The organism is Yersinia sp. KBS0713, from assembly GCF_005937895.2.
In the GTDB taxonomy this organism is placed as follows: domain Bacteria; phylum Pseudomonadota; class Gammaproteobacteria; order Enterobacterales; family Enterobacteriaceae; genus Yersinia; species Yersinia bercovieri.
Map to the genome: position 1 here is coordinate 2,190,844 of NZ_CP042173.1, position 115,343 is coordinate 2,306,186.

Genomic DNA, 115,343 nt, shown 5'->3' on the forward strand with positions numbered 1-115,343 from the left:
GCGCAAAAGCCAAGGGTGCCTACGCCTTGAGCAAAGGGCTGGGCGGGGTATTTACCTGGACCATCGACCAGGACAATGGCCTGTTAGTCAATGCGGTGCGGGAAGGATTGGGCTGCCATGTCACCACTCAGGTTGTCGATATGCAACCCTTCTACTTTAAGGGAGTGAATGTCGGGCCATCGCCGATTGATAAACCGCCGGTCGCGGTGATTACTGGCCCCGATAACCCGGTAACACCCGGCGAACCACTGACCTATAGCGGCGCGAAATCCTTTGACCCCGAAGGCCAGGCGTTGACTTATCACTGGAGTGCTTCGAAAGGGCTAGAAGTGATTGATGGCATGAATAATGTCACCATTCAACTCCGCGTGCCAGCCAGCAATCCGGCAGCGACCTATACCATATCGTTGACCGTTTCTGATGGTAAACAGAGCAACAGCAAAGAGTCTCTCATTCAGGTGGCGGGGGGGCAGAACTTGCCGCCAGTGGTGGTGATTACTGGGCCAACGCAGGTGAACAGCGGGGCGGTAGCCACCCTTTCCGGCAGCCAATCACATGATCCCGAAGGCTTTGCGCTAAGTTATTTCTGGGCGGTGCCTCAGGGGGTGAAGGTTGATTCACTGAACCATGGGGTGATCAATTTTACTGCCCCCACGGTGAACAGTGATACTCCGCTGATCTTTAAGCTCACAGCAACGGATATTCTTGGTCTGAGCGCTAGCCAATCACATAGCATCTTGGTGAAAGCTGCCGATGCCGCCCCGCTCTGGAGTGCGACACAGAGTTACAATACCGGTGATAAAGTCTCTTGGAATGGCTACAACTGGGAAGCTAAATGGTGGAATCAAGGTGTGGAGCCGGGCAGCGAAGAGCGTCCGGGAGGAGGTGCTTACCCATGGCAGCAACTCGGAGAGATTGGGCGTAATTCTGCCACACCGACGGCCTCTCACTGTTATCGACGAATTGATCGTAATCCTGGTCGTGCTCGTCGCTAAGGGGGGTGATTAATTTTGTGGCTAACTATTTTTTGACCATTGTCACAAAATTATTGAAATGGTGTTTTAAAAACAGTAAGCTCTGTTTTGTGATGCACATCACATAGAACACGCCAATCTTTCAGGGGAGCAGCAAATGAAAAACTTAGCCAATATTCGCCAATTGTTTGAAAAACTCGGTGATGCCTACGATGATTTTTGCCAACGTATTGGCTCCGTTGTTTCACCGTTTTAATGGGGCGTGGTAGTGGCTGTTACTGGTGTTTGGAGAGTCGTGAGTGAGTGCGCATACCGCCGTCCCATATTCCCGACATCTGTTTCACTATGCACCGTTTAGAAACTTATTTTTTGCTCGGCTGCTCACCGTATTAGGCAATGGAATTGCCCCTATTGCATTAGCTTTCGCGGTGTTGGATATCGGCGGCTCCGCAACTGATCTAGGTCTGGTTGTTGCTGCGCGCTCTATTTTCAATGTCGCTTTCTTATTGATCGGCGGGGTACTTGCCGATCGTTATTCCCGCAGTATTGTTCTACTCTCTTCATCTACTATTGCCGCCTTATCTCAAGGGGTGGTGGCCTGGTTAGTGCTGGATGGCACCGCAACCATCATCGGGTTGGCGGTACTTGGCACCATTAATGGTGCCGCTGCGGGCATCGCACTGCCGGCATCGTCGGCCATGGTGCCACAAACCGTACCGGCATATCACCTCCGGGCAGCAAACGCTTTTATCCAAGTGGGCATCTATGCCGGCACCATCATGGGGGCCTCTCTGGGTGGCATTTTGACCAGTACCATTGGGCCTGGCTGGGGCTTAGCGGTTGACGCCTTAGGATTTGCCGCCGCCGCACCGCTATATTTCTTCATCCGTATTAATCCCGCACTCGCTGTGGAGTCGAACCGCCATATCTTGCAGGATCTGCGTGATGGTTGGAGAGAGTTCATTGCTCACTCATGGGTTTGGTCTATCGTTGCCCAGTTCACCATTGTTAATGCCGCGTTCAGTGGCGTGGTCATGATCCTTGGCCCGATAGTGGCTGATGCCTCATTCGGCCGGGTAGGTTGGGGCGCTATGGTTGCCGCACAAAGTATTGGTCTCATTACGGGTTCTTTTATTGCGCTCCGCTGGCGTCCACGACGCGATCTATTTATTGGGGTCATGCTGGTTTCGCTTTGTGCTATTCCCATTATTCTCCTCAGCATGATTTCATCGACGGCGATCCTGATGGCGGGATTTTTTATTGCGGGTGTCGGCTTTGGCCAATTCGGCGTGGTGTGGGCGAATGCTCTGCAAACCCATATTCCTGCCGACAAACTTGCGCGAGTATATGCCTATGATGCTTTGGGCTCATTTATCGCCATTCCGGTCGGGGAACTGGCTGCAGGTCCGCTGGCGATGCGCTACGGCAGTTCGACCGTCCTATTCGCCTCAGCAGTGGCGGTGGTTATTGCGACTATCGCCGCGTCGCTGACACCATCCATTAGGGCGTTGGATAATACGGCCAAACCGATCAGTTCAGGAGTGGATAGCGGCAGTTGATCAGGAGCTATCTATGAGCGTGGTTAACGCTGCTGAGCGACATTCACATAAACCTGCATAATCTGATGTAGACAACTGGCCCGCATAAATGCGGGCTTTTTTGTGTCTGCTGTTTGGTGAAATCTGACGGGCAATCATGCTGCCAGTTCTACAGATTTCACGTAGCGTCACTGGCCAAAAATGAGGGAAGGGGTTTTAATTCGCAGTTTTTGCTATTTGTAGCTGAAAGATGGATCGCAGGGAACCAGGTTCAGCTTAACGGATTACGGGCGGAATTGACTAGCGCGAATGGTTTGGTTATGCACAATTTCAATTTAACATAATATACATTATGCGCACCAGTGTTGTAGTAGCAAAGTTGTAATGTCCGCTCTGGGCTAAGTTAAGATGTACGGCGTGTATAATCAAGTAAGGAAAGCCGGTTCGATTGCCGGTAAGTCGGTCATAAAAAATCTCCATCTCATAAGCTATGCTTTAAAAGTTATCACATATGAAATATCATATGTATTGTTATTTTTTAACGAGGTTAAGCATGCTACAGCCTGTTCAGCTTTTTAAACTGCTCGCCGACGAAACCCGTTCGACTATCGTGATGCTACTCAGGGAGTCTGGTGAGATGTGCGTCTGTGACATCTGTGCGGCAACCGCAGAATCTCAGCCAAAAATATCACGACATATGGCACTGTTACGCGAAGCAGAACTGGTCATCGACCGCCGCGAAGGAAAATGGGTGCATTACCGACTGTCGCCACACATGCCTGCATGGGCTGCGGGTATTATTGATACAGCCTGGAATTGTGAACGAGAAAACATACGCAACAAGCTTAGTAGCGTGGCATCTGCCTCCTGCTGATGACGATGTATATATTCGAATAAACAAATGTGAATGGAGTTTCTGATGTTACTGGCTGGTGCTATCTTTTTATTCACGCTCGTCCTGGTTATCTGGCAACCCAGAGGGCTGGGGATTGGCTGGAGTGCCTCACTGGGCGCAGGTCTGGCATTGCTGACTGGCGTCGTTCATCTGGGGGATATTCCGGTGGTCTGGCAGATAGTGTGGAATGCGACCGCCACCTTTATTGCTGTGATTATCATCAGTCTTCTGCTCGATGAATCCGGCTTCTTTGAATGGGCCGCGCTGCACGTTGCCCGTTGGGGGAATGGCCGGGGGCGACTGCTCTTCACCTGGATCGTGCTGCTTGGCGCGATGGTCGCCGCACTGTTCGCCAACGACGGTGCCGCACTGATCCTGACGCCTATCGTTATCGCGATGCTGCTGGCGCTGGGATTCAGCAAGGGGTCAACCTTAGCGTTTGTCATGGCCGCTGGGTTTATCGCTGACACGGCAAGCCTGCCGCTGATTGTCTCAAACCTGGTAAACATTGTCTCGGCGGATTTCTTTAAGCTTGGTTTCTCCGAATATGCAGCCGTGATGGTGCCGGTAAACCTGGCGGCCATTGCGACGACGCTTGTGATGTTGCATCTGTTTTTCCGCAAGGACATTCCTGCCGTTTACGACGTTGCTCTGTTGAAAGAACCGAAAGACGCTATACGAGATGTGAATACCTTTAAAACCGGCTGGCTGGTTCTGATTTTACTTCTGGTGGGGTTCTTCGGACTGGAGCCGCTGGGCGTTCCTGTCAGTCTGGTCGCTGCTGTTGGTGCCCTGCTCCTGTTTGTGGTTGCGAAAAAAGGTCATGCCATTAATACCGGCAAGGTGTTGCGAGGTGCGCCATGGCAAATCGTTATCTTCTCGTTGGGGATGTATCTGGTGGTCTACGGCTTACGAAATGCCGGTCTGACCCATTATCTTTCATCCGTGCTGAATCAGCTGGCAGAGCAAGGATTATGGGCGGCAACGCTGGGTACTGGCTTCCTGACAGCCTTCCTGTCATCGGTGATGAACAATATGCCGACCGTGCTGGTTGGGGCGCTGTCGATTGAGGGCAGCACAGCGACTGGTGTTATCAAAGAAGCGATGATTTACGCCAACGTCATCGGTAGCGATCTGGGGCCTAAAATTACCCCTATCGGCAGCCTGGCAACCTTGCTTTGGCTGCATGTTCTTTCGCAGAAAAACATCAAAATCACCTGGGGATATTACTTCCGGGTGGGCATTGTTATGACACTCCCCGTGCTGTTTGTCACGCTGGCAGCACTGGCGCTGCGGTTGACTGTATCACACTAATTTTTATAACCCCGGAATCAGCAGTTTCCGGGATTCAACTTTTGGACATACTTCCGGAAGCTCAAAAAGCAGTTTAGAGGATAAAACCACTCATGTAGAGGTGTAAGCTGGGGTAATGTTTTTTTTGGGGATGTATGAAGTCGGTTCGCAGTAATACACAAAATACGACAAGCTACATCATCCTGATCTTCTCGTGACATAGCTGACAGTGACGCGGAACCAGTGGCTCTTGAGAGAAGAATTGCTTCATTTTCATGGGCAATAACCTGTGCGGCGCCATTCCCTTCCCACCATGCCATTAGTGCATTACCGGCTTGTTCATCCGCATCATCCGTGACTTTTAGCATGGCTTTAATACCCTGTGTTGCTGTTTTAACCGGGAGTAACTGTGACGTATGGGTTATAAATGGGGCGCCATCAGGAGTGAGATTCCAGCGATTTAACCAAGGTTTTAACTTGAACATATCCATTTTAGTATTGTTTACGTTGCAAAAGTGGCGTTATAAGTGAGTTTTGTAACCTTTACATTACCATCTTAATCGCAGGGTCTGCCACACGCTATCTCGCAATGCTTCAGGAACGCCCTCTTCTTCAGCTAATTCACGCCAGCCAGATACTATCCATTTCCTAATGGATAGGTTACAAAAGCACAGCACGTCTCGACTACAGCAATGACTTTTTTAGCCTAAAATCCGAAAGATCTGCGCATCACTGGCTAAACCCAGTGATGAGAACAATACTAATACCGCTATGCAGGTAAATATCTTTTGGTCAAGATCGTTAATGAGAGGAACACTATGAAATTATTTAAAGCAATAACGACCTTAGTGCTGTTAGGCGCATTCTCTTCCGCGGCTATCGCCGCTGAGTTGTTAACTAAAGAAGATCTAAATAAAAGCCCTGATCAGTATGAAAAAATTGGGACCATCGTGACGTCTGGTGAATTAGCCCCCATTGATGCCAAGGCTGAGTTATCAAAAAAGGCAGATGAACTGGGTGGGGATTATTATGTAATTACCTCAACCAACACCAATACGAAAATTCACGCTAGTGCTGATGTGTATAAGAAAAAATAGCGCGATGACTCTATTACTCAAGCTAAATCGGGCTGTTATCGTCACGGCTCGATTTTTATCCTCCCCCTTTAGCCCGTAATGCCATCGCATAAAACCCCCCTTCTTAATCCCCGCCGGATCCGGTATGCTCAAAATATGTGATAAAAATTCCCGGATTGGTACTGAAAAATAAGGAATGCATATGATCGTTTTTGTTACCGGTGCGACCTCCGGATTTGGTGAGGCTATTGCACGCAAATTTATTAGCCACGGTCATCAGGTTATCGCCAGTGGTCGTCGTCAGGAGCGGCTGGAAGCGTTAAAGGATGAGCTGGGCGCTAAGTTGCATATTGTGCGGTTAGATGTGCGAAATCGTGCGGCTATTCAACAGGTTATTGATGACTTGCCGGCTGAGCTGAAAAATATCGATCTGCTGGTTAACAATGCCGGACTGGCATTAGGGCTGGAGCCTGCTCACAAAGCCAATGTTGCAGACTGGGATACCATGATTGACACCAATACCAAAGGCCTGGTGAATATGACGCGCGCATTGTTACCTGCCATGGTCGAGCGCAATGTGGGGCACGTGATTAACATCGGCTCTACCGCCGCTAACTGGCCCTATGCCGGTGGTAATGTTTACGGCGCGACCAAAGCATTTGTTAAGCAGTTCAGTCTGGGACTGCGCGCCGATCTGCATGGCACCCGGATCCGGGTGACAGATATTGAGCCGGGTATGGTTGGCGGTACTGAGTTTTCAGCGGTGCGCTTTAAAGGCGATGGTGACAAGGTGAATAAAACCTACGATGGCGCTAATCCATTAATACCAGAAGATATTGCTGAGGCGGTATATTGGGTGGCGACCCTGCCCGCGCGGGTCAATATTAACTCACTGGAGATGATGCCGGTCAGCCAATCTTTTGCCGGGCTGAGTGTTCACCGCGAAGGTTAAAGCTAGCTGCTATTTAGGTTGGGGTGCTCAGCGCCCCGCCCTTAATATTTCATGTCAAACCACAGAATCTGGGACAGGCCCCTAATGTCCGCTATTTTCTCAATACGCATAACCGATTAATGATGATGTTTATCAACACCCCGCACACGCCGGATTGCAACATAGCTCACAGCACCAGTCATAATCGGTTTCCAAAAGTGGCGGGTAATTAATATCGCAAACTCTGTTTTTTAACTCAACTACCATTGGTGTTGATGATATATCACCCGCACCTGTTAGCACCTTATCTTGACCAATAACAGAAAATGAAGCGATCATTAACGCGAGAACCAGAATAACTTTTTTCATAAAACCTCCATAGCTCAGTGGTAGAGCCTATGCTAAGTAGTATCACAAATTAGAAAATAAAATCTCAAAGCTACAAATAGAGAAAATACGATGTTGGGCACCGTTTATGGGCCTGTCCCAGATAATGCGTCACGGTTATTTTTAATGCTATCTCTTAATACTATCTTTTAATACTATGCTAACTATTCAATTAGTTAGCTGAACCAAGTCATAGCTTAGTCGATATTTTGGCTTCCAGTGAAAGTCACTATTAATAATTCATCTATAAATCTTTATATATATCCCTCAGGTTATCTTTATTGTTGATTATTAAGGGTGATACTGACTTAATGATTTAACCGATTAATTATCTGCCTAAATATATTAGCTGAATTTTTCTTAACGAAGAATATAAGGCTATTGGTATAGGTCACACCTTTAGGTGGCCGTCTAAGTTATCAGGACAGGCCAATTGTCTACATATGGCACTGAGTTGATGCTTAGGGTTATCGATTGAATACTTTATATCATTATGCAGCCCTGATGCCGTTTCCTATGCTCTGTCTGGAGAATGGCTGTCGTTCCCCGTGACCGACAGTACCTGGTTGTCTGATCCACAACCCCATCATAGGAGTACACTGCAATGTCATTCGTTCAATTTGCTTCAGACCCTACCTTAACGGCGCCCCAAATTCCTGATGCCACCCGCAGCGGCGGTTTGGGATTCTATCCTGCTGGCGGGCAAATTCCGGTGCTACTCACCCCCGGCCACGCCGATATGCATATCAATGATGTGCTTATTTTGTTCCTGCAGGGGGCGGGTGATATTGGTTATCGCGAAGTCAGTCGCCGGGTACTATCCGCGATTGATTTGGAGATCGGCAGTTTGCTGCTGCCGGTCTCGGCAGACGGTCTGCTCTCGGGGGCGGCCAATTTTTACTATACATTGGGGGCGGCCAGCTCTTTCCCGCTCACCGTGAGAGTCAAAACCAGTGTGCCCGGCGGCCCGCCAGTTTTGAACGAGAATCCCTATGTGAATGAAGCCTTGCCACCCGTCGCCGGGCTACCGGCTATCATCAAGGCCAGCGATGTGCCGGGGAGCGGGCTAGCGGTCACTATCGCCAGCTACCCCAATATGCATGATGGCGACACTGTGTATCTCACCTATGGCAATACCCGTGTGGTACGTCATATTGCCGGAGAGGACGTGGGCCTCCCGCTAAAAGTGGTGATCCCGGCCGCCACCTTGTTTGGTCAGGGAGACTGTATCGGACTGGTGGTGCGCTATGAGATCTGTGACCAGGTCAATAACTGGTCCCGCTGGTCGCAGGCGGTGCGGGTAGACGTGCGCACTCTGTCACCCGGAGAGCTGCTCCCGATCCCCTGGGTTCGGGATGACGTAAATGCCAATCTTGACCTCTCCACTTTGGGGTTGCAGGATGTGGCCATCTTTTTGCCGAGTTATCCTGATATGGCTATCGGCGATATCGTTAATCTTCGCTGCTTCGGGATGGTGCCCGCGTCGACCGACTGTGGTGAGGAGTCCACCTGGTTACCAGGCCAGGGTCAGAGCCTGACGGTTAATACGGCAGATATCCAATTTCCCTTGCAGTTTACCATTGCCAATAGCTGGCTACATATGCTGCCTCTTGGCAGTTTGCTGCTCTCTTATAACGTCGAAAAGGCCGATGGCTCCATGCCTAACTCCCGTAGCTTAGGGCTGACGGTGACCGGGGCCGGCGTGGGTCTTGGTCTGCCAGCGCTAACAGTGGAAAGTGCTGTGGGGGATATGCTTGATCCGGATCTGGTGTTGTCCCCGGCCCTTGAAGTGACACTGTCACCCTATCCGATGATGAACCATGGTGACAAGGTCATCTTCACCTGTTTGATCAATGCCGCTCATGATCTTGGCAATATGGGTTCGTTCCCAGTGTTGCTGGAGGAGGTGCGTTACATTGAAAGCTATCCGCCATACAGTTCGCTCAATTTCTCGCTGAATAAATCAATGCTGGAACATGAGGTCAATAATAAAAATCTGGGGTCAATTATTCTGATGTACCGGGTGGTGAGAAATGGCAATGTCCGCGTCTCGCCACGTCAGGTATTCCGGCTGCCGGAGGCGCAGTTCCGCTTACCGCGCCCAATGATTATCCCCGCCGCTCAGGACGGAAAGTTGAATCTCACTGATTACCCGAATGGGTGCGTGATCACTATTCTGCCGTATCCGGGCATGGCACGAAAAGACAGTGTGTTCTGCTACTGGAATGGCTTTGGCGCAGCCGGAACATATGAGGAGGAACAAGGGGTGACGACAAATATGGTCAACAGCCCACTGAGTTTCGAGATAAGTGCGGCGGTAATGCGGGCCAGTGCGGGACACCAAGTCAAGGTCAGCTATATGGTAGACCATGCTGATGGTGAACTCAGTTACTCAGAGGTATTGCAGCTAGAGGTGCTGCCGCTCGCGACTGTAAAGAGCTAACACTCACGCTGGATCGTCAACATGCCAAACGTGAGCAGAGCATTCAATTGGTGCTGACTGCCAGTGATGGGAAGGGAAAACCGCTGAATGGAGCCAATCTGGCACTGACACAGTTGTCGGCGACCAATCGTCAGGGAATAAGCTACCCCGCAACGTTATTGCTAAATGGTGAGAAGACCTACAGTGGTACTACTGGGGAGGATGGTACAGTGATGCTGATGCTAACCGACCCGGCGGGATTAGGGCTGGAAAGCACGCTGACGTTCAGCTTGCTTGGTGACGCCGGGGAGGTATCCGCGACAGCGAGTCAGTCGGTGATTTTTACCATAGTGACCAGCCCGGACACCAACAAGGCTAACTTCTGGGGACATATGAGCGATACGATAGTCGTCAGGAATGTTACGTTTAAACGTCCACCGTTGGCTGCTGAATGGGCAGCTGTTAGCCGAGAGGTGAATAATGAAACTTGGTCATGTTGTGAGTGGTTTGCTGCGAGTCAGTCCGGTGTACTGGCGAGCAGAGAACAATTGCTCGACTTACAGAGCAGTTACCCATTTGATAAGATTGAGACTTTTTATGGCTGGCCACTCCAGTTCTCGGGTACCGGGCATTTTTGGTCGTCAACAATCGGCATTAATCAAGTTAATCACTATGTCGTTAACCTCTCTAATGGTGTATCCGGTGAAAAGAATAACAGGGATCTTTACTGGCCGGGCTGGTTATCAAAATAGTAAAATAGATTAATTATCAACCCCTAAAACGCCCGATGATACTCATCGGGCGTTTAATTATGTTATTAATAAAGAGCAAATCTTTGAGGGTTCCGCTGTGGAAACCCCTCGTCAACCACCAGGAGTGGGAAAATGAAGGCCAATGCAATCCACTATGTTGTCGCAGGAGCCGTGTTCACTGCTATCTGTACTCAAACCTCGATAGCTGCTGCTACTGAGTCTGCTGAGACGCTTTACAAACAGTGCCAGGCCAAACAAACGACTGTCGAGCAGCGCGAATGCTATCCGCTAGTGGCAAAACAATCGGAAGTTGAACTTGTCGCGGCCGAGAAAAAGGTGCGAACTGCCATGGTCGAGTTGGAGAAGGTAAGCGAAGGTAGCCGGTCGATGCATCCCGTTAAGGCATTCGACAACGCTGAGCGCGCCTACCGGGCGTTTCGAACTGCCGAAAGCCATCGGGTGTTGGCCTCTTACGGTTCAGGGAATGGCGGTGGTCTTGCCTCCTACCAGACGATCATCGAAATGAATATGATGAGGATCCATCAGTTGAATGACCAGTGAACCATTGTGCCCGATTGCGTGTCTATACGCGCCAGGCGGGCATGGGTGAACTGCTCCGACAAGCGTGGTTCCGGCGTACAACCCCAATCAGGGGGGACCTTCTCCCCTGAGTTAGATATTTATTTTTCCCCCAAAACGCAATCGCAGTGCCGCTTATCAATTCAAAATGAGTCATTACTTAATGACGATTTTCTAGGGATATTATCTTTAATCAATCTTGTTACTGATTTAGTGAGTTCGAACTAAATGTAATATAGTTTTCGAAGAACCACTTTTTATATCTCTCAATATTTGATTCATGTTTATTCGGAATTATCCCACTCTCTGCGTATCAGTATTGCTGCAGTTAACATGGCATTCTCCTGACTAGCGAACGGTCATCTAAAATAAAGTGTTAAAATACAATAAATTAAATTCATGTTTATTATGGTGGTCATTTTTAAGACAACATGATGTACGAGCTATAGTTATCTTTAAAAACCACCAATAACGATCGATTTATCTATTTTGATAGGATATTCCTATCAGATTAAGCGATAAAAACGATTTATCAATAGCTGTTCTTTTGGCATATATTGCGCACGGAAAATACGGTATTGAACGGATTCAAATGATACGCAAGGGCAATACCTATTAACTTCAGTTTGTTAACGCGACAAAACATATACCCTTATGAGTCATCTTCAGGGAATATAACTTCAAACTTTTTCGGGAATGAAAAAATTAATAATCAATATACGGTAATGATGGTTCCGATGAAACGGACTTTACTGGCCTCCGCGATGCTGCTGGCCTTGGAACTGGTACCGCAATCGGCGAGCGCCGACGTCAGACTCAACTCTGGTGACGTCAGTAATATTTCTGGTCAAATGATAATGTCCAGCACGGATATGGTTCCAGCTATTAACAATGTTGACGGAACTCTTACGGGCAGCAATGTCACGATTTCTACCACCGGCGTCGGTAACAATGGCGCAGTCGTCAGCGGAAGTAGTGGCACAATCACTTTGTCGGTTTTCGACATTGCGACATCCGGTATGGATGCCCTGGGCGTCCAGGCCCAGAGTGGCAGCACCGTCACCCTCAGCAATGGCCATGTCACTACCAACGGCAAGGGTACGGCCTTCGGCGTTGAAGCGATCGGGTCAGGCAGCCGGCTCACCATGAACGGTGGCAGTGTGACGACCCACGGCAATAATGCTTTTGGTCTATCGAGTCGGGTTGACGGTGTCTTGAACCTGAATAACACCAATGTCACCACCACTGGCCGCGGGGCCTCCGGTGCCGCGGCGGATCTGGGGGGGGAAATGATCCTTAACGGCGGTTCTATATCCACCTCGGGTCAGGCGGCTAATGGTCTTAGCGCTGTTACAAACGGTGGTGATCCCGCCACCATTATCAGTAGTGCCAATATCTCCACCTCGGGTGTGAGTGCAGCTGGTGCCTTCGCGGAAGGTAGCACTATCACGCAAACCGGCGGATCCATCCTCACGACAGGCAGGCAGTCAGACGGTGTGGAGCTCTTGTCTGGATCAACCATCCATTTGAACGATACTCGTGTCAGTGCGACGGGTACTGATTCGCAGGGGCTCACTAGCAACAACGGCGTAAATACCTTGACGGTAAGCAACACGAGCGTCTCCAGTGCCAGCGACGCGATCTTTGCTCGCGCCGGAACGTTGAACGTGTCGTTCGACAATGGTTCCGAGGTAATCAGCGGTAATGGCCGACTGTTGAATGCCGGTTTATCCAGCACCGTCAATCTCAGTGCTGCAAACGGCGCTACTCTCACCGGTTCAGCCGTGACGGATGCGTCTAGTACCTCATCTTTCAATCTGGCCAGCGGTTCTGTCTGGAACCTCACTGGGCCTTCAAACCTGACAATGCTTGCATTTGATGCCGGCATCTTGCGTTATGGCGCGCAGACCCGTCTTGACGTTGCCAATCCGATCCAACTGGCTCAAGGGGGCAGCACCATCGACAGCAATGGCTTCAACCCCACCCTCAGTACTCGGATCGAGGGTACGGGAGGTTTGCGCAAGGCCGGCCAAGGTACACTGACACTTGCCGCTGATAACACCTACAGCGGTGCCACCACGATTGAGGCCGATACGTTGGCTGCGGGTGGTGCGAATGTGTTCAGCCCTAACTCCAATTACACCGTACAGGCCGCGGGCTCACTAGACCTGCGTGGGCATGGTCAGACGCTCGCCAGTTTAAACAACGCCGGCACGGTCAACATGGGTACTGGCACAACACCAGGAACGGTACTGACGGTGAACGGTAATTATAGGGGGGATAACGGCCTGCTTAGGCTTAATACCACGTTAGCTGCTGATAATTCTGCTACGGATAAACTGGTTGTTACTGGGGATACCACAGGCATAACACGTGTGGCGGTAAATAATCTCGGTGGTTATGGCGAGCAGACCGCGAAAGGTATTGAAGTGGTGCAGGTCGGTGGACAGTCAAATGGTGGCTTTACACTGCAAGGACGGGCCGTAGCCGGAGCTTATGAGTACTTACTGAATAAAGGACAGGGAAGCGACGGAAACTGGTATTTGCAATCTCATCTATCCACTCCGACACCAACACCGAAGAATGAGCCGATCATGCGTCCAGAGGCTGGAGCTTATACGGCGAATATTACCGCTGCTAACACCATGTTTATCAATCGGTTATATGATCGTTTAGGTGAGACCAATTATGTGGATACTCTGAGTGGTGAGAAGAAAGTCACCAGCATGTGGTTGCGCAATCTCGGTGGTCATACCCGGTTCCGCGATAGTAGTGGTCAACTGAAAACTCAGAGTAACCGCTACGTGATGCAATTGGGGGGAGACATTGCTCAATGGAGCAGTACTGGGAGCGATCGCACACACTTGGGGGTGATGGCTGGATATGGTAACAGTCAGAGTAATAGTCGTTCATCAACGACTAACTACGCTGCGAATGGTTCAGTCAACGGTTATAACGTGGGGATATATACTACTTGGCTTGCCAATGAAACGGATAATACCGGCGCTTACGTGGACTCCTGGTTGCAATACGGTTGGTTCGATAACAATGTGAAAGGTGATGAGCTTGAGGAGGAGTCTTATAAGTCTCAAGGTTTCACCGCTTCATTGGAGACGGGATATACTTTCAAGACGGGTGAATTTATTGGGAGTAATGGTAGCCTTAACCAATGGTTTATTCAGCCACAAGCGCAAGCTATCTGGATGGGGGTAAAAGCCAAAGACCACGTTGAGGCCAACGGAACTCGTGTGGCTTCTGAAGGGGATGGTAACTTGATGACTCGATTGGGAGTAAGGACCTACCTGAAAGGGCATAATAAAATTGATGATGGTAAAGAACGTGAGTTCCAACCCTATATCGAGATTAACTGGATCCACAATACGAACAATTTTGGCACTACCATGAATAACGTCACTTCCGCTATGGATGGAGCAAAAAACATAGCCGAGGTGAAAGTTGGCCTGGAAGGTCAGATAAGCAGACAACTCAATATCTGGGGAAATATCGGTACCCAGGTGGGGGATAAAGGTTATAGTGATAGTGCTGCGATGATTGGTGTTAAATATAACTTCTAATTTGTAGGCCCTGTCCCAGAGTCTCTGTAAATGCCCGTTTATAAATACTCGGACAACCGCTCCGAGTATTTGTATGGGCTACACAAGTCATTGTTATTTAAAACAATATTCTCAATTCACATTGCGTTACTTTACCTATCCGTCAGCGCGCTGCTACTGACTGGTTTATCGACCTCAAGCAATGATATAATTTTTACTCGCTGATAGCGTGCCAGTGAATAACATACTGATTGAACATCACCGACTGATAAAGGACTTAAGACGATGAAGATAGCTAGAGTGCCACGCCTGATCCGCGTTTTTCTACCACTCGCTCTGCTGGCCTTGCCGCTGACATGGCAAACCACGGCATTGGCACAATCAGCAAACTGCACTCAGGGCAGCACTTGCGTCTCTGTCGGCGGGAGTAATGACCCGATGTCCAAGGAGCAGGCGCGCCAAAGCCAACAGCAGTGGGATGATAACCATCGTCTGCGCAACAAAGTGAACAGTCGGGTAGAAAAGAATTTTGATAAATTCGATCGTGCTGAAGATGCGAAAGATAGCTGTAATCGCAGCGAGAATTTAAACGCCTATTGGGAGCCGAATACTGAGCGCTGCCTCGATCGCTTATCCGGCCGCCAGATTAATCCGTAAACAGCGGCGATGGCTCAGATTTACTTGAGGTCATCGGGATCTGGGCTATCCTTTAAGCTGAGTTTAGGGATCAATACCTAAGGCAACCTGTTCATCCACATAAGGATTTTATGATGAAAAAAACAATTATTATCAGCACACTGCTACTCTCTCTCGCGCCTCTGGCGGCACTGGCATCTTGCGAAAGCGTCAAGGCGGAGATCGCTCAGAAAATTATTAGCAACGGCGTGCCTGAATCAGGTTTTAGACTGGATATCGTCCCTAATGATCAGGTCGAGCAAGCAGGTGGTCAAGTGGTTGGTCATTGCGAGAATGATAGCCAGAAAATTGTTTATATCCGCATCAATAACGGCGAGTAATCCCGTGCCCTTTCCCGTCAGGGCGTGCCTTATGGTGCGCCCTTTTTTGTTGCTAACTCTTTTTCGTTGATAACTCTTTTTGGTCGATAATCCTCTGTTGGCGGAAATAGCGGGCAATATTGATAAAGATTCACTGGTCATTCACTTGACGGCAAGTAACAATCTATCAGCTTGCTAAATAAGGGGTTTGTCTCGCTATGTCAGTCAGTGACTTTATGTCAGTCAACGACGTTACATGAAACGTCCAGCGCATATCTATTACTACCGCGCCATGCTGCGCCGACTGCTGATCTCAATCATGTTGGGCATGATGGCAGCCCTGATCGTGTGGTTATTTCATCAGGCGATGTTGGGGCTGGAGTGGCTGTTTTTCGCCCGAACCGATGGCAGCCTGGTGGCGGCGGCCTCTTCGATTACTGGCTGGCGACGGGCATTAACCCCGGCACTGGGCGGTTTGGCCGCCGGTGCTTTACTGTGGGCCTATCAACGTTATCAACAGCAAAAGCCCAGCACACCGACCGACTATATGGAGGCCATCGAGATCGGCGATGGGCGGTTAGCTGTCTCCGCCAGTTTGGTCAAATCCCTCGCCTCACTATTGGTGGTCTCCAGCGGCAGTGCCATTGGTCGTGAAGGGGCGATGGTGCTACTGGCGGCCCTGTTTGCTTCTGTTTTTGCCCAGCGTTATGCCAAACCGAGTGAGTGGAAACTTTGGGTTGCCTGTGGGGCGGCGGCCGGGATGGCGAGCGCCTATCATGCGCCCCTGGCGGGCAGTCTATTTATTGCAGAAATTCTGTTCGGCACCTTAATGCTCGCTTCCCTCGGGCCAGTGGTCATTGCTGCGGTCAGTGCCTTGCTCACCACCAATTTATTGCACGGCGGGCAGGAGGCCCTTTATCAAGTCCAAGCCCTACCATCACCCTGGCCGATACAATATCTCCTAATGGCATTACTGGGACTCTTTGCCGGATTCTGTGGGCCGCTATTTCTCAAAGCCATGGCGGCCAGTGGCCACGCTTTCCGCTCACTTAACCTGCCACCGCCGCTGCAACTGGCACTCGGCGGGATCATCGTTGGGCTATTATCGCTAATTTTCCCCGAGGTCTGGGGGAATGGCTACAGTGTGGTGCAGTCGCTATTAACTACGCCGCCGGGCGTTTTATTGATTGGTGGAATACTGATATGCAAGTTATTGGCGGTGCTCGCGAGCAGTGGTTCGGGCGCGCCGGGCGGCGTATTTACCCCGACACTGTTTGTGGGCGCCGCTTTGGGGATGTTATGTGGGCAGATGCTGGCCTGGTGGCCGGTTCTCGGCGACAACATTGCGCTGTTAATGGCGCTGACCGGGATGGCAACCCTACTGGCTGCGACGACTCACGCCCCGATGATGGCGGCATTAATGGTGTGCGAAATGACCGGCGAATACACCCTACTCCCCAGCCTGCTACTATCCTGCGTGATTGCGACAACCATTGCGCGCTGGTTACGCCCAATATCGGTCTATCACGGGCGTCAAAATAACTCAGATTGATTCATCTGCCTGGTATTTTAGCATGAGTAATTGGTGGCGGTTTTATATAACAATAAGGTAGTCGCTAACCATCAACAATTAACATTCGATACTGGTGAGTAATGTGCAATTATTAACTGCGCCATACGAGAACGGTGCATCTATACGGACTCTTTTATTCTGCCCATTAAATAGGATGATATAGTTCTGTAGTGATTTTATCATGCATAAATTTAATAAAAGAGTTATTTTTCAATTCATAAGGTTCAAATCATAAAGTTAAAATTAATTACGCCCGCCAAGTATGGCGGGAATAATTTAAAAGGAGTTTCATATGAATACAGTACAAGCTTGGGCCGCCCCATTATTTTGGGGGCCTTGGGTAAATTTAAGAGGCCATACTGGTAGCTCAGTTTACACCGTGAGTTTTGAAACGGAATCAGCAGCACCCTCATCTTTTGATGTGGAAATTGAATATGCGACAGAAACTCATATGCAGCTGGTCTATACTCAAGGCCCCGGTGAGTTTCAAATCTCTAATAACAATGGCACCGGTACAGATAGAATAAGATTTAAAAGTCATACTGTCGGTCAGGTCATCAAGGTTAACTTCTAAGTAAAGTGAAATTCCGTGGGCTTTTATCTTTATCTGTTATAAGTAATAAACTCTGCGGAATTTCTTAATTGGCATATTCATTGGCTATGGCTAATGCCACTGCCCGGTTAGCGACGGCCTGGTAATATAGCCCATTAACAAAAAACAGCGCAGATACTATTTTGGTTTCCGGGTATATCTGGTAGCCGTTAAATAGCGTTTGCATTTTTTCTCCAATATTTGAATTGATGAATGTTGAAAATTGCTTCACACACTCTTTCTTGTTATCCAGTTCTATAATGAGATTATCATTTTTATAGAATAGAGATTTGTCTTCACGCAGAGATACCTGTTCAACACATGTTTTTTCCAGAGGGAAATATTCATTATTGATCTTGTAAACTAACAGTCGTGGTTCATTTTTTGTTGTACATGAAGAGAGTATTAATAATGAGAGAGTGGACAATATTATTTTATATAGTTTGACAGCGTTTTTTTTCATAGTAACAAACCTCATTAGTAAAAACAGTCTCAGTGGTCAATAAGTGATCACACAATGCGCTGGTTTTCTACCTCATGGAATCAATACCTTCTTGGGTTTCAACGCCGGTGTGGCGATCACCTCACCGGCAAATATGAATATTATTGACTAATCACCGATAAATCTAAATATTTCGCCAATGGTTTCTCTTCCGGGTGTGGCAAATAGGGTAATTGTCCTAACTGCGGTGCCGGTAAACGTTCCCGTAGCATGGCGATGGTTTCTGCGTAGTGGGCTAATCCGGGGTTAATGCGATTTGCGACCCAACCTAATAGTGGTAATCCATCATTGATAATGGCTTGTGCGGTTAATAGGGCGTGGTTGATACAGCCTAATTTAATGCCGACGACCAAAATAACCGGTAATTGTTCTTGTATTACCCAGTCAGAATAGAAACGTTGGTCATTCATCATCACTTTCCAGCCACCACAACCCTCAACCACCACAGTATCCGCTTTGGCGGATAAGCGCTGTAGCCCCTGGGTCATTTCGTCGTAGTTAATCAGTGTATCCGAGCAGGCGTGGATAACATCCGCTTGCAATGGGAACGGGTTAACTTCCTGATAATTAAGCTCAATGGATGACGATGCTTGTAAAATTAGCGCATCCTGATTGCGCAATCCATTGGCGGTCTCTTTGCTTTCGGTCGCGACAGGTTTATAGCCCGCCGCTGTTCTGCCATTTTGGCTTAAAGCCTGAAGTAAGGCCCGTGACACTACGGTTTTACCAACAGCGGTGTCGGTACCCGTCACAAATACTCGCGTTAACATAATAATACTCCGAAATCTGGTCACGCAGACTTAACTCTTTTCACTTAACATTAGCGAAATGGGCAATATGGACAAAAGTCTAGGCGATGCCGACCATGGACAGCTTGCGTTAGCGCAAGGTTTTACCGAACTGAGAGAGCTTTTTAGCGGATAAGCGCAAATAATAGGAGGAGTAGACACGAGATAACCACTAATAATTAACTCTTAATTATTAGTGGTTAATAGCTTAGCCTTGCAGCAGTTTCACTAATAATGAGCCGTTATAGAGCGCCTCTTTTACTAATGCCGCGCCGGGCATTGTACCCTGATTAAAGAATGCGGTCGGTTCAACCAGAATATTATCGCTGTATGCGGGCAGTGCTTGTTGGCGAATACAAGCGGCAATGGCCGGATGTAAAATAGAGGCGGCTTTATTTAGCGGCGAGCCTACCAGGATCTTTTCCGGATTAAATAAGTTGACCATAATGGCGACAATTCGCCCTACGCTGTGGCCGACACCCAAAATAATATCTTTGGCGAGTTGATCACCGGCTAACGCGGCATCACATAAAGATTCAACACTCAGTGGCGTGCTATGTAATAACGAACTCATGGAGCCATTTAATCGTTGCTGGGCAATTTCCAGCATATTTTCAATACTGGCAACTGTCTCAAGGCAGCCATGATTACCGCAATAACAGAGCTTGCCATAGGGGTCGACCTGGGTATGACCAATCTCCACCACACTGCGGCTACCGGCATGTAATACCCTGCCCGCGGTAATAACACCGGCCCCCACATTATGGTCAATCACCACCTGAATCACATTCTGGCATCCGCGCGAGGCACCATACAGCGCCTCGGCCATGGTCCAGGCGCAAATATCGTGTTGCAGATAGACCGGCAGTCCCGTTCGCTGCTGCAGTGCGGGGCCAAGCAGCATCTCATCAACATCATAAAATGGCATTTTATGCACAATACCTGCCGGTGCATCAATGATACCCGGCATGGTAATGGCGATAGCGGTTAGCCTTTCCAGCTTTTCCTGATGGCGGATAAAGAAGCGGTCCACTTCGTTGAGAATACGATTTAGCAGGGGTTCCGGGTGGCTATCCGGTAGCGGAATGTGATCCTCAACCACCAGTTTGCTACTGAGGTCACGTAGTGCAAGGGTGATGAAGTCACGACTGATACGGCCGGAGACATAGTGCCAGGCTTCGGTATCCAGGACTAAGCCAATAGCTGGCCGCCCACGGCTACCCACATCTTGATATTCGGTCTCTTTAACCAGGTGCGCTTCAACCAGCTCGCGCACAATTTTAGTGATACTGGCGGGGGCCAACTGGGCCCGCTTAGAGAGTTCAATGCGGGATATGGGGCCGAACAGATCAATTAGCCGATACACGGCCCCTGCGTTGGTCTGCTTGATTTGATCAATATGCCCAGGCTGTCCATCCGTTATCACTAAACCGGCTCCTTCTCTGCCAACCGAGTATTTTTCGCGCTTCTAAATAAAGATTATCGGCTATGTTGGGGCTTTTAGCATATGGCGTCAACTATTTGATTAGTTATGTGATTTACTGCACATAATAAGTAATCATTGCTGGTTATTTATACCGTTTGAAGTCAAGGGAGCAGTGGTTTTTTTACCACTACTGCAGCAGTATTTTCTAGGGTTCTTCCACTGGCCCCCTTTCAGGAAGGAGTTAGTGGAGGGCCGAGGGGGAATAACCCACAAAACTGATTACCTTGTGACGTAGAGGTGTATTTGACCAGCATTAACTATGCCATATCGACTGATATACTGAGGATTCTGTCTGCTGAAATAATCGGTTACCATTGTTATAAAATTTTTCTGGTCTGGTGACCATCGAATACTGGCGACATGTTGCCAATAACCATTTCTTCTTAGAATATCAGGTAAGTTACCCGGTTCCACTCTAGATATATTACCCCTATCAATAGGCGTCATAACCCACTCCATTTTACCGCCGACAACAACCCTAATGCGTCCAGCTGCGATAGCATTTTCTATTATCTCATCAAATGTCCGTGGTAGCCCTATTAGTATTGGCGTTTGGTATGGAAAAATATTGGGTTGTGCTGGGAAAAGGCCTAATCTTTCTAACTCTGTACGTGATAGCATATTATTCACCGATGATATTTAATGGTTAATGTAACCTAATGGACTATTTGCCATTGGCGACCAATGACATGAAATATTACCGCCTCACACCCACAGTGCTCTGCTTACCAAACCGTTGGGGCATGTTATATATCTAAAAATTGACCGAGTTGCTCCATAGGACGAGTTTGTCTTGATCGTTCAAGTCAATATTATTGAGTTCTTTTGGTATAAAAACATTAATTGTAGGCTGGCCCTCAACCGTTTCGAGTATCTGTGTGCAATGAATTCGATGCGGATTTCCAGCAAAACCTAGATTGAAACGAACGACGCGGCGACGGGTGGGACCAATAACGAGGCTGACTCCTGCTCCACCACGAGAACCTCCCTGCAAACTTATACTTGGTATGTCCTTGATCGGCAGCTCCCACTCAAAGCCGTTACGCGCGATCCAATGTTTGACCTCAGCTTCAGGGGCATTTATGAGTGTGACTGGAAACCCTCGGGTATTTCTTGCAAATGTATAACGATACCCTTCCCTCCACGTGATAAAAGTTTGCGACAATGGATTTGCTGCATATAAATCTTTATGGCGTGGCTCACTCCCCACGTAAATCCATGTCTCTGTTTCCAAATCTAACTTATACCAGTCTATGGTTTCGAACCATTGTAACTTTGGCCAATCAATACCTTCACCAGAAAATAGCCCCATAGTGCGCGGTTCGACTTTCAATCTTGTGACGAATTCGAAGCTGTGTCCTATTTGTCCTGGAGATTGTATTAGTCTGACGTTGCGTAATTCAAGTTTGGTCACTGTCACTTTTGCTTTCATATCTATATCCCTTTAGAAAAATCCATCATCCTATTGGCGATTAAAAAAGTGATAAATGGCACACCAAAATTGTCGGTAATCATAAATCCTGACATTGGCATGGCACTTTTTATCATATCTATCTTGTTCTAAAATTACCTCCCGTTATGTACATAATATTTTTATATAGAGAATTAACGGCGCAGTAAGCAAAAACGCTATTTTTTTAATATTCATTTAACCAACGTTAAAATAACGGTAATACACTGAAAGTAGGTTTCGAAACTCCGGCGGTTTTTCATTGGCCGCAGGGAGACATTAATTTATGTACAATTAACTGATAAAAAAGGGACTTAAAATGGAATTAGCCCAGTCTATTAATGGAAAGCGTATATTGGTCCGCAGGTGCAATAGCACGCCTTCCAGACGTGTGGCGGTTATTAGTCATGGGCGGTTCCTGCCCTTACAGGCTTTTTTGGGTGGTATGCCGATGGACACCCGTGTTCCAACAGGCGTCTCGGTTAACTGGTATGTCAGACACGGTGAAACCATTTCAAATCATACCGTTATGGGGCTATATGAGCGGTTACACCGGGGGGATTCTCCGGTGTCGATAAAAGATTATTCAGGTAGAGACACGGTAAAAAACTATATTCTGCGTGTGGATGTTTCTCTTGGGCTATCTTGCACCTCCCGCTCAGGAGGTCACTGTGATGTTATCCTCCCGGTGGATATTGTCACCACACAAAACATTCTGGAAGCCATCCACACAGGCCAGTTGCCATACCATGAGGTACACTTCCTCTCTTGCCGTGCAAACCGACTGACACAGGCGACTATCTAATTTATCGCCGGGTTATTGTCCATGGCATTAGAACCGTCAAAGCTGGTGATATTTTGAATTGGCGCGATAAATATGACTGTATTCAGTGACTATCTGGTTGGTCTGGCTTTTAATGCTGCCATTAAGAAATTCAATCTTGTGGTATTGGACATCAAACGTATTGTTCTGCGGCTCATCGTGTTTAAATACGCGAAAGTACTCATTGAGGTCTCTGTTATATTCTGGCCCGTGTCCATGTTTCGAAAACAGATCATTCGCATCTTCTTGCAAAAATCCTGTTGTAACCGAACCGGCATAGCCAACGACATAAGTGTTGGCAATTATACGTGACAACTCTGCCGCTATAGACCCTAGATAAAAATCTGCCGAATGGCAAAATGCCAAATGTATACGCCGGATATTCGCCACCGGGGCACTTCTAATAAAGTTCGCTAGATCCCCCGCACGACGAAACCGATTGCCGATAATCGCCACCTTCGATATAAATATATTGTTGTGAAAATCAAATTCACCATGACAACTGATGGTTAACTCTGTTCCTATCGGAGTCTTTTCCTTAAAGATATAGCTATCTCGGCAGTGCAGGACTAACTCTTTCACAGCTCGTTTCCTTACGTTGATTGAAATCATCCGCAATGACCACAAAACCCCTTTTGTTCGGTTTTTTTACACTGCGCGGTACTCTGCCGATCCGCATGGATCAGCATCGTTACGACGTTAAGGACGGTTGAATACGGCTGTCAATAATCATCTCAATCGTGGCCCATGATCTATGGCCTACGGTTGAATATCCGCCACCATCAGGCGAATCAAGGCCTCGGCTGGGGCGGTAACTGGTCGATGCTTATGATTGACCAGCCACACCTCGGTGGTGGCACTCGCTTCCGCCAACGGCAAGTATTTCACCCCATCCACTTTTATCCGGGTAAATGAAGCCGGCAGAATTGATACCCCCAAACCAGAAGAGACCAGGCCGACAATCGTCATCGCCTCGCCAACTTCCTGGGTAATATAGGGCGTGATACCGGCGCGAGCTAATAACGTGAGGATCTCATCATACAGCGCCGTCCCCACCTCGCGCGAAAAGAAGACAAACGGCTGCTCAGCTAGCGAGCTGAATTTGACACTGCCATGGGGTAATGTGGCTAGCGGGTGCTCTTCGTGGACTACCGCAACCAGCGGTTCACGCAGCAACAACCGATATTGCAGCGCATCTGGCAGCCGTGTATTGCGCATCACACCAATATCAAGCCGCCCATCCAGTAGCGGCTCAATTTGCTGCTTGGTGTTGACCTCCTGCATCTTAATGTGAACTTGCGGGTGCAATTGGCGAAATGCCCGCAAATTTTTAGATACCGTGCTAATAAATGGTGCTGATGAGGTAAATCCGATGGTCAGCTCGCCGGACTCGCCACGATGTAGACGCGCCGCCTTTTCTGATGCCGAGTTTACCTGCGCCAGAATTTGATAAGACTCCTTTAAAAACAGGGCGCCCGCTTGGGTCAGACTGACATTGCGGTTGTTGCGGGCGAACAATCGCGCACCAATTTGCTCCTCCAGAATTTGAATTTGCTGACTGAGCGGTGGCTGAGAGATACGCAACCGCTCCGCTGCCCGGCCAAAGTGCAGCTCTTCGGCCACCGCAATGAAGTAACGTAAGTGCCTGAGTTCAATACTCATTGAGTTCCATTGATATGTTTAAAGTCTTATTTCGAATAATTAATATATTAGACAAAAAACTCAGCTATTTCTATCATCCCGTTATTGAGCCGTTAAGTGGCTAACGCCACTGGAGGTTATTGACAAAGTACTGGTTGCGGAGGGAACAGGTAGATCGTAAAGACGCCGTAAATCCATCCCTGGAGGCTCGAGCCGCGCCATCCCTGGCGCGGACGCTTTACTCTTCTACCCATCCCTCCGTTCCAGATCGCGCCATCGGAGGTTGTCAACAGTCTGAAGTAGTTAACACCACTGTTTTCTGGCGAAAATGGGCTTTTGGCAAGAAATTGTCTTTGATTGTATTAATGAAAAGGAAATACCGTGACCACCTCTACGCGCACCACGGCGACCCCAGCGCCAGCGCCCGCAGCCAATGATGATAGCACCGCTTCAGCCCCCGCTCCCAAGGTGGCTCGCTTATCGAAACGCCCCTATATTCAACGTGGTACACCAGAGTTTATCCGCGTTACACTGGCTTTCTTTTCCGCCGGATTAGCGACCTTTGCCCTACTCTACTGTGTACAGCCGATCCTGCCGTTGCTGTCGCAGGACTTCAATATCTCACCGGCGGGCAGTAGCTTATCCCTCTCGGCCGCCACCGGCATGTTGGCCTTTGGCCTGATGTTTACCGGCCCTCTTTCGGATGCGGTCGGGCGTAAATCAGTGATGGTAGTGGCGTTGATGTTGGCGGCGATCTGTACCCTTATTTGCTCATTGATGACCAGTTGGCACGGTATTTTGTTGATGCGGGCCTTGATTGGTCTCTCCCTTAGCGGCGTGGCGGCGGTGGCGATGACCTACCTCAGTGAGGAGATTCACCCGAGTTTTGTTGCCCTCTCCATGGGGCTATATATCAGCGGCAACTCCATTGGTGGGATGAGTGGTCGTCTGGTCACCGGGGTACTCAGCGACTTCTTTTCATGGCGAATCGCGCTGGCGATGATTGGCTTATTTGCGTTAGCCGCCGCCTGCATGTTCTGGCGCATTCTTCCGGCATCGAAACACTTCCGCCCCACTTCGTTACGGCCGAGAACATTGGTCATCAATTTTAAACTGCACTGGCGTGATCCCGGCTTGCCGCTCCTGTTTGCCGAGGGTTTTCTCATTATGGGCAGTTTTGTCACCCTATTTAATTATATTGGCTACCGCTTACTGGCTCAGCCCTACTATCTCAGCCAGGCGGTGGTGGGCTTATTATCGATAGTTTATCTGACTGGCTCCTATAGCTCGCCAAAAGCCGGGGCATTAACCAGCCGCTATGGCCGTGGGCCGATATTATTGGCATCAATTGGTATGATGCTGATTGGGGTGCTGATCACCAGTTTTCCGCCAGTGATCACCATTTTTATCGGCATGATGGTATTTACTGCGGGCTTTTTTGCCGCTCACTCGGTGGCCAGTAGCTGGATAGGCCGTCGTGCGCGCCGAGCGAAAGCACAGGCATCTTCACTCTATCTATTTTGTTATTATGCCGGTTCGAGTGTCGCGGGCACCTTAGGCGGGATTTTCTGGCTTAATTTAGGCTGGAGTGGCGTTGTCACATTTATCGCCACCATGTTATTACTGGCGCTATATGTGGGTCAGCGGCTACGCCAATTGCCTGAAGCGGCGAAAAATTAATTTTCAATAAAAACGGTTGAAATATAAATTAAGTATATAATGTAGTTAGTGATTTTTTTACCATACTGAGTTACTTAATTTACGTCATTTCAGGAGAGCATATGACCAGTCACTTTCTTACGCTTTGGGATATTCTGGCGACCACTTTTTCAATCTTCTTTTTTATTGCCTATTTACTGATCCTGTTTCAGGTTATTTCGGATCTCTTCAGAGATCATGAGCTAAATGGTTTTTATAAGGCGGTTTGGATTATCTTCTTGCTGTTTATCCCACTACTGACCTCACTTATCTATCTGATCACTCGCGGTAAAGGCATGGCGCAGCGCTATCGTGCCACCGTACAAAAATCTGTCTCTGAGACCAATGATTATATCCGCCAGGTTGCGGGTAAATCACCGGCAGAACAGATTGCTGACGCCAAAAAACTGTGGGATGAAGGTACGATCACTGAAAGTGAATATATGCAGCTTAAAGCCAAAGCACTGGCCTAATATTTGATTAATCACTAAAGGCTAAATGTCATTTATTAGATCATTTAGTCTTTAGTGGCTGGTTATTCTCCGCGATAAAACTCACTTTAATCAAAACCCTCACTGAGCAAATTGCGGTGTCATCTGTATCCTGCTTATAATGGGGTCGCCCTGGGAAACGGAAAATATCCTACGTTAAGCCTATTTTTGCTGCAAAGTTAAAACTTCCCCAACAGCCTCTCACTCGGAGTATGTAATTTCACATGCAAAACGGTCCTGACGTCATACAGCAACAACAGTGGCGGCCAATTCAGGAACCTGAAGAGTCGATACTGATAAACATCAGTCAGACCACGCTTTCACCAACGATAAGACTGTGGCACGCACGCTACGAGACTACGTTTTTTCCAACCCAAAACGCCTTAATACGAAAAGCATTACACGACGCGAAGTTGGGAACAGCGACAAAGAAGCGTCAGGCTGAATTCTGGGCTGGCCGCAGCCTTATGATGCTGGCATTTTGTCAGAATATCCCTTTAGGGAAGTCAGCGTCCGGAGCTCCAGCATTTCCTAAAGGCAGAAATGGAGCGCTGTCTCACTCTCGTGAAAATGTATTACTTCTGGAGGGACCAGACGACTTACTTTTTGGTGTGGATATGGAACCGCCTTTAGTACCGGTTTCATTACAGGCTGTGCTCAGTAAAGTGGCGACAGAAGCAGAGCAAAAATGGCTGAGGTGCCTTCCGCCCGAACAACAGGTTTATGCCGCAACCATTCTTTTTTCAGCGAAAGAAACCCTTTTCAAATTACTCAATAGGGAAATGGACATTTGCCCATGTTATGCCACAGTCGAGGCCAGAGAAGCCCCTAACTCAGGTTCGGTAGTTTTTGAGTTGACCAGACGTTCAGGCTATGGGCTGCCTGCGGGAGAGCGTTTTATAATTATGTATGACAGGATTAGAGAAAATACAGTGACATGGGGAATTCATTCGCCAAAATGCACATCGTTCAGTAACCGTTGATCTTCTTCTTCGACCAGTATCAGAGTGTCATTCAGGGTACATATTCCTAAGTCAGTCAGTGCAATGATACGTTCTCGCCTGTCTGGCAGGAAAGGCTGAACAGTGATTAAGTTATTATGCTCAAGCCGCCGTAGGTTCAGAGACACCTGCATTTTGGGTATACCTGACATTTCCACCAACACTTTTTGTCTGACGGCAATGCACTTGGTCGCCCGATAGTTTTTTTCCGACAGCCAGCCACACATAGCGAGAATACTGAAGCTTTGTTGCGTCAGGCTGTAGGGGGATAGAATGATGTCAATACGTCGCTGCCACTGCTGGAACATTTGCAGGCAGCGGAAACCCCGGCTGTCCATCGGCGCATTATGGGTAAACCGTAATTCCGTTATGTTATCTGACATCTTGTATCCTCTCCTACAACCTGGGTATTTACGGAATATCTAACGTACTGTTTTATCACCCGTCAGCGCACGTTGACTCAACTCTGTCATAGCCTCACGCAAATGATTTTTTATTTTACTCCCGATCAGACGACCAAATACCGGCGCCAGCCATCCCGTCATAGTGACAGAATGACATATGTGCGCAGGAACACCGGCTTCCCGCGAGCTAAAATATTCGTGATCAAAAACCAGATTCGTCAATGGCAGTTTTGCAACGTCGGTGAAAGCGCGGTGGAACTCAACACGGCTCAGCGTAAAATCAACTTCAGGCCCGCTGGCTGGCTTCATTCTCCCGGTAGTGCCCTCTGTGAAGTCACCGTTCAGTTTGACCCATTTAAGTTCACTGTCCCAGCAAGGCCATGATGAAGCATCCTGCCACATTGCCCAGATTTGTTCCGGTGTAGCTTCGGTAGTAACACTTTCACTGTAAGTCCATTTAAACATTTTATTTCTCCAGAACAGGGGGCAGCGCAACACTTGTGTCCGCCGATGAAAAAGGCCAAAAGGTATAGCCAGCATGACCAGAAATGCGGCAGTAAGTGGCAGATGGGTCATGCCGTCTGCCGCAACCTGTCTCGTGGCAATAAAAGAACTGAGTGACATACCCAGGTTGAAGGCTGATACATTCAGGCTGGCAGAAACTCGTGCATCAGACGTTTCTGCATCAGCGATTGCCCAACTCTGTACCATCGGTGCCGTAGCAAACGCACCAATGCTCCACAACACAAGAAATATTGATGAATTTGCTGAGCCAACCGCATAAAACACACCCAAAAGGCCGGCAATCTGGATGAAGACCGCGAAGGTTAATGCTGCTGGCAACCCTATTTTCCCCGGAAGAATGCCCCCCATAATATTACCCACGAGAGAGCCCAGACCGACGGCCCCCATAATTAACACTACCTTCCGGGGTTCTAACCCCACAGCATCAGCCAACCAGGGTTCTGCGTAAGAAAAAAAGACAAAGCCACCACCGAATGCCAGCACGGTAAAACAGTATGGTCTGATTAATGTCGGATTGCTGAGCGTGGAACGGAACACTGACGCCCGGTGCCTGGTCACGATAGGGGGACCAAATTTTGCTGGCAGGACGAACCACAACAAAGCGGCTCCGGCGGCCGCGACAATAGCAATTGCGACAAACGGGGCCTGCCAGCCGTAATGTACAGCGGCCACCATCCCGGCAGGTACACCAAGTACCATGGCTAATGTCAGTCCGGAAAACATCAGGGCAATGGCCAGCGGGGTCTGGCGTGCGTCAGTAACCGTCGGCAGACTGGCCGATGTTATGCTGAAGTAGGCACCGTGTATGGCACCTGCTACCACGCGCAGTATGAGCAGAACGGTGAAGTCAGAGATGACTGCAGAGCCAGCACTGAGAATTGAAAAAAGTAACATGAGGATATCCGTTTGAAATGACCATTATGTGTATGGTGTGCCGTCTTTATGGGTGAATTTCCACTTACCCTTCTCTGCCACCGCCTGGAGATCGTCGTCAGGATAGCGACCTTCATCTCCCGGCGTCCTATCACCGACTTCGATGTACACCACCTCCTCTGATGTCTCGTTAACCAGATGGTGACCATTGCCACTACCCGCTTTGAAGCCAGCACACATGCCGGGGGAAAGTTCTGTAAGTCCTTCATCGGTGTAAAGCGTTGGCCTTCCCTGCAAAATGTAGATGAACTCATCTTGTTTAGTGTGGGCGTGACGAAGAGCGGATACTGCATTGGGAGCAAGACGTGTAAGATTGACACCGAAGTTCGCAAGCGCAAATAAATCGCCAAGTGATCGCTTTTCCCTACCGACCATACGTGATGCGAATGGTTCGGGGTAGTTTGAAGGCTTTGTTCGAACCGGTGCGTCCACAGCGTTGATTGCAATCAGATTTTCTCGTTTTGTCATTCGATCCTCCGAGAATAAAAATTAGGGGTAAGTGTCAAGGTCGACGATAACAATCGCATAATGCGACACATATGCTGGACGGCTTGCTGTATCACGAATCAGAACTGTGCATCGAAGTACACTATACCGATACTCAGGGCGGATTGCTCTTTCGCTATAAGGCTCATATTCCCGTTAATTAATAATGACACTTTGCTGTCAAAAGTGTGCCTTTTTTATTGATGCTATATAATGTATGTTGTAACTAAAACCATCTTTATTAGAAAAGAAAATGAACAAATATGATTTGATAGAACGATTGAATAGTCGCTTTACCTCACTAGAGGTTGCCCTGCAACTCCTCCACCAGCAACTTAATGATTTACCTTTGCTTGCCGCGCGGGTCTTTTCGCTGCCGGAGATTGAAAAAGGCACTGAACATCAACCTATTGAGCAAATCTCGGTCACCGCGACTGTCGGTAATCAAGCCCGAGAGATGGGGTTACAACATTATCAGCGACTATTTATTCATCACCAAGGCCAAAATACCAGCAGCAAAGCCGCCCTGCGCCTGCCTGGTGTACTCTGCTTCTCAGTGACTGATAATCAATTGGTTGAATGCCAACATACCATTGGTGAAATTAATCAGCTAAAGAGTGAATTGGAACGCATCATCACCATTGAGTCCGGGCTACCCAGTGAGCAGCGCTTCGAATTTGTGCATACCCACTTGCATGGTCTGATTACCCTGAATAGCTATCGCACCATTACGCCGCTACTGAACCCAAGCTCGGTACGCTTTGGCTGGGCGAACAAACATATTATCAAGAGTGTTACCCGCGAAGAGATATTGGCGCAGCTAAATAAAAGCCTGAATGCGGGGCGCGCGGTTCCGCCCTTTACCCGTGAGCAGTGGGTTGAGTCAATTAGTATGGAGATCAATGATATTCAGCGCCTGCCTGAAAAAACCAAGCTGAAGATTAAGCGGCCCGTCAAAGTGCAGCCGATTGCCCGCGTCTGGTATCAGGAGCAGCAAAAACAGGTGCAACACCCCTGCCCTATGCCACTGATTGCATTTTGTCAGGCGCAATCAGTGGCTGAATTACCTAAGCTAGGTGAGTTAACCGACTACGATGTACGCCACATCAAACATAAATATAAGCCCGACGCCAAGCCGTTACGGCTGCTGGTGCCGAGATTACATCTATATATTGAAGAGAAGAGATGACATAAAAAACGCCGGAAAACAGATCCTCTGCTAACTATCACTCAGCAGAGGATGACTTCATGCTACCCACCATCTCTTCCGGCTTAACCCACTCATCAAACTGCTCACGGGTCAAATAACCTAACTTCAGCGCGGCCGCTTTTAGTGTTAGCCCCTCTTTATGGGCTTTTTTAGCAATCTCCGCCGCTTGGTCATAACCAATATGGGTATTTAGCGCGGTGACTAACATCAGTGACTCATTTAATAGCTGCGTGATGCGATCACGATTTGGCTCAATACCCACGGCACAGTGTTGATTAAAGCCACGCATCCCATCGGCCAGTAAGCGAATTGATTGCAGGAAGTTATGGATAACCAGCGGACGGAACACATTCAGCTCAAAATTACCGGATGCCCCACCAATATTGACCGCCACATCATTCCCCATCACCTGTGCGCACAGCATGGTCATAGCTTCACATTGTGTCGGATTCACTTTACCCGGCATGATGGAGCTGCCCGGTTCATTCTCCGGAATAGAGATTTCACCGATCCCGCAACGAGGGCCAGAGGATAACCAGCGCACATCATTGGCAATCTTCATCAACGACGCCGCCAACCCTTTCAATGCACCATGACCATGTACCAGTGCGTCACAAGTAGCTAATGACTCAAATTTATTTGGCGCAGTGATAAAGGGTTGATGTGTCAGGGCGGCAATCTCATTGGCAACACGTACCGCATACTCTGGATGTGTGTTCAGGCCGGTGCCGACAGCCGTCCCCCCAAGCGCCAGCTCACACAGATGGGGGATCACGGCTTCAATATGCTGTCGGCTGTGGGATAACATCGCCACCCAGCCCGAAATCTCCTGCCCCAGTGTCAATGGGGTGGCATCTTGCAGATGGGTACGGCCAATCTTCACAATATCGCGATAGGCGGCGGCTTTTTCCGCCAGCGTGTGGTGCAAAACCTGCAATTCAGGCAGCAGACTCTCTTTTAATCCTATCACCGCCGCGACATGCATTGCCGTCGGGAAGACATCATTTGAACTTTGACTTTTATTAACATCATCATTGGGATGCACCAGGCGGTTATTTCCCCGCTCACCACCCAATAGCTCACTGGCGCGGTTAGCCAGCACCTCATTCATATTCATATTAGTCTGGGTACCAGAGCCGGTCTGCCAGATAGATAGCGGGAATTCACTCGCGTGGCGGTCGGCCAGCACTTCATCGGCCGCGCGCATAATGGCCTCCGCGCGGTCGGCAGGTAACAATCCCAGAGCCCTATTAACCTTCGCCGCCGCCCGTTTGGTGAGCGCCAGAGCATGGATCAATGCCGTCGGCATTCTCTCTTGCGAAATGCGGAAATGTTCTAACGAGCGTTGGGTTTGTGCGCCCCACAACTGCTCTGCTGGCACCTCGATCGGCCCCATGGAGTCTTTTTCACTACGAGTGGTCATCATCACTACCTCCTTAGCATGTAAAACGAAAAGGTTGAAGTCGGTCATACCGCCTCCCGGACTGTATGAGCACTATCATGGCATATTTATCGCCACCGTTATGCGATTGATTCCTATTTCTCTCATTCATTGTGCCAACCTGCGAGACGGATAGCATTACTACTTGCAACCCCTTGCCCCCCATTGTTTACTAAGGGACTATTTTTCCCCTGGGCGCGGGGATTGATCAGCTTCTCATCCCCCTACAATAGGGTTAATACAGTATGGTTGATGGGGCTATCCCCAATTGCGGCCCTTAACAGACGGCAGATCATCGATATGCAAAAAATGAAGAATGCAGTACAAAACTATGCCTGGGGCAGTACAGATGCCCTTACCGAGCTTTATGGCATGGTAAATCCGCAGGGCAAACCCATGGCTGAACTGTGGATGGGCGCACACCCCAAGAGCAGTTCTGAAGTGGCTGATGCCAATGGCCAATGGCACTCATTGCGTGAGGTGATCGCGCAACATCCTGAGGCTAATCTGGGGCGCGAGGTGTTCAAGCGCTTTGGTGAGTTGCCCTTCCTGTTTAAAGTGCTCTGTGCGGCTCAACCGTTATCCATCCAGGTTCACCCGAGCAAAGCCGCCGCCGAAATTGGCTTTGCTAAAGAGAATCAGGCCGGAATTCCGCTGGATGCCGCCGAACGAAATTATAAAGATGCAAACCATAAGCCTGAGTTGGTCTATGCCCTGACACCTTTTCAGGCCATGAATGGTTTCCGCACGTTGGCGGATATTCAGGGCTTGCTCCAGCCGCTGGCAGCCGCCCACCCTGATATTGCCGCCTTTTTGCGCGAGCCGGATACTGAGCATCTCGCCACCCTCTTTGCCAGCTTACTGAGTATGGCTGGTGAACCGAAAACCCGCGCCCTTGCCATCCTGAAAGCGGCATTAAATAACCAGTTGGGTGAGCCATGGGACACCATTCGCAGCATTTCGCGCTTCTACCCTGATGATAGCGGTTTGTTCTCCCCACTGCTGCTGAACGTGGTCACTTTACAGCCTGGTGAAGCGATGTTTCTGTATGCCGAAACACCCCACGCCTATCTGGAGGGTGTGGCGTTGGAGGTGATGGCGAACTCGGATAACGTATTACGCGCGGGGCTGACACCTAAGTTTATCGATATCCCTGAGTTAATGGCTAATCTGCAATTTATCCCAAAATCGGCGGATACTCTGCTCACCACACCCCAGCAGCATGGTAACGAGTTGCTCTTTCCGATCCCGGTTGAAGATTTCGCCTTTTCTCTGCATACATTAACCCCTGAAGCTCAGACGTTGGCGCAAAACAGTGCGGCTATTGTATTCTGTGTGCAGGGTCAAGCCGTACTGCAAAAACAGCAACAGCAGATCACCCTGCAACCGGGTGAGTCCTGCTTTATACCGGCTAACGAATCACCGGTAACTGTACATGGAATAGGCGCCATTGCTCGGGTTTACAACGTAGAGTGAACAAAGTCACTCATTTTGTTGTCAATAACTGGCTTTTTGCCGTTTCGATAGATAGATTTCGAACTCGCGTTAAATAGTTATCGTATCAATAATATTTGTGCATGGTGAGTTTGACCTATATTTATCTTTGGTGATATTTAACGAGTAACTCATTACCGTGATCAACACAGTGAACTTGGTGTATTAGAAAAAGGATGAACCGAACAATGAAAAAATCGTTAGTGGCTGTCAGCGTCATAGTCGTACTTGGCGCAGCATGGACTGGAGCCTCATGGTATACCGGCAAACTGATTGAGCAGCGTATGGGTGAACTGGTTAACAACGCCAACGGACAGATCCGTACCTTGCTGCCAAAAGCTGGGGTGAAACTCGCGTATAAAGATTACCAGCGTGGCCTGTTCACCAGCCAGGTTCGTTATGTGTTGCAAGCAGATAGCAGCGTCGCGGGCGAAAAAGCGTTAAAAGAGGGGGATGAAGTCGCCTTTATCGAAACTATCGATCACGGCCCATTCCCGTTAGCGCAATTGAAGAAATTCAATCTGCTCCCGAGCATGGCTTCGGTGCATACCGAGCTTGCTAATACCCCGGCGCTGAAAAAACTGTTTGAAGTCACCAAGGGTCAATCGCCGTTTACTGCGGATTCACGCATCTCATACGGCGGTGATACCTCTTCTGCTATTACCTTTATTCCCATTGATTATCAGCAAAATACCACCAGCGTGAAATTCTCTGGTGCCCAGTTTGATGCTGATGTCTCCCGTGATTTGCACAATGTGAAGGTGAGCGGTAACAGCGAAAATATCCTCTTCTCAACTAAAAATCAGTGGGATCAGATCGAGCAATTTAGCGTCCAGGGCCTGACACTGAAAAGTGATAGCCAGATGGGTAAGTTTGATCTCAGCATTGGTGACCAGCAAGTTGGCATTAAGCAGATCAGTTTTAGTCTTGATGGTAAAGAGACCGCGACACTGGTTGGCTTTAACCTGAATACCCAATTAGGCGAAACCGATAAAGAGTTGAACGGTAAGCTGACCTACACATTGGATGCCCTTAAAATTCAGGGCAGTGATTTTGGTGCCGGTAAACTGGCCTTCACCTTCGACCGTCTGGATGGTCAAAGCCTGAAGCAGTTCACTAACGCCTACAATCAGCAAGCGCTGAAAGCCGTTCAAGCTGGTGAGAATCTTGATGCTGAAGCTTATCAGCAAGAGATGGCCGAAATGTTGATAGCTAAACTCCCTGCTCTGCTGAAAGGCAGCCCAACATTCAGCATTGCACCGCTGAGCTGGAAAAATGCTAAAGGGGAGAGTACCTTTACCCTGAGTGTTGATCTGACTGATCCGTCACAAGCTAAAGCTGGTAGCGAACCCCTGTTAGCGCAGTCGGTGAAGAAAGTCGATGCAACACTGACTATCCCAATGCCAATGGCGATCGAACTGACCACTCAAGCCGCCAAGTTGCAAGGCTACAGTCCAGAAGAGGCGCAAAAATTGGCACAGCAGCAGGTTCAAGGCGTTGCTGCTATGGGCCAAATGTTTAAGCTGACCACCACTAAAGATGATGTTATCAGCAGCAGCATTCACTTTGCTGATAACCAGGTTGATTTGAATGGTCAGAAAATGTCACTGCCAGAGTTTGTTGGCCTGTTCGGTATGTTCGGCGGTGCACCGGCTGAAGAGGAGAGTGGTGATGAGCCGACAGATGCTCCAGCGCCAGCAGCACCTGAGCCAGCGGTACCGGCCCAGTAAGTCTCTTAGTTTGTGCACAAAACGGGGCCTAATAGCTCCGTTTCAGACTGCTGACAAATGATAAGCGGGGAAATGTGCCGAATGGGTCGTAACGGCGTGAGCCGTCGGAGCGCCCATCGGTGCAGTCGCCCCGCCAGTTTCGGAGTGACAAAATAGGTGTGTCAACAACCTCAGGAGCCTGATGGCTCCGTTTTTTACCCTCCCGTATTAATTAAGCCTCGCCGAATGACCATTGCCCCAACGAACCACTTTCAGGCCGATCCTCGGCGGATCAACATCGGCGGTAATATCACATTTTGCAGTTGGAGATCGACCCCCGCAATACGCTGGAGCAACCGTTGCCCGGCGCTGTAGCCTATCTCTCGGGCGGAACTGGTAATAAAAGTGAGTGGCGGCTCAGTCAGTTCCGCTTCCGGCACATCGCCAAAACCGATCAATGCCACTTGCTGATCGAGATAGCTGTCCACCCCGGCACTGCCAATGGTTCTGCCAGTGCGCAAAATACCAAAATAGGCCCCGAGCGCAACTGACGCCTGATGGCAAACAAGGGCACTCACATTGGGATGATGGCGCAATAGTGTTTCTGCTGCGTCAGCGGCAGCTTGCTGCTGGCTATCACACTCCACCACCCATTCGGAGCGAAATGGCAGTCCATACTGCACCAGAGTGGCACAAAAGCCCCCTAATCGCTCGGCCCTTGTTAATGAGTGCGAATGGCCCCCCAGATAGGCAATCTGCCGATGGCCGCGATCAATTAGAAACTCGGTCGCCATTTTAGCCGCCTGCATGTTGTCCGGGCGCACCACATCGACCCCCTCCAGTACATTCGAACGAGCCGCGCAAATCAACGGGATATCGTGCTCGGCGGCCCGCTCCTGTAGCCCCATCTCCCTTTTAGCCCCGCCACCCAGCACCAGCCCGTCGACCCCTTGATCAATCAAGGTTTCGAAACAGCGCAACAACCCCTGACCTTCCCGACCACTTTGCGTCAGAAATAGCAGTTTCCCCCCCGCCTCAATCGCCTCACTCAAACCGGCGGTCATGGCGGCATAAAAAGGATCGCCAATATCGCGCACAATCAGACCAATCACGCCAGACTCGCCACCGCGCAGTTGCGCCGCCTGACGATTACGCACATAACCTAGCTGTTCGATTGCCTGATTGACCCGCTCGGCGGTTGCCGCAGAGATACGCCCCTTGCCACTGATAGCCAACGACACCGTCGCCACTGAAACCCCGGCCAATTTAGCCACGTCCGTAATGGTGATTTTTTTAATGGTCATACCGCAGAATAGGCCAAGTTAAACGTTTAATCCGATGATTTACTCTAATACATAAACAGGATCGATAATTGTGATTTGGCGCTCATATTATCGGGGTTAAACGTTTTATCTTATTTTACCTCCAGACCGGGAGACGAAAACATCGCCACTATCCGCGGTGTCAACAACAGGAGCCACTATGTCAGCGGTAAAAAAACAAAAAATCACGCTGTGGGAATTTTTCCAAAGTTTAGGGAAAACCTTCATGCTGCCCGTCGCCTTGCTCTCCTTCTGTGGGATCATGCTGGGTATCGGCAGCTCCCTTAGCAGTAAAGATGTTATCACCCTACTGCCGTTTATTGGCCACCCCGCTTTCCAGCTACTCTTTACCTGGATGAGTAAAGTGGGTTCATTTGCTTTTAGCTTCTTACCGGTGATGTTTGCTATCGCCATCCCATTGGGAATGGCGCGCGAAAACAAAGGGGTGGCGGCATTTTCCGGTTTCGTTGGCTTTGCGGTGCTAAATCTGGCAACCAACTTTTACCTCACCACCAGCGGCGTGTTACCCACCACCGACTCATTGGTACTGAAAACCCATAACATTCAGAATATATTAGGTATTCAGTCCATCGACACCGGTATTTTGGGTGCGGTGATTGTCGGGGTTATTGTTTACTTACTCCATGAACGCTTCAATACCATTCGCCTGCCTGATGCACTCGCCTTCTTTGGTGGTACCCGTTTTGTCCCTATCGTAACCACCGTGGTGCTGGGGCTGGTCGGCTTATTGATCCCGCTGATCTGGCCCTGGTTTGCCGCCGGTATTAATGGATTGGGCCGATTGATTAACGGTGCCGGCATGTTCGGGCCAATGATTTTCGGCAGCGGCGAGCGTTTATTGCTGCCCTTCGGCCTACACCATATATTGGTCGCACTGATTCGTTTCACTGAAGCAGGCGGCACCATGGATGTTTGTGGTCATAGTGTCAGTGGCGCGCTGACCATCTTCCAGGCGCAACTCTCTTGCCCCACCACCAGCGGTTTCTCTGAGAGTGCAACGCGCTTCCTGTCGCAGGGCAAAATGCCCGCCTTCCTCGGCGGTCTGCCGGGTGCAGCACTGGCAATGTACCACTGTGCCAAACCTGAAAATCGTCATAAAATTAAAGGGTTGCTAATTTCTGGCGTAGTGGCCTGTGTGGTTGGCGGCACCACCGAACCGATTGAGTTCCTGTTCCTGTTTGTGGCCCCTTTCCTGTATCTGATCCATGCGATCCTGACCGGTTTGGGCTTTACCGTCATGGCGCTGCTAGGGGTGACTATTGGCAATACCGACGGCAATATCATTGATTTCGTGGTGTTTGGTATTCTGCACGGTACGGCGACCAAGTGGTATTGGGTGCCGGTGGTCGCGGGGATCTGGTTTGTTGCCTACTATATGATCTTCCGCTTTGCCATTCAGCACTTCAATATCAAAACCCCAGGGCGCGAGAACGAAACCGCCGCCAGCCTCAATGCCGAAAAAACCGCCAGTAGCACCATTCCCGGCAAATCCGGCTACAACTCCCCTGCTATCTTAACGGCTCTGGGGGGAGCGGATAATATTGTCTCGTTGGATAACTGCATTACCCGCTTGCGGATGTCACTCAAGGATATGAATTTGGTGGATAAAGCGGCATTGAAAGCCAACCGCGCAATCGGCGTTATCCAATTGAATGACCATAATCTGCAAGTCGTTATTGGCCCGCAGGTGCAATCGGTGAAAGATGAATTAGACTCACTGATAAGCCATAGTCAATTTGCCACGCCTTAAAGTGCGGTTACCTAACTACTGATAGACCCAAGGCTTTTAGGGTTGCCGCAGATAACCCGGCAACCCTAAATAGCGCGGCTCTATCCCATAAGCGAGATACTCATGTTCGATTTCTCCACCCCCGTCGATCGTCACGGCACCTGGTGCACCCAGTGGGACTATATTGCTGACCGTTTTGGCGCCGCAGACCTGCTACCATTCACTATTTCAGATATGGATTTCCCCACCGCGCCGGTGATCCTGCAAGCACTCAATCAGCGCATTGAGCATGGCGTTTTGGGCTATAGCCGCTGGCAGCATGAGGATTTTCTCGGCGCGATCCGCCACTGGTATCAAACGCGTTTTCAGTGCCACATTGATACCTCCATGGCGGTCTACGGCCCCTCGGTCATCTATATGGTGGCCCAGCTGATTCGCTGCTGGTCAGCGCCCGGCGACTTTGTTGTCACTCACACCCCAGCTTATGATGCCTTTTATAAAGTGATCCTCGGTAATCAGCGCCAGTTGCTCAGTTGCCCGCTACATAACGTGGATAACCAGTGGCAATGTGATATGGCACATCTCGAAGCGCTGCTGGCACGGCCGCAGACCAAAATATTATTGCTGTGCAGCCCACATAACCCGACGGGCAAAGTCTGGTCGCCCGCAGAGCTGGCACAGATGGCCGAGCTATGTGAGCGCCATCAGGTGAAAGTGATTAGCGATGAAATTCATATGGATATGACCTGGGGCAATCAGCAACATACACCATGGAGCCAGGTGGGCCATACCCCTTGGGCTTTACTCACCTCCGGCTCCAAGACATTCAATATTCCCGCCTTAACCGGCGCATACGGTTTGATCAGCGATACTGACACCCGCGAGACCTATAGCCAGATGTTGAAAGGCCGTGATGGCTTATCTTCCCCTGCGGTACTGGCTATCGTGGCACATATTGCCGCTTATCAACAAGCCGCCCCCTGGTTAGACGAACTGCGCAGTTACCTGCAAGCCAATCTGGCTTATGTGGCGCAGCGGTTGAATGGCGCGTTCCCAAGCTTAAACTGGCAGCCACCACAAGCCACCTACTTAGCATGGATAGATTTACGCCCCCTGAATATTGATGACCATCAATTGCAGGAAGTGCTGATCGAGCGAGAGAAAGTCGCCATTATGCCGGGTTTCACCTATGGCGAAGAGGGTCGTGGCTTCCTGCGGCTCAATGTCGGCTGCGCCCGCAGTAAGCTGGTGGCGGGTATGGATAAGCTAATTAGTGGCATTCAGTTTTTACAGAGAGAATAGCAGCATTCCGTCGGATATAACTGTTTGTGCACCAGTTGAATAAATATAAAATGTGACTTCTCTCTTGGAGGACTCACATTTATTTATAGGAAACAAGGATTGGTGCCTAGAATAGATACTATGGATTTTATAACTGCAAGTTATGGTCATTTCAATTTTCATCGCCGCGATTTTTCGATTGATGATCATGATTTTATTATTATTTTCTCAGAAGTTATCATGTTAGAGAGTGGAGGAACCTCTAATTTATCTAATGACGACGTCGGATTTATAATTCCTGAAAATACTTATGAAGTGAAATTTGATCGGGCAGAAAATTTTCGTAATGAACTCTATTTCGAATTACCTGCCGCAAATTACAGTAAATTTGACTATCAAAGTCTAATGCGATTAGGAAATGCATTAAATATTATCATTACCAGTCACTATAATAAGTTCAAACCTCAGGTCTACTTATCTGTTGCCGTTAATACAAGACTAAAACTGTTCTATGACCGATTATGTGAAAAACAGAACTTCGACATTCCCGTGGAAATCAAAATAGATATTGGTGAAGGAGGAAGAGGATATGCCATCAAAACACCTCGATTTTATGATACTGCAACGTAAGAGAGAAGCCATGAAGCGCGCCAAAGCCGCTTTTACCGCTGCTGAAAAAAATGGCACGCTAAAGGTGGTCAGAGTCACTATTCCACCACAATGAATCTTATTTTCAGGCACCACTCAGTGAATGAGTGGTGCAAAATATGAGTGTCGCCCTCTGTTATTCATCACTAAAGGTGACTTTAGTCACCTTTTAATGCAACGTGCTGGATATTTTCATTAATTTGTTTTTATAATGTTCTGCACTTTACCCACAAGAATCACCTTCTGATAAAAGTGAGTGCACAATATGATTGATCCCCGCCTTCCCCTGACTGACATTCATCGCCATCTTGATGGCAATATCCGTGCGCAAACTATTCTGGATTTGGGCCGTCAGTTTAACCTGTCGCTACCTGCTGATGAAATCAACGCCCTGCGCCCTCATGTGCAGATCACCAAAACGGAACCTGATCTGGTGAGTTTTTTGCAAAAACTGGATTGGGGAGTCGCGGTTTTAGGCTCGCTTGATGCTTGCCGTCGTGTGGCTTATGAGAACGTCGAAGATGCCGCCAACGCCGGTCTACACTATGCCGAGCTGCGCTTCTCGCCCTTTTATATGGCCATGAAGCATCAGTTGCCAGTTGCCGGGGTGGTTGAAGCGGTGATTGATGGCATCACCTCCGGCTGTCGTGATTTTGATATTGATATTCGCCTGATTGGCATTCTAAGCCGTACCTTCGGTGAGCAGGCATGTCAGCAAGAGCTTGATGGCTTGTTAGCCCATCGCGACGCTATTACCGCCCTGGATCTGGCCGGTGATGAGCTGGGCTTCCCTGGTGGCCTGTTTCGCAGCCACTTCAACTGCGCGCGAGATGCGGGTTGGCGTATTACCGTCCATGCCGGTGAAGCCGCCGGTCCAGAGAGCATCTGGCAGGCGATCCGTGAGTTAGGGGCGGAACGTATCGGTCATGGTGTTAAAGCGGTGGAAGATATCAAGCTGATGGATTATCTGGCTGAGCACCGCATCGGTATTGAGTCCTGCCTGACATCTAACATCCAGACCAGCACAGTGGCGACACTGGCAACACATCCTTTGGCGACCTTCTTGCGCCACGGTGTGATTGCATCAATCAATACCGATGATCCAGCGGTTCAAGGTATCGAGATTGCCAATGAATACCATGTTGCAGCCCCTGCGGCGGGTCTAACGCCATCAGAGATTCGTCAGGCACAGGAGAATGGCCTGACCATGGCCTTTATCAGCGAAACTGAGAAACAGGCGCTGCGCGATAAAATTCGGGAGTGAAACGAAACGCCAGACGAGTGACAAACCTCAACCACTCGACCTCAGCTGGTGAGGTCGGGCAGAAGAGTAAAGCGTACGCGCCAGGGATGGCGCGGTTCGAGCCTACAGGGACGTTTATTTTTACAAAGGGAATACGGCGTCTTTACGATCTGTCGGTTCTCTCCGCGGTGAGTATTTTGTCAATAATCTCACGCCGCTATTCCATGGAAGGACGGGCGTGTTATCAATGAGTTAGCTATTTGGTTTCCGCACGACTCGTTGCGGCCTGCAACTCTGTCGCCTGCTCTTTTTCAGCACTCTCTCTGGCGACCCGTTTGGCGTAACGCTGCGCCAATACGGCACAAACCATCAATTGAACCTGATGGAATATCATCAGCGGCAATACCATAACTCCCACCACAGCGGCCGGGAACAGCACATTGGCCATTGGAATACCATTAGCCAGACTTTTCTTCGAGCCACAGAACACAATGGTAATTTCATCGGCGGTATTGAAACCGAGCCAACGCGCAGCCAGGGTATTGACCACCAATACTACCGTCAGCAGCACCATCGAACAGACCAATATTGCCAACAGCGACCAACCATCAATTTGATGCCAAATCCCCTGAACCACTGCCTCGCTAAAGGCCACGTAGACCACCAATAAAATCGATGACCGGTCAGTGATATTAACCAGTTTTTTATGGCGTTCGACCCATTTGGCAATCAGCGGACGTGAGAGATGGCCGACAATGAATGGCACCATCAGTTGCATGATGATTGAGCCGATAGCGTGCAAAGTATCGGTATCACCGCCCTGAGTCTGCATCAACATGCCCACCAGAATCGGTGACAGGAACACGCCAAGGATGCTAGACGCCGAGGCGCTACAGATAGCCGCCGCCACATTACCCCCCGCCACCGAGGTATAGGCGATGGCGGATTGCACGGTGGCGGGCAAGGCACACAGATAGAGGAAGCCGAGATACAGCGTCGGGGTTAATACGCCGGGAACCAGCACATTCATGCCCAAACCGAGCAGTGGGAATAGCGCAAAGGTACTGAGGAACACCAGCAGATGCAGCTTCCAGTGGCCCATGCCGCTGACTATTGCCGCGCGGGATAACTTGGCACCGTGCATAAAGAACAACAGGGCAATTGCTGCGGTGGTCAGGTGCTCAAACCACACTTTAACTTCCCCTTCGCACGGGAAGATTGACGCGATAATGACCACTAAAATCAGCACTAATAAGAACTTATCTATCTTTAATCGTTGCAGCCATGACATGCCAAGATATTCCCCAAACAAAAACGCTGGGCTATGTTGCCGCCCAGCGAGAGTCAAAACTCAGTTTGCCGATGAAACCGGCAGCGCTTTTTTCTGTTGATCAGAGGCCATACCCAGCTCAATCAACTCCATCACTTTAATCGCTTCGCTGGCCGGCACTGGATTCGGCGCGCTGCCCAAAATGGCATCACGAACCCCCGCATAATAAGCGGGATAATTACCCGGCAGTGTCAGCAGTGGTTTCTCCGCCAGAATACCATCATGTGACAGTGTCACTACGCCATCACGCATATCATAGCCCCAATCAGCCTGCGGTAGACGCTCACCCGCTTTTAGCCGATCTTCTTGTGGGTCGAGACCAAACTTAATGTAGCTACCCTGCATACCGTGAACGATATAGCGCGCGGTTTCTGCGGCGGCGAGCACCGTGCCATGTAGTACCACCCGTTGATCGGGGTAGCTGAGAATCGCATGAAAATAGTCAACCGACTGCGCACCGGGGCGCAACATGCCCAAATCGACATTCAGCGTCTCTGGCAGCCCAAACAGTTGCAGTGCCTGATCCAGTAGATGTGGCCCTAAATCGTACCAGATGCCGCTGCCGGCACCGGCCTGCTCCCGCCAGCGTTGGCGGATCTCAGGGCGATAGCGGTCAAAATGAGACTCAAAATAGACCACTTTGCCCAGCGCGCCTTCGGCCAGCAACGTTTTTAGCGTCAGGAAATCACTGTCCCAGCGGCGATTGTGAAACACGGAGAGCAGTAAACCGGCCTCATCGGCCTGTCGTTTCAGTTCATTCGCTTGTGACAGTGTCACGGTAAACGGCTTATCGACCACCACATGTTTGCCCGCGGCCAGTGCTTTTTGTGCCAGCGGGAAGTGGGTGTCATTGGGGGTAGGAATAACAATCAGGTCGATGGCAGGATCATCAAATAGCGCTTGTGGCTCTGACACCACGGTCATGGCGGGCCAGTCGGCGTGAACTTTACTGGCATCACTGCTGGACACACCAGCCAGTTCTAGTCCCGGTGTGCCCATAATCAGCGGCGCATGGAAGGTTTTACTGGCGTAGCCGTAGCCCAGTAGACCCACTTTTATTTTTTCGGCCATGGTATTCCCTCTTACTCAGGAGATTTCATTATTTGATATCACTCGTTTAACCGATTTGACACCATGATGATTCCCGCGACAAGAGGTAATTTTTTGCTTAACGTCACCGGCGGGCTTAAACCTGCACCATGGCCTCGCCACTATCCCGCCATTCTGGCTGACGCAAACTACGTTGCGGGTAGTTGGTTTCAAGGCTGCGACGCCTGAAATCACTGGGGCTGACCCCCACGCGCTTGCGGAAAACGCGGGAGAAATAGAGTTGATCGTCATACCCCACCACCCGACCAATAGTGGCAATCGGCTCTTGCGTGGTTTGCAGTAATAACTTGGCACGGATCACCCGCTGATCTTCACGCCAGCGCAGGATATTGATCCCCACCTGCTCGCGGAACAGGTGCGCCAGTCGCGACGGCGAGAGGCAGACATGCCGTGCTACCTCGTCAATGCGCAACTCACCGGCCAGATTGCCGGTAATAAACTGACATGCCTCAATGACACGTGGGTCCATAATACGTTGCGGGCTAAGGGGATCTTCCTCCATTGCCCGGAGCAACAGGCGCTCGAGCAAATTCATGCCCAGCTCTTCACCAAAACGTCGGCCCGATTTTTGCGTCTGTTCGATATTGGCAAACAGGCGGTCAAACTCCAGCAGCAAGTTATTGTTTGGTAATGATAAGCGCCCGACTTCATGGGTTTTACTGTGCCACTCCAACCAGTCAGCCCAATACGCCCGTGGCCGGAAGTAGACCCAGCGGTGATACCAACAGTCGCTATTGGGCGAGCGGCCATAATAGTGCGCGGCCTTAGGGGGAAAGAGCAGCAAGTCACCGGGGTTGCTGTAAAAGGTATTTTCGCCGTCAAAAATTTTACCCTGCCCCTTGATGGTCAGGTTGAGAATATACCCTTTCATGCCACCCGGTCGGTCGATAAAGAAATCGAGTGGTCCATCTGCCAGAATCGGGGTTAATCCCGCCACCAGATAGGCGTTAAAGGTGTAGCCTGGTAGCAGTGGATTGGGTTGCGGTTCCTGAACCATTCGATGGTACATTTAGCCTCCTTGGAGTCCTGCGCTGGTTTTTGCTCAACAAATTCACTCTGCCTATTTCAGTTTATCGGACGGATTTAACGCCGCCCGATAGTGATGACAGAAGTGTGAGCCAGATGGAATTTTTATGGATTTTTCTGCCATCAGGCGATTTATACCGTCCGTTTAGCCAGCTGTTTGTAACGGTCGAAGATCACCGCCGCCAGCAGGATCAAGCCACGCACCACATATTGCGAGAAGGGCGAGATGTTTAGCAGGTTCATGGCGTTTTCCACGGTCCCCAGAATCAGGATACCGGCGATGACGTAAGAGATTTTACCAATCCCGCCTTTCAGTGAGACCCCACCCAGCACACAGGCAGAAATCACAATCAGCTCATAGCCAATCGAGGTCATCGGCTGACCGCTGGTCATGCGTGAGGCCAAAATAATCCCTGCCGCCGCCGAGACTAACCCCGATAACACAAAGATAATGATTTTGGTGCGCACCACCGGAACACCCGCCAGCCGGGCGGCATCTTCGTTGCCACCAATCGCCAGGGTATTGCGGCCAAAAGTGGTTTTGTTCAGCAGAAAACCAAACAGCGCCAGACAGGCAATGGTTATCCAGATTGGCGCGGGTAAGCCGAGCCAGTTGGTGTAACCGAGGGCGAAGAATCGTTCGTCTTCGATACCCACCGCTTTACCATCAGAGATGATGTAGGCCAGACCACGGACAATTTGCATGGTGGCCAGTGTGGTGATGAGGGCGTTGATCTTCAGGCGGGCAATCACAAAGCCGTTAATCAATCCGCACAGTGCCCCCAGTAGCAGACCCGCCCCCACCCCCAGCCACAGGCTTTCGGTCATATTGATCACCACCGCAGTGGTGACACCGGCGCAGGCAATCACCGAGGCGACTGATAAGTCAAAATCGCCGGAGGCCAGACAAAATAACATGCCACACGCCACCATCCCCGACATCGAGATAGCCAGCCCCAGCCCTTTCATATTGATGAAGGAGCCAAAGTTAGGCACAAATATCACGCAACCAATAAAGACCACGGCGAACACCACCAGCATACCGTAGCTATCCCAGATGCGAGATAAGCCGAATCCGCCTTTGATCGGCGCATCCTGTGGTGGCTGTGACTGATTTGATGCCGGACTCTTCTTCTCAGAACTCAAAGTAACGCTGGACATGGTTCACTCCTTTACAATCAGGCAACCGCAGGCGCGGCATCAGTAGCAATATTCGGGGTACGTAGCATCGCCAAACTTAACGCTTGCTCTTCAGTGGCATAACCGTGCTCTAACTCACCGGAGATAGCCCCTTCACGCATCACCACAATCCGGTCCGCCAAGCCGAGCACTTCTGGCAGATCACTGGAGGCAAACAGCACGGCAATGCCCTGCTTCGCCAGCTGATAAATGACGTTATAGATCTCATGTTTAGCTCCGACGTCAATACCGCGCGTCGGCTCATCCAGCAAAATCACTTTCATATCTTCGGATAGCCAGCGGCCTAATATCGCTTTTTGCTGGTTACCGCCGGACAGATTCATAATTAGCTGTTGGGCGCCGGGTGTTTTGATATTCAGCGATTCAATGCGTAATGCCGCATTCTCCCGCTCCCAGCGGTTATTAATCAGGCAGCCTGCGGTCACTGTTTTGCGGCGGGCGCTAATATTGATATTGTCCTGCACCGAATGGACCGGAATGATGCCGTCAGCTTTGCGGTCTTCAGGGCAGAGCATGATACCGGCGGTGATGGCGTCAATCGGTGAGCGGATCTTCAGCGGTTTACCATCCAGCAAAATCTGTCCGCTGGTCAATGTGGTGCCGCCAAATACCCCTTTGAGTAATTCGCTGCGACCGGCACCGACCAGGCCAAACAGGCCGACAATCTCCCCTTGATGCACACTCAGTGTGATAGGTGTTTTCACCCCAATGGCTTTTACCGCTTGTAGTGTTAGGCGCTCAGGGCCGAGTTCACGTGGTTGATAGCCATAGATATCCCCCAGATTACGCCCGACCATCGCCTGCACCAGTGAGTCGTTATTCACCTGGCTCATATCATCAAAGGTGCGCACATAGCGGCCATCTTTGAACACGGTAATCGCATCGCTGAGTGCAAAAATCTCCTCCATCCGGTGCGAGACATACAAAATGACCCGCCCTTCGGCGCGTAACTCGCGGATCACCCGAAACAGTTGTTCGATTTCACGGGCAGAGAGTGAGCTGGTTGGCTCATCGAAAGCGATGATTTTGGCATTGCGCGCCAGTGCTTTGGCAATTTCCACCATCTGCCATTGGCCGATGGAGAGATATTTCAGTGGGGTGTCGGGATCAATCTCCAGCCCCAGATGTGCTAGCTGCAAACTGGATTCATAACGCAGCAACTTACGATCAACCATGCCCATCTTGGTAGGCAATTGGCCTAGATAGATATTCTCTGCCACTGTCATCTCGGGAACCAAATGCAGCTCCTGATAGATAATGGCGACCCCCGCGTCGAGCGCTTCGGTGGTATTGGTAAAATTAACCGCCTGGCCTTTGATGTGGATTTCGCCCTGCGTTGGCCTGTAGTTACCACTGAGAATTTTCAGCAGGGTCGATTTTCCCGCCCCATTCTCCCCCATCAGGGCGTGGATCTGGCCCGCCTGGCAGGTAAAACTAATATCATCCAGCGCTTGAACACCGGGAAAACTTTTTCCGATGCCACAAAAAGCCAGATAAGGTGACTGCCCGGCTTCCAGCTCAGCTTGTAACGCAGAATGGAGTGCTGACATGATGGCTTCCTTATAAAGTTGGGTAGCACTGCCCTCCGAATGGCGGGGTGAATTGGGGCAAGCCGCAGCCTGCCCCCAGTGCGCCATAGCGCCTAACGGAATTACATCAAGCCCTTTTTCTCTAACTCGGTTTTGAAGTTATCGCGGGTGATCAGCACCACATCAGTCACTTCAGTAAATTTCGCCGGTTCAACATCTTTGGTCACCCAGTCATGCAGCATCTGGATGCTCTTATAGCCATGGATATCCGGGCTAGGTAACAAGGAGCCATAGAAGCCCGTCGCCTGACCTTTGGAGAGTTCGCTAACCGCATCCACCCCGTTGATACCAATACCGATCACATTCGGCGCTTTAAAGCCCTGACCTTCAGTGGCGCGCACCCCACCCAGCACTGTGTTGTCGTTCATGCCGACGATCAGCCAGTTTTTCACTTCAGGATGCTGCACGAGCATCGAGTTGGCGGCATCGAATGCGCCGGGGATATCATTGGATTTAGTGGGAACTTTATAGATCTGTTTCTCTGGGAAGCCCGCCGCTTTCAGTGCATCCATGGAGCCACTGGTGCGGCGGCGTGCGGTGTCCAGCTCATCGGAGGTGATCGCCATCACTGCCGTTTCCCCCGGCTGCCAGCCACGATTGTTCATCTCTTTCCACAACTCCTGGCCCTGACGCTCACCAATTTTGGTCGCCGCCATCATCACCAATGGCACACTCTCCATCGGCTTACCTTTGGCATTCACGAATTGATCGTCAACCGCAATCACTTTCAGGTTATAGCTGCGGGCCTTGGCCTCAATGGCTGGCCCCAATTTCGGGTCTGGCGTACAGATAACGAAGCCTTTCGCGCCACTGGCCGCCAGACTGTCGATGGCATTCAGCGTCTTCTCACCATCAGGCACGGCAATTTTTATCACTTCGAAGCCTAAATCCTTGCCCGCTTTATCAGCGAATTTCCATTCGGTCTGGAACCATGGCTCTTCAGGCTGCTTGACCAAAAAGCCTAACTTCATGCTCTCGGCAATAGCTGAATGTGACATAACGGCCGCTAACCCAACCACTGCCAGCGCCTTAGTTAATTTATGCATAGTGTTCTCCGGACTGTTTTTGTAGGAAGAGATGTTTTTTGTCTGTTTTTTCGTCAACCACTCAAATCGCACGATTTTTAGTGGAAACGTTATCAATACTGTTTTTCAGCTCCAGTGCGGCTAGATGCGCTATTTAAAGCCACCTAACTTCAGCACACCCGGTAAGACGTTGACAGTTTTAGCCTGAATTATGCTTTGGAATGTAGAGCGCTATCACATCCAGAGATTACAGTTTGATTATCCATATATTCAGCAAATTTAACCTCTCTCTAACTTTTGACTGACATCACAAAAACGCTGTAGGAAGCAGAAAAGTACATACTTCCAGCTATCTACTCCTCACCGCTTGCCACGACTCACTCCTATCTTGGATAGCAATAAATCGGCTATTGCCAATCAACCCTTATGTTCTGCAATCGTTAGGAGCAACCACTTATGACAGGCGACGTTATAGCGGCAGAGAGTGCCATCCCGGCGAATAAGGCCATCTCCCTTGGGCTGGATTTTGGCAGCGACTCCGTCCGGGTATTGGCGGTTGATTGTCAGCATGGCACCGAGATCGATACCGAAGTGGTCTACTATCCACGTTGGCAGCAAGGTCTTTACTGTCAGGCGGCCAACAATCAGTTTCGCCATCACCCACTCGACTATATAGAAGCGATGGAGCAGGCTATCCGTCAACTGGTGGGCCGTCTCAGTGCCGAACAGCGCCAGCAAATTGTGGCTATCGGGGTCGACACCACCGGCTCGACACCCGCCCCGATTGATGCCCAAGGGCAGGTCCTGGCGCTACGCCCTGAATTTACCGACAACCCAAACGCCATGTTTGTGCTGTGGAAAGATCATACCGCGATCGAAGAGGCCGAGGAGATCAACCGCTTATGCCGCAGCGGTGAGTTCACTGACTACTCACGTTATATCGGCGGCGTATACTCCTCCGAGTGGTTCTGGGCAAAAATCCTGCATGTGACCCGCGCAGATGCGGCGGTGCGTAATGCCGCGGTCTCCTGGATTGAGTTGTGCGACTGGGTGCCAGCGCTGCTATCGGGCACCACGGCACCAGCAGCTATTCAACGGGGCCGGTGCAGTGCCGGACACAAAAGTTTGTGGCATCCATCCTGGGGCGGCTTACCGCCACGGGAATTTTTGGCCGCACTGGACGCCACTCTGGTTAATGACCTCGATTGCCCTCTGTTTACCGAGACCTATACTGCCGAGCGCCCGGTGGGGTTGATTACCGCGCAGTGGGCTGAACGTCTGGGGCTACCGGCTACAGTGATCCTCGCGGGTGGCGCATTCGACTGCCATATGGGTGCCGTCGGTGCAGGTGCTCAGCCTTATACATTGGTCAAAGTGATTGGCACCTCCACCTGCGATATCTTGATTGCCGATGAAAAGTTGGTGGGTGAGCGCGCCATTGCCAGTATTTGTGGTCAAGTTGACGGCAGTGTGCTGCCCGGCTGGATTGGGATGGAGGCGGGTCAATCCGCCTTTGGTGATATGTATGCCTGGTTCAGCCGCTTGCTGAGTTGGCCGCTACATCAAGCCGCTTTAGCGCAGCCCGAGCTGCAACCGCAACTCAAACAGATTGAATCTACCCTGCTCGCCTCATTAACGGCGGCGTGGGCGAAAAATCCCTCCCTTGATCATCTACCGGTCGTGCTCGATTGGTTTAATGGCCGCCGCACCCCCAATGCCAATCAGCGGCTAAAAGGGGTGATTACCGATCTGAATCTCGGCACCGATGCTCCGACCCTGTTTGGTGGCTTTATTGCCGCCACGGCGTTTGGCGCACGGGCCATTATGGAGTGTTTTGAACAGCAGGATATTCCGGTGGAGAGTGTGCTGGCGCTAGGGGGTATCGCCCGCAAATCACCGGTTATCATGCAGGTGTGTGCCGATGTGATGAACCGCCCGTTACAGATAGTGGCCTCGGATCAGTGTTGTGCGCTGGGGGCGGCGATTTTTGCCGCCGTGGCGGCCGGCGTTTTTGCTGATGTCCCCACGGCGCAGCGCCATATGGCCTGCAAAATTGAACGGACTTTGACCCCCAATGCCGAGCAAGTTGCACGCTATCAGCAGCTCTATCAGCGCTATCAACAGTGGTGTTTATCAGCAGAACCACACTACGCCCCCGTCAGCGAGGCTATGCACTGATCTTAATGGTTAGCCTGATTTATAACTGCATATTATTTGCACCCTATTTATTAATTGGAGCATCAGATGGACGTATTCAAACAATCAGAAGTGTGGTTCGTCATCGGCAGCCAGAATCTGTATGGCCCTAAAACCCTGCAACAAGTGATGGATAATGCCCATCAGGTGGTCAACAGCCTCAACAGCGAAGCGGGTTTACCCATCAAGCTGGTACTAAAACCTTTGGTCACCACGCCGGATGAAATTACCGCCCTGTGCCGTGAGGCAAATTACGAGACTGCCTGTATCGGGGTAATGACCTGGCTGCACACCTTCTCTCCGGCCAAAATGTGGATTGGTGGCCTGACAATTCTGAACAAGCCGTTGCTGCAATTCCACACCCAGTTTAATGCGCAAATTCCGTGGGAAACCATGGATATGGACTTTATGAACCTCAACCAGACCGCCCACGGTGGCCGTGAGTTTGGTTTTATCGGCGCACGTATGCGCCAGCAACACAGTGTGATCACTGGCCACTGGCAGGATAAAGCAGCACATCAGCGTATTGCTCAGTGGATGCGCGTGGCCGCCGCCAAACAGGAGAGCCAACAGCTGAAGGTGGCGCGTTTTGGCGACAATATGCGCGAAGTGGCCGTGACCGATGGCGACAAAGTGGCGGCCCAAATCCAGTTTGGCTACTCGGTTAACGCCTATGGTATTGGCGATCTGGTCACGATAGTGGATGCCGTCAGCCAGGGCGATATTGCGACTCTGGTGGAGGAGTATGAAGCCACCTACCGCTTGACTGATGCGGTGAAACTTAATGGCAATAAACGCGAAAACTTGCTGGATGCCGCGCGCATTGAGTTAGGCATGAAACGTTTTCTCGAGCAAGGCGGCTTTAAAGCCTTTACCACCAATTTTGAAAACCTGTATGGCCTGAAGCAGCTACCGGGCTTGGCGGTGCAGCGCCTAATGCAACAAGGTTACGGCTTTGGTGGCGAAGGTGACTGGAAAACCGCAGCACTGCTGCGCATTCTGAAAGTGATGGGCACCGGCCTGAAAGGCGGCACCTCATTTATGGAGGATTACACCTATAACTTCCAGCCGGGTAATGATCTGGTAGTCGGCTCCCATATGTTGGAAGTGTGCCCCTCGATTGCCAAAGAGCAGCAACCGCTGTTAGACGTCCAACATCTGGGTATCGGCGGTAAAGCCGATCCGGCGCGCTTGATCTTCTCGACGCCAGCAGGCCCCGCGCTGAATGCCAGCTTGATTGATATGGGGGATCGTTTCCGCCTACTGGTCAATGTGGTTGATACCGTTGAGCAGCCGCACCCCCTGCCAAAACTGCCAGTGGCACGGGCTATCTGGCAGGCACAGCCCTCACTGGCCACCGCCGCCGAAGCCTGGATCATCGCCGGTGGCGCGCACCATACGGTATTCTCGCAAGCCATCGGGGTTGATGAGTTACGTCTGTATGCTGAGATGCACGGCATTGAGTTCCTGCTGATCGACAACCACACCACACTGCCAGCATTCAAAAATGAGATCCGCTGGAACGAGGTCTATTTCCACCTCAATCGCTAAGTGAATCGGTCACTCAAGGGCTTATCCCCCTGAGTGACCGGATCAATTACCCGGTTTGTAGCCGCCACAAGCGGGCATAAACCCCCGCCTGCTCCACCAGCGCCTGATGGCTGCCTTGCTCCAGTATTTGCCCCTCTTTTATCACCAAAATGCGGTGACATTGGCGCAGTGTGTTCAGCCGATGGGCAATACAGATCACCGTGCGATTGCGGATGATCTCCGGCATCTGGCGCATAATGGCGGCCTCTGACTCATAATCCAGCGCACTGGTGGCCTCATCAAGGATCAGAATTTTAGGGTCTGCCATCAGCGCCCTTGCCAGCGCTACCCGCTGCCGCTGCCCACCCGATAACATGCAGCCCCGCTCCCCAACCGGCGTTTGATAGCCCTTCGGTAGCGACATAATAAAATCATGCGCCCCCGCCTGGCGGGCAATATGCTCCACCTGAGCCTCATCCGCTGTTGGCCGACACTGGCAAATGTTGTCCCTAATAGTGCCGGAGAACAACACGCTATCTTGCAAAACCACACTCATTTGACGGCGTAACGTGGTGGCATCCGTAATGGCCAAATCCTGCCCATCCACCAGAATCTGCCCATGCTGGGGGATATAGAGCCGCTGGAGTAGTTTGGTCAAGGTCGATTTGCCACAGCCGGATGGCCCGGTAATGCCGATAAATTCGCCACCGGCAATCTCCAGATTGAGATTTTGTAACACTTCGGCGGTGTCGGGACGATAGCGAAAACGCACCTGTTTAAAGCTCAAACTCCCGCTCCGCTCACTCCCTGACGACAGCCCGGCACTTCCCGGCTCAGTCGGATAATCCAAAATAGTGCCAATACGTCTCAGCGCCACTTGGGTGTGCTGGAAATCTTGCCATATCTGCGCCAGACGCAAGATAGGTTGAGTGACGTAACCTGAAAATAGGGTAAAGGCGATAAATTGCCCCGGGCTGAGATCCCCCAGCAACACGAGCTTCACCCCATACCACAGCAAGATCGCGGAGGTGACTTTATTGATCAGCATAATGCCCTGCTCAGCAATATTTGCCGTGCGCGCGCAGGCAAATGACGCCCGCACATAGCCCGCTAATGATTGCCGCCAGCCGCGATTAAACTGACGCTCTGTCGCCGAGGTTTTGATGGTCTCCAGCCCGCTGATGGCCTCGGTCAAAAAGGCAGTATTCTGCGCACTGGCCTCATATTGCCGCTCCACCCGCTTACGTAATACGCCGCCCACCGCCCACCAAAACAGCAGATAGCACACCAACGAAAACAGCACTATCCATGTCAATTGGCTGCTATAGCAGAACATCACCGCGATAAAGGTGCCGACGAAAATGAGATCCAGCAGCATCGTCAGTGCAGATCCGGTCAGAAAGCTGCGAATTTGCTCCATTTCGCGAACTTTGGCGATGGTTTGCCCAGTTTGTTGCGCCGAAAAGTAGCCCAGCGGTAACCCCAATAGGTGGCGATAGAGGCGGGTGTTTAGCTCTGCCCCGACACGACTGGAGAGATGGGAGAACAGCCAACCGCGCAAGAAGGTGTAGCATGGCTCGGCAATTGCCAGCGCAATCATGGCACTGCCCAACACCATCAGGCTGCCGACGCCCCGGCTGACCAACACTTTGTCGATCACGGTTTCAAACAGCATGGGTGTCACCAACAAAATGCTCTGTAGCAGCAACGACACCAAAATAATGTTACGCAACTGGTGGCGATATTTGGCAATCACCGGGATAAACCAGCTAAAACCAAAGGCGGCTCTCTTCTGCGCCTGCTGCTCAGCTTTCGCCAGTAGGATAGCCTCACCAGACCACAAACGGCTAAGTTCCTGCTGGCTGATCTGCTGCTGTTGACCATTAGCGGCACAATAGATCACCGCCCCCTGCTCATTCAGCGCCAGCAGTACATACCACTGCGGGCCATCACTGAACAGGATAGGCAGCGCCAAATTGCCCAGTCGCTCAAGTTGTTGATACACCTTTCTGGCGCGTAAACCAATCCAGCCGGCACAGCGGCACAGCGCGATGCTATCTATTTTATCCGGTGTTAAGCCCAGTTGATGGGCTAATTGTGATGGCTCGACGGCCAGATCAAAGCAGGCGGCGGCACGGGCTAAGGCCGTCAGTGGCTGAATAAGCTCAGTTGAGGTTGCATTCGTCATATCAACGCTCCCTCATCGCTTCTGATTGGTACTCTTGCAGCGGGCTGAGTAGGTAGTCGATAACCCGCCGCTGGCCGGTTTTAATCTCTACGCTGACCGCCATCCCGGCCGAGAGCCGCACCGCTTTCCCCGCCACCATTAAGGTATCGCTATCCAGCCGGATGCGCGCCGGGAACACCAGCCCCAGTTGTTGGTCCTCCATGGCATCATGAGAGAGATGTTTGACTTCGCCCGAGAGGGTGCCGAATCGGGTGTAGGGGAAACTGTCAACCTTCACCTCCACCGCCTGCCCCGGTAACACAAAACCGACATCTTTGTTGAGAACCATAACGTCCAGCTCGAGCGGATGGTTTTCCGGTACTAACACCATGAGTGGTTGAGCCGCCGTCACCACGCCGCCCAGGGTGTGAACCGCCAACTGTTGGATAACCCCCGCCACCGGTGCACGTAAGCGCTGTTGGCGCTGTTTTTCCATTAACTTAATCTGCTCCTGCTCTAGCTGGTTGATCACCTCATGGGCCTTATTTAAGCGCTCTTGGTAGCTGCGCTTTTTTTCAGCCAAATAGTGCAGGCGGGTTTGGGTCAGGTTACGGGTTTTCGCCTCTAAAATGGCCTGTTCGCTCTGAAAACGGCTGGCCTCTGCGGTGGCATTTAGCCATTCACGCTCCTGGACCAATAGCTCGACCTCCGCAATGGATTTGGATTTAGCTAAGGTTCGCAGTGCCTGTAACCGCTGATGGATATTTTTCATCAATACTTTTTGGTTGGCGATATTGGCAATGCCGGCCGCTATATGGGCTTGATTCACCGCCTGTTCGCTCGCCATACGTGCTAGCTCGGCATTGACCTCATCATGCTCTTTGCGCAACAGCGCCTGAGTCATCATCAGCAAATCCTCAGGGGTATCAGGGGGTGAGACAAAATGTGCCTGCGGATCACTGCTCAGCAGTGCAACCATGCGCGCGGCCTCGAGCAAACGATGGATTAATTGCTTATTGATATTGCCCAGCTCCGCATCAATACCGATTGGGTTTAGCTCAAGCAACACCTGACCCGCCTCAACTCGGTCGCCATCGCGAACATTAATGGCCGCCACCACGCCAGGCTCCAATGGCTGGATCACTTTCGAGTGTTCAGAAACAATCACTTTGCCATTGGCGGAGGCGTGAATATCAAGTTTCCCGACAATCGACCAGAGAAGCACCAGCAGCAGTGTCAGCACCAGAAACCATGCGGTGCGCCGGGCGAGTGGGGCCACCGGCCGCTCAACGATATCCAAATATGCCGGCAGAAAATCATACTCATCGCGGGGGCGATCCGCCGGAAAGTAGTGCTGCCAGCGGCGTTTTATTGCATTAAACAGTGGCGATTTAGCCAAAAATTGCATCAACTTCATTTTGATTCCTCGTGGCTAAAATCAGCCTGTTGCTGCCAAAGTCGGGCATAGAGGCCATTACGTGCCAGCAGTTGCTCATGGTTAGCCAACTCAGCCACCCTACCTTGGGTGATGACGCCGATACGATGGCAATGCCGCACCGTCGAGAGCCGATGCGCAATAGTGATAACGGTTCGATTGGCAATAATGCGCGCCATATTTTTCTGCACTTCAGCTTGCGACTCATCATCCAGTGCGCTGGTGGCTTCATCGAAAATCAGAATGCGCGGGTTGGCGAGCAGTGTGCGGGCAATGGCAATCCGCTGACGCTGCCCGCCAGAAAGGGATGCGCCCCCCTCCGACAGCACCGTGTCGTAGCCCAATGGCAGCGCCAAAATAAAGCGGTGTGCCCCCGCCAGCGATGCCGCCTCCACCACCTCACTCAATGAGGCGGTGGGCCGTGAGTGAGCAATATTTTCACGCACCGTGCGATTGAACAGATAGCTCTCCTGCATCACCACCCCCACTTGCCGCCGCAAGTATTCGGGGGAGAAGTTACCTATCGGGTAGCCATCCAAACTGATAACCCCTTGCTCCGCGACATAGAGCCGTTGCAGTAGTCGGGCCACGGTACTCTTGCCCGAACCGGATGGCCCCACCAGGCCAATATGCTCCCCGGCCCGCAGCGTGAGTGAGAAGTTACGCAGTACTGGGTCTAAATCGGGGCGATAGCGGAAATGCACATTTTGCAAAGAGATGTCACCGCGAATATGGCGGTCAGCGGGCGCGGCCCCGACCGCCTGCTCCATCGGTAAGCTTAAAATATCGGATATCAGCATCAGCCCGACCTGCGCCCGAATGCTCTGTTGCCACAAATCGACCAACTTGCTCATCGGCATTAATGCCTGTACCGCCAACATGTTAAAGGCGATCAGTTGCCCAATACTGAGCTGCACAGCCATCACTTGGTACGCGCCAACCACGATCACCACCGCACCGGCCAGTTTTTGCAGTAACTGCGCCGTCTGGCTGCTGAGATTTTGCAGGTTTTGCACCTGAAAATTGGCTTGTGCATAGTCACGGGTTTGCGTCTCCCAGCGCTGCTGCATTTGCGGCTCTAGCGCCAGACTCTTTACCGTCTCAACACCAGAGACGGTTTCGGTTAAAAATGCGCCATTTTGCGCCGCGCAACCGCACAACACTTCCACTCTCTTTTGCAGTGGCCGGGTGGTCAAAGCGGCTAATAGCAAATAAAGCGGCACCGCCCCCAGAATAATTGATGTTAATAAAGGAGAGATGCACCACATAACCACAAATAATATAAGAGTAAAAACCACATCCACACATAATGTCAGGGCTGAACCGGTAATAAACTCACGAATATTATCTAACTCGCGCACTCTGGCGACAATATTCCCAACATGGCGCTGCTTAAAATAGCTTAATGGCAACTTAATTAAGTGCTTAAATAACTTACCGCCTAATAAAATATCAACCCGGGTGGTGGTGTGGGTGAAGATATATTCACGTAGGAATTTCAATACAACTTCATATACCCCAACTACCAGTAGCGTAATGATTAATACATCTAATGTTGTTAGTGCATTATGCACCAGCACCTTATCCATGATGACCTGAAAGAACAGCGGCGATATCAGTGCCAAAAACTGTAATAACATGGATAATACCAGCACTTGGATCAGTGATTTTTGATGCTGGAGCAACACAGGAATAAACCAGCGGATATTAAAGCGTGAATGGCTACAATAGATCACTACCCCGCCCCACATATCAATAAGCTCCTGATAACTAATAATTTCAGGTTTATTGCTGTCGGCATGTTGCAGCAAAACTTGTTTTTCATTAAACCGCGCCAATAAAATAAAATTGCCTTGCAAATCACGAAATGCCAGGGGTAACTGTTCAGGTTTAATTTTATTTAATTGCTGTTTTTTGACTTTGAAACGTGCCGTGGTGGCACTTGAGAATTGCGACAAATAGCGCTGCAATAGAGCGATCGTGGCCATTGTCGAGCGATCTATTGCCGCACTCTGGCCAAAATCCTCAACAGTTTGCGAATTCAACCCCGCTAAACGGAGTAGCCGTGTGGCGCAGACCAGTGAGGAGTGAACATGGTTTTCCATAAATTACATTACCACCTAAATGTTTAGAGACGTCGCCACCGAAAAAATAGATACCGGACACGTCAAATAATATATAACGCAGGTATCATAGAGGGGGTTCTATATATAATCAGCATTAGATAAGAGTGTGTAATTTTTATTAATTAAAAAAATCTTGCTTGCAGATTAAAAGAGATATTCGATTCACATAATAAATACGCAAGATAATAGCATTAAATCTATATATTAATATTCCACCATTAAGCATCATACCTTAGAGCCAATGCACTATTTGCGCTGAGTCACGTCACATTTATTGATTTATATCGCCAATGACCAGGCTCTTTATGTGATAATTTTGCGCTGATTTATAGCCATCTGATTTATAGCCATAGTGGTTGGCTGCCGCCGTTTTATCACTGATAACAGGACTTTTTCTCGCCATGACACCGACAATACCCGCGACTGCCGATGAGCTATCCCCTATTGCTGATCTCCCTACTCCTGCTTTGAGCCATGACACCCGCTTGCTACCGATCCAACAGATTGCCCAGCAACTGGGTCTGTCGGCGGATGACCTCATCCCTTATGGTCATCATATGGCGAAAGTTGATATTCGTGCATTACGACCGCAAGCCCCACAGGGCAAGCTGATTTTGGTCTCCAGTATTACCCCCACGCCCTTGGGGGAGGGTAAAACCGTCACGACAATTGGGTTAACTCAAGGAATCAATCGGTTAGGTTATCGCAGTGTCGCCTGTATCCGTCAACCCAGTCTTGGCCCTGTTTTTGGTGTTAAAGGGGGTGCGGCCGGCGGCGGCGCGGCGCAAGTGGTGCCGATGGAGAAGCTGAACCTGCATCTGACTGGCGATATCCATGCAATTAGCGCCGCGCATAATCTGGCCGCTGCCGCACTGGATGCGCGGTTGTATCATGAGCAGCGCCTGGGCCAGGACTTTAGCCAACAAACCGGCATGCCACTGCTCAATATTGATCCGCAGCAGATCCTCTGGCCACGGGTGGTTGATCATAACGATCGTGCGCTGCGGCAGATTCGGGTGGCTATCGGCGGTGGTAGCAATGGGGTTGAGCGGGCTGATCATGTGGAGATAACCGCAGCATCTGAATTGATGGCTATTTTGGCATTATCAGAAAATCTGCAAGAACTGCGCCAACGGATTGGGCGCACTATTTTGGCTCACTCCATCAGCGGCCAGCCGATTACCGCTGATAATCTGGGCGTCGCCGGTGCCATGACCGCGCTGATGAAAGAGACTATCCACCCGACACTGATGCAAACCAGCGAGCAGACGCCGGTGCTGATCCACGCAGGCCCCTTTGCCAATATCGCGCACGGCAACTCTTCCGTGCTGGCTGACCGCTTAGGGCTGCAACTTGCCGATTATGTGGTGACAGAAGCGGGTTTCGGTTCAGATATGGGGATGGAGAAGTTCTTTAATATCAAGTATCGCCAATCAGGTATCGCCCCGGCCTGTGTGGTGTTGGTGGCAACCGTGCGCAGCCTGAAAGCCAATAGCGGGGCTTTTGATATCAAACCGGGTCAGCCGCTCCCTGCTGCGATCCTCCGCGAAAATATTCCGCTGCTGAATGCCGGCTGCGCCAACCTTAAGTGGCACATTAATAACGCCAAGAGCTACGGCTTACCGGTGGTGGTGGCAATCAACCGTTTTCCTGACGATAGCGCCACCGAGCTGACACTGTTAGCGGACTATGCGCTCTCTGCTGGCGCACTGGCCTGTGAGCTAAGTGATGCTTTTGCCGAGGGGGGAGCCGGAACACTGGCGCTGTCCCAACAGGTGATCAATGCTTGCGCACAGGCGGCAAAACCTCGCTTGCCCTACCCTGATAGCGCCTCGTTGCAACAAAAACTGCACATTTTGGCCCAAAGCTATGGCGCGCGGGAGGTGACCATGACCCCGCAGGCGCGGCAACAGTTGGAACAGATAAGCGCCGCCGGTTTTGCTCATTTACCCCTGTGCATAGCTAAAACACCACTGTCGATTAGCGCCGATGCCAGCCTAAAGGGGGTGCCGCATGATTTTGTACTGCCCATCACCGCCTGCGCCCTGTCAGCCGGTGCCGGATTTGTCCGCATCTATGCCGGTAACATTATGACCATGCCCGGTCTGGGCGCTCAACCCGGGTATTGCCATATCGATATAGATGACGAAGGACACATTTGCGGGTTAAGCTAGACCCATTCAGAAGAGTGATGGCCGCAGTATGGTTATCGCTTTTTATCAATAGATAAAAGGTTCACCATGTCTCAACCGCAGCAATATCAACGTATCGGGGGCTGGTTATTGGCTCCGCTGGCCTATCTTATTGTCACGCTGCTCAGTGCCACTTTAATGCTGGCGCTGTATGCCATGGCCATTTTTACCCCAGCGTCGAGAGAGTATCTGGTGACCAACTCGCAGGCGTTTACCTTGCAGTGGTACTTCTCCGTCATCACCACTGTTTTTATGTGGATTTATACCCTCTGGGTGATCTGGCTATTTTGCAGCCGCTCTCGACGCCTGGTAAAATGGTTCACTCTTTGGCTACTCATCACGGTATTATTGGCGCTAAAAGCCTTCGCTTTCTCACCCATTAGTGACGATATGGCGTTACGTACCTTAGGGTGGCCTCTATTAGCGGCGGCAATTTTCGTGCCTTACATCAAGCGATCCCAACGGGTGAAGCATACTTTTACCGAGGATTAAGGGAATTAAGCACATTTCCCTCCTAAAATCGCAATAACCCTGCACTTCATCTGTTGTCGTCAGGCCGCCAATTTTGGATAATAGGCGGCTTTTATTTTTTTAGGTTCCGCAATGACTGAATACCTGCTCCTGTTCGTCGGTACTGTGTTGGTAAACAACTTTGTTCTGGTCAAGTTTCTTGGCCTGTGCCCGTTTATGGGTGTCTCCAAAAAACTGGAGACCGCCATCGGTATGGGGCTGGCCACCACTTTTGTCCTGACACTGGCCTCGGTTTGCGCCTGGATGGTTAACAGCTTTATCCTGCTGCCCCTAGGTTTGGTCTATTTGCGGACCCTCTCATTCATTTTAGTTATCGCAGTCGTGGTGCAATTCACTGAATTAGTGGTGCGCAAAACCAGTCCGGCACTTTATCGCCTGCTGGGTATCTTTTTGCCCCTGATCACCACCAACTGTGCGGTGTTAGGTGTTGCCTTGCTCAACGTGAATCAATCTCATAATTTCATGCAGTCGGCGGTTTATGGCTTCAGTGCAGCGGCCGGTTTCTCTCTGGTGATGGTGCTGTTCGCCGCTATTCGTGAACGGCTGGCCGTGGCCGACGTTCCTGCGCCCTTCCGTGGCTCCTCCATCGCCCTGATTACCGCGGGGCTAATGTCACTGGCCTTTATGGGCTTTACCGGATTGGTGAAGTTCTAATGATGTCGTTATGGATTGCCATTGGAGCATTAAGTACATTGGCGCTGATTTCAGGCGCAGTGCTGGGTTTTGCTGCCCGCCGTTTTCAGGTTGAGAGTGATCCGGTGGTTGAGCAAGTGGAAGCCATCTTGCCACAAAGCCAGTGTGGGCAATGCGGCTACCCAGGTTGTCGCCCCTATGCCGAAGCGGTCTCCAGCAATGGCGAAAAAATCAATAAATGCGCCCCCGGTGGCGAGCAAGTGATGCTCAAGCTGGCGGAGTTGCTGGCGGTGGAGCCACAACCGCTGGATGGCGACGAAGCGGCAGCCCATCCGCAGCGTAAAGTGGCTTTTATTGATGAGGCCAACTGTATTGGTTGCACCAAATGCATTCAGGCGTGCCCAGTCGATGCCATCGTCGGCGCAACCCGTGCCATGCATACCGTGTTGCCGGATCTCTGTACCGGCTGCGACCTTTGTGTCGCCCCTTGCCCGACCGACTGTATTGAGATGATCCCGGTGGCGACCACCACCGCCAACTGGAAGTGGGACCTGAACACCATCCCGGTGAAAAATCTTCCGCCTCAATTAGTCGCCTCGCAAATGATTCCGGTGAAAATGATAAGTGTGGAGCAAGATGTTTAAGCTGTTTACTGCCCGCCAACGCGACAATATTTGGGATTTTGACGGCGGTATTCATCCCCCAGAGATGAAGTTGCAATCCAGCACCGTGCCGATGCGGGTTGCCTCTTTACCTGATCAGATGATAATTCCGTTGCAGCAACATCTTGGGCCGGAAGGTGAATTGTGTGTTAAGGCCGGTGAACAGGTGTTAAAGGGCCAGCCGCTGACTGTTGGTCGCGGCCGCACGGTGCCGATACATGCATCGACCTCAGGAACCATCACCGCCATTGCCCCCCATACCACCGCCCACCCCTCCGGGCTGGCAGAGCTGTGCGTACACATTACTCCCGATGGTGAAGACCGCTGGCGTCAACAGCAGCCGTGGGCCGACTACCTGTTGCGGGACAAAAATAGCCTGCTGGATCGCATTCATCAGGCGGGGATTGCCGGTTTAGGCGGTGCGGGTTTCCCAACTGCCAGCAAATTGCAGGGTGGCTTGAATAGCGTCACCACATTGATTATCAACGCCGCCGAATGTGAACCTTATATCACTGCCGATGATAGGTTAATGCAAGATCATGCCGATGAAGTGATCACTGGCATCGAGATTTTAATGCACTTGCTGCAACCTCAGCAGGTGTTGATTGGCATTGAAGACAATAAGCCGCAAGCCATTGAGGCACTGCAACAGGCCCTGCTCGGCCACGATGATATTCAGTTGCGGGTGGTGCCCACCAAGTATCCCTCCGGTGGGGCCAAGCAGCTCACCAAGCTGCTGACCGGTCAAGAGGTCCCCTGCGGTAAGCACTCCTCATCCATCGGCGTGTTAATGCAAAACGTCGGGACCGTGGTGGCTATCAAACGAGCCATTATTGACGATCAGCCGTTAATCGAGCGGGTGGTGACATTAACTGGTGATGCACTATCAAAACCAGGGAATTTCTGGGCCAGAATCGGCACGCCAGTGCTGCATTTGCTGAAGTTGGCGGGGTTTCAGCCACAGAGCCAGCCAATGGTGATTATGGGCGGGCCATTAATGGGCTTCACCCTGCCGAGTTTAGAGGTGCCGATCGTTAAGATCAGTAACTGCATTTTAGCCCCCGCAGAAGCGGAGATGGGGCTATCCGAAGCGGAGCAATCCTGCATTCGCTGTGGTTTATGTGTCGACGCCTGCCCAGCCGGCTTATTGCCGCAGCAACTCTACTGGTTCAGCCGTGGTGAAGAGCATGAGAAGGCGCGCAATCATAATTTATTTGATTGTATTGAGTGTGGTGCCTGCGCCTATGTCTGCCCGAGCAATATTCCGCTAGTGCAGTATTACCGTCAGGAAAAAGCTGAAATACGCGCCCTCGATATTGAGAGTGCGCGCGCGGCTGAAGCCAAAGCCCGTTTCGAGGCCAAACAAGCCCGTCTGGCGCGGGAAAAGTTGGCCCGTGAGTTGCGCCATCAGCAAGCGGCGGTCAAATTGACCGCTACTGACCAGCAGACCGTTGAGGCTGCCGTTAACCGTCTCGCCCGACAACCGGAGAGCGCAGATTCAGTTATCAAGGTCACCGTCGGGCAAACACCGGATAACAGCGCGGTGATCGCCGCCCGTGAGGCCCGTAAAGCCGAGGCCAGAGCGCGTCAGGCGGAGAAACAGCTAGCCGTCGAGGCTGCCACGCCAGCGGAGGGCGTTGATCCACGACAGGCGGCAGTGGCTGCTGCCATTGCCAGAGTGAAGGCCAAGAAAGCCGCGCAAGCAACACAACCGCCAGTGGTTGAACAGCCCGAAGCTGCCGCAACTGAAGAAGATCCGCGCAAGGCGGCAGTGGCCGCCGCCATTGCCAGAGTGAAGGCCAAGAAAGCCGCGCAAGCAGCACAACCGCCAGTGGTTGAGCAGCCCGAAGCTGCCGCAACTGAAGAAGATCCGCGCAAGGCGGCAGTAGCTGCCGCCATTGCCAGAGTGAAGGCTAAAAAAGCGGCGCAAACTGTTAACTCCGATTAAGGCGCATTAACCGATAAAGTGTGGCTACTACTCTGCCGACTCTTGGGGCAGAGTCTTAGCTAACAGACATAAGATAGTTGTAATTGCATGAAATATCGCGCATTTTCGCTTCGGCATGGCAACTATCAACCTCAATAACTTCCATCTCTACACCACGGCCAAACTCTTCACGCAATTTGGGTAAAACGTCATTAAACAGGTAAATGGAGAACTTCACGCACTCTTTGGCACTGCCCTGATGGGATATCGACAAAAATTCGCCCGCAGGAATTGAAATATGATCTATTTCGCGATGCCCCTGAATTTCATGGCGTTTCTCTTTATCAACCGCCGTCGAATAGTGCACACTATTTTGACCTTGCTGACACTCATCGGCAGAGAACAGGGAGTAGACCCGCTGGCAAGAGAAGTTAACTTCCTTAAAAAAGTCGAGCAAGATTTCATCTTTCATCGCCATGCAAGATGAGTGCTGACCGCTGCAATGGTTGCGCTCATCAAAATCCAGCCGCCGTGTAAAGCCCACCAGCTGTCGCTCTGGTAAAGATATCCGCTTGATTTCTGGCATATAATTCTCATAGAAACCAAAACGGGGGATCATCCCCTGCACATCCCAATGCGCCATTTGGCGAAAACTATTGGGTGTGATAGCAAAACGCTTCTTAAATGTGCGGGTGAAGGTCTGCTGTGAGTCAAAACCTAACTCATCAGAGATCTCAATAATTGGCCGCCGCGAGATGCGCAACGCCACGGCAGCTCGGGTCAGTACCCGCCCGCGTATATAGGAGGCTAATTGTAACCCCACAATACTTTTAAATTTCCGTTGCAAGTGCCATTTTGAATATCCTGAAATCTTCGCCACATCGTCCAATGTGGGCCTCTTTTCTAAATTGATTTCAATCCACTCAATTAACTCTTCTATAAACAATATGTCTTCGTTTATCATTTCATTATTCTTTGAATATATAATTATAATGCATAGTACATTAATCTATCATTATGCCAATGCTTTTCTCAAATCTAAATTTGAACGTTAATAAATCGTTAAGTTACAATTGGTTACCACTTGATTGAGTGATAAAAAAACCTATTAAAACAATGGCATCAAGTTGCCTTTCTGATCCGAGCAGTTAATTACTCTACTTATCTACTCATCACTTTTTTTGCTATATCCGTGTAACTATCACGATATAAATTGCAAGTTAAATCTTTAAATTAGCGCTATTAATGAGAACATTTGGGGCGTTAATATTCTCATGCTAGATGAGTAATAACCCTATAATTAAGGCGTATTACACGCCGCTTGAATAGGGTAGAATGCGCGACACAATTATCCCCGATGACGGCTAAGTGTATCGCTGCCCGCAAGAGTCGCTTGCTCGCACAGCACCTGCATTTAAGAGCCCGGTTAAGCATTCGACATATGGTTGCCATTTCATGAAATTCAGGCCAGTAACACCAACCCAGAACCGAGGGTTGCAGATAGCCAGTTCCCCTTTTACCCATAACCAGCGTAGCACCCGCAGCATCATGCTACTGGTGATTCTGGCCTGCATTCCGGGCATCCTCGCCCAGACCTACTTCTTTGGTTACGGCACTCTGATACAGGTGGCGTTAGCCATGATCACCGCCCTATTGGCTGAAGGGGCCGTTTTGCAGTTACGTAAACAACCGGTGCTGATTCGCCTACAGGATAACTCCGCCCTGCTGACTGGCTTACTGTTAGGCATCAGTCTGCCGCCACTGGCTCCCTGGTGGATGATTGTCTTGGGCACCCTATTTGCTATCGTCATCGCCAAACAGCTCTATGGTGGCTTAGGGCAAAACCCATTTAATCCGGCGATGGTCGGCTATGTGGTTCTGCTGATCTCATTCCCAGTGCAAATGACCAGTTGGCTGCCACCGCTGCCGCTACAGGGCACACCGGTCGGATTTTATGACAGCTTGCTGACCATTTTCACCGGGTATACCCACAGTGGTGCCGATATTCATCAGTTGCAGATTGGTTTTGATGGCGTCAGTCAGGCCACGCCACTGGATAGCTTCAAAACCGCCTTGCGCTCGCAACCCGCCGCGCAAATACTGCAACAGCCCATCTTTAGCGGAGCCTTAGCTGGCGTGGGCTGGCAGTGGGTTAATCTCGGTTTTCTGGCCGGTGGCTTGTTACTGTTATGGCGCAGAGCCATTCACTGGCAGATCCCCGTGAGCTTCCTGCTGGCACTGGCAGGTTGTGCTGCTATTAGCTGGAGTGTCGCCCCACAAAGCTTCGCCTCACCAATGCTGCATCTGTTTTCCGGCGCGACTATGCTAGGCGCATTCTTTATCGCCACCGATCCGGTCAGTGCTTCTACCACCCCCCGTGGCCGTCTGATTTTCGGCGCATTAATTGGTATTTTAGTGTGGTTAATCCGGGTTTATGGCGGCTATCCTGACGGTGTCGCCTTTGCGGTGCTACTCGCCAATATTACCGTGCCGCTGATTGACCACTATACCCAGCCACGGGTTTATGGCCACCATCGCGCCGATAAACACAGCCGTACCAATAAATAGGGGCCATTATGCTAAAAACAATGAAGCGTCACGGTATCACGCTGGCACTGTTTGCCGCTGGGGCCACCGGATTGACGGCGGTGGTTAATGCCTTGACCGAGACCACCATCGCCCATCAAGCCGCTTTGCAACAAAAAGCGCTGCTGGATCAGGTGGTGCCGGCTGAAAACTACGACAATGATATGCAGGGTGAATGTTACGTTGTCACTGATCCTGCACTGGGTAATATGGCCCCTCACCGCCTCTATCTGGCGCGTAAGGAAGGTAAGCCGGTGGCCGCCGCCATTGAGACTACCGCGCCAGATGGCTACTCTGGTGCTATCCAACTATTGGTGGGTGCCGATTTTCAGGGTAATGTTCTGGGCAGCCGGGTGGTTGAACACCACGAAACACCGGGCCTCGGTGATAAAATTGATATCCGTATCTCTGATTGGATTAGCCATTTCAGCGGCAAACAGGTCGATGGTGAGCAAGATAAGCGCTGGGCGGTGAAAAAAGATGGCGGTGATTTCGATCAATTTACCGGGGCCACTATCACCCCCAGAGCGGTGGTTCGGGCGGTGAAAAACACCGCGCTCTATTTGGAAACCCTGCCCAGCAAGCTTGATAACTTGCCGGTCTGTGGAGAGAGTCAATGAGTGAAGCAAAAAATCTGTTAGCCCAAGGGCTATGGAAAAACAACTCGGCACTGGTGCAGCTGTTGGGCCTCTGCCCACTGTTGGCGGTCTCATCTACCGCCACCAATGCCCTCGGTTTGGGGCTAGCCACCACCCTGGTGCTGGTGTGCACCAATACCGCGGTATCGGCGCTGCGCCGCTGGGTGCCGAATGAGATCCGCATCCCTATCTATGTGATGATCATCGCTTCGGTGGTCAGTACCGTGCAAATGCTGATTAACGCCTATGCTTTTGGCTTATACCAATCGCTAGGGATATTCATCCCGTTGATTGTAACCAACTGCATCGTGATTGGTCGCGCGGAGGCTTATGCCGCCAAAAATCCGGTGGGGTTATCGGCGCTGGATGGCCTGGCGATGGGGCTAGGGGCAACCTGCGCACTCTTCGTGCTGGGTTCACTACGTGAAATTTTGGGTAACGGCACCCTATTTGATGGCGCCGATATGCTGCTGGGGAGCTGGGCAAAAGTGCTGCGCATTGAAGTGATGCATTTAGATAGCCCGTTCCTGCTGGCGATGCTGCCACCGGGTGCCTTTATTGGCTTAGGGCTGTTGCTAGCCGGTAAGTATGTCATTGATGAGAAAATAAAAGCGCGCAAAGCCAGTGCCCTGGCAACAGCGCCACAAGATCAGGATATCGCGGCAGAGAAAGCCCTATGAATAGAGAGAAACGTGTCGCCATTTTGACCCGTCTGCGGGACAATGACCCGCATCCCACGACCGAGTTGGTCTATACCACCCCTTTTGAGTTGCTCATTTCGGTGCTGCTTTCAGCACAGGCAACTGACGTCAGTGTTAATAAGGCCACCGCCAAACTCTACCCGGTGGCCAATACCCCACAAGCAATACTGGATCTAGGGGTTGATGGCCTAAAGTCATACATTAAAACTATAGGTCTGTTTAATACTAAAGCTGAAAATGTGATTAAAACCTGCCGTATCTTGCTGGAACAGCATCACGGCGAGGTGCCTGAGGATCGTGCAGCCCTGGAAGCGCTACCCGGTGTGGGCCGCAAAACCGCCAATGTGGTGCTGAATACGGCCTTTGGTTGGCCAACCATCGCGGTAGATACCCATATATTTCGTGTCTGTAACCGCACCGGTTTTGCCCCCGGTAGCAATGTCGATCAGGTGGAAGCCAAATTGCTCAAAGTGGTGCCCGCTGAATTTAAGCTCGATTGCCACCACTGGCTGATTCTCCATGGGCGCTATACCTGCATTGCCCGTAAGCCCCGCTGCGGTTCCTGCCTCATTGAGGATTTGTGTGAATATAAAGAGAAAGTTTATCCGGAGCATTGATACATATCCCCTTTTGGTTTGGCAGGGCCAGCAATGATGGGGCACAGATAGGCCCATGAATTTAACTGGGAATTTCCTTGCAACAAGATATCTCGCTTGCCCGATGAGGCTGATTCGCGTAAAACTGTCAGCCGGATTAAACCCACTCACTACCGCATTCACTGGACGCTATGTTTCAAGATAACCCGCTGCTGGCGCAGCTAAAACAGCAACTTCACACTCAGACCCCGCGCGTTGAAGGCGTAGTGAAAGGTACTGAGAAAGGCTTTGGCTTTCTTGAGGTAGACGGACAGAAAAGTTATTTTATTCCGCCACCACAGATGAAAAAAGTGATGCATGGTGACCGGATTATTGCCACCCTGCATACTGATAAAGATCGTGAAATTGTTGAGCCAGAGAGCCTGGTGGAGCCATTTTTATCCCGCTTTGTCGGCCGCGTACAGCGAAAAGATGATCGCCTCTCTATCGTCCCGGACCACCCACTGCTGCGTGATGCAATTCAGTGCCGTTCTGCCACCGAATTGCCCCATGACTTCCAGAGCGGTGATTGGGCAGTGGCTGAAATGCGCCGCCATCCATTAAAAGGCGATCGTACTTTTCAGGCGGATCTGACCGCCTTTATTACCCATGGCGAAGACCACTTTGTGCCTTGGTGGGTCACATTGGCCCGTCATAATTTGGAGCGTGAAGCCCCAGTGATGGTGGAATCTGCCCTGCATGATGCTGATCTGCAACGTGAAGATCTCACCGCGCTCAATTTTGTCACCATTGACAGCGCCAGCACCGAAGATATGGATGATGCGCTCTATGTGGAGGACAAAGGGGATGGTTCCCTGTTGTTGACCATCGCCATTGCCGATCCGACCGCTTATGTCGATGAAAACAGTGAGTTGGATTTAATCGCCCGTAAACGTGCATTTACCAACTATCTGCCGGGCTTTAACATCCCGATGCTGCCCCGGGATTTGTCCGATAATCTCTGCTCATTGCGGCCAAATGAGCGCCGTCCGGTAGTGGTGTGCCGTGTCACTATCGCCGCTGATGGTGCTTTGGGTAACGATATTCGTTTCTCTACCGCCTGGGTCGAATCTAAAGCCAAGCTGGTTTATGACGAAGTGTCCGACTGGCTGGAGGGTCAGGGTGACTGGCAGCCGCAAACCCCTGCGATAGCACAGCAAATCACCCTGCTTAAACAGGTCTGTGAGGCGCGCAGCCATTGGCGTCAGGCACACGCGCTGGTGTTCAAAGACCGCCCAGATTACCGCTTCCTGCTGGGTGAGAAAGGCGAAGTGCTGGATATCATCGTTGAACATCGCCGCATCGCTAACCGCATTGTTGAAGAGTGCATGATTGCCGCCAACGTCTGTGCCGCCATTGCGCTGCGTGATAATCTTGGCTTTGGCATTTATAACGTGCATACCGGTTTTGATCCGGCGCTGGTTGAGCAGGCCGCCACGGTGTTGCAAGCCAATGGGGTTGCAGCTGACCCACAGGCGCTGCTGACCCTGCCGGGCTTTTGTGAGTTGCGCCGCCATCTTGATGCGCTGCCAACCCAGTTCCTCGACAGCCGTATCCGCCGCTTCCAGACCTATGCCGAAATCAGCACCACTCCCGGCCCACACTTTGGTTTAGGGCTGGAGGCTTACGCCACCTGGACCTCACCTATTCGTAAATATGGCGATATGGTCAATCACCGCCTGCTGAAAGCTATCATTACCGGCCAGCCAGCAGAGAAGCCACAAGATGAGATAACCGTGCAATTGGCGGAGCGCCGTCGGCTGAATCGGATGGCGGAACGCGATGTCGGCGATTGGCTCTATGCCCGCTATCTGCAACCTCAGGCCGGCACTGATACTCGCTTCGCTGCGGAGATCATTGATGTGACCCGTGGTGGCCTACGGGTGCGCTTGCTGGATAACGGCGCCGTGGCCTTTATCCCCGCGCCATTTATTCATGCGGTGCGTGATGAGATGGTGTGCAGTCAGGAGAGCGGCACCGTGCAGATTAAAGGTGAGACGGTTTACAGCCAGAGCGACAAAATTGAGGTTCGTATTGCAGAAGTTCGCATGGAGACCCGCAATGTGGTGGCCCGCCCGGTGGTTTAACCGGATTAACGGCCTGAAATAGTGGCGTGAGTTTGATAATAAGCCGTGGTGATGCCAAACATCCCACGGCTTTTTCAATTTTGAGCCATGCAATTAACTACCGTTATAGTGACTAACAGAAAGATTCACATAAACATCAGTATATGTAAAAAAGTGCTACCAATTATGACGTAAAAACATTTTACACTTCACAAATTTCACTTCTGCTACTTTTTTTTTACATCAAAACTCCTAAGTTAAGTGATCGTGATATCCCCCTACCAAACGAAGGAGTCGTTACCCATGAAGAACGTCAAGACTGTCGTCATTTGGCTGACCGTGGCGTTAATAGGTGCATTTGCCTTTGCCATGCTGGCACTTAGCCGAGGTGAGCATGTTAATGCCATCTGGTTGGTGATTGCGTCGGTAGCCTGCTACAGCATCGCTTATCGTTTTTATAGCCTCTTTATTGCCAAAAATGTCTTTGAGCTGGATGATCGCCGCTCAACCCCAGCGGAGCGCCGTAATGATGGTTTGGATTATGTCCCGACCAATAAGTGGGTGTTGTTCGGCCACCACTTTGCCGCTATCGCCGGGGCGGGGCCATTGGTGGGGCCAATTCTGGCCGCGCAGATGGGCTTTTTACCCGGCACCATCTGGATCTTGGTTGGGGTGATGATGGCCGGTGCGGTACAGGATTTCTTGATCCTGTTTATCTCCACCCGCCGCGACGGCCGCTCACTGGGGGAGATGGCAAAACAGGAGCTGGGTGCCTTTGCGGGGGTTATCACCATGCTCGGGGCATTGGGCGTGATGATTATCATCTTGTCTGCGCTGGCATTAGTGGTGGTTAAAGCGCTGGCAGACAGCCCATGGGGCCTGTTTACCATCGCGGCAACCATTCCGATCGCCCTGTTTATGGGCGTCTATATGCGCTTTATCCGCCCCGGTAAAATTGCTGAGGTGTCATTAATCGGTTTCGTACTGATGATGGCCGCCATCATTTATGGTGGCAATATCGCCGCTGACCCTTACTGGGGGCCGCTCTTCACCCTGCACGGCACCACCCTGACCTGGGTGCTGATTATCTACGGTTTTATTGCCTCAGTGCTGCCCGTGTGGCTGCTGCTGGCACCACGGGATTACTTATCCACCTTCCTGAAAATTGGGGTCATTATCGGTTTGGCGGTGGGGATCGTCTTCGCCATGCCGGAAATGAAGATGCCTGCGGTGTCGCGCTTTATTGATGGTAGCGGCCCGGTGTTCTCCGGCAGCCTGTTCCCGTTCCTGTTTATCACCATTGCCTGTGGCGCAATCTCGGGCTTCCATGCCTTGGTGGCCAGTGGCACCACACCAAAACTGATTGAGCGCGAAAGCCATATCCGCTTTATCGGCTATGGTGCAATGTTGATGGAGTCCTTTGTCGCCATTATGGCGTTAATCTGTGCCTCGGTTATCGATCCCGGCGTCTACTTCGCCATGAATTCGCCAGTGGCATTGATTGGTTCCACCGTCGAGAGCGCGGCGCTCGCCATCAATAGCTGGGGATTTGTGGTCACCCCAGAGACCTTGACGATGATAGCCCAGGATGTCGGCGAGAAGTCGATTCTATCGCGGGCCGGTGGTGCGCCGACCTTTGCGGTTGGCATGGCCCATATCATCAGTGAAGTCTTTAACAGCCGCAACATGATGGCCTTCTGGTATCACTTCGCCATTCTGTTTGAAGCGATGTTTATTCTGACCGCCGTCGATGCCGGTACCCGCGCTTGCCGCTTTATGGTGCAGGATCTGGTGGGGGTGGTGGTACCAGGCCTCGCCAATAACCGCTCATGGCTGGGTAACTTATCCGGCACCACGGTCGCCGTGGCCTGTTGGGGCTTCTTCGTTTACCAGGGGGTGGTCGACCCACTAGGTGGCATCAATACCTTGTGGCCACTGTTCGGCATTGGTAACCAGATGCTAGCATCAATGGCGCTGATTTTAGGGACGGTGGTGCTGTTTAAAATGAAGAAGCAGCGCTATGCTTGGGTAACCATAGTGCCAACCATTGGGCTGTTTATCACCTCAATGACCGCCGGCTTCCAGAAGATTTTCCATGAGAAACCGAGTATTGGTTTCCTGGCTCAGGCGCGGAAATTCTCTGCCGGGGTCGAGCAAGGGGTATTAATCGCCCCAGCCAAGAGTATTAAGGATATGGAAACTATCGTGTTCAATAATCAGATCAACGCGGCGTTATGCGCCTTCTTTATGCTGGTCGCGATAACCATGTTGATCTCATCGGTGTTTGTGGTGCGTCGGGCGCTGAAATCCAGCCAGCCAACCACCCATGAATCTGAAATTGTCTTCCGTGAGGAGGCTCTCCGTGGCTAATGCAGGTCTCCCTTTCCGCCCACGATCAGCAAGTGCGCCGCACCGGATTACGCGCTGTATTCCGCTGGTGCCAGTGGTCGCTCACCCCCCCCATCTACGGGGTTGGCTGCGCTTGATTGCACAACGTGTCGCGCAGAGTTTTCGCCTGATGGTGGGGGTACAGGATTACGGTAATTATGTGAATCATATGCGCCGTCATCACCCAGAAACCACACCAATGAGTGAGCGGGAGTTCCACCGCTACTGTCTGGATGCGCGTTTTCCGAGCAAAGCAGGCAAATTGGGAAAATGCCCTTGTTAAGGGTGAAAAATTAAGTGACAGCGTAACGCCCTGTTAACCATTTGCAGGGCGTTTTTCTATGCTCACTGCGCTAACGCCTACGGCCACAGCAACACAACCGGCCTGTTTTGCTAGCTAAGGATTGCTGAGCCAAATGCGCCCTGCCAATCATGCTCAAACTGCTCTACCGCCGCTTTTACCGCTGGCGTGCTGATAAACAGCTCAGCCACATCCACCGGGATGGTGACCGACTGACAGCCCGCTAACAGACAGTCAAGCACCTGCCGTGGTGTGCGGAAACTGGCCGCCAACACTTTTGCCCCCGGCGCATGTAAAGTCAGTAACTGCTGCAACTCACGCACCATCGCAATACCATCACCGCCCTGTGCATCCAGCCGATTTACGTATGGCGCGACATACTCTGCCCCAGCCAGGGCTGACAGCAAGCCTTGCCCCGCCCCATAAACCGCAGTGCCGAGTGTCGGGATCGACATCGCTTTCAATTTCTTAATCGCCGCCAACCCCTCCGCCGTGGCTGGAACTTTGATCACCAACCCAGGGACGCGCTGTGACAACAGTACCGCTTCAGAGACCATCAACTCGCAATCACTGGCCAGCACTTGCGCGAAAAGCTTGCCAGTGCCGCCCAGCGCATCACGCAGTGCTGGTAGTACTTCCCAGATAGATTTACCTGCTTTCGCCAGAATGCTCGGGTTGGTGGTCACCCCTTGCAGTGGCAATATACGTGCCAGCCGTTTTACTGCGGCCACATCTGCGGTGTCGAGATAAAGCTCCATAAAAACCTCCGATTTGGATGAGTTAAGCGGCCAGACGGGTCAAGCTTATAACCCAACTGAACGAATAGATTAGTGATAAATCATTAGCCGCAATCATAGACCAATCAGCAATTAATAGTGTGATCCACATCAATTAACTTTCGTTCGAAAGTCATATAAATTTCGAACGAAACAAATTACCCTTTTAGTCAACCCAATATCAGCCACTCGCGGCTTTGTGGTTAGTTTCGCTTTTACCTGAGCAATAGCGCGTATTATCCTTGCTATCTAGGGTATTATTTATCGACACTGAATTGACAAATAAGTGACAGCGTCACTATTTACTCTCTTTATTCCTCTGGAGTGCCATAAGAGTGCCATGAACCCAAGACAGCAGACAATTTTACAATTGGTCAATGAGCGGCAACGGATCAGCGTCAATGAGTTAGCGCAAACCACCCATGTCTCTGAGGTGACCATCCGGCAAGATCTCAACGTGCTGGAAAAACGGGGTTTACTCAAGCGAGTCCACGGTTCAGCGGCGGCGCTGGAGAGTGACGATGTCGATGTGCGCATGATGACCCATTTTGCGATGAAGCAAAAACTGGCTAATTATGCCGCTTCACTGGTCAACGACGGCGAGACTATCTTTATCGAAAGTGGCAGTAGCAATGCCCTGCTGGCGCATCATCTGGCTCAACGACCAGAGATAACCCTGGTGACCGTGAGCGGCTATATTGCGCGCCAATTGAAAGACTCGGCCTGTGAGGTCATCCTGCTCGGCGGCATTTATCAGAAAAAGAGTGACAGCATGGTTGGCCCATTGACGCAACTCTGTCTACAGCATGTGCATTTTAGTAAGGCGTTTATCGGCATTGATGGCTATCAGCTAGATAGCGGTTTCACTGGCCGTGACATATTGCGGGCGGAGGTCATCAACAGTGTGTTAGCGAAAGGCGCGGAAAATATTATTTTGGCCGATGCCTCAAAATTTGGTCTGGTACATCAAAACCCGCTGGCACCGCTAGCGGCGATCAGTCGGGTGATCACTGATAGCCGCCTGCCCGCAGGCTATCAACAGTCGTTGATGGCTGAGGGCATTCAGGTCGATATCCTCAGCGCATAACCCGTGCAACAGTGAGCACGGGTTGCTTGATAGCTCAGCCATTACTGCCCGTAATATGCATTTTTTCCATGTTTGCGAAGATAGTGTTTATCCAGCAACTGCGGCTGCATATCGCCTAATTGTGGATTCAATTGGCGGGAGAAGATCCCCATATAGGCCAGCTCTTCCAGCACCACGGCATTGTGTACCGCGTTATCGGCACTGCTTCCCCAGGCAAAGGGGCCATGGGAATTCACTAACACCGCAGGTACATCTTGCGGCTGAATGCCCCGCTGCTGGAGTGTCTCGACAATCACCTTGCCGGTCTCCCACTCATAACGGCCCGCAATCTCTTCGGCCGTCATCTGGCGGGTACAGGGAATGGCGCCATAGAAATAGTCCGCGTGCGTGGTGCCCCACGCCGGGAGATCCAGCCCGGCTTGCGCCCAGATGGTGGCATGGCGTGAATGGGTATGCACAATGCCGCCCACTTGCGGAAAATGAAGGTAGAGCACCCGATGTGTATCCGTGTCGGACGAGGGCTTTTTACTGCCCTCCACCACTTTACCGGTTTCCAGCTCCACGACCACCATGTCATCCAGCGTCATCACATCATACTCCACCCCGGAAGGCTTAATGACCAACAAACCACTTTGCCGGTCAACGGCACTGACATTACCCCAAGTGAATGTCACCAGATGATGGCGCGGGAGAGCCAGGTTAGCGGCAAGGACTTGCTGCTTCAGTTCGTTGAGCATCGTCATATCCTGAATAACTGAATTTCACTCATTTTCAGCGCCACAGGTCAGAACAGGTATGGGATAAATGGCTATAAACTGCGTAAGGATCAGCTGGAAAGCGCCGTCTGAGAGACGCGCGGGCAAAAAGTAATATTTTATTTAGCACTGACAATGAGTTAATCGTGCCTTTTACCTCAGATAATGCCTAATTGCCGCGTTTCCCCAGACAAATTAAGACTATTTACCTATCAAATGATTCACGGATATTTATACTGGTTTCTATCGATGACAAAACGACTTTTCAGCATTAATCTCGAATTTAAGCCAATATGGCCATTTTTATTCTAAACACTCACAAATTGAGACGACGGCTAAAATTGATATAATGCCTATAATTAGTAAGGCAACATCAATTTGGCACCGATAGATGCGGAGATAACATTGAAGATTTATTACCTGATCTATCCCTACCAAAAGCTAACGTCAGGAGAATAGTTATGATGAACACTAAACGATTGGCTACTGCAGCATTAGCGCTAACACTCGCCTTTTCACTGTCTGCTTGTTCTAACATGTCCAAACGTGACCGTAATACCGCCATTGGTGCTGGTGCCGGTGCTGTCGGGGGGGCGGTTCTGACCGGTAGTACGCTGGGAACATTAGGTGGTGCCGCTATTGGTGGGGTTATTGGTCATCAGGTCGGCAAATAACTTTATCCTGCGTACTTGACGTTGCAGGGGTGTTAGCTACGTTTACTCACCCGAATCACTTACTTATGTAAGCTCATCGGGGCGTTCACTTGCTGCCTACCTGCAACGCCAATGACTTTGGATAACATTTTATCTAGTTGAAACTGTTTATCTAGTTGAAACTGTGCTGATGAGAAAGTGGATACTTGCAGCCCCCTTAGGGGTAATCACTCAGCCAGGCTCCAGGCAATAAATTGGGTTATCAATAACCTCATATTGTATATCAGCCCCCCGCCAGCTTAACTTTCATTCCTTTGGCTTCCAGCAGCTGCTTCAACAGGTCGCGCTTATCGCCCTGAATCTCAATAACGCCCTCTTTAACTGAGCCACCGCAACCACACTTTTTCTTCAACTCCGCCGCGAGTTTTTCTAACTCGACATCACTGACGTCAATACCTGTAATCAGGCTCACGCCTTTTCCTTTGCGGCCACTGGTTTGACGCAAAATGCGCACAGTGCCATCACCTTTAGGTCGTTCAGCCTTAACTTCCGGCTCACTGATGCGGCCAGTGTCAGTGGAGTAAACCAGGCGGCTATTATCACTACTCATTATGATGCCCCCTGATTCAGTGATGCCAGAATGTCACGTAACGTCTTCTCTGGGTCAGCCGATTGGGTAATCGGACGCCCGATCACCATATAATCGACGCCAGCTACCACCGCCTGCTCAGGTGTCATAATGCGCCGCTGGTCGCCGGCATCGCTGCCCTGCGGGCGGATCCCTGGGGTAACCAGCTTAAAATCAGTGCCACAAACCTGTTTCAAGCGCACCGCTTCATGAGCAGAACAGACCACGCCATCTAAGCCGCAATCCCAGGTCAGTTTCGCCAAGCGCTCGGCGTGTTCAGCCGGGCTGATATTGATGCCGATATCACGCAAATCCTCGCCATCCATGCTGGTTAACACGGTAACGGCAATCAGTAAGGGGGCTTGTGACCCATAGGGCAATAGGGCTTCTTTCGCCGCCGTCATCATGCGCGCGCCACCACTGGCATGGACATTCACCATCCAGACGCCGAGCTCTGCGGCAGCGGCTACGGCGTGAGCGGTGGTATTGGGGATATCGTGGAATTTCAAATCGAGAAAAACGTCGAAACCGCGCTGTTGAAGATCACCAATCAGCTGCGGGCCAAATAGGGTAAACATCTCTTTGCCCACTTTTAATCGGCAATCACGAGGGTTTACACGATCAGCAAAGGCTAACGCAGCGTCTTTATTGGCATAATCCAGTGCGACAACGATGGGGGAAGAGATCGGGCCACTGTTATTAGTTTTAGTTGCAGACGTCATTTTTAAGCCTTTTTCAGTCAAAAAATAGTGATAACGCCGACATTCTACAGGGTGTGTCACTTAAATTACAGCGATCGGGCAGCCCGGCGTTGCCGCCGATGTGTCAGCCTTTGACAGGCTGAGTCAATTTACGTCAAGCGGGCGCCAGCATCATAGCCAGAGTTGCGTAAAATAGTTTCAAGAAGCGTAAATTGTTGATCAAATAATTTGATTTAAATAATCAGATCTTTGTGATTTTCATTCAACAACAATGCTATATCATTCACTCCATCGCAAGGCATTGATTGTCTAGCAAGCAAATAACTCAAACCTTAACTATACAAATAATATGTAATAAATGGAGTTTCACATGAAAAGCATCAAATACATCGTTCCAGCATTGGCCCTCTCTTTCGCATCATTTGCCAGCATTGCGGCAACGCAAATCCAGCACACACCATCAACTGGATTGAATGAAATTGGCGTAGTCTCAGCCAGCAGCGCCGGTACATTAACCGATTTAGAGAGTGCTTTGGCGAAAAAAGCGGAAGATGCTGGTGCAACATCGTTCCTGATTACTTCAGCGACCGGCAATAACAAACTGCACGGCACAGCGGTTATTTATCGTTAATTCTTACCCCTCATCAGGTTAACTCTGTGTCTACCCGTAAAAGAGCGCTTTGGCGCTCTTTTGCTATTCTCGAATGTGAATTTTTTGTGACAGTCGTGTTATCCCCTAGACAGATCTTCGTCCCTCGCTTAGCTTGGTATTTTCCCTAAATTGAAGGTTATATAATGAGTGAAATATCGACATTAACCATTAAAATCCCTCTGGAATTAAAAGAGAAAATCAAAGCAGCCGCCTTAGAAAAACAGTTTTCTCTCAGTACCGAAGTCTGCGAAAGATTAGAACAAAGTTTTGAGGTTGATGTTAAAAGCACCAAAGGCGGCCGTAAAGAGGCCAAATTGCATCACAGCGAGATTGATAACCAAGGTGTAGAAGAGATTTCAGAACAGCCGCTAAGCCAAAAAGAGTTGAAGAAACTACGCCAATTGCTGAAAGCGCCACAAAAGAAAAAGTAAGTTTCCATCACCTTATATTGCAAGATTTCGATATCCCGATGAGCTGACATCAGTCAGTGATTCGGGTAAACGAGCGCGGCCAACACACCTGCAACTTGAAAGATGACGACAGAGTTGGGATACCCAATAGATTTCGAGGTGCAGGAAGGCGGCAAGCAAGTGCATCCCGATGAGCTGACATCAGTCAGTGATTCGGGTAAACGAGCGCGGCCAACACACCTGCAACTTGAAAGATGACGGGTATCATTGACCATCTAGCCCACGGATAGGCTTAATCGAAGCCCAGGCACGGCATGACGGGCAGTGCCAGTAAAGTGAGTGAGCAGTAAAACCACACTTATGGCAGCGGTAACGAGGTTTAGTCCGGATCTGTTCGCCGACCATATCCCGCAGCAGCAGCAAGCTCTCTTTTGCTCGCCCCTCCTCTGCATCAGCCAAGTGATAATCCATCAAACGATAGAAAACACGCATGGTCGGATGGCGTTGTAATTGGCGGTTAATATAAGTTTGCGCCACATCGCGGCCTTCGTGCTGCTCCAGAATTTCTGCCAGCATCAATTCAGCCGTCGCACCGGTATTATCCTCTACGCAGCGCTTAAGAAAATTAGCCCAGGCCTGGGGTTGCTGTAGGTGTTGGTAGCAATCACTCAGCATCGGCAAGGCCTCGCTGACCACCTCTTTATCTTGTTCCAACACCCGTTCTAACGCTTCAACCCCTTTGGCATACTCGCCTCTGGCGATATGTACCCGGCCTTGCATGATGGAGACCCGTGCGCACTGTTTGTCAGCGGAGGCGGCTTTTTTCAGCAACCCCATCGCCTTATCCAAATCATCAATGCCCATCGCTTGCAGGGCCAGTTCGCAATAAAAATGGGCAATTTCCAAACGCTGATTATCTTTGCCCATTTTGACCAGTTTTTCCGCCACTTCAATGGCGTTGTTCCAATCACTGGTGGCCTGATGAATGACGAGTAACTGCTGCAATGCCCCTAGCCGAAAATCTTGCTCCTCAACCAATTGGTTGAACATATCTTCGGCACGATCGTAAAAACCCGCCGCCATGTAATCGCGACCGAGCTGCTGAATAGCCAGCAGCCGTTGTTCGAAAGTCAGGGAGGCGCTCTCCATCAGCGCCTGATGGATGCGGATAGCGCGGTCGACTTCGCCACGTGAACGAAAAAGATTGCCGAGTGTCAGATGTGCTTCAACCGTTGAACTGTCCTCTTTCAACATCTCAAGAAACAGATCAACCGCTTTGTCCTGTTGATTGGAGAGAAGAAAGTTAACCCCTGCCACATATTCACGTGACAAGCGGTTAGCATCCTGCTGCTTATCCTGCTGAGCGCTTCTGCGCCCCATATACCAGCCATAAGCGGCCGCGACGGGCAACAGCAGAAACAGCATTTCTAACATAGAAAATTATTCCTTGCTGACAGCAGCGGTGGGTGGAGTCGCACTGGATGCAATCGGCGGCTCTTGCTGCGATTCAAGACGTTTAATTTTCCGCTCTGCACGACCCAGTAAAATGCGGACTCGCAGATAAAAAAGCCCACAAATAACCCATCCCAGCACTAAACCCGCCGCAAAAAGCGTTGCCAATAGCGTAGATACCCGATATTCGCCCTGAGCCAATAAATAGTTAAAGGTCACAACCTGATCGTTATTCGCCCCTAACGTGACTGAAATCACGAAAATCACCAGCACTAACAAAAAAATCAGCAAATATTTCACGTTTTTTCCTAAAGGCCGAATCAACCTGATGAATTATGCCAAAAATGTGGCGTCGTTACTTGATAAATTAGCACTTCCTTACTCAGCAAAGAACCCTGCCCCAAGATAAAGCGCCGATTCAGCAGCTAATCGATACTATTTTAAACAACCGGATGGCGAATGGCCGCTAGCGGCTTACTCGTCCTTATGCTCTCGTTGTTCGATTTCATGCTGTTCTGGTGGTGCAATGGTGAGCGAACCGAACCAGCGTTGCACCAAACCACAAACCATGGCGACCAATAGTCCACTGATCAACGTCGCTGCCACCAAATCACGCGGCCAGTGCATCCCTAACACCAAACGGCTCATCATGACCGCTTGCGCCCATAGCATCAGTATGATGACCGTTTTGTAGTGCCGCCGTGGCCATAACAAACCAACGGCTAACAGTGCCCAACTGGCAGCAAAAACCGTATGACCCGATGGGAAAGCAAAACCGGTTTCAAACTGCCAGTGACGGCTTAACCATGGCGGAATAAGGGATTGATTTTCCAATTGTTGTTTGACCAGCGCACTGCGCTCAGCGCGGGGTAACGAATAGAAATAGCTATCTTCAATATGATGCTCAGCTTCTAGCCATACCACAAATGGTCGTGGCGCTTGCACCTGCTCTTTAATCAATGATTTCACCCCCTGGCCGACAATAATGACGCCGCCCAGTATCACCAACAAGCCGATGGCTGGCTTAATCCGAAAGCGCAAGCACCACAAAAACCAGCCACCGAGCAGTGCACTGGTCAGGATCCCCCATGGCGCAGTCACGGTTTCGGTGACCCAGAACAGCCCCTTTAGCCCGCTTTCATTACCCCCAGGCTGCCACTGCCAGCCGGAAAGCCAGATAATCAGGGTTGGCAGCAGCAAGATAACTGTTCCGACACTAATGCGTTTTGCTATATTCCACATCTGAGATCCTCTCTACCCTGTCCACATCCTATCACTGATGGTGATAGCACAATTAACAACTATGCTATAGCGAACGAGTATAAGTTCTGCTAGCCATTGATAATATAAACAAAATTTTATGATTATCGAAATAAGTTCCCACCTAACGCCTACTCTTGGCTTATCGCTGTTTTCTTGAACAGCAGTCCGGCGGAAGTTATGGCAATATAGCTAATAATAATCGCAGCGAAACTTTTTATTTAATCCTATCCCTAATGCGAATAGGTATAAGGTAGATCGCTAATCAGAGCGGATATCCACAGTAGGATAGCGACAACTTCCCTAAGGGTCTGAAGTTATAATATGAACAGTAAGATGCAGCTAAAACGTGTAGCAGAAGCCAAATTACCTACCCCTTGGGGTGATTTTTTAATGGTTGGTTTTGAAGAGTTGGCCACCGGCCATGACCATCTGGCCTTAATATTTGGTGATATCAGCGGCGATGAGCCGGTGCTCTCCCGGGTTCATTCTGAGTGCCTGACTGGTGATGCGCTGTTTAGCCTGCGTTGTGATTGTGGTTTTCAGCTAGAAGCGGCACTGGCACATATTGCCGAAGAGGGCCGTGGCGTACTGATCTATCATCGCCAAGAGGGGCGCAATATTGGTTTGCTCAATAAGATCCGCGCTTATGCCTTACAGGATTTAGGGGCGGATACCGTTGAAGCCAACCACCAACTCGGTTTTGCCACTGATGAACGTGATTTCACCCTGTGTTCAGATATGTATAAATTATTGGGCGTCAAGGCGATACGCCTGCTGACGAACAATCCGCAGAAAGTTGAAATTCTTTCTGCGGCGGGAATTAATATCGTCGAACGCGTGCCGTTGATTGTGGGTCGCAATCCGAAAAATGAGCAGTATATGGCCACCAAAGCCGCCAAAATGGGCCATTTATTGACCAAGTAACTGAGCGGCATCGGGAAGAGTAAGGGTGATTTCTCAATCACCCTTTTATACCGATTTAACTGGATAGTGACAGTGTCACCAAAACTACAACATTTTACGAATCACGTAATGCAAAATGCCGCCATTCTCGAAGTAAACCAATTCATTACCTGTATCGATACGGCAGTGAGTATTGACGATTTGCTGTCGCCCATCGCCATAGCTTATCGCCACCGGCACGATTTGCCCAGGGGAGAGACTCTGTAATCCACTGACACTAATGGATTCGTCACCCGTCAGCCCCAGAGTTTTACGGTTTACCCCCACGGGGAACTCAAGCGGCAAAATACCCATCCCGATTAAATTAGAGCGGTGAATACGTTCAAATGATTCGGCAATCACCACCCTCACCCCCAATAATCGCGGCCCTTTGGCTGCCCAGTCGCGACTGGAACCGGAGCCATACTCCTTGCCCGCAATCACCGCCAGTGGGACACTCTCCTGCTGGTAGCGCATCGCAGCATCATAGATAGCCATCTCATTTTGCGACGGAATATGTCGGGTCACCCCCCCTTCAACCCCCGGCACCATCTCATTGCGAATACGGATATTGGCGAATGTGCCGCGCATCATCACCTCATGGTTACCCCGACGCGAACCGTAGGAGTTGAACTCATTGATCTCAACTCCGCGATCGCGCAAATAGCGACCCGCCGGGCTGTCCAGCTTGATATTACCGGCAGGTGAAATATGGTCGGTGGTCACTGAATCGGCCAAAATCGCCAAAATGCGGGCATGATGGATATCCTGAACCGGCTCCGGTAAGGCTTTCATATCACTAAAGAAAGGTGGCAAGCGAATATAGGTGGAGTCATTTTGCCAGTGGTAAGTTGGCGTGCTATCGACTTGAATCGCCTGCCAATCCTGGTCGCCATCAAATACTGCGGCATACTCCTTGCGGAACATCTCAGTTTTGACCTCTTCAACGGCTTTGGCGATCTCAAGCCCGCTCGGCCAGATATCCTTCAGATAGACCGGATTCCCGTCGGGGTCGTCACCTAGCGGGTCTTGGGTCAGATTGACACTCATATTTCCCGCCAGCGCATAGGCGACCACCAGCGGTGGCGAGGCGAGCCAGTTGGTCTTCACCAAGGGGTGAATGCGCCCTTCAAAGTTACGGTTACCCGAGAGCACCGCACCGACGGTTAAATCCCCGACTTTGATGGCTTTTTCTATTGGTTCCGGCAATGGGCCAGAGTTACCTATACAGGTGGTGCAGCCATAGCCCACCAGATTGAAGCCCAAATTATCCAGATAAGGGGTTAGACCCGCAGAATTAAGGTACTCCGTCACCACTTTAGAACCGGGGGCCAGCGAGGTTTTCACCCAAGGCTTGGTTTTCAGCCCCCTCTCTGCCGCTTTCTTGGCTAATAATCCCGCCGCCATCAATACACTAGGGTTGGAGGTGTTGGTGCATGAGGTAATGGCCGCAATCACCACCGCCCCCTGCGCCAGGTTGTGGGTTTTGCCCGCAAGGGTGAAGGAGACCTGGTCAACTTTATCTTTTTGGCTATTGAACTCCAGCTCTTCAAAAGCCTTAAATGCCAAGGGGACTTTGGGCAGCGCCACGCGATCCTGCGGGCGCTTCGGCCCCGCCAGACTGGCTTCTACCGTGCTCAACTCGAGAGATAACTGGCTGGTAAACATCGGTTCATCACCGGGATGACGCCATAAGCCTTGCGCTTTGCTATAGGCCTCAACCAAGGCAATTTGTTCATCACTGCGCCCACTTAAGCGCATATAACCCAGCGTCACCTCATCAACCGGGAAGAAACCGCAGGTGGCACCAAACTCCGGCGACATATTGGCAATAGTGGCACGATCGGCGAGGGGGAGATCCGCCAGACCATCGCCGTAAAACTCAACAAACTTCCCCACCACCCCATGTTTTCTTAGCATCTGTGTGACTGTCAGCACCAGGTCGGTGGCGGTGATCCCTTCGCGCATTTTACCGGTCATCTTGAAGCCGACCACATCGGGGATCAGCATCGAGACCGGCTGGCCCAACATCGCCGCCTCCGCCTCAATCCCACCGACACCCCAGCCGAGTATCCCTAAGCCATTGATCATAGTGGTGTGGGAGTCAGTCCCCACCAGCGTATCGGGATAGGCGACCCGCTTATCGCCCTGCTGTTCGTGCCAAACCGTTTGCCCCAGATACTCCAGGTTAACCTGATGGCAAATACCGGTGCCCGGCGGCACGACGCGGAAGCGGCTAAAGGCTTTCTGCCCCCAGCGCAGGAAGATATAGCGCTCATGGTTACGTTCCATCTCTAAACGGACGTTTTCACCGAATGCGGCTTTATCACCAAACTCATCGACAGTCACCGAGTGGTCAATGACTAAATCCACCGGTGACAAGGGGTTAACCTGCGCCACATCGCCCCCCAACCGCGCGACCGCTTCACGCATCGCCGCCAGATCCACTACCGCCGGCACGCCGGTAAAGTCCTGCATCAATACGCGGGCGGGTCGGTAAGCAATCTCTCGATCAGCATGGCCGCTCTGTTGCCAGGCGACAATGGCTTTAAGATCCTCCTCCTTAACCTGCTCACCATCCAGATGGCGCAGCAGATTTTCCAACAGCACTTTCAGTGACTTAGGTAAGCGGTCAATATCCCCCAGCACTGCCGCCAATTGCGGCAGGCTGTAGTAGTGATATTCATTCTTCAGGGCAACCAACCTGGCCATACTCGTTTTCCGCAGATCCAACGACATAGTGCCTCCATTGTTTCTTATTAGTGTCTGAGTCCGCATTCATCTCAGGGTGTATTCCCTTGAAATTATGTGGTCTAGATTAAATATAACACAAAGAAACATTAACATTTTGGCAACAATGGCGATTCCTGCAATAGGTGACCTTAATATCGCTTTAATTAACCGCCCTATTGGCAATTAAGCCATCCAAATATCCATCCCACCTTCCAGATTCATAGATTTTATTCTCATCAATCTCTGCATGCTCTTTAAAACCATCGTCCTCAATATAAAAATCAGGATGATAGTATCCCCCTCCATTGGCGAGATAAGTATTATTTTTTATATTGTACTCTATTGATAGAGTATCTCTATTAATAGAGGGCATTACATTATTGGAAGTAAACTTATTGAGATTAAATAAGGCGACCAACAAATCTAAAAATTTGCGCATTGGCCCCCGCTTATCTAACTCTTGTTTTAGTATTTCAGAACACTGCACGTAAAAATCAAAAAAAATATTCGAATTTTTTTCATCTAATTGACAGTTTTTATCTAAAAGTAACTGACAATTCAATTTAAATAAGCTGCACCCCATATCTTTGTGGATAACAGAGTAATTCATCTTGATACCAGAGTTGCCATCAGCCTCAAATATTAGTGAGTCCTCATAGTCATGAGGTAACCCTGAGTAGATTACCCCTTTGGGATTAAGCACAATTTCTGCCATTGATTTTTCACGTAATGTTGAAATAATATGGTGTAGAGTACTACCCTCAATATTATCTGAAGGCTCTAGCCAACCCTCTCGGACTAATCTTTGATAAATTTCATTAATACTTTCATTTTTATTCGAGCACTCATCTTTAACTTGTACTTCAGTACTTACGGATTTAGAGTAATAGTCATTTAGGTCGCGCACTGTATTATCTAAATTTATATTTGATACTGGGTAGGATATTATTCTCACACTTCCTCCTTGCTAGGATTGTATAATGGTCTTCAATTCGCTCTTCTCATCAATAAAACTATCAGCATGTGTTTTGTTTTACTTTTGAATTATCACTTATTACTTCTTTTTTGGAATTAATATTAGAAACAAAAAGAAAACAAGCTATCGACGTGAGAGTGAAAAATAAAAAATGGAATGACCTATAGGACTAAGGTAATAAAAGTTTTTGAGAGGTATTTAACTTGACCCTGTTACTGGTTTTTAAATAGAGTTAAGTCAACATATAGTCTCTCTTAAGTTATTAAAATGCTATATGGAATACACCCTATATATAATACGAGATAATGATATGACTAATACCAAAAAAACTTCGGCCGCAGTAGCGTCACAAGCGGCAAAAACCCTAAAAGATCCTAATGCTTCCGCTATTGAAAAAAGCCTGGCGGGATCAGCACTTTCGCAAACTAGCACCAGTAACCAGACAGGTGCGCATATGGAAGATATTGCGTCACAAGTTTTGGCAAGCCCTGAATATAGCGAAAAGACCAAAACCCTGGCAGGCTCGGTACTCGCTCAAGCAAATAAGAAACGCTAAAAAAGGATAAAGCCCCTGTATGGGGGCTTTATTTAGCTAGATATCACTTGGTCGGCAGCTTAATGTCCTTGAACATCGCCTCGATATCTTCATTGGAGCGCAGAGCAACTGCTTTATCCACCACATCACGGGTGAGGTGTGGTGCAAAGCGCAGAATAAAATCGTACATATAACTGCGCAAGAAAGTGCTGCGACGAAAACCTATCTTGGTGGTGCTGTAGGTAAAGATATCACGGGCATCGACCGTGACCAGATCAGGGTCCTGAATCGGATCAACCGCCATACTGGCAATCACCCCCACTCCCAGCCCTAAGCGCACGTAAGTTTTAATCACATCGGCATCGGTCGCCGTAAAGACGATGCGCGGTGTCAGACCGGCGCGGTTGAACGCGGTGTCCAGCTCCGAACGACCCGTAAAACCAAAGGTGTAAGTGACGATAGGATAGGCGGCCAGCTCTTCAATGCTAACATGAGTTTTACCTGCCAGTGGATGATCAGGCTTCACCACTACCGCGCGATTCCAGTGATAGCACGGCAACATAATCAGATCGTCATATAGATGTAGCGCTTCGGTAGCAATAGCAAAATCTGCGCTGCCCTTAGAAACGGCTTCCGCGATTTGGGTCGGCGACCCCTGATGCATATGTAGCGACACACGCGGATAGCGCTCGATAAAGCCTTTAATCACATTAGGCAATGCATAGCGCGCCTGAGTATGGGTGGTCGCGACATACAAAGAGCCTTTATCCGGATAGGTGTGTTCACCGGCAACCGCTTTAATAGCATCCACTTTTGACAATACTTCGCGGGCGATGCGAATAATTTCCAGCCCTGCGGGGGTCACCTGCGTCAAATGTTTACCACTACGGGCAAAAATCTGGATTCCCAGCTCATCCTCCAGCATTCTAACCTGTTTACTGATCCCCGGTTGCGAGGTGTACAGACCTTCGGCGGTGGACGATACATTAAGGTTATGATTAACCACCTCAACAATATAACGGAGCTGCTGCAATTTCATAGCTATACCATCCTAGGTTAAACACTGTGAGAAGCCCACAGTTTGGTATATCGGAATCACCCGGTATGCCGCGAAGTTATTAACTGAAACCCATAACTGCTTAATGCCAAGCTGGTCAGTAGTGACCTTATAATAACTATAGGTGATAAGAAAATATTTTATATAACCAAATTACTATATCATTTCATCCATGCTTGTATACACCCTGAGTTATCAAGGGATGACATCAGCATAAAAATAGTTTTTTTGGATCATGCAGATGGCAGCCAAAGATGGGCGCGCCGACGGATTGACTAAGACTATAAAGCACTTGGGTAGATTAGCCCAATAAAAAACCAGCCATAAAGGCTGGTTTTCAGTTGCGGCAGAGAGTATTTCATATGGAAGCATTTTTCTGCATAAAAGCCTTTTAGAGACTTAGGCGCTTATTTTTTTGCTTCCACCCATTTGCCATCAATATAGAAAGCAGACCAACCTGTGGCTTTGCCCTCTTTCTCGGATGAAACATACTGCTGCTTAGTCTTACGACTAAAACGCACCATGGTTTTGTTACCCTCTTTATCCGTGACTGGCGCATCAGCTAAATAGCGTAATTTTTCAGGTAGGCGATCTTTAAAGCGCACCAGCTCCTCTACCAATGGCGCACGGGTTTCGCGCGATTTAGGGAAAGTATTGGCCGCCAGGAACACGCCAGCCGCACCATCTCGCAACACAAAATAGGCATCTGACTTCTCACAAGGCAGCTCTGGCAGTGGAACCGGATCTTCCTTCGGTGGTGCAACTTCACCACTGCGCAAGATTTTACGGGTATTTTTACACTCGTCATTGGTGCAACCCATGTACTTACCAAAACGCCCCATTTTCAGGTGCATTTCAGAACCACACTTCTCGCACTCAACAATCGGGCCTTCATACCCTTTAATGCGGAATTCGCCCTGCTCAATCTCATAACCATCACACGCTGGGTTATTACCACAGACGTGCAATTTACGCTGATTATCGATTAGATAGCTATCCATTGCCGTGCCGCATTTCTGGCAGCGACGACGGGCGCGCAATGCGTTAGTCTCCGCATCATCGCCCTCCAGAATATTCAGAATCTCCGCTTCTGGCACCAGATTAATGGTGGTTTTGCAGCGCTCTTTCGGCGGCAATGCATAGCCCGAACAGCCAAGGAACACCCCGGTGCTGGCGGTACGTATCCCCATCTGGCGACCACAAGTTGGGCAGTCGATGCTGGTCATGACCATCTGGTTCGGGCGCATACCGCCCTCTTCCGGATCTTTCTCAGCTTTTTCAAGCTGTTGGCTAAATTCTGCGAAGAAGCCATCCAGCACTGCTTTCCACTCGGCCTGATTGTTGGCCACCTGATCGAGACCACTCTCCATGCGCGCGGTGAAATCGTAATTCATCAACTCACGGAAATTCTCTTCCAGCCGATCAGTGACGATTTCGCCCATTTTCTCAGCATAGAAGCGGCGGTTCTCTACCCGCACATAGCCACGATCCTGAATAGTCGAAATAATCGATGCATAGGTGGATGGACGGCCAATCCCGCGTTTTTCCAGCTCTTTAACCAGAGAGGCTTCGCTGTAACGCGCCGGTGGCTTGGTGAAGTGCTGGCTTGGGATCAGTTTCTGTAGATCCAGCTCACTGCCGACTTCAATCACTGGCAAGGTTCTATCTTCATCGCCTTTACGCAGTGCGGGCATCACCTTAGTCCAACCATCAAACCGCAAAGTGCGGCCTTTGGCGCGCAGTTGGAAATCACCCGCCTGCACGGTTAGCGTGGTGGAGTCATACTTGGCCGGTGTCATCTGACAGGCCACAAACTGACGCCAAATCAGCTGATACAGCTTCTGGGCATCGGCTTCCATATCTTTTAACTGCTCAGCCAGCACATTCACATCCGATGGACGAATGGCTTCATGGGCTTCTTGCGAGTTCTCTTTGCTGCTGTATTGATTCGGCGCAGGTGGCAGATACTTATCGCCGAAATTATCGCCGATATAGTCGCGCACCATGGTCAATGCATCCTGACTCAAGTTGGTGGAGTCAGTACGCATATAGGTGATATGACCCGCTTCATACAGACGTTGCGCCATCATCATGGTTTTCTTCACCCCAAAGCTCAGGCGGGTACTGGCGGCCTGCTGCAAGGTGGAGGTGATGAAGGGGGCGCCTGGCTTGCTGCTGGTCGGTTTATCTTCACGATCCAGCACCTTATAGCGGGCATTTTCCAGCAAATTCAGGGCAGCATGTGTCTGCTCACGATTGACCGGCTTAAACGGCTTATTGTGAGCATGGGTGACTTCCATCTGAATCGGAACTTCACCTTTTGCCAGCAAGTCAGCATGCAGTTCCCAGTACTCTTCAGGAACGAATGCTTTGATATCACGCTCGCGCTCCACCACCAACCGCACGGCGACAGACTGCACGCGCCCTGCGGACAAGCCACGGGCAATCTTTTTCCACAGCAGTGGCGAAACCATATACCCCACCACCCGATCCATAAAACGGCGGGCTTGTTGGGCATTAACTCGATCGATATTCAATTCACCGGGTTGATTAAACGCCTGCTGAATCGCGTTTTTGGTGATTTCGTTAAATACCACACGGCTAAAACGCTTATCGTCACCGCCAATCACCTCCCGCAAATGCCAGGCAATAGCCTCTCCTTCGCGGTCAAGGTCGGTTGCGAGATAGATGTGGTCAGCGTTTTCAGCTAATGCTTTCAGCTCGGCAACCACTTTCTCTTTGCCGGGCAAAATTTCATACTGCGCTTTCCAGCCATGGTAAGGGTCGACACCCATGCGATTGACCAAGGCAACTTTTTCGTCTTTCTTTACTTTGGTTTTGGGTTTGTCAGCGGCTTTCTTGGCTTTATCTTCGGTTGAGTTCGCGCTCTTCTTACTGGCTGAGCCACTGGTCGGCAAATCACGAATGTGACCGACACTGGACTTAACCACGTAGTTATTCCCTAAATATTTATTAATAGTTTTGGCTTTTGCCGGGGACTCAACTATTACTAGAGCTTTACCCATAATTACCTTTACCTAAATTATTTCTTCTAAAAGAAGGTTTTTATCTTGCCGTACCGCGGCATTCTGTATCTCTTTTTTATATTGCGGTACTTTTTCAGGAGATCAACCTGTTTTTTTGATCGGGCAACAAAATAGCGTTCCGAATCTTAGCGGGTGAGCTCTCAAAAATTTTGCCTGCGCCCAGTGCTATCGCAGTGAATTCTGCCTTGTGGCGTCAACAAAACCTTCCACCTAATAGTATAAAATCCCACACTGTACCTGATAAAAAGCACTACGCAACCTAATTAGCCAGTAATCTCTATTTATCCAATAGTCGCAGCAAAACGGCGTAAGGCTCGAATAAACCTTAGCCTGTTTGCGAACAAATGCTAACCCGCAGTACAATAGTGAGAATAATTGCCTTGTAATGAGGAGAGATAATCGTCGTGAGGAGATATAATGTTCGGAAACACCGTACCAATTGAGCGTAATAAATTATTGGCAGAAGCCAATGAGATTATTCGTCAGCATGAAGATTATATGCAGGGTATGCAGGCAACTGAGGTTGAGCAAAAAGGCCCGGTATTGGTCTTTCGCGGGGAGTTTTTCCTCGATGCAGATGGCCTGCCGACGGCGAAGACAACCGCGGTATTTAATATGTTCAAACATCTGGCACACGTCTTGTCAGCCAAATATCATTTGGTTGATTGAGAGGCGACTAACACAGTGCCGGTTGGGGAGAGAACAGATCGCGCCACCGGGTTTGTCACTCCGAAACTGGCAGGGCGACTGCACCGACGGCTCACGCCGTTACGACCCATTCGGCACATTTCCCCGCTTATCAACTTTGTCAGCACGCTGAGGGGGCTTAGCCCCCTGTTTTATTGGCTATCAATGACGTTACGCCCGTTTATAGCAGGGGTTTCTCACCACGTTGCCACCAACGAAGCAGGAGACGATCAGCACTTTCTGCTGCGCTGCCGGTAAAGCGATCCATCAGACGTTTACGACGAGCATAACGTACACCAATAACCTCATGGTTATCCATTTCAGCAATCAGTAAATCATCACTGGTGCCAATGGCATCAACCAACCCCTTCTCTTTAGCTTGAGTACCAAACCAATGTTCACCGGTCGCGACCGCATCGATATCTAACGATGGACGTTGTTGCTGGACGAACTGCTTGAATAGCAGGTGGGTTTCATTCAGATCTTCGCGGAACTTCTCGCGCCCTTGCTCGGTATTTTCGCCAAACAGCGTTAGGGTGCGCTTAAACTCACCGGCGGTATGCAGCTCGACATCAATATCATTCTTTTTGAGCAAGCGGTGGAAGTTCGGAATTTGTGCCACCACGCCAATCGAGCCGATAATGGCGAAAGGCGCACTGATGATACGATCAGCCACACAGGCCATCATATAACCCCCACTGGCCGCCACTTTATCTACCGCCACCGTCAGGCGAATACCTTTGTGACGCAGACGTTCGAGCTGTGATGCCGCCAGACCATAGCCATGTACCACACCACCAGGGCTTTCCAGCCGCAGCAACACTTCATCTTGAGCGGTAGCCACCGCCAGTACTGCCGAGATCTCTTCACGTAACGAAGTGACTTCATGCGCATCAATGCTGCCTTTGAAATCAATCACATACAGACATGGCTTTATTGCAGCCACGGCACCCGCTTTTGCGCGCTGCTTTTTCAACTTTTGATCTGCTTTTTGTTGCTTTTTAAACTCTTTACTCCAGGTTTTTTGCTCCCCATGGCTCATGCGCGCCAGTCGCATTTCGCGCTGCATTTCCTTATATTGCTCACCCAGATCAACCAGGTTCAGCTCTCCCCGTCGCCCTTGTTTCCTCACTCCTTGGCTGACAACCAGTAAAACTACCGCACCAATCGCAACCACTATGGTGACCACTTTTGCCAGAAACAGTCCGTACAGAGAAATCAACTCCACAAATACCGCCTTTATTCATCTGCTATTAGAGAGATACTTGCATTCTAGCGAACCACTGCGCCGCCGTCTTGCGCAAATGAAAAATTGCATTGGTTTCGCTTAAATATAAGAATGTAAGAGATATCGCGGCATGCTTGGGTAGAATGCCCGCCGCCAGTGAGAGGAATAATTATGCATTATCAGCCTAAAGATAACCTGCTCGATAACCACTCTATTTTAGTGACGGGCGCAGGTGATGGCATTGGTCGTGAAGCCGCGTTGACCTATGCGCGTTTTGGCGCCCGCGTGATTTTAGTTGGCCGCACCGAAAGTAAATTAATTGCCGTGCAACAGCAGATTGCTGCTGCCAATGGCTTAGCGGCATTGGTAATAACCTTGGATCTACTGCGCGCAACCGCGCAAGATTGCCAACAGTTAGCGAATACCTTAAGTCAACAGATTCCCCATTTGGATGGTGTCTTACACAATGCGGGCTTGTTGGGTGATATCGCGCCGATGTCTGAGCAGAACATCGCCGTCTGGCAAGATGTGATGCAAGTGAATGTTAATGCGACTTTTATGCTTACTCAGGCACTACTCCCTTTATTGCTGAAAGCCCCCAGTGCCTCGCTGGTTTTCACCAGTTCCAGCGTCGGTCGCCAGGGACGCGCTGGCTGGGGAGCCTATGCCGTATCCAAATTTGCTACAGAAGGCATGATGCAGGTGCTGGCACAAGAGTATAAACAGAGCCATCTACGGGTTAATTGTATCAATCCAGGGGGCACCAAAACTCAAATGCGGGCCACCGCCTTCCCTGATGAAGATACCAACAAATTAAAAACACCGGCTGATATTATGCCACTGTATCTCTACCTAATGGGCGATGATAGCCGGAGAAAAACCGGTATCAGCTTTGATGCACAACCTGGCCGCAAACCCGGCCCCGCCGAGTAAAAGGAACCTTTAATGTCTGAAGAACGCCACCAGCAGCGCCAACAAAAAATAAAAGAAAAGGTTGAATCACGGGTTGCCGCCGCCCAGGAGACTCGCGGCATCATGATTGTTTTTACCGGTAACGGCAAAGGCAAAACTACCGCCGCTTTTGGTACTGTCACCCGGGCGGTGGGTCATGGATTAACCGCGGGCGTCATTCAGTTCATCAAGGGCGAATGGCCGAACGGCGAGAAAAATTTGTTGCAGCAACATGGGGTTGAGTTTCAGGTCATGGCCACCGGCTTTACCTGGAATACCCAGAACAGAGAAACAGATACCGCCGCCTGTCTGGGGGTTTGGCAGCACGCTTTGCGTATGTTGGCTGATCCGGCATTAGATTTAGTGGTGCTGGATGAGCTGACTTATATGGTCGCTTATGACTACCTGCCACTGGATGAGGTGGTTAATGCCCTTCAACAGCGCCCTGCTCATCAAACAGTGATTATTACTGGCCGTGGTTGCCATCGTGACTTACTGGAGATGGCTGATACCGTCAGTGAGTTACGGCCGGTAAAACACGCTTTTGATGCCGGAATTAAGGCACAGCAAGGTATTGATTGGTAATTTAGCGCAACTTTGCCCCCCTATATATCCGCAAATATCCGCCAATAAAAAGCCGCAGTTCACATTCTGCGGCTTCTATTTGCCTTTTAGCTGGCTACCGCCAACTCATATTGGCTAATACTCTAATGTGACTGACTGAACTCACTTCTCCAGTGGAATCATTGGGATATGCGAGGGTGTCAAGATGCCCATAGCTGGCGTAAGGGTTGCCGGTGTCATTTGGCTCGCGGGTTGCGACTGATGCTGCGTCCCGCCAAAATAGCAGAGCGTTTTCCAAGGTTCCGAAAGCGGACTACAGGTCTTTTCGCAATTATCACTATAATGCGAGTGAGGGCCGCTACAAGCATAAGTTAGAGTAGAAAACCCAGTCCCGACAACAAATAAGATAGCCGTGCTGGTCATTAACAGAGATTTTTTCATGTTGATGCTCCTTAGATTCTAAACCCAATGGGGTATCCCCCAAGCACTATGTAGCCACTCAAAATATCTCAAAGCCAGCGGGAATTGATGGCGGTTGATAGACTGTATATGCTGCAAAACCATTTATTATAGCAAGTTTATTTTTCTTAAAGAATTCACGGCAGTTTTTTATGCTACTGGCAGAGCGAGGATAATCTGAGAGGGAGAGTGAAAATTGCTGTGAGTGGTAAATTGCTGTGAATAATGGGAAGAGACGCCTCTCTTCCCATCGATGAATTATCCGCGCTTATTCGATCCGCGACGCCCGGCAGTAGCGGCCGGTGCGGCATTACCCACATTTTGGCGGGTAGAACCTTTACGGGCGGAGCCTTGGCGGCCAGCAACCTGACGACCAGCAACTTCCGTATGGCGTTTAACCGCGCGACGAATTTGGTTAGCTTTCACTCGGCGACGATCTTTTTCCACCGGCAGTTTGCTGACGGTTTCAGAATCCAGCTCAACCAATTCACGCAGGTAGTTGGTTGCTTTCAGATCCAACTCAGTCCAACCACCACGTGGCAGACCTTTCGGCAGATTAATATCACCGTAACGCACACGAATCAGACGGCTAACCTGCACGCCAACCGCTTCCCACAAGCGGCGAACTTCACGGTTGCGCCCTTCGGTCAAGGTGACGTTGTACCACTGGTTAAGCCCTTCTCCACCCTGGAAGCTAATGGTGCGGAATGCCGCAGGACCATCTTCCAATTGCACGCCACGACTCAGTTGCTTGATCTTTTCATCATCAATTTGACCAAACACCCGCACCGCATATTCGCGCTCAACTTCACGGCTTGGATGCATCAGGCGATTGGCAAGTTCACCATCAGTGGTGAACAGCAATAGACCTGAGGTATTGACGTCCAAACGGCCTACCGCAACCCAACGCGAACCACGCAGTTTAGGCAGACGATCAAATACCGTCGGGCGACCTTCAGGGTCATTGCGGGTACAAAGTTCGCCTTCCGGCTTGTAATATGCCAGAACACGGCACACGGCCTCTTCAGATTCTGTAATAGAAAGAAGGTGGCCATCAAGGCGGATTTTAGTGGCTTGGGTCACTTCAACACGATCACCCAGCGTGGATATTTTACCATCTACGCTGACACGACCCTGCTGAATAATAGCTTCGATCTCCCGACGAGAACCATGACCGGCTCGAGCCAAGACTTTCTGTAATTTTTCACCCACAATTTTAGCGCCCTGCGGTTTAGGGCTTTGTGGCTTTGAGTTTGGTAATTTCTGGTCTTCTGACTTCTCGCTCATTGAGCAACCTCTAATGTCGCCTTCACAGGCGTCGTGTTATATATTGTAATCAATAAGTTAAGCTCACAATCAAGCAGAACTCATTGATTGTAATACATTTTGAAACTCAGCATGGTGCGCTAAAAATCACGCAGAAGGCCCTACCAGCTGGTTCGTGACCGAGCATATTACACTAATTTCACAGGCAAGGATTCAAAAAGTGTCTCATCACCCTTTTCGCTATATGAAACCTTCACTTTGCGGTAGCAAGAATCAGCAAAATGTACCCATCCCCTCATTACCATACTGAGCGGCGGCACATTAGACGTCAGTGGTGAAGTCACCCAATCATATTTAGAGCTACAGGTAATAATCAACACCTGTTGAATTTCAGAATCAATATAAGAACTCATCATCAACACCTTGGGGTGTAAGTAAAGTTCTGAGTATCTCGTTGATCGTTTTAACGCCTAACTTATTATATATATTTCGTCGGTGAGCACTGGCTGTTTTGCTTTTCATATTCAGTCGCCTTGAAATATCAGTATTTCTTAGCCCGAGCAATATGCATTCAAGCACTTCATTCTCCCGCAGAGTTAACTGCGATTTTATTTTACTCGTCAGATCATGTCGATCAAAGCCCTTAGGGGGTTTGCATGAACATATTAATTTAATTATCATAGATTTAACCTTGTCTACAGAGGCTGTCTTACATAAAATTCCGTCCGCTAAGATTGCGAGATAAGTAAAATCCTCTGTCTCTTCATGTTTTCTGCAAAAAACCATCACGAAAGAGCAAGGGTTTGATTCTCTTATTTGACTAATAGTATAAAACACCTTAGATGGCGCAATATTATCAACATCTAGAATAACCACACTTTGCTCGTCTGATTTAATATAGATGCTCTCATCATCGACTGAATAACTTTTCTCAATGTTGATATCTATTGCTTTATCCGCCACTTTCTTTATTTCTTTGACGATGATTTCGAATGAAAATATTGTTAAGTTACAATTACTCACCACCATGACTCTCATGACGTTGCATCGTTCCTTTTCCGCGAGCTTATTCTGAATGAGACAGTTTGGATTGGATGCAAATAAATAACGGTGCCGAAGCACCGTTATTATCAGATCTCACCAAGATTAGAAGTTGTATTTCACTCCTAACATCACTGCGGTATCGCTGTAACCTTTGTCGCCGAGTTGCTGGCCCACATTACCCCAGACATTCAGTTGCTTATTCAATTGCCCCTCAATGCCCAGTTTCAGTTCACCGATATTCTTCGCGCCAGCCTGCTTCACTGCAACTGCGTTCATATTGGTGCCAAAATCTTTGGTGTTGTGGATCCAGTTAGCTTCCACAAAGGGTTGGAACTCGCGATCCTTGCCATTATCACTTTCGTGGTGGCCCAACATATAAGAGCGCAGGCCCAGACGAGTCTGAATATTGCCGTCGCCCTGCCCACTCACTTGTGTGCCGTTAGCTTCACGATGTTCATCGGCCTTAACCCCCATCCACGTGATTTGGGCTTTTGGCTGGATAAAGTAGCTTTCGTTCTTCGACTTATTCTCACCGATCTTAAAGGTATAGCCGCTCTCTACCGAGGCGGTGATCCCTTTGGATTTGTACTCTTCAGTCGCCAGCCCTTCACCCTTCACGCTGTTGTTAAACCAGCTGTACTGCGCCCAACCATCAACATACAAGCCAGACTTATCTTCGTCGTTGGCATACCAGGTACTGTAAACACCGGTGCTGTAACCATCAACTGAGCCGGTTGACTTATAACCCGTGCGCGCATTGGTGTCGCTTTTGCTATTCCCGTAACCGGCCATTACCCCAAGATGTAAGCGGTTCAGGCCATTGTTGCTCCACTGAGCAATATCGCCACCCAGTTGCATCACATAACGGTTGCTTTGCGTTTTCAACTGACCACTAGTATCACGTGAACGGTTATGACCGCCTTCGTTACGCAACCACATGCTGGTAACTTTCTGCTCGCCGGTAAGCACATCAATGTATTGTGTTTCGCCCAGACGATCATGCAGACGAGTCACAAACATATTGTTAGCTGAAGCCAGGTTCGCGGTGTAGCTGCCGGCTTCAGGACGTTTAGTTTCCTCGCCTGGACCCGCCGGGTTTTCCGGGTCGACCGGATTTTCTGGATCAACCGGCAAATTGCTCAAGCTGGTCAAATACCAATTACTGGCATTGGTTCCTACCCCCCGTGCCAGAGAGTAATCATACGCACCTGCCACAATACGGCCGCTTTGCACAAAATTACCGTCTGACTGACCATTCACCTGAATCAATTCAATGCCGTTCAGGGTTTTAGCCCCTAGGCCGCCCGCATTATCTACACTGACGTTGGTGGTGCCGCTGGTGTTACCGTTGACAATCATGCTGTCGGTCGCGGAGTCATCATCACCCAGTGCTGTGTTGAAATGCAGCAGACCGTTGTCACCAATATAGTTGCCGTTAACCACTAATTGGTTACCCGTGGTGCCAGTGCCATCACTGGTTTTGTTACCGATAAATACCGTGCCGCTGTTGGTTAAGTCGGTGCCAACGGTGAAAATATTGCTGGCCGGGGCCAGACGGCTCAAGAGTGATGTGATAGGTGCCGTTGGGTTGCCGACAAACAGCACGCCCTGGTTATCAACCGCTCCCGCTACGCCACCAAAACCGCCCATAAAGGCACCGCTGGCTATATTCACCTGCTGGCTGGCCAGCGTCATCGGATCGGCGCTGCTACCTAAGATCAGGCCACCCGCATTGATATCGGTCTGCCCGGTGTAGGCCGCAGTTTGCGTCAATGACACTGTTCCGCTGCCGTTTTTAGTCAGACTACCGCTGCCGGTAATACTGTTTGCCAGCAACCAGTCACTGGCGCTATTAAGCACTAATGAACCGTCGTTGGTGACCGCAGCGGTGCCCAGATGCTCTGCCTGAGAGGCGGTTAACTGACTGCCGCTGGTAATATCAAACAGGCCGCTGAACAGAGTGTTATCACCGGTTAGCGTGATATCGCTGTTATCTTCCAGCACCACACTACCCGCATCACTGATGGCGTTCGCCAACTGACCCGCAGCACCTTTCAGTGTCAGTAAACCAGCGTTGACGATATTGCCACTGCCCAGGCCAACTGCGCTGTTCAGCAAAGCTTGTGCGCCACTGGCAATGTTGGTGGTCGCCGTCAAGGTACTGTTCGCACCGTTAACCGTTAATGTATCAGCAGCAATGGTTAACTCACCGCTGCCGGTCAGTTCACCATCAGACACACCGCCCTGACTCAAGGTTAAGCTGCCACCACTGAGATTGACCGATGAACCCGCACTACTGCGCAGCTCACCGACAGTTTGGCTGTGACCGTTCATATTAAAGGCGGTATCTGCTGCCAAAGAGAGCAGTGAGGTGCTCCCCAGCACATTGTCATTTAGCATCTGCAAGCTGCCGCTGCGCACCTCGGTAATACCAGTGTAATCGTTGTTCAGGTTAGAGAGTGACACACTGCTGCCCGCTCCCGTATCAATCGCCAAATCACCACTGCCGGTCACTCTGGCACTCAAATCGGCCGCATTGCCGGTCTTATTAGTGGCATACAGTGATAACGCATCACTGCCGCTACCCAGCAGCTCCACTTCAGTCAGGCCGTAGCCGACATACAAACCGTCATTATTCACCCCACTGGTCAGGCGATAGTCGTAAGTCCCTTTCGCCACTGTGGTGCCGCCCTGAGCAATATCGGCTGTGGTGGCATCGGTAATCACATTGCCATTTTGGTCTTGTAGCACTAAATTGCCGCCGTTACCCACCACTGTGGCGTCACTAATGGCCAGTTGCAACTGGGTATTGGTGTCATCCTGTTCGAGGATTGGCAGCAGAGGATTGACCTGATTCTGGCTGTTATCAATGCTGCCGATATTCACTTCTACCGTACCCGCGCCGCGCAGATCCATCTCATTGGTGGTGTGAATGATGCCTTTCGCGACAGTCTCCCCCGGAGTCCCGGTGTCAAATTTCACCGAACCGCCATCAAACACTAATCCACCGATAGTTTGTATACCGTCACCAACCATGTTGATGCTGTCCGCACCCAATTTCAGGGTGGCATTAACTAATGCTGCCGTGTTATCTGCTGCCAGTTCAAAGGTGGTATGACCCAGTGCCAGTACCCCGTTAAAGGCGTTTTGCGCCGCATTGGCGGTAAAATCGAATGCATTTCCGGCGGTGTTAACTGCCATGGTGCCAAGGCCACTCAACTTGCTGTTAAAACTCACTGCATTCAGGTTGTTGAGCTGCAACAGGCTACCGTCACCCAAGTTAAAACCGGTGTTCACGTTGTCATCCTGGCTATCGCCCAGCGCCAGCAAGATATTTTCCAGTGTAAATGTGGAGTTATTAATCAGGTCGATATAATCCATATTACTGATAGCAGCAGCGTCACTCAGGGTATAAACCGAGTTATCAAAGCGCAGGGTATCCGCGCCCGTGCCGCCGTTCAGTGAACTAAACACGCCAGTATCGGCTAATGTCAGATCTTTCAAAATAAACAGGTCGTCACCCGTGCCGGTGGTGAAATCAGTGCCTTCACTGCCTTGCATCAGGGTCACGGTGTTGTTGCCCGCTAACAGATCCACCTTACCGACAATCTTGCCATCAGTAGCATTGGTAAAGGCTACACCATTACCGCTAGTGGTGATCACCGCTTGTTGTGTCGCGCTATTGGCCTGAATGGTGCCGCTGTTGACGAAGCTGTTGACAAAACCATTATCGATATCGACAACAGGGCTGCTCAGTGACTCAGATATCAGGTTACCGGACTGTTCAACTTGCGCTGTGGTGCCGCCAACAATTAGCGCGGCACCGCCTGCTGCATTGTTAACATTCACGCTAGCGCCGGTTTTCAGATTCTGGCTGGAGTTGGTCACAATCCCTTTACCATCGGCCGAATTAACGTTAATCACCAAACCTGCCGAGTCGGACATATCCAGCGTGTTGTTGGTCAGCGTATCGCCAGTATTGGCGAACAGAATACCTGTGCCGCTACCATTGACATTAATTACGCCCGAGTTGGTCGCCGCCATCGAGGCTCCAGTACGCACACCGGCACCATTGCCGACGGTCAGCGTGGTATCTTTTAACTGAATACCCGCAATTTCCGCTCTATTTTCAATAGCATTACCGCTACCGCCGGCCGTCATGCTAATAGTTGCGCCATCAACAGTCAGGGCGATAGCATCGGTATCGAGCAGTACGCCATGGGCAGTGCCGCCCGCTTTGGTTTCGCCGTTACCGGATAGCGTCAGACTCGCACCTGCCCCCAGCAGATAAGCGGCGGTGCCGTCAGTGGCGTTGACAATACCACTGTTATTGACAGTCGAATCCGCGCCCTGAATGTTCACCGCAGTACCATTTACGGTGATCAGATTTTCGTTAGTCAGAATCCCGCCATCTACCAGCACGCCAGTACTGCCGGCCTGGGTGAAATCGATAGTGCCTTTATGAATCAGTTCACCGCCATTACGAGCGATATAGCCATAAGCGCCGGACGCTGTGTTACCGGTACTCAGAACTGCCGAACTGGTCAGCACAGATTTACCGGTGGCACCGGTGGCAAGACCATTCAAGCCGTAATAGTTACCATCGACGATGCCCGCCGTCGCGCCGTCGCCTCTTAATTCCAAACTGGCGTTGGCGGTGATAGTGCCGGTTGCGCCCCCCTCAACTTTCACCCCAGTAGAACCCTCACCCAAGAGCACCATATCTAAAGCGCCGGAGTTAAATGTACTGCCAGCCCCCGTGACCTGGATCAGGGCGGAGTCTTTACCGGTGGCATTCATGGTCGAGGCCGTGGTTCCAGCGAAAGAGGCCCCTTTATCAACGCGATATAGGGTAGAACCTTCGGTTAAAACGGTTTCATCACCACTGGCAATGTTATTGATGCTAGAACCCGTACCGTAAATCAGGTAGCCCACCTGATTTACGCCGGAGACAAACTCAACCTGACCGGTACCGGTGACATTAATAGTCCCTTTATCTTCAGCCACCACCCCGATTGCGCCATCGCCCATTAAATTGACCTGACCGGAGAGATTCGCCACCGCGCCCACACCGATAGCCTGAATACCGTAGTTTGCCAAATTGGTAGCGGGATCAAGCCCGTTATTCACATAGATATGGCCTCTATTAGTGGCTGAACTATTGGTCAGCACTTTAATTCCGACGCTATTGATGCCATTAATGACGATATCGCCATTGTTGAAAATATTGGTGGCATTAACACTAGAGGAGATACCGATATTCTGCGCTGCATTTTGTCCTGGTGTCGCACCAGCACCATTGAGTTCAATGGTGCCGTTCTGATTAACCGCAACTCTCTCCCCTTGCGCATCAATGGCGATAGAGTTTTCAGTTTTGCTACCAATCACAATTTTGCCGGTCGTACTATTGGTAAAGGTGGCAATATTGGTCAAATTTACTGTGTCTTGCACTAATTTGACGGCATAAGATTGGGTCTTAATTGCCAGGTCGGTGACCACATCTGTTAGTGTGCGCTGGGCCTGGCGGCCGACATAGACTGTGCCATTGTTTTCAAAGGTAGAACCTTTCTGAACACTGACCCCTTCGTTGACATATCCGGCAGGAGGCGACAAATCGACACTGGCTGCAATATTAATTGCGCCGTTATTGACGAAAATAGAGTTGCCATCAATGATGGCCGCACGGGTATAAGAACTCACCCCACGTGAAGCGGTATTAATAATACCGTGGTTAATCACTGACGAACTGCCATTTGCCAAAATCGCAGTATGGCTGCCGCTGGCGATATACAGAGGTAATACGGCGGTCGGTGTGGATTTGAAATCCAACATTTCAGGGTTAGTCCCTGCATCCAGCACACCGGTCGCTTCATTAATGACATGACTGTCCGTGGCAAAGATAATATTCGTTCCCCGCACACTGGCGGCGACTGAACCTAAGGTGCCGGCATTATTCAGGGTTGCACCATCATTCAAACGAACCACTGAAATGTCAGTGTTGAAAGCCTGAATGTTGGCATCAGTGCCAATATTCACAATGGCATTTTGTCCATCACCATGAATAAAGGCGACCCGACTAGAGTCAACAATGTGGTTGACGGCATCATTGGGGCCAATACCCATATCAATATAAATAGGGGTGACTTTGGGTGAAGTATTGGAGCCGTTAGTGATGTATGCCCGTGACAACTCAGCTTGATAGCCCTTACTGTCCAGAACAATCGCACCACTCTTTATACCAGCGATCAAATCATTATTATATTGTTGGAAATCTGCAAAATTTTGAACATTCTGCGCACCTAAATAGGGGCTGGTGAAGCTACCGGTAAAGTCATCAAGTACAGCATTAGCCACTGAGGTGCTGCTATCACGAATGTTATTGCTGTTATTACCCAGATTTACCACGGTCTTGGCGTTATAATTTAAGACGGTATCCTGAGCGGAAACACTGTTTGATTCGACATAAAATGCCGAGGATGTTGTTACCGCTGGCTCACTTTTCAGGCCACCTTTAAGAATGGCACTAAAATAGTTATCGCTATTATTGACCCAGCCTGCGGCAGTGCTACCTACATTAACATTCAGGTCACTTCCATCTTCTAGATGGAATAAGTTACGATTAACATACTGACCATTTTCGCCGACCGCATAGGATATTGGCACCACAAACTCGGACAACGGCTTAATTGACATACCATTGCTGCTATACACATTAATAGTGATTAATGCGCCAGTGCCTTTGGGATCAAGGAAGGTTTCGGTAACCGTATCACCTAGGTTGAAAATGTTCTTACTAATCAGATTCTCTGCACCATAAAGGAAATTACCTGCTGGAATATCGCCTAATTTGCTGTTTTTAAAACCAGCATCACCACGGGCAATATTGCTAAAGCTCCCCGCTAAGGTATTACCTGTGCCAGTAAAGGTCTGTGTAAAGTCAACTTCAGGCGTAAAAACAGGCACATCTATATCGGCAGCAAATGCTGAGCCGGCACCTAACGTCAATATCAACGTCATCGCAATTTGGCTTAAACGCGCAGGTGCCGCTACAGAGGAAGTTAGGCCGACAGTTCCTGAACAGAATGACTTAGTTTTTTTACCCGACTTGGAAAACTCTGATGCAACATCATAGCGACCTAAGGCACTATTCCAAATGACTTTAAATACTTGATTCATAGAACTCTCGACTTTCTCTGTATAATTATGGGTTGTGGTTAGCGAGCAGCATTTTTCTTAATTAATGCATGCATAATTAATCTGACTAACTTTCACTGGTGGGTGGATTAAGACTTATAATAATTCATTGGTATCGATAATAAACTCTCACAGTCAATCAGATATATAGGAGTAAGTAACGAAATCAGTAGGACGCATCCTACACCTCACGTGGAAATATCACATTATTCATATAAATCAATAGATAAGTAATTAAGAATAAGCAAGAATATTCTTAATTAAGATATAATCCAGGAATAAGAATAATTTTACAGCAGCCCAATCAGACCATTAAGAATAAATATTTAACAGCAGCACCGGATAGCGGCTTAAATACTGTTCTGAAAAGAAATGTAAATAACCTTCTTAAGAGAAACTTTTATTTCATATGAGATCATTTCTTTTTAATATCTTTTTTATCCCATCGACTTAAAAAACACGTCGAGTATACATAAAAAACATAATTATTGGTTTTTATAGTCTTAATTTACATTAAAACGGTATTTTACTCTGCAACCGTTGGATTTACGATCTATTGTGAAACTTTATTCTGTTAGTTGGATTAATTCCTAGAATAAAAGATCGTCTAATGAAATTGAAAGTATCTTTATTATATTTACAATTAAAATCTCATTGGAACTGTCTTAAAAAGATAATTTATTAAAAATAAGTGGCTAAGCAATAGAATATATAGATAATTATCGATGTGAAATTAGTTTTACATTTTAATAGTTTATTTAAATTGCTGAATTATGGCTATTTCATAAAAATCAAAACCAATAGCACAGCCATCAAACCGTAATTACTACATACATTTCAATTAGATACACTGAAATGGTCGTTTTTTTTCACACCATAAAAACAGAAAATTGTTAATGTAAAATAGAAGGATTTTAATATGACCAAGCCACTGCCGGAATAACTGCAATGCATGAAAATACAAAATGTGTGATTTATTAAGCAATATCGAGTGGGTTGGCATTACTGGGTGATGGTTAAGCGGGGGAGTATCGCGCAATCAAAGGATCAAAAAGTAGATGGGAACATCAGTGCCACGAGGAGAAAATAGGCCGCAGCAAAAGCCGGTTGGATACGACACGTTGAAATCACCCTGCCTCACACGGCAGCATGTTTGTTCAACAACCCAATCCTATCCAACAACGGCTAATTTTAACCAACGTAGTCACAACCAACAGCTGTGCGTGTTAGCGGAATGGTGTGATGTCACCCGCGCCTTCACGGATAACCTCCACAGAAGAGTCAGTGAGATCAATTACCGTGGTCGGTTGCTGGCCCAGTGAGCCGCCGTGGATGATTAAATCCACTTGTTTGCCCAGATGCTCTTTAATCTCTTCCGGATCAGATTCGGCAAAGTCATTGCCTGGCAGCATCAAGGTGGTCGACATCAACGGCTCACCCAAGACATCCAGCAAAGCCAGCGCTATCGGGTTAGAGGGCACACGCAAACCAATGGTTTTACGTTTATCATTCATCAAACGCCGAGGCACCTCTTTTGTCGCTTTTAAAATAAAGGTGTAGTTACCGGGCGTATTGTTTTTGATCAGTCGAAATGCCGAGTTATCGACATACGCGTAAGTCGATAGCTCAGATAGATCACGGCACACCAGTGTGAAGTTATGATTGCCATCCAACTGACGAATACGGCAGATACGTTCCATTGCCGTCTTATCCTCTAAACGGCAACCAAGGGCGTAACCCGAATCTGTTGGATAAGCCACCACACCGCCTTTGCGTAGAACATCAACACTCTGGTTGATTAAGCGCGGTTGCGGATTTTCCGGGTGAATATAAAAAAATTGACTCATGACTCTACCTCATCATTCAAACTACGATCGGCATTGGCTGGCTCTACAGGCCAATCACGCCATACCGGTTCCACCCCAGCGGGCAGCCACAATTTGCGGCCCAACTCAATCCAGGAACATGGTTGATGGAAATCAGACCCCTGGGATGCAAGTAAATTATAGTCGCGGGCATATTGTGCCAGTTGCGCCCTTTCGTGGGGAGCTTGCTGGCACTGGGCAACTTCCATGGCGTCACCACCATGTTCCGCAAAGTGCGCTAACAAGCGCTTTAGCCACTTAGCGGTTAAATCATAGCGACCGGGGTGCGCCAATACAGCTTGCCCGCCAGATTGCACAATGGCATCAATGGCTTGCTCTATTGTACACCATTGTGCGGGAACATAACCGGTCTTGCCCTTGGCTAAGTACTTTTTAAACACCTGCCCGACATTACTCGCCAGCCCCAGCTCCACCAGATAGCGGGCAAAATGCCCCCGGGTGACCTGACCGCCCTGCGCCAATCGATTAGCCCCTTCCCAGGCACCAGGGATGCGCGCTTTTGCCAGACGGGCACTGATCTCCTGCGCCCGCACATAGCGGTGATCAGACTGTTCGCGCAACAGTTTACAGATGCTGGCATGGTTAACATCAATACCTAGCCCCACAATATGGATCTCGTGGTTTTCCCATAAAGTGGAGATCTCTACGCCAGAAATTAGCTGTAATGCCAGTTTTTCCTGCGCAATAGTCGCGGCTGCTTCCGCCAATCCCGCTGTGGTGTCGTGATCGGTGATCGCCAACACACTAACACGCATCTGCGCGGCTCTTATCACCAACGCCGCAGGGGTGAGTGAGCCATCAGACGCCGTGGTATGGCTATGGAGATCATAGAGCCTAAAGGCCGTTGAGGCCGCAGCCGTATCAGATAAGGTGGAGTTATCAGTCAAAACAAAAGTCCAGAAAAAGCGTGGCTGACTATCATACCCGCGAATAAGAGAGTTAGGTTAATCAATCTTACAGCGCCATTGACACTGTCAGTGCGCTCAACGCCAAAACTCCGCCATTCAGAGCATGATAAAAAAACCGTCATTCAGGGGTTGACATTCATCTCGCGAACCAGTTAACTAGTACACAAGTTCACGAGGCATTTAGTTGATGTCCAAGATAGTGAGCAGCACCATTAAACTGAATGTAATCATAGGATAAGCAATGAAAACCACTCTGATCTCCCTACTGCGTTGGTGGCACATCTCCCTCTCTCGGGCGGTGTAATCGCGCATACCAGTCATCAGACAGTGCAGATTGCTTCAGCCCGCTAATAGCGGGTTTTTTTATGGACAGATTTCGGCGTAACCGCTTTTTCAGGATCACTTTTCGAGACAATAAAATGATGCAGACTTCGCGCCCCACTCTACAGTTACTGACCGCCACGGCCTGTTACCGCGATGATCCCACCGCGCTGTTTCACCAGTTATGCGGCGCTCGTCCAGCCACCTTGTTACTTGAGTCAGCGGAAGTCACCAGTAAACAGAACCTGAAAAGCCTGCTGATTATTGACAGTGCGCTGCGTATCACCGCACTGGCACAAACCGTCACCATCGAAGCGCTGACACCTAATGGTGCCTCTTTATTACCGTTGCTGGACACGGCACTACCGCCACAGGTTGAGATTCAACTGCGCCCGAATGGCCGCGAATTAACTTTCCCGCTAATTGATGAGGTGCAGGATGAAGACTCGCGCTTACAGTCATTATCGGTTTTTGATGCATTGCGTCTGCTGCTGCAACTGGTTGAGACGCCAGTAGCTGAGCGGGAAGCGATGTTTATCGGCGGCCTGTTCGCCTACGATTTGGTAGCGGGTTTTGAAAATTTACCGCCACTACGCCATGACCAAAATTGCCCCGATTTCTGTTTCTATCTCGCCGAAACCTTACTGATTTTGGATCATCAGCATCGTTCGACGCAGTTACAAGCCAGCCTGTTCACGCCGAATAGCGATGAACATCAGCGCCTGAGCGGTCGTTTAGAGCAGCTTGGCCACCAACTACAGCAAACCGCCCAACCTATTCCTGCCCCATCGGTGCCCGAGATGGCGTTACAGTGTAACCAGTCAGATGAGGAGTATGGCGCAGTAGTCAGTGAGTTACAGCAAGCGATCCGCGAAGGCGAAATTTTCCAGGTGGTGCCATCGCGCCGCTTCTCTCTGCCTTGCCCCTCACCGCTGGCGGCTTACCAAACGCTAAAAGAGCACAATCCCAGCCCCTACATGTTCTTTATGCAGGATAACCAATTTGCCCTGTTCGGCGCATCGCCTGAAAGCGCGCTGAAGTACGACGCCAGCAATCGCCAAATTGAGATCTACCCGATTGCCGGTACTCGCCCCCGTGGGCGGCGGGCCAACGGCGAATTGGATGCTGATTTAGACAGCCGAATTGAGCTGGAGATGCGCACTGACCATAAAGAGCTGGCTGAACACTTGATGCTCGTGGATTTGGCCCGCAATGATCTGGCCCGGATTTGTGAACCGGGCAGCCGTTATGTCGCTGATTTAACGAAAGTTGACCGCTACTCATTCGTGATGCATCTGGTTTCCCGCGTCGTCGGCACCCTGCGCCATGATCTGGATGTGCTACATGCTTATCAGGCGTGCATGAACATGGGCACCCTAAGTGGTGCGCCAAAAGTCCGCGCCATGCAATTGATAGCCGAGCGCGAAGGTTCACGTCGCGGCAGTTACGGCGGCGCCGTGGGCTATTTTACCGCCCATGGCGATCTGGATACCTGCATTGTGATCCGCTCGGCCTATGTCGAACAGGGTATCGCCACTGTTCAAGCCGGTGCGGGGGTGGTTCTCGACTCAATTCCACAGGCGGAAGCCGATGAAACCCGCAATAAGGCCCGTGCTGTACTGCGGGCGATTGCGACCGCACACCATGCCAGGGAGCTTTTCTGATGGCTGATCTCTTACTGCTCGATAATATCGACTCCTTTACCTACAACCTGGTGGACCAACTGCGCGCCAGTGGTCATCGCGTGGTGATTTACCGCAATCAGATTGCCGCTGACACTATTATTGAGCGCTTGCAGCAGTTGGAACAGCCGGTGCTGATGCTGTCACCCGGCCCCGGCACCCCCACTCAAGCCGGTTGCATGCCCGAGTTATTGCAGCGCTTGCGCGGTCAGTTACCCATTATCGGCATCTGTCTTGGTCATCAAGCCATCATTGAGGCCTATGGTGGTCATGTCGGCCAGGCTGGCGAAATATTGCATGGCAAAGCCTCGGCCATTGATCACGATGGGCAAGGTATGTTCGCTGGTATGCCCAACCCCTTGCCGGTGGCCCGCTATCACTCATTGGTCGGCAGCAATATCCCCACAGAATTAACCGTTAACGCCCGTTTCGGCGAGATGGTCATGGCGGTGCGTCATGATGCTCACCGTGTTTGTGGCTATCAATTCCATCCGGAATCGATTTTAACCACTCAGGGCGCTCGTTTGCTGGAACAGACACTGGCCTGGGCCTTATCCCCTGCGGATTTGAAGCCACCGCGGCGTTAGCAGCACGCCAGGTTATTTGGGGATAGAATATTTAAGGAATTTATGATGCAAATATTATTAGAAAAATTATTCCGCGCCGAGTCATTGAGCCAGCAACAGAGCCAACAGCTGTTTGCCGCTATCGTGCGCGGTGAACTGGAAGCCAGCCAACTGGCGGCAGCCTTGATCAGCATGAAAGTGCGGGGTGAAACACCGGATGAAATCGCCGGTGCGGCACAAGCGCTGTTAGCGGATGCGCAACCCTTCCCGCGCCCTGACTACCTGTTCGCGGATATCGTCGGCACTGGCGGCGATGGCACCAACAGCATTAATATCTCCACCGCCAGCGCCTTTGTGGCCGCCAGTTGTGGGGTAAAAGTGGCGAAACACGGCAACCGCAGTGTCTCCAGCCGCTCTGGCTCATCCGATTTACTGGCCGCCTTTGGTATTCGTCTGGATATGAGCGCCGAGCAGTCACGACTCGCCTTGGATGAGTTAGGGGTCTGTTTCCTGTTTGCGCCGCAGTATCACAGCGGTTTTCGTCATGCGATGCCAGTGCGCCAACAGTTGAAAACCCGCACCCTGTTTAATGTGCTGGGGCCATTGATAAACCCGGCCCGTCCGCCACTGGCGCTGATTGGTGTCTACAGCCCTGAGTTGGTGTTGCCCATCGCACAGACACTCAAAGTGCTGGGCTATCAACGTGCCGCAGTGGTGCATGGTGGAGGGATGGATGAAGTGGCGATCCATGCTCCAACACAGGTCGCAGAGCTGAATAACGGCAATATCGAAAGTTATGAGTTAGCGCCAGAAGATTTTGGTCTGGGCCGCTACCCACTAAGTGCGCTACAAGGTGGCGCGCCGGAAGAAAACCGTGACATTTTAGCACGCTTGTTACAAGGTAAAGGCGAAGCGGCACAGGCCGCAGCCGTCGCCGCTAACGTGGCGTTATTGCTGAAATTACATGGCCAGGAAAATTTGCGTCATAACGCGCAGCAAGCATTGGAAATGATTCACAGCGGTCAGGCATTTGATCGTGTTACTGCTCTGGCAGCAAGGAGATAGATGATGCAGGAAACCGTACTTCACAGCATAGTGCGCGATAAGGAAATCTGGGTTGCCGCGCGGAAAGTGCAACAGCCGCTGGCTCGTTTTCAACACGAGATTACCCCGAGCCAGCGCGACTTTTATCAAGCACTGCAAAGCAATAAGAGCGTGTTTATCCTGGAGTGTAAAAAGGCATCCCCCTCCAAGGGCGTCATCCGCGATAATTTTAATCCAGCCGACATTGCGGCGGTTTATCGGGATTATGCTTCGGCTATCTCGGTATTGACTGACGAAAAGTACTTTCAGGGCAGCTTTGATTTCTTACCGCAAGTCAGTGCAGTCGTGACGCAGCCGGTGTTGTGCAAAGACTTTATTATCGACGCCTATCAGGTACAACTGGCCCGTTTTTATCAGGCGGATGCCATCTTACTGATGTTATCGGTGCTGGATGATGACAGCTATCGCCAACTGGCCGCGCTAGCACATAGCCTGAAGATGGGCGTGTTGACGGAGGCCAGCAATGCCGAAGAGCTGGAGCGCGCCATTGCATTAGGTGCCAAAGTGGTGGGCATCAATAACCGTGATTTACGTGATCTCTCCATCGACTTAAATCGCACCCGTGAACTGGCACCGCGCCTGCCCGCCGGTGTGACTATCATCAGCGAATCGGGTATCAACGATTACCGCCAGGTGCGCGAATTGAGCGAGGTTGCCCACGGCTTCCTGATTGGCAGCGCGCTGATGTCTGAAGCCAACCTCCATGCCGCTGTGCGCCGCGTATTAGTGGGTGAAAATAAAGTGTGTGGCCTGACTCGCGCTCAAGATGCCGCTGCCGCCTATCACGCCGGCGCCCTGTATGGCGGATTGATCTTTGTGGGCAGCTCACCGCGCAATGTGGATATTGCTCAGGCCCGAGCGGTGATCAGTGGCGCGCCGCTGAAATACGTTGGCGTGTTCCGTGATGCCCAAATAGAGACTATCCAACCCATCGCCGAGCGCTTAGCACTGGCGGCCGTGCAGTTGCATGGGCAAGAAGATCAAACTTATATCGATCAATTACGTCAAGTTTTACCTGCCCATTGCCAGATCTGGAAGGCGCTGAGTGTCAGCGGCACCCTGCCTGCCCGCAACTTGCAGCATGTCGAACGTTATGTCCTGGATAATGGTCAGGGTGGCAGCGGCCAACATTTTGACTGGTCACTGTTGGCCGGCGAGTCACTGGATAACGTCCTGCTGGCCGGTGGTTTGAGTGCCGACAACTGTGCGGCCGCGGCACAACTGGGCTGCGCGGGACTGGATTTCAACTCCGGTGTCGAAAGCGCCCCCGGCATTAAAGATCCACAGTTGATCACCGCTGCATTCAATGCATTGCGAACTTATTGATTTCATTTATAGCCACACATTGATAGCCATATATTGGTTAATCCTAGAAAGGACAAAAAATGACCACACTTAATCCCTATTTTGGCGAGTTCGGTGGCATGTATGTGCCACAGATCCTGATGCCAGCACTGAAGCAACTGGAAGAGGCTTTTGTCAGCGCTCAACTGGACCCTGAATTTCAGGCGGCATTTCAGGATTTGTTGAAGAACTACGCCGGTCGCCCGACAGCGCTAACGCTATGTCAAAACCTGACCGCAGGGACGAAAACCAAGTTATATCTGAAACGTGAAGACTTGCTACACGGCGGCGCGCACAAAACCAATCAGGTTTTGGGGCAAGCTTTATTAGCAAAACGTATGGGTAAGACTGAAATCATTGCTGAAACTGGGGCCGGTCAACATGGCGTGGCGTCAGCACTGGCTTGCGCCCTGCTGGGCTTGAAGTGCCGCATCTACATGGGGGCGAAAGACATTGAGCGTCAGTCACCGAACGTGTTCCGGATGCGCCTGATGGGGGCCGAAGTGATCCCGGTGCACAGTGGATCGTCAACACTGAAAGATGCTTGTAACGAAGCGCTGCGCGACTGGTCTGGTAGCTACGAAACTGCTCACTATATGCTGGGAACGGCCGCAGGCCCGCACCCTTACCCGACCATTGTGCGTGAGTTCCAACGTATGATTGGCGAAGAGACCAAAGCGCAGATGTTAGCCCGCGAAGGCCGTCTGCCCGATGCCGTACTGGCGTGTGTCGGGGGCGGCTCCAACGCCATCGGCATGTTTGCTGACTTTATTGATGAGCCGAACGTGGGGTTAATTGGGGTCGAACCCGCAGGACTTGGCATCGAAACCGGTCAACATGGCGCACCACTTAAGCACGGTAAAGTGGGCATCTACTTCGGTATGAAATCGCCAATGATGCAGACCAGTGATGGTCAAATCGAAGAGTCTTACTCCATCTCTGCCGGGCTGGATTTCCCATCGGTCGGGCCACAACATGCCTATTTAAACAGCATCGGTCGCGCCGATTATGTTTCGGTGACCGATGATGAAGCGCTGGACGCCTTTAAAGCACTGTCATGCCAAGAGGGGATCATCCCCGCGTTGGAGTCCTCCCATGCGCTGGCTCATGCCTTGAAAATGATTAAAGCGTCGCCGGAGAAAGAGCAGATATTGGTGGTCAATCTGTCCGGTCGTGGTGATAAAGATATTTTCACCGTTCACGATATTCTGAAAGCTCGGGGAGAGATTTAATGGAGCGTTATCAACAGCTTTTCCAACAATTAGCCGCCAAAAAAGAGGGGGCGTTTGTACCTTTTGTACAGTTAGGCGATCCCTCACCCGCGCTATCGTTAGAGATTATTGACACCTTGATTGCTGCCGGTGCCGATGCGTTGGAGTTGGGCATCCCTTTCTCTGACCCGCTGGCCGATGGCCCGACGATTCAAAATGCCGCGCTACGTGCCTTTGCCGCCGGGGTCACACCGGCTATCTGTTTTGAGATGCTGGCGGAAATTCGCAAAAAACATCCGGCGATCCCAATTGGCCTGCTGATGTATGCGAACTTGGTATTCCACAACGGAATTGATAATTTCTATCAACGTTGCGCTGAGGTGGGGGTGGACTCGGTGCTGATCGCCGACGTGCCATTTGAAGAGTCAGCCCCCTTCCGCGCGGCGGCACTACGCCACAACATTGCGCCGATCTTTATCTGTCCACCGAACGCAGATGATGATTTGCTGCGGGAAATTGCCTCCCATGGCCGTGGCTATACCTATCTGCTCTCCCGCGCGGGTGTGACGGGTGCGGAGAATCACGGCCATCTACCGCTGAATCATCTGATCGATACATTGCGGGAGTATCATGCCGCACCCGCACTGCAAGGGTTTGGCATTTCAGAACCTGAACAGGTGAAAAGCAGTTTAGCGGCAGGGGCGGCAGGCGCTATTTCAGGTTCCGCAATTGTAAAAATCATTGAAAACAATGTCTCGCAGCCCGCAGTGATGCTGGCACAACTGACCCGTTTTGTGACTGAGATGAAAGCCGCAACACGTCGTTAATTAGCCAATAAGCGCCTGATGGCTTGCTCAGCTCCGGCGCTTTACTCTCTTTTTTCAATATCTTCCTCACTTCAAATTCACCGTGAATTTGAATAAAAGCCATCCATCACTAATAATCATGTAACACACTAAGCATTTTCTTACATTTATAGTGCCCTGTATGGGCTATAGCACTGTGTAAAGTATGCATTAATGCCACATTGAATCAGTGTTTAGTGTTTAACCCAGTCCCCCTTGTGACATCAATAACATGGAGAGTCATTTATGAAGCTTTTTAAGACCCTTTCAGCCTTATGCATTGCGGTTATTATGGCAATGGCCGTATCAGCTTGTGCGCCAACAGCAAAATCAGAAGGAACCGGTGGTTATATTGATGACACCGTCGTCACCACTAAGGTTAAGTCCGCACTGCTAGGTGAGAAGAATTTAAAATCGACTGAGATCAGTGTTGAAACGTTCAAAGGGCGGGTTCAGTTGAGTGGCTTCGTTAGCTCACGTCAGGATGCAAACCGTGCGGTGCAGATCACCCGCTCCGTACCCGGGGTGAAATCTG

General features: G+C 50.2%; 97 protein-coding genes, 4 pseudogenes and 1 other annotated feature (2 of these 102 only partly in view). Of the genes and pseudogenes, 58 read left to right on the forward strand and 43 right to left on the reverse strand.

All coding sequences use genetic code 11. The annotated features are described in order from the left end of the window. The 4 genes from FFE93_RS21505 to FFE93_RS10240 form a co-directional block, all read left to right on the forward strand. Positions 1-995 carry the final stretch of a glycoside hydrolase family 18 protein gene (locus FFE93_RS21505; RefSeq protein WP_005276707.1) on the forward strand. It extends 1,321 nt beyond the left edge of the window, so only the last 995 of its 2,316 coding nucleotides appear in the window; the start codon falls outside the window, past its left edge; its stop codon occupies positions 993-995. 278 nt (positions 996-1,273) lie between these two features. Then, positions 1,274-2,533: an MFS transporter gene (locus tag FFE93_RS10230; protein WP_049600337.1), complete on the forward strand. Its 1,260-nt coding sequence runs from the start codon at positions 1,274-1,276 to the stop codon at positions 2,531-2,533. Between the two features lie 532 nt (positions 2,534-3,065). Then, on the forward strand, positions 3,066-3,386 hold the full coding sequence (locus tag FFE93_RS10235; protein ID WP_032898385.1) for a transcriptional regulator: 321 nt from the start codon (positions 3,066-3,068) through the stop codon (positions 3,384-3,386). A 45-nt stretch (positions 3,387-3,431) separates the two neighbouring features. After that, entirely contained in the window at positions 3,432-4,721 is a 1,290-nt protein-coding gene (locus FFE93_RS10240; protein WP_057646669.1) for an arsenic transporter, read from the forward strand. A 17-nt stretch (positions 4,722-4,738) separates the two neighbouring features. Here FFE93_RS10240 and FFE93_RS10245 read toward each other — a convergent pair whose 3' ends face one another. Beyond that, on the reverse strand, positions 4,739-5,191 hold the full coding sequence (locus FFE93_RS10245) for an aminoglycoside phosphotransferase family protein (protein ID WP_138775096.1): 453 nt from the start codon (positions 5,189-5,191) through the stop codon (positions 4,739-4,741). Positions 5,192-5,518: 327 nt separating this feature from the next. Here FFE93_RS10245 and yahO point away from each other — a divergent pair, with 327 nt between their 5' ends. Further along, complete coding sequence (gene yahO, locus FFE93_RS10250; protein ID WP_005279636.1) at positions 5,519-5,797, forward strand: DUF1471 family periplasmic protein YahO; 279 nt, start codon at positions 5,519-5,521, stop codon at positions 5,795-5,797. Positions 5,798-5,978: 181 nt separating this feature from the next. Then, positions 5,979-6,728 carry a bifunctional NADP-dependent 3-hydroxy acid dehydrogenase/3-hydroxypropionate dehydrogenase YdfG gene (ydfG, locus tag FFE93_RS10255; RefSeq protein ID WP_049600348.1) on the forward strand — a complete coding sequence of 250 codons (750 nt, stop codon included), beginning with the start codon at positions 5,979-5,981 and terminating at the stop codon, positions 6,726-6,728. A gap of 132 nt (positions 6,729-6,860) precedes the next feature. Here ydfG and FFE93_RS10260 read toward each other — a convergent pair whose 3' ends face one another. Further along, on the reverse strand, positions 6,861-7,076 hold the full coding sequence (locus FFE93_RS10260; RefSeq protein ID WP_032899105.1) for an ST-I family heat-stable enterotoxin: 216 nt from the start codon (positions 7,074-7,076) through the stop codon (positions 6,861-6,863). Between the two features lie 622 nt (positions 7,077-7,698). On the opposite strand from FFE93_RS10260, the gene FFE93_RS10265 reads away from it, so the two are divergent. The 3 genes from FFE93_RS10265 (at position 7,699) to FFE93_RS10275 (ending at position 10,829) form a co-directional block, all read left to right on the forward strand. Further along, positions 7,699-9,537 (forward strand): hypothetical protein, encoded by a 1,839-nt coding sequence (locus tag FFE93_RS10265; protein ID WP_005279630.1) that lies wholly within the window; start codon positions 7,699-7,701, stop codon positions 9,535-9,537. Between the two features lie 50 nt (positions 9,538-9,587). Next, complete coding sequence (locus tag FFE93_RS10270; protein ID WP_005279627.1) at positions 9,588-10,268, forward strand: adhesion domain-containing protein; 681 nt, start codon at positions 9,588-9,590, stop codon at positions 10,266-10,268. Between the two features lie 132 nt (positions 10,269-10,400). Further along, positions 10,401-10,829 (forward strand): lysozyme inhibitor LprI family protein, encoded by a 429-nt coding sequence (locus FFE93_RS10275; protein WP_005279625.1) that lies wholly within the window; start codon positions 10,401-10,403, stop codon positions 10,827-10,829. Between the two features lie 767 nt (positions 10,830-11,596). On the opposite strand, the gene FFE93_RS21510 is transcribed toward FFE93_RS10275, so the two are convergent. Next, positions 11,597-11,926: a hypothetical protein gene (locus tag FFE93_RS21510; RefSeq protein ID WP_186367705.1), complete on the reverse strand. Its 330-nt coding sequence runs from the start codon at positions 11,924-11,926 to the stop codon at positions 11,597-11,599. A 66-nt stretch (positions 11,927-11,992) separates the two neighbouring features. Between FFE93_RS21510 and FFE93_RS10280 the strand changes: the two genes are divergently transcribed. From FFE93_RS10280 to FFE93_RS10300, 5 genes are all read left to right on the forward strand, one after another. Continuing rightward, positions 11,993-14,422: an autotransporter outer membrane beta-barrel domain-containing protein gene (locus FFE93_RS10280; protein ID WP_186367706.1), complete on the forward strand. Its 2,430-nt coding sequence runs from the start codon at positions 11,993-11,995 to the stop codon at positions 14,420-14,422. Positions 14,423-14,686: 264 nt separating this feature from the next. Continuing rightward, positions 14,687-15,058, forward strand: a complete 372-nt coding sequence (locus FFE93_RS10285) for a DUF1283 family protein (protein WP_054872047.1) — start codon at positions 14,687-14,689, stop codon at positions 15,056-15,058. Positions 15,059-15,171: 113 nt separating this feature from the next. Further along, on the forward strand, positions 15,172-15,417 hold the full coding sequence (locus FFE93_RS10290) for a DUF1161 domain-containing protein (protein WP_138775224.1): 246 nt from the start codon (positions 15,172-15,174) through the stop codon (positions 15,415-15,417). 235 nt (positions 15,418-15,652) lie between these two features. Then, the gene (gene clcB / locus FFE93_RS10295; RefSeq protein ID WP_138775098.1) at positions 15,653-16,948 is read left to right on the forward strand and encodes a voltage-gated ClC-type chloride channel ClcB; all 1,296 of its coding nucleotides are present in this window, start codon (positions 15,653-15,655) and stop codon (positions 16,946-16,948) included. Between the two features lie 313 nt (positions 16,949-17,261). Further along, entirely contained in the window at positions 17,262-17,543 is a 282-nt protein-coding gene (locus tag FFE93_RS10300) for a colicin Z C-terminal domain-related protein (RefSeq protein WP_049600362.1), read from the forward strand. A 64-nt stretch (positions 17,544-17,607) separates the two neighbouring features. Here the strand turns inward: FFE93_RS10300 and FFE93_RS10305 are convergent, their stop codons facing one another. From FFE93_RS10305 to FFE93_RS10325, 5 genes are all read right to left on the reverse strand, one after another. Next, positions 17,608-18,024, reverse strand: a complete 417-nt coding sequence (locus FFE93_RS10305) for a hypothetical protein (protein ID WP_138775099.1) — start codon at positions 18,022-18,024, stop codon at positions 17,608-17,610. A 140-nt stretch (positions 18,025-18,164) separates the two neighbouring features. After that, a complete protein-coding gene (bioD, locus tag FFE93_RS10310; protein WP_005279033.1) occupies positions 18,165-18,833 on the reverse strand; it encodes a dethiobiotin synthase in 669 nt (222 codons plus the stop codon). Between the two features lie 226 nt (positions 18,834-19,059). After that, the gene (mlc, locus tag FFE93_RS10315) at positions 19,060-20,277 is read right to left on the reverse strand and encodes an ROK family transcriptional regulator Mlc (RefSeq protein WP_005279031.1); all 1,218 of its coding nucleotides are present in this window, start codon (positions 20,275-20,277) and stop codon (positions 19,060-19,062) included. Between the two features lie 279 nt (positions 20,278-20,556). Next, complete coding sequence (locus tag FFE93_RS10320; RefSeq protein WP_054872050.1) at positions 20,557-20,958, reverse strand: hypothetical protein; 402 nt, start codon at positions 20,956-20,958, stop codon at positions 20,557-20,559. Between the two features lie 133 nt (positions 20,959-21,091). Continuing rightward, positions 21,092-21,769: a hypothetical protein gene (locus tag FFE93_RS10325; RefSeq protein WP_032898911.1), complete on the reverse strand. Its 678-nt coding sequence runs from the start codon at positions 21,767-21,769 to the stop codon at positions 21,092-21,094. A gap of 469 nt (positions 21,770-22,238) precedes the next feature. Between FFE93_RS10325 and FFE93_RS10330 the strand changes: the two genes are divergently transcribed. After that, on the forward strand, positions 22,239-22,592 hold the full coding sequence (locus tag FFE93_RS10330; protein WP_138775100.1) for a putative adhesin: 354 nt from the start codon (positions 22,239-22,241) through the stop codon (positions 22,590-22,592). Positions 22,593-22,628: 36 nt separating this feature from the next. Here the strand turns inward: FFE93_RS10330 and FFE93_RS10335 are convergent, their stop codons facing one another. The 3 genes and pseudogenes from FFE93_RS10335 to FFE93_RS21855 all read right to left on the reverse strand — a co-directional run. Beyond that, positions 22,629-23,192, reverse strand: a complete 564-nt coding sequence (locus FFE93_RS10335; protein ID WP_138775101.1) for a hypothetical protein — start codon at positions 23,190-23,192, stop codon at positions 22,629-22,631. Positions 23,193-23,369: 177 nt separating this feature from the next. Beyond that, entirely contained in the window at positions 23,370-24,272 is a 903-nt protein-coding gene (locus tag FFE93_RS10340; protein ID WP_049600374.1) for a LysR family transcriptional regulator, read from the reverse strand. Positions 24,273-24,384: 112 nt separating this feature from the next. After that, positions 24,385-24,450, reverse strand: a pseudogene (locus tag FFE93_RS21855) (gluconate 5-dehydrogenase); the annotation flags it as partial. 182 nt (positions 24,451-24,632) lie between these two features. Between FFE93_RS21855 and FFE93_RS10345 the strand changes: the two are divergent. The 3 genes from FFE93_RS10345 to FFE93_RS10355 all read left to right on the forward strand — a co-directional run bounded on the left by FFE93_RS10345 (position 24,633) and on the right by FFE93_RS10355 (position 27,423). Beyond that, the gene (locus FFE93_RS10345; RefSeq protein WP_138775102.1) at positions 24,633-25,931 is read left to right on the forward strand and encodes an MFS transporter; all 1,299 of its coding nucleotides are present in this window, start codon (positions 24,633-24,635) and stop codon (positions 25,929-25,931) included. 101 nt (positions 25,932-26,032) lie between these two features. Continuing rightward, entirely contained in the window at positions 26,033-26,422 is a 390-nt protein-coding gene (locus tag FFE93_RS10350) for a PLDc N-terminal domain-containing protein (protein ID WP_005279020.1), read from the forward strand. 242 nt (positions 26,423-26,664) lie between these two features. Further along, positions 26,665-27,423, forward strand: coding sequence for a 4'-phosphopantetheinyl transferase (locus FFE93_RS10355; protein ID WP_138774682.1), 759 nt, complete (start codon positions 26,665-26,667; stop codon positions 27,421-27,423). On the opposite strand, the gene FFE93_RS10360 is transcribed toward FFE93_RS10355, so the two are convergent. The 3 genes from FFE93_RS10360 to FFE93_RS10370 are packed head-to-tail and all read right to left on the reverse strand — an operon-like array spanning position 27,387 to position 29,771. Next, complete coding sequence (locus FFE93_RS10360) at positions 27,387-27,824, reverse strand: MarR family winged helix-turn-helix transcriptional regulator (RefSeq protein ID WP_049600385.1); 438 nt, start codon at positions 27,822-27,824, stop codon at positions 27,387-27,389. The genes FFE93_RS10355 and FFE93_RS10360 overlap by 37 nt on opposite strands. A gap of 39 nt (positions 27,825-27,863) precedes the next feature. Then, a complete protein-coding gene (locus FFE93_RS10365) occupies positions 27,864-29,264 on the reverse strand; it encodes an MFS transporter (RefSeq protein WP_145528840.1) in 1,401 nt (466 codons plus the stop codon). A 24-nt stretch (positions 29,265-29,288) separates the two neighbouring features. Then, entirely contained in the window at positions 29,289-29,771 is a 483-nt protein-coding gene (locus tag FFE93_RS10370) for a cupin domain-containing protein (protein ID WP_138775106.1), read from the reverse strand. Positions 29,772-29,830: 59 nt separating this feature from the next. Between FFE93_RS10370 and FFE93_RS21940 the strand changes: the two are divergent. Continuing rightward, positions 29,831-29,911, forward strand: a pseudogene (locus FFE93_RS21940) (Tn3 family transposase); the annotation flags it as partial. A 131-nt stretch (positions 29,912-30,042) separates the two neighbouring features. Further along, complete coding sequence (tus, locus tag FFE93_RS10380; RefSeq protein ID WP_005279012.1) at positions 30,043-30,978, forward strand: DNA replication terminus site-binding protein; 936 nt, start codon at positions 30,043-30,045, stop codon at positions 30,976-30,978. Between the two features lie 37 nt (positions 30,979-31,015). Here tus and fumC read toward each other — a convergent pair whose 3' ends face one another. Then, on the reverse strand, positions 31,016-32,425 hold the full coding sequence (gene fumC, locus FFE93_RS10385) for a class II fumarate hydratase (protein WP_032898903.1): 1,410 nt from the start codon (positions 32,423-32,425) through the stop codon (positions 31,016-31,018). A 315-nt stretch (positions 32,426-32,740) separates the two neighbouring features. On the opposite strand from fumC, the gene manA reads away from it, so the two are divergent. Both manA and FFE93_RS10395 read left to right on the forward strand, forming a co-directional pair. Then, on the forward strand, positions 32,741-33,916 hold the full coding sequence (gene manA / locus FFE93_RS10390) for a mannose-6-phosphate isomerase (RefSeq protein WP_032898902.1): 1,176 nt from the start codon (positions 32,741-32,743) through the stop codon (positions 33,914-33,916). A gap of 206 nt (positions 33,917-34,122) precedes the next feature. Beyond that, positions 34,123-35,664: a YdgA family protein gene (locus FFE93_RS10395; protein WP_049600391.1), complete on the forward strand. Its 1,542-nt coding sequence runs from the start codon at positions 34,123-34,125 to the stop codon at positions 35,662-35,664. Between the two features lie 251 nt (positions 35,665-35,915). Here FFE93_RS10395 and malI read toward each other — a convergent pair whose 3' ends face one another. Continuing rightward, on the reverse strand, positions 35,916-36,947 hold the full coding sequence (gene malI / locus FFE93_RS10405; protein ID WP_005277633.1) for a Mal regulon transcriptional regulator MalI: 1,032 nt from the start codon (positions 36,945-36,947) through the stop codon (positions 35,916-35,918). Positions 36,948-37,125: 178 nt separating this feature from the next. Here malI and malX point away from each other — a divergent pair, with 178 nt between their 5' ends. The 5 genes from malX to add all read left to right on the forward strand — a co-directional run bounded on the left by malX (position 37,126) and on the right by add (position 41,908). Continuing rightward, positions 37,126-38,736 carry a maltose/glucose-specific PTS transporter subunit IIBC gene (gene malX / locus FFE93_RS10410; protein WP_049600394.1) on the forward strand — a complete coding sequence of 537 codons (1,611 nt, stop codon included), beginning with the start codon at positions 37,126-37,128 and terminating at the stop codon, positions 38,734-38,736. Positions 38,737-38,838: 102 nt separating this feature from the next. After that, positions 38,839-40,017: a MalY/PatB family protein gene (locus tag FFE93_RS10415; protein WP_138775108.1), complete on the forward strand. Its 1,179-nt coding sequence runs from the start codon at positions 38,839-38,841 to the stop codon at positions 40,015-40,017. A 120-nt stretch (positions 40,018-40,137) separates the two neighbouring features. Then, positions 40,138-40,626, forward strand: coding sequence for a hypothetical protein (locus FFE93_RS10420; RefSeq protein ID WP_005277638.1), 489 nt, complete (start codon positions 40,138-40,140; stop codon positions 40,624-40,626). Continuing rightward, positions 40,586-40,720, forward strand: coding sequence for a hypothetical protein (locus FFE93_RS21720; protein ID WP_257210077.1), 135 nt, complete (start codon positions 40,586-40,588; stop codon positions 40,718-40,720). Before FFE93_RS10420 ends, FFE93_RS21720 begins: the two co-directional genes overlap by 41 nt. A gap of 189 nt (positions 40,721-40,909) precedes the next feature. After that, complete coding sequence (gene add / locus FFE93_RS10425; RefSeq protein WP_138775109.1) at positions 40,910-41,908, forward strand: adenosine deaminase; 999 nt, start codon at positions 40,910-40,912, stop codon at positions 41,906-41,908. A 235-nt stretch (positions 41,909-42,143) separates the two neighbouring features. Here add and FFE93_RS10430 read toward each other — a convergent pair whose 3' ends face one another. From FFE93_RS10430 to FFE93_RS10455, 6 genes are all read right to left on the reverse strand, one after another. Further along, positions 42,144-43,178, reverse strand: a complete 1,035-nt coding sequence (locus FFE93_RS10430) for a bile acid:sodium symporter family protein (protein WP_049600401.1) — start codon at positions 43,176-43,178, stop codon at positions 42,144-42,146. Positions 43,179-43,238: 60 nt separating this feature from the next. Next, positions 43,239-44,288, reverse strand: coding sequence for an oxidoreductase (locus tag FFE93_RS10435; protein WP_005277645.1), 1,050 nt, complete (start codon positions 44,286-44,288; stop codon positions 43,239-43,241). 115 nt (positions 44,289-44,403) lie between these two features. After that, positions 44,404-45,336 (reverse strand): arabinose operon transcriptional regulator AraC, encoded by a 933-nt coding sequence (gene araC, locus FFE93_RS10440; RefSeq protein WP_032898596.1) that lies wholly within the window; start codon positions 45,334-45,336, stop codon positions 44,404-44,406. A gap of 149 nt (positions 45,337-45,485) precedes the next feature. After that, positions 45,486-46,514, reverse strand: a complete 1,029-nt coding sequence (gene araH / locus FFE93_RS10445) for an L-arabinose ABC transporter permease AraH (protein WP_005277649.1) — start codon at positions 46,512-46,514, stop codon at positions 45,486-45,488. Positions 46,515-46,531: 17 nt separating this feature from the next. After that, positions 46,532-48,103 carry an L-arabinose ABC transporter ATP-binding protein AraG gene (gene araG / locus FFE93_RS10450; protein ID WP_057646639.1) on the reverse strand — a complete coding sequence of 524 codons (1,572 nt, stop codon included), beginning with the start codon at positions 48,101-48,103 and terminating at the stop codon, positions 46,532-46,534. 101 nt (positions 48,104-48,204) lie between these two features. Further along, positions 48,205-49,188 carry an arabinose ABC transporter substrate-binding protein gene (locus tag FFE93_RS10455; protein ID WP_004715863.1) on the reverse strand — a complete coding sequence of 328 codons (984 nt, stop codon included), beginning with the start codon at positions 49,186-49,188 and terminating at the stop codon, positions 48,205-48,207. Positions 49,189-49,623: 435 nt separating this feature from the next. Here FFE93_RS10455 and FFE93_RS10460 point away from each other — a divergent pair, with 435 nt between their 5' ends. Next, positions 49,624-51,345 carry a ribulokinase gene (locus FFE93_RS10460; protein ID WP_138775110.1) on the forward strand — a complete coding sequence of 574 codons (1,722 nt, stop codon included), beginning with the start codon at positions 49,624-49,626 and terminating at the stop codon, positions 51,343-51,345. 66 nt (positions 51,346-51,411) lie between these two features. Next, positions 51,412-52,914 carry an L-arabinose isomerase gene (araA, locus tag FFE93_RS10465; protein WP_138775111.1) on the forward strand — a complete coding sequence of 501 codons (1,503 nt, stop codon included), beginning with the start codon at positions 51,412-51,414 and terminating at the stop codon, positions 52,912-52,914. A gap of 46 nt (positions 52,915-52,960) precedes the next feature. On the opposite strand, the gene FFE93_RS10470 is transcribed toward araA, so the two are convergent. The 3 genes from FFE93_RS10470 to FFE93_RS10480 are packed head-to-tail and all read right to left on the reverse strand — an operon-like array spanning position 52,961 to position 58,600. Continuing rightward, complete coding sequence (locus FFE93_RS10470; protein WP_138775112.1) at positions 52,961-55,081, reverse strand: type I secretion system permease/ATPase; 2,121 nt, start codon at positions 55,079-55,081, stop codon at positions 52,961-52,963. Position 55,082: 1 nt separating this feature from the next. Further along, positions 55,083-56,477 (reverse strand): HlyD family type I secretion periplasmic adaptor subunit, encoded by a 1,395-nt coding sequence (locus FFE93_RS10475; protein WP_049600416.1) that lies wholly within the window; start codon positions 56,475-56,477, stop codon positions 55,083-55,085. Next, positions 56,474-58,600: a peptidase domain-containing ABC transporter gene (locus tag FFE93_RS10480; RefSeq protein WP_054872065.1), complete on the reverse strand. Its 2,127-nt coding sequence runs from the start codon at positions 58,598-58,600 to the stop codon at positions 56,474-56,476. Before FFE93_RS10480 ends, FFE93_RS10475 begins: the two co-directional genes overlap by 4 nt. Positions 58,601-59,022: 422 nt before the next feature. Here FFE93_RS10480 and FFE93_RS10485 point away from each other — a divergent pair, with 422 nt between their 5' ends. From FFE93_RS10485 to rsxC, 5 genes are all read left to right on the forward strand, one after another. Then, a complete protein-coding gene (locus FFE93_RS10485) occupies positions 59,023-60,795 on the forward strand; it encodes a formate--tetrahydrofolate ligase (RefSeq protein WP_138775113.1) in 1,773 nt (590 codons plus the stop codon). A 66-nt stretch (positions 60,796-60,861) separates the two neighbouring features. Further along, positions 60,862-61,305 carry a DUF2569 domain-containing protein gene (locus FFE93_RS10490; protein ID WP_054872067.1) on the forward strand — a complete coding sequence of 148 codons (444 nt, stop codon included), beginning with the start codon at positions 60,862-60,864 and terminating at the stop codon, positions 61,303-61,305. A 111-nt stretch (positions 61,306-61,416) separates the two neighbouring features. Then, positions 61,417-61,998 (forward strand): electron transport complex subunit RsxA, encoded by a 582-nt coding sequence (gene rsxA / locus FFE93_RS10495; RefSeq protein ID WP_032817551.1) that lies wholly within the window; start codon positions 61,417-61,419, stop codon positions 61,996-61,998. Continuing rightward, positions 61,998-62,621, forward strand: a complete 624-nt coding sequence (rsxB, locus tag FFE93_RS10500; RefSeq protein WP_005277674.1) for an electron transport complex subunit RsxB — start codon at positions 61,998-62,000, stop codon at positions 62,619-62,621. Before rsxA ends, rsxB begins: the two co-directional genes overlap by 1 nt. Beyond that, complete coding sequence (gene rsxC, locus FFE93_RS10505) at positions 62,614-64,587, forward strand: electron transport complex subunit RsxC (RefSeq protein ID WP_138775114.1); 1,974 nt, start codon at positions 62,614-62,616, stop codon at positions 64,585-64,587. Before rsxB ends, rsxC begins: the two co-directional genes overlap by 8 nt. A 55-nt stretch (positions 64,588-64,642) precedes the next feature. On the opposite strand, the gene FFE93_RS10510 is transcribed toward rsxC, so the two are convergent. After that, positions 64,643-65,530 (reverse strand): helix-turn-helix domain-containing protein, encoded by an 888-nt coding sequence (locus FFE93_RS10510; RefSeq protein ID WP_054872068.1) that lies wholly within the window; start codon positions 65,528-65,530, stop codon positions 64,643-64,645. A 491-nt stretch (positions 65,531-66,021) separates the two neighbouring features. On the opposite strand from FFE93_RS10510, the gene rsxD reads away from it, so the two are divergent. The 7 genes from rsxD (at position 66,022) to FFE93_RS21515 (ending at position 73,863) form a co-directional block, all read left to right on the forward strand. Then, complete coding sequence (gene rsxD, locus FFE93_RS10515) at positions 66,022-67,134, forward strand: electron transport complex subunit RsxD (protein ID WP_049600427.1); 1,113 nt, start codon at positions 66,022-66,024, stop codon at positions 67,132-67,134. Between the two features lie 8 nt (positions 67,135-67,142). After that, on the forward strand, positions 67,143-67,772 hold the full coding sequence (gene rsxG / locus FFE93_RS10520; RefSeq protein WP_005279057.1) for an electron transport complex subunit RsxG: 630 nt from the start codon (positions 67,143-67,145) through the stop codon (positions 67,770-67,772). After that, positions 67,769-68,470: an electron transport complex subunit E gene (locus tag FFE93_RS10525; protein ID WP_032898929.1), complete on the forward strand. Its 702-nt coding sequence runs from the start codon at positions 67,769-67,771 to the stop codon at positions 68,468-68,470. Before rsxG ends, FFE93_RS10525 begins: the two co-directional genes overlap by 4 nt. Beyond that, positions 68,467-69,108, forward strand: coding sequence for an endonuclease III (gene nth / locus FFE93_RS10530; RefSeq protein ID WP_032898931.1), 642 nt, complete (start codon positions 68,467-68,469; stop codon positions 69,106-69,108). The genes FFE93_RS10525 and nth overlap by 4 nt, the downstream gene beginning before the upstream one ends. A 170-nt stretch (positions 69,109-69,278) precedes the next feature. Next, positions 69,279-71,213, forward strand: coding sequence for an exoribonuclease II (locus FFE93_RS10535; RefSeq protein ID WP_005279064.1), 1,935 nt, complete (start codon positions 69,279-69,281; stop codon positions 71,211-71,213). Positions 71,214-71,495: 282 nt separating this feature from the next. Then, a complete protein-coding gene (locus FFE93_RS10540; RefSeq protein ID WP_138775115.1) occupies positions 71,496-73,562 on the forward strand; it encodes a carbon starvation CstA family protein in 2,067 nt (688 codons plus the stop codon). Beyond that, positions 73,555-73,863, forward strand: a complete 309-nt coding sequence (locus FFE93_RS21515) for a YbdD/YjiX family protein (RefSeq protein ID WP_186367707.1) — start codon at positions 73,555-73,557, stop codon at positions 73,861-73,863. Before FFE93_RS10540 ends, FFE93_RS21515 begins: the two co-directional genes overlap by 8 nt. Positions 73,864-73,973: 110 nt before the next feature. Here the strand turns inward: FFE93_RS21515 and fsa are convergent, their stop codons facing one another. After that, a complete protein-coding gene (gene fsa, locus FFE93_RS10550; protein WP_005279070.1) occupies positions 73,974-74,639 on the reverse strand; it encodes a fructose-6-phosphate aldolase in 666 nt (221 codons plus the stop codon). Between the two features lie 358 nt (positions 74,640-74,997). On the opposite strand from fsa, the gene FFE93_RS10555 reads away from it, so the two are divergent. Beyond that, positions 74,998-75,744 (forward strand): DNA-binding transcriptional regulator YciT, encoded by a 747-nt coding sequence (locus FFE93_RS10555; RefSeq protein WP_032898935.1) that lies wholly within the window; start codon positions 74,998-75,000, stop codon positions 75,742-75,744. A gap of 41 nt (positions 75,745-75,785) precedes the next feature. On the opposite strand, the gene araD is transcribed toward FFE93_RS10555, so the two are convergent. Further along, positions 75,786-76,481, reverse strand: a complete 696-nt coding sequence (gene araD / locus FFE93_RS10560; RefSeq protein WP_049600432.1) for an L-ribulose-5-phosphate 4-epimerase — start codon at positions 76,479-76,481, stop codon at positions 75,786-75,788. A gap of 479 nt (positions 76,482-76,960) precedes the next feature. Here araD and osmB point away from each other — a divergent pair, with 479 nt between their 5' ends. Continuing rightward, positions 76,961-77,173, forward strand: coding sequence for an osmotically-inducible lipoprotein OsmB (gene osmB, locus FFE93_RS10565; protein WP_032898937.1), 213 nt, complete (start codon positions 76,961-76,963; stop codon positions 77,171-77,173). Between the two features lie 262 nt (positions 77,174-77,435). On the opposite strand, the gene yciH is transcribed toward osmB, so the two are convergent. Then, complete coding sequence (gene yciH / locus FFE93_RS10570) at positions 77,436-77,762, reverse strand: stress response translation initiation inhibitor YciH (RefSeq protein WP_032898939.1); 327 nt, start codon at positions 77,760-77,762, stop codon at positions 77,436-77,438. Continuing rightward, positions 77,762-78,502, reverse strand: a complete 741-nt coding sequence (gene pyrF / locus FFE93_RS10575) for an orotidine-5'-phosphate decarboxylase (protein WP_049600435.1) — start codon at positions 78,500-78,502, stop codon at positions 77,762-77,764. Before pyrF ends, yciH begins: the two co-directional genes overlap by 1 nt. Positions 78,503-78,851: 349 nt before the next feature. Here pyrF and bhsA point away from each other — a divergent pair, with 349 nt between their 5' ends. Both bhsA and FFE93_RS10585 read left to right on the forward strand, forming a co-directional pair. Then, positions 78,852-79,112, forward strand: coding sequence for a multiple stress resistance protein BhsA (gene bhsA, locus FFE93_RS10580; RefSeq protein ID WP_005279080.1), 261 nt, complete (start codon positions 78,852-78,854; stop codon positions 79,110-79,112). A 164-nt stretch (positions 79,113-79,276) separates the two neighbouring features. Further along, positions 79,277-79,564, forward strand: a complete 288-nt coding sequence (locus FFE93_RS10585; RefSeq protein WP_005279081.1) for a hypothetical protein — start codon at positions 79,277-79,279, stop codon at positions 79,562-79,564. Positions 79,565-79,807: 243 nt separating this feature from the next. Here FFE93_RS10585 and lapB read toward each other — a convergent pair whose 3' ends face one another. The 3 genes from lapB to pgpB all read right to left on the reverse strand — a co-directional run bounded on the left by lapB (position 79,808) and on the right by pgpB (position 82,237). Then, positions 79,808-80,977 (reverse strand): lipopolysaccharide assembly protein LapB, encoded by a 1,170-nt coding sequence (gene lapB / locus FFE93_RS10590; RefSeq protein ID WP_005279082.1) that lies wholly within the window; start codon positions 80,975-80,977, stop codon positions 79,808-79,810. A 6-nt stretch (positions 80,978-80,983) separates the two neighbouring features. Beyond that, positions 80,984-81,295: a LapA family protein gene (locus tag FFE93_RS10595; RefSeq protein ID WP_005279083.1), complete on the reverse strand. Its 312-nt coding sequence runs from the start codon at positions 81,293-81,295 to the stop codon at positions 80,984-80,986. A 174-nt stretch (positions 81,296-81,469) separates the two neighbouring features. Further along, positions 81,470-82,237: a phosphatidylglycerophosphatase B gene (gene pgpB / locus FFE93_RS10600; RefSeq protein ID WP_049600438.1), complete on the reverse strand. Its 768-nt coding sequence runs from the start codon at positions 82,235-82,237 to the stop codon at positions 81,470-81,472. A 354-nt stretch (positions 82,238-82,591) separates the two neighbouring features. Here pgpB and ribA point away from each other — a divergent pair, with 354 nt between their 5' ends. Continuing rightward, positions 82,592-83,182 carry a GTP cyclohydrolase II gene (ribA, locus tag FFE93_RS10605; RefSeq protein ID WP_005279085.1) on the forward strand — a complete coding sequence of 197 codons (591 nt, stop codon included), beginning with the start codon at positions 82,592-82,594 and terminating at the stop codon, positions 83,180-83,182. Positions 83,183-83,266: 84 nt separating this feature from the next. Here the strand turns inward: ribA and acnA are convergent, their stop codons facing one another. Together acnA and FFE93_RS10615 are read right to left on the reverse strand one after the other, a co-directional pair. Further along, entirely contained in the window at positions 83,267-85,939 is a 2,673-nt protein-coding gene (gene acnA / locus FFE93_RS10610) for an aconitate hydratase AcnA (RefSeq protein WP_138775116.1), read from the reverse strand. 154 nt (positions 85,940-86,093) lie between these two features. After that, positions 86,094-86,888: a hypothetical protein gene (locus FFE93_RS10615; protein ID WP_032898702.1), complete on the reverse strand. Its 795-nt coding sequence runs from the start codon at positions 86,886-86,888 to the stop codon at positions 86,094-86,096. Between the two features lie 331 nt (positions 86,889-87,219). Between FFE93_RS10615 and FFE93_RS10620 the strand changes: the two genes are divergently transcribed. After that, entirely contained in the window at positions 87,220-87,465 is a 246-nt protein-coding gene (locus tag FFE93_RS10620) for a hypothetical protein (protein WP_049600444.1), read from the forward strand. A 43-nt stretch (positions 87,466-87,508) separates the two neighbouring features. On the opposite strand, the gene cysB is transcribed toward FFE93_RS10620, so the two are convergent. Both cysB and topA read right to left on the reverse strand, forming a co-directional pair. Next, positions 87,509-88,483: an HTH-type transcriptional regulator CysB gene (cysB, locus tag FFE93_RS10625; RefSeq protein ID WP_005278296.1), complete on the reverse strand. Its 975-nt coding sequence runs from the start codon at positions 88,481-88,483 to the stop codon at positions 87,509-87,511. 425 nt (positions 88,484-88,908) lie between these two features. Beyond that, positions 88,909-91,527: a type I DNA topoisomerase gene (topA, locus tag FFE93_RS10630; protein WP_005278299.1), complete on the reverse strand. Its 2,619-nt coding sequence runs from the start codon at positions 91,525-91,527 to the stop codon at positions 88,909-88,911. Between the two features lie 438 nt (positions 91,528-91,965). On the opposite strand from topA, the gene FFE93_RS10640 reads away from it, so the two are divergent. Next, on the forward strand, positions 91,966-92,217 hold the full coding sequence (locus tag FFE93_RS10640; protein WP_005278302.1) for a YciN family protein: 252 nt from the start codon (positions 91,966-91,968) through the stop codon (positions 92,215-92,217). Positions 92,218-92,416: 199 nt separating this feature from the next. On the opposite strand, the gene sohB is transcribed toward FFE93_RS10640, so the two are convergent. Further along, entirely contained in the window at positions 92,417-93,463 is a 1,047-nt protein-coding gene (gene sohB / locus FFE93_RS10645) for a protease SohB (protein WP_049600447.1), read from the reverse strand. 171 nt (positions 93,464-93,634) lie between these two features. On the opposite strand from sohB, the gene FFE93_RS10650 reads away from it, so the two are divergent. Further along, positions 93,635-94,396 (forward strand): YciK family oxidoreductase, encoded by a 762-nt coding sequence (locus tag FFE93_RS10650; protein ID WP_057647573.1) that lies wholly within the window; start codon positions 93,635-93,637, stop codon positions 94,394-94,396. Between the two features lie 12 nt (positions 94,397-94,408). Continuing rightward, entirely contained in the window at positions 94,409-94,999 is a 591-nt protein-coding gene (cobO, locus tag FFE93_RS10655; RefSeq protein WP_005278311.1) for a cob(I)yrinic acid a,c-diamide adenosyltransferase, read from the forward strand. A gap of 696 nt (positions 95,000-95,695) precedes the next feature. On the opposite strand, the gene rluB is transcribed toward cobO, so the two are convergent. From rluB to rnm, 5 genes are all read right to left on the reverse strand, one after another. Beyond that, complete coding sequence (gene rluB / locus FFE93_RS10665) at positions 95,696-96,724, reverse strand: 23S rRNA pseudouridine(2605) synthase RluB (protein WP_005279211.1); 1,029 nt, start codon at positions 96,722-96,724, stop codon at positions 95,696-95,698. Positions 96,725-97,099: 375 nt separating this feature from the next. Then, positions 97,100-97,741: a helix-turn-helix domain-containing protein gene (locus tag FFE93_RS10670; RefSeq protein ID WP_032898980.1), complete on the reverse strand. Its 642-nt coding sequence runs from the start codon at positions 97,739-97,741 to the stop codon at positions 97,100-97,102. 108 nt (positions 97,742-97,849) lie between these two features. Further along, positions 97,850-104,923 (reverse strand): autotransporter outer membrane beta-barrel domain-containing protein, encoded by a 7,074-nt coding sequence (locus FFE93_RS10675; RefSeq protein ID WP_138775117.1) that lies wholly within the window; start codon positions 104,921-104,923, stop codon positions 97,850-97,852. Positions 104,924-106,167: 1,244 nt separating this feature from the next. Next, positions 106,168-106,788, reverse strand: coding sequence for an L-threonylcarbamoyladenylate synthase (locus tag FFE93_RS10680; protein WP_138775118.1), 621 nt, complete (start codon positions 106,786-106,788; stop codon positions 106,168-106,170). Further along, positions 106,785-107,714 (reverse strand): RNase RNM, encoded by a 930-nt coding sequence (gene rnm, locus FFE93_RS10685; protein ID WP_005279202.1) that lies wholly within the window; start codon positions 107,712-107,714, stop codon positions 106,785-106,787. Before rnm ends, FFE93_RS10680 begins: the two co-directional genes overlap by 4 nt. 262 nt (positions 107,715-107,976) lie before the next feature. Between rnm and trpL the strand changes: the two genes are divergently transcribed. From trpL to FFE93_RS10725, 8 genes and pseudogenes are all read left to right on the forward strand, one after another. Beyond that, positions 107,977-108,039 carry a trp operon leader peptide gene (gene trpL, locus FFE93_RS10690; protein WP_099460641.1) on the forward strand — a complete coding sequence of 21 codons (63 nt, stop codon included), beginning with the start codon at positions 107,977-107,979 and terminating at the stop codon, positions 108,037-108,039. Then, positions 108,001-108,102: a sequence feature (Trp leader region), on the forward strand. Its footprint overlaps the gene before it by 39 nt. A gap of 55 nt (positions 108,103-108,157) precedes the next feature. Continuing rightward, the gene (locus FFE93_RS10695; RefSeq protein ID WP_032898986.1) at positions 108,158-109,720 is read left to right on the forward strand and encodes an anthranilate synthase component 1; all 1,563 of its coding nucleotides are present in this window, start codon (positions 108,158-108,160) and stop codon (positions 109,718-109,720) included. Beyond that, positions 109,720-110,302 (forward strand): annotated as a pseudogene (locus FFE93_RS21945) (glutamine amidotransferase-related protein); the annotation flags it as partial. The gene FFE93_RS10695 and the pseudogene FFE93_RS21945, both read left to right, overlap by 1 nt. Before the next feature lie 71 nt (positions 110,303-110,373). Further along, positions 110,374-111,369: pseudogene (trpD, locus tag FFE93_RS21950) on the forward strand (anthranilate phosphoribosyltransferase); the annotation flags it as partial. Continuing rightward, positions 111,370-112,734 carry a bifunctional indole-3-glycerol-phosphate synthase TrpC/phosphoribosylanthranilate isomerase TrpF gene (trpCF, locus tag FFE93_RS10710; protein WP_409994316.1) on the forward strand — a complete coding sequence of 455 codons (1,365 nt, stop codon included), beginning with the start codon at positions 111,370-111,372 and terminating at the stop codon, positions 112,732-112,734. A 59-nt stretch (positions 112,735-112,793) separates the two neighbouring features. After that, positions 112,794-113,984, forward strand: coding sequence for a tryptophan synthase subunit beta (trpB, locus tag FFE93_RS10715; RefSeq protein WP_005279877.1), 1,191 nt, complete (start codon positions 112,794-112,796; stop codon positions 113,982-113,984). Continuing rightward, positions 113,984-114,790 carry a tryptophan synthase subunit alpha gene (gene trpA / locus FFE93_RS10720; RefSeq protein WP_032899179.1) on the forward strand — a complete coding sequence of 269 codons (807 nt, stop codon included), beginning with the start codon at positions 113,984-113,986 and terminating at the stop codon, positions 114,788-114,790. Before trpB ends, trpA begins: the two co-directional genes overlap by 1 nt. 264 nt (positions 114,791-115,054) lie before the next feature. Then, on the forward strand, positions 115,055-115,343 hold the 5' portion of the coding sequence (locus FFE93_RS10725; protein ID WP_032899181.1) for a BON domain-containing protein. It continues 26 nt past the right edge of the window; only the first 289 of its 315 coding nucleotides appear in the window; it begins with the start codon at positions 115,055-115,057; its stop codon lies beyond the right edge, outside the window.

What these genes read in the sequence shown, in the direction of transcription:
- FFE93_RS10245 (WP_138775096.1), bottom strand. Translation starts at nt 5,191, where the DNA reads ATGGATATGTTCAAGTTAAAACCTTGGTTAAATCGCTGGAATCTCACT.
- FFE93_RS10460 (WP_138775110.1), top strand. Translation starts at nt 49,624, where the DNA reads ATGACAGGCGACGTTATAGCGGCAGAGAGTGCCATCCCGGCGAATAAG.
- FFE93_RS10650 (WP_057647573.1), top strand. Translation starts at nt 93,635, where the DNA reads ATGCATTATCAGCCTAAAGATAACCTGCTCGATAACCACTCTATTTTA.
- trpB (WP_005279877.1), top strand. Translation starts at nt 112,794, where the DNA reads ATGACCACACTTAATCCCTATTTTGGCGAGTTCGGTGGCATGTATGTG.
- FFE93_RS10355 (WP_138774682.1), top strand. Translation starts at nt 26,665, where the DNA reads ATGCAAAACGGTCCTGACGTCATACAGCAACAACAGTGGCGGCCAATT.
- nth (WP_032898931.1), top strand. Translation starts at nt 68,467, where the DNA reads ATGAATAGAGAGAAACGTGTCGCCATTTTGACCCGTCTGCGGGACAAT.
- araC (WP_032898596.1), bottom strand. Translation starts at nt 45,336, where the DNA reads ATGTACCATCGAATGGTTCAGGAACCGCAACCCAATCCACTGCTACCA.
- FFE93_RS10675 (WP_138775117.1), bottom strand. Translation starts at nt 104,923, where the DNA reads ATGAATCAAGTATTTAAAGTCATTTGGAATAGTGCCTTAGGTCGCTAT.
- FFE93_RS10640 (WP_005278302.1), top strand. Translation starts at nt 91,966, where the DNA reads ATGTTCGGAAACACCGTACCAATTGAGCGTAATAAATTATTGGCAGAA.
- rsxA (WP_032817551.1), top strand. Translation starts at nt 61,417, where the DNA reads ATGACTGAATACCTGCTCCTGTTCGTCGGTACTGTGTTGGTAAACAAC.
- osmB (WP_032898937.1), top strand. Translation starts at nt 76,961, where the DNA reads ATGATGAACACTAAACGATTGGCTACTGCAGCATTAGCGCTAACACTC.
- FFE93_RS10585 (WP_005279081.1), top strand. Translation starts at nt 79,277, where the DNA reads ATGAGTGAAATATCGACATTAACCATTAAAATCCCTCTGGAATTAAAA.
- lapB (WP_005279082.1), bottom strand. Translation starts at nt 80,977, where the DNA reads ATGTTAGAAATGCTGTTTCTGCTGTTGCCCGTCGCGGCCGCTTATGGC.
- FFE93_RS10510 (WP_054872068.1), bottom strand. Translation starts at nt 65,530, where the DNA reads ATGATAAACGAAGACATATTGTTTATAGAAGAGTTAATTGAGTGGATT.
- malX (WP_049600394.1), top strand. Translation starts at nt 37,126, where the DNA reads ATGTCAGCGGTAAAAAAACAAAAAATCACGCTGTGGGAATTTTTCCAA.
- topA (WP_005278299.1), bottom strand. Translation starts at nt 91,527, where the DNA reads ATGGGTAAAGCTCTAGTAATAGTTGAGTCCCCGGCAAAAGCCAAAACT.
- FFE93_RS10340 (WP_049600374.1), bottom strand. Translation starts at nt 24,272, where the DNA reads ATGAGTATTGAACTCAGGCACTTACGTTACTTCATTGCGGTGGCCGAA.
- pyrF (WP_049600435.1), bottom strand. Translation starts at nt 78,502, where the DNA reads ATGACGTCTGCAACTAAAACTAATAACAGTGGCCCGATCTCTTCCCCC.
- bioD (WP_005279033.1), bottom strand. Translation starts at nt 18,833, where the DNA reads ATGTTAACGCGAGTATTTGTGACGGGTACCGACACCGCTGTTGGTAAA.
- clcB (WP_138775098.1), top strand. Translation starts at nt 15,653, where the DNA reads ATGAAACGTCCAGCGCATATCTATTACTACCGCGCCATGCTGCGCCGA.
- FFE93_RS10260 (WP_032899105.1), bottom strand. Translation starts at nt 7,076, where the DNA reads ATGAAAAAAGTTATTCTGGTTCTCGCGTTAATGATCGCTTCATTTTCT.
- bhsA (WP_005279080.1), top strand. Translation starts at nt 78,852, where the DNA reads ATGAAAAGCATCAAATACATCGTTCCAGCATTGGCCCTCTCTTTCGCA.
- FFE93_RS10415 (WP_138775108.1), top strand. Translation starts at nt 38,839, where the DNA reads ATGTTCGATTTCTCCACCCCCGTCGATCGTCACGGCACCTGGTGCACC.
- FFE93_RS10680 (WP_138775118.1), bottom strand. Translation starts at nt 106,788, where the DNA reads ATGAGTCAATTTTTTTATATTCACCCGGAAAATCCGCAACCGCGCTTA.
- FFE93_RS10360 (WP_049600385.1), bottom strand. Translation starts at nt 27,824, where the DNA reads ATGTCAGATAACATAACGGAATTACGGTTTACCCATAATGCGCCGATG.
- yahO (WP_005279636.1), top strand. Translation starts at nt 5,519, where the DNA reads ATGAAATTATTTAAAGCAATAACGACCTTAGTGCTGTTAGGCGCATTC.
- fumC (WP_032898903.1), bottom strand. Translation starts at nt 32,425, where the DNA reads ATGATGACCACTCGTAGTGAAAAAGACTCCATGGGGCCGATCGAGGTG.
- FFE93_RS10540 (WP_138775115.1), top strand. Translation starts at nt 71,496, where the DNA reads ATGAAGAACGTCAAGACTGTCGTCATTTGGCTGACCGTGGCGTTAATA.
- FFE93_RS10620 (WP_049600444.1), top strand. Translation starts at nt 87,220, where the DNA reads ATGACTAATACCAAAAAAACTTCGGCCGCAGTAGCGTCACAAGCGGCA.
- acnA (WP_138775116.1), bottom strand. Translation starts at nt 85,939, where the DNA reads ATGTCGTTGGATCTGCGGAAAACGAGTATGGCCAGGTTGGTTGCCCTG.
- yciH (WP_032898939.1), bottom strand. Translation starts at nt 77,762, where the DNA reads ATGAGTAGTGATAATAGCCGCCTGGTTTACTCCACTGACACTGGCCGC.
- fsa (WP_005279070.1), bottom strand. Translation starts at nt 74,639, where the DNA reads ATGGAGCTTTATCTCGACACCGCAGATGTGGCCGCAGTAAAACGGCTG.
- FFE93_RS10490 (WP_054872067.1), top strand. Translation starts at nt 60,862, where the DNA reads ATGTCTCAACCGCAGCAATATCAACGTATCGGGGGCTGGTTATTGGCT.
- FFE93_RS10235 (WP_032898385.1), top strand. Translation starts at nt 3,066, where the DNA reads ATGCTACAGCCTGTTCAGCTTTTTAAACTGCTCGCCGACGAAACCCGT.
- rsxD (WP_049600427.1), top strand. Translation starts at nt 66,022, where the DNA reads ATGAAATTCAGGCCAGTAACACCAACCCAGAACCGAGGGTTGCAGATA.
- pgpB (WP_049600438.1), bottom strand. Translation starts at nt 82,237, where the DNA reads ATGTGGAATATAGCAAAACGCATTAGTGTCGGAACAGTTATCTTGCTG.
- add (WP_138775109.1), top strand. Translation starts at nt 40,910, where the DNA reads ATGATTGATCCCCGCCTTCCCCTGACTGACATTCATCGCCATCTTGAT.
- rluB (WP_005279211.1), bottom strand. Translation starts at nt 96,724, where the DNA reads ATGAGCGAGAAGTCAGAAGACCAGAAATTACCAAACTCAAAGCCACAA.
- FFE93_RS10305 (WP_138775099.1), bottom strand. Translation starts at nt 18,024, where the DNA reads ATGAAAAAAAACGCTGTCAAACTATATAAAATAATATTGTCCACTCTC.
- FFE93_RS10455 (WP_004715863.1), bottom strand. Translation starts at nt 49,188, where the DNA reads ATGCATAAATTAACTAAGGCGCTGGCAGTGGTTGGGTTAGCGGCCGTT.
- rsxB (WP_005277674.1), top strand. Translation starts at nt 61,998, where the DNA reads ATGATGTCGTTATGGATTGCCATTGGAGCATTAAGTACATTGGCGCTG.
- FFE93_RS10480 (WP_054872065.1), bottom strand. Translation starts at nt 58,600, where the DNA reads ATGGAAAACCATGTTCACTCCTCACTGGTCTGCGCCACACGGCTACTC.
- FFE93_RS10300 (WP_049600362.1), top strand. Translation starts at nt 17,262, where the DNA reads ATGAATACAGTACAAGCTTGGGCCGCCCCATTATTTTGGGGGCCTTGG.
- FFE93_RS10330 (WP_138775100.1), top strand. Translation starts at nt 22,239, where the DNA reads ATGGACACCCGTGTTCCAACAGGCGTCTCGGTTAACTGGTATGTCAGA.
- rsxC (WP_138775114.1), top strand. Translation starts at nt 62,614, where the DNA reads ATGTTTAAGCTGTTTACTGCCCGCCAACGCGACAATATTTGGGATTTT.
- FFE93_RS10280 (WP_186367706.1), top strand. Translation starts at nt 11,993, where the DNA reads ATGAACGGTGGCAGTGTGACGACCCACGGCAATAATGCTTTTGGTCTA.
- araG (WP_057646639.1), bottom strand. Translation starts at nt 48,103, where the DNA reads ATGTCAGCACTCCATTCTGCGTTACAAGCTGAGCTGGAAGCCGGGCAG.
- FFE93_RS10435 (WP_005277645.1), bottom strand. Translation starts at nt 44,288, where the DNA reads ATGGCCGAAAAAATAAAAGTGGGTCTACTGGGCTACGGCTACGCCAGT.
- cysB (WP_005278296.1), bottom strand. Translation starts at nt 88,483, where the DNA reads ATGAAATTGCAGCAGCTCCGTTATATTGTTGAGGTGGTTAATCATAAC.
- FFE93_RS10430 (WP_049600401.1), bottom strand. Translation starts at nt 43,178, where the DNA reads ATGTCATGGCTGCAACGATTAAAGATAGATAAGTTCTTATTAGTGCTG.
- FFE93_RS10420 (WP_005277638.1), top strand. Translation starts at nt 40,138, where the DNA reads ATGGATTTTATAACTGCAAGTTATGGTCATTTCAATTTTCATCGCCGC.
- araA (WP_138775111.1), top strand. Translation starts at nt 51,412, where the DNA reads ATGGACGTATTCAAACAATCAGAAGTGTGGTTCGTCATCGGCAGCCAG.
- FFE93_RS10370 (WP_138775106.1), bottom strand. Translation starts at nt 29,771, where the DNA reads ATGACAAAACGAGAAAATCTGATTGCAATCAACGCTGTGGACGCACCG.
- trpA (WP_032899179.1), top strand. Translation starts at nt 113,984, where the DNA reads ATGGAGCGTTATCAACAGCTTTTCCAACAATTAGCCGCCAAAAAAGAG.
- FFE93_RS10265 (WP_005279630.1), top strand. Translation starts at nt 7,699, where the DNA reads ATGTCATTCGTTCAATTTGCTTCAGACCCTACCTTAACGGCGCCCCAA.
- cobO (WP_005278311.1), top strand. Translation starts at nt 94,409, where the DNA reads ATGTCTGAAGAACGCCACCAGCAGCGCCAACAAAAAATAAAAGAAAAG.
- tus (WP_005279012.1), top strand. Translation starts at nt 30,043, where the DNA reads ATGAACAAATATGATTTGATAGAACGATTGAATAGTCGCTTTACCTCA.
- FFE93_RS10395 (WP_049600391.1), top strand. Translation starts at nt 34,123, where the DNA reads ATGAAAAAATCGTTAGTGGCTGTCAGCGTCATAGTCGTACTTGGCGCA.
- ydfG (WP_049600348.1), top strand. Translation starts at nt 5,979, where the DNA reads ATGATCGTTTTTGTTACCGGTGCGACCTCCGGATTTGGTGAGGCTATT.
- FFE93_RS10695 (WP_032898986.1), top strand. Translation starts at nt 108,158, where the DNA reads ATGCAGACTTCGCGCCCCACTCTACAGTTACTGACCGCCACGGCCTGT.
- FFE93_RS10285 (WP_054872047.1), top strand. Translation starts at nt 14,687, where the DNA reads ATGAAGATAGCTAGAGTGCCACGCCTGATCCGCGTTTTTCTACCACTC.
- araD (WP_049600432.1), bottom strand. Translation starts at nt 76,481, where the DNA reads ATGCTCAACGAACTGAAGCAGCAAGTCCTTGCCGCTAACCTGGCTCTC.
- araH (WP_005277649.1), bottom strand. Translation starts at nt 46,514, where the DNA reads ATGTCCAGCGTTACTTTGAGTTCTGAGAAGAAGAGTCCGGCATCAAAT.
- ribA (WP_005279085.1), top strand. Translation starts at nt 82,592, where the DNA reads ATGCAGCTAAAACGTGTAGCAGAAGCCAAATTACCTACCCCTTGGGGT.
- FFE93_RS10240 (WP_057646669.1), top strand. Translation starts at nt 3,432, where the DNA reads ATGTTACTGGCTGGTGCTATCTTTTTATTCACGCTCGTCCTGGTTATC.
- FFE93_RS21720 (WP_257210077.1), top strand. Translation starts at nt 40,586, where the DNA reads ATGCCATCAAAACACCTCGATTTTATGATACTGCAACGTAAGAGAGAA.
- FFE93_RS10320 (WP_054872050.1), bottom strand. Translation starts at nt 20,958, where the DNA reads ATGCTATCACGTACAGAGTTAGAAAGATTAGGCCTTTTCCCAGCACAA.
- trpCF (WP_409994316.1), top strand. Translation starts at nt 111,370, where the DNA reads ATGATGCAGGAAACCGTACTTCACAGCATAGTGCGCGATAAGGAAATC.
- manA (WP_032898902.1), top strand. Translation starts at nt 32,741, where the DNA reads ATGCAAAAAATGAAGAATGCAGTACAAAACTATGCCTGGGGCAGTACA.
- rsxG (WP_005279057.1), top strand. Translation starts at nt 67,143, where the DNA reads ATGCTAAAAACAATGAAGCGTCACGGTATCACGCTGGCACTGTTTGCC.
- FFE93_RS21510 (WP_186367705.1), bottom strand. Translation starts at nt 11,926, where the DNA reads ATGGCCATTGCTGAGGGTGACGGTGCTGCCACTCTGGGCCTGGACGCC.
- FFE93_RS10535 (WP_005279064.1), top strand. Translation starts at nt 69,279, where the DNA reads ATGTTTCAAGATAACCCGCTGCTGGCGCAGCTAAAACAGCAACTTCAC.
- FFE93_RS10525 (WP_032898929.1), top strand. Translation starts at nt 67,769, where the DNA reads ATGAGTGAAGCAAAAAATCTGTTAGCCCAAGGGCTATGGAAAAACAAC.
- FFE93_RS10555 (WP_032898935.1), top strand. Translation starts at nt 74,998, where the DNA reads ATGAACCCAAGACAGCAGACAATTTTACAATTGGTCAATGAGCGGCAA.
- malI (WP_005277633.1), bottom strand. Translation starts at nt 36,947, where the DNA reads ATGACCATTAAAAAAATCACCATTACGGACGTGGCTAAATTGGCCGGG.
- FFE93_RS10275 (WP_005279625.1), top strand. Translation starts at nt 10,401, where the DNA reads ATGAAGGCCAATGCAATCCACTATGTTGTCGCAGGAGCCGTGTTCACT.
- FFE93_RS10325 (WP_032898911.1), bottom strand. Translation starts at nt 21,769, where the DNA reads ATGAAAGCAAAAGTGACAGTGACCAAACTTGAATTACGCAACGTCAGA.
- FFE93_RS10475 (WP_049600416.1), bottom strand. Translation starts at nt 56,477, where the DNA reads ATGAAGTTGATGCAATTTTTGGCTAAATCGCCACTGTTTAATGCAATA.
- FFE93_RS10290 (WP_138775224.1), top strand. Translation starts at nt 15,172, where the DNA reads ATGAAAAAAACAATTATTATCAGCACACTGCTACTCTCTCTCGCGCCT.
- FFE93_RS10470 (WP_138775112.1), bottom strand. Translation starts at nt 55,081, where the DNA reads ATGACGAATGCAACCTCAACTGAGCTTATTCAGCCACTGACGGCCTTA.
- FFE93_RS10670 (WP_032898980.1), bottom strand. Translation starts at nt 97,741, where the DNA reads ATGAGAGTCATGGTGGTGAGTAATTGTAACTTAACAATATTTTCATTC.
- FFE93_RS10350 (WP_005279020.1), top strand. Translation starts at nt 26,033, where the DNA reads ATGACCAGTCACTTTCTTACGCTTTGGGATATTCTGGCGACCACTTTT.
- FFE93_RS10365 (WP_145528840.1), bottom strand. Translation starts at nt 29,264, where the DNA reads ATGTTACTTTTTTCAATTCTCAGTGCTGGCTCTGCAGTCATCTCTGAC.
- FFE93_RS10485 (WP_138775113.1), top strand. Translation starts at nt 59,023, where the DNA reads ATGACACCGACAATACCCGCGACTGCCGATGAGCTATCCCCTATTGCT.